Source organism: Anaerotignum sp., assembly GCF_017483025.1.
Lineage (GTDB): Bacteria > Bacillota > Clostridia > Lachnospirales > Anaerotignaceae > Anaerotignum_A.
The window spans coordinates 57,672-144,449 of sequence record NZ_JAFUMA010000066.1 but is presented as its reverse complement, the minus strand read 5'-3'; the positions used below and the strand labels follow the sequence as shown (position 1 = coordinate 144,449).

Sequence of the window (86,778 nt, the reverse complement as noted above, 5' to 3'; positions counted from 1 at the left end):
TGCCTGAACATCCCGATCATGCCCTGTATGAAAAATACTTCCCCAACGGAGGTGCAAGCATCTTTACATTCGAAATCAAGGGTGGTCAGGAAGAAGCGCACAAATTTATCGATAATCTGAAACTGTTCTCCCTGCTGGCAAACGTTGCTGACGTAAAGAGCCTGGTTATCCATCCTGCAACAACAACACATTCCCAACTGACAGAAGAAGAGCTGCTGGATCAGGGCATCAAGCCCAACACCATCCGCCTGTCCATCGGTACAGAACATATCGATGATATCATCGCAGACCTGCAGGGCGGCTTTGATGCAGTAAAATAAGAAACAGCGTAATTATAAAGGACTGCTGAATTTGAATAAAAAGCGGTGTAACCGATAAAGGATACACCGTTTTTTATGTTCAGATGTGTGATATACGGCTTTGAAAGAGTTTATTGCAATGAGACGGAGAATAGATAGTAAGGAAGGAATAATCATATGAAATTTATAACAGTTACAGAAATGGAAAGACTGGATCCTGCGGAAATCACAATCATTGATATTCGGAAACAAGAGGATTTCAAAAGAAATACAATGCCTCATGCAGTAAATATTCCAATCGAAAAATTTGAAGAAGGCTTGCCGGAATTGGATAAAACAAAGCTGGTATATGTTTTGTGCCATACGGGGGAAAGAAGCCAGGAGATTGCGAAACAGCTGGAGCAGGCAGGCTATGATGCAGCAAGTATTACCGGTGGTTATCGGGCATTTTTGCAGCTGCAGTTGAGCCGAATGATGGAACAGGAATGGAGCCTGGAAGAAAATCGAAAAGGGATTGAAAGAAGCCTGATCACCAAATTTCGAAAACCCATATGGAGAAAGTTTACAAAGGCGATACAGGAATATCAGCTGATTCAGGAAGGGGATAAAGTCGCTGTTTGCATTTCCGGCGGCAAGGATTCCATGCTGATGGCAAAATTGCTGCAGGAATTGCAGAGGCACGGGAAGATTTCTTTTGAACTGATCTTTTTGGTAATGAATCCTGGTTATAATCCCGATAACTGGAAAATCATTCAGGATAATGCAAAGCTTCTTGGTATTCCTTTGACCGTGTTTGAAAGTGATATTTTTAATATCGTTGCAGATATTGAAAAGAATCCCTGTTATTTGTGTGCCCGCATGAGGAGAGGGTATCTGTATTCCCGCGCAAAGGAACTGGGATGCAATAAAATTGCATTGGGCCACCATTTTGATGACGTCATCGAAACCATCCTTATGGGGATGCTCTATAGCGGAAAAGTGGAAACGATGATGCCCAAATTGCATAGTACCAATTTTGCAGGGATGGAACTGATCCGACCTTTGTATCTGGTCAAGGAAGCAGACATTATGGCATGGCGGGACTATAACAAGCTGCATTTCATCCAGTGTGCATGCCGATTTACGGAAAACTGTGCGACATGCGGTGGGGGCAGAGGCTCCAAAAGAGATGAAATGAAAGAGCTGATCGCCAAATTCCGCGAAACCAGTGATGTGATCGAATCCAATATCTTCAGAAGTGTTGAGAATATTAATCTGCGGAAGATCGTTGGATACCAGAAAGACGGACAAACGTATCATTTCCTTGATGATTATGAATCTTTGCGTGGTGCTGGAGAAAAAAACAATGAAGACAGTGATTGATAAATTTTTGAAATTACATCATCTCTCACAGGAGGAGTACGTAGAATTGCTTCAATACTGGGATACCGTACGTTTGTTTTGCAGGGCGGAGAAGACCCTTATTACACAGATGAAAGAATGGTAAAAATCATTCAGAAGATCAAAAAAGACTTTCCCGATTGTGCCCTCACACTGTCGATCGGAGAAAAATCGCATGAAAGTTATCAGCTGTTTCGAAAGGCTGGAGCCGATCGCTATTTGCTTCGTCAGGAAACGGCAGATGCAGCTTTGTATCGTTCCCTGCACCCGGAAGAGATGCATTTGGAGAAGCGAAAGCAGTGTTTGTATGACCTGAAAAAATTGGGATATCAGGTTGGCGCCGGCTTTATGGTCGGCGCACCGGGGCAAAGGTTATTTCAAATTGCAGAGGATCTGGTGTTTTTGCAGGAGCTGCAGCCACAAATGGTCGGAATTGGCCCTTTTATTCCCCATCATGATACGATTTATGCAAAAGAAAGGGCGGGAAGTGTCGAAATGACGCTGTTTTTGCTGTCTGTCATTCGCATTATGCTTCCGAAAGTGCTGCTTCCTGCCACAACGGCACTGGGCACTCTGGATCCGAGAGGAAGGGAAAAAGGGCTTGCAGTTGGTGCAAATGTGGTCATGCCTAATTTGTCTCCGGTAAAAAATCAGAAGCTGTATGCGCTTTATGATAATAAAATTTGCACCGGAGAAGAAGCTGCCGAATGCAGAGGCTGCTTGAGCAGGAGAGTAGCAAGCATCGGATACCGATTGGTTGAAGAGCGGGGAGATGCATTGCAGTAGATATATAGTTGGATATGAAAAGATATTGTAGAAATGAAACTTTGGCAGAGAAGGATTGGATGAAATGTTGAATCAATTTTCAAGAACGGAATTATTGCTGGGCAAAAAAGCCATGGAGGTATTGGAACATTCAAGAGTAGCTGTTTTTGGTGTGGGCGGCGTTGGCGGATACGCAGTAGAGGCTTTGGTCAGAAGCGGTGTGGGGGCCATCGATCTGATCGATGATGATAAAGTGTGTTTAACGAATCTGAATCGGCAGATCATCGCCACCAGAAAGACCGTCGGAAAATATAAAGTGGATGTTATGAAAGAACGGATTTTGGAGATCAATCCAAATGCCATCGTAAATGTGCATAAGTGTTTTTTCCTTCCGGAAACCAGAGATGCATTTGATTTTAGCCGGTATTCCTATGTGGTGGACGCAGTGGATACAGTGACTGCAAAAATCCAGCTGGTTCTGGAGGCAAAAGAGTCTGGTATTCCCATCATCAGCAGCATGGGTGCGGGAAACAAAATGAACCCTGCGGAATTGCAGGTTGCTGATATTTACGAGACATCCATCTGCCCGTTGGCAAAAGTTATGCGGAAAGAACTGAGAAAGCGGAATATTGAACATCTTAAGGTGGTTTATTCCAAAGAAAAGCCGATTCGCCCCATTGAGGATATGGCGATCAGCTGTAGGACCCATTGTATCTGTCCGCCCGGTGCGCAGCATAAATGTACAGACCGTAGGGATATACCCGGTTCAAATGCTTTTGTGCCGTCTGTGGCAGGGTTGATCATAGCCAGCGAAGTGATCAAAGACCTTACCAGAGAGACGAAAGTATGATTGCTTTCATGCAGATTTGACAGATGCAGATTGGCTTCGCAAACGAAACAATAGTAAAACCTGATGGGATATAGATCCCATTATTCATATGTTTCATCTGCCGGCGCAGAGTTGCCCTTTCGCCCGGTGGGCGTGGTGCCAAAGCGCTTGGAATAGGCCCGGGTAAAGGAGGAATAGCTGCGAAAGCCGGATCGGAAACAGCTTTCGGTGGCGGATACCCCTTGCCTGATCAGATCTCTGGCGTGGAACAGGCGGCGTTCCTGCAGATATCCATGGATGGATTGGCCTGTTTCCTGCCTGAACAGGCGCATCATGTGAAATTTGCTGATATAAAACTGTTCTGAAAGGGTTTCGATTTTGAGATCCTCTGTCAAATGGGTATCTATATAACGAAGGATATGCAAAATGCGGCTGTCGCTGGGGGTAAGGGGCCTTGCAAAAGAAGCTTTCGGATTTCTGAGATTGCGGGCGATCTCTATCAAAAGGCGCAGCAGCAGGCTGTTGCTTAGAATGACTCTGCCGAAATTTTCTTCCGCCAGTTCCTGTTCCAGGGCATCAGATAACATCCATATGGCCTCTTGTTCCTGTTCCCCCAGATGCAAAACATATCCGTTCTCCCCGTTGAAAATATCTTCCAGCTGGCAGTCCGGCGTAGATTGCTGCCGTAGAAATTGGGGAGAGATATAGATGATGATGCGTTCATAAAGGAAGCCCTTTTCAAATTCGGGACGATGGACACAGTTGCTGCCGATCAGTACGGCATTGCCTGCCTGCAGATTATATCGCTGCCCCTCCACAGTATAGCTGCCGTTGCCGCAGCGCAGCAAAAGAAGCTTGCAGAATTCATGGTAGTGGTAATCTATATTCGTTCCTTTTTTATCTTTCAGATGGAATAAGCGGAAATCATCTAATAAGTATCCTCGTTTTTCGTATCCTGTTTCCATAATTTCCTCCTCTAAAATAGCACTATTTGCAATAATGATAGCATATTTCCTGTTTAGTTTGCAAGAGATGCGGAGTAAAATGGTATCAGAGAATAAAAAAGTCCGGTTCGGAGATGAAGGAGTGTGGAACCATGTTGATCGTGAAAAAATTTGGCGGAACATCGGTGGCAAATAAAGAACGTATTTTTCATGTGGCAAAAAGATGTGCAGAAGAATATAAAAAAGGAAATGATGTGGTAGTAGTTTTATCTGCCATGGGGAAATATACGGATGAATTGGTGGATATGGCAAGGGATATCAACGAAAACCCTTCGGAAAGAGAAATGGATATGCTTTTTACCATCGGGGAGCAGATGTCTGTGGCGCTGATGGCCATGGCCTTCCACAAGCTGGGGCTTCCTGCGGTTTCTTTGAATGCGTTTCAGGTGAAAATGCATACCACAAGCGTTCATGGAAACGCCAAAATCACAAATATTGAAACAGAACGTATCCGTGCGGAACTGGCGCAGAAAAATATTGTGATCGTGACGGGGTTTCAGGGAATTGATGAAAATAATGATTATACGACCCTTGGCAGGGGTGGTTCGGATACGACAGCGGTGGCGCTGGCGGCGGCATTGCAGGCAGATGCCTGCGAGATCTATACAGATGTGGACGGGGTGTATACTGCTGATCCCCGAAAAGTACCCACAGCCAAAAAGCTGGATGAGATATCCTATGATGATATGCTTCGTATGGCATTGAACGGCGCTGAGGTGCTTCATAGCCGATGTGTGGAATTGGCGAAGAAATGCAATATTCCATTGGTGGTTCGTTCCAGTATGAATGATAAGGAAGGGACGATCGTAAGAGGAGAAGCGCTGGTGGTGTGATTATATATGTTGCAAAAGCAACATATGCGCTGCATATTTTTTAAAAATAAGGGTTTTTAGGGGGAAACAGGTATATTTCGGCACTCGATGTGAAATAAATGATACAAAAACAGTGTGACGCCTTTGTCGCACTGTTTTTGTATCGATTGAAGAATTGATCTGACTGGGGTATAATGAAACAGAAAGGAGAGATGAAAATGAAAGCAATGAAAAAATTAGCGTTGTTGTTAAGCCTGGTTTTTGCCGTAACGGGCTGCGGCGGGGGAGTATCTGTTGACGCTGCGGAAAATGACACACAGCAGAAGGCTGTGGCAAATCTGGACGGAGCTGCAATTCTGACCGTGCATTATATCGATGTGGGACAGGCAGATTGTGCGCTGCTGGAGTCTGATGGACATTACATGGTCATTGATGGGGGGGACAATGGAGATGCAGACACCATTGTATCTTATCTGGAAGAGCAGGGCGTAAAGAAGCTGGATGTCGTGGTGGGGACCCATCCCCATGAGGATCATATCGGCTCTCTGGATGCTGTTATCAACAATTTTGATGTAGATGCAGTATACATGCCCAAGATCATGCATACCAGCAAGACCTTTGAAGATGTGCTGGATGCGATTTCCAACAAAGGGCTGAAGATCAAGGCGCCCAATCCCGGCGATACCTTTTACTTCAATGGCCTGGAGGTAGAGGTGCTTGGTCCTCAGCAGGAATACAGCGATTTCAACAATAATTCCATCGTGCTGAAGGTGACGGCGGGTGAGACGAAATTCCTTTTCACAGGGGATGCAGAAGCACTGGCGGAGGAAGATATCCTGAATGCTGGGCATGATGTACAGGCGGATGTGCTGAAGGTGGGTCATCATGGCAGCAGCACTTCCAGTTCTCAGGAATTTTTGCAGGCAGTTTCCCCTGATTTTGCAGTCATCAGCGTAGGCACCGGAAACAGCTATGGCCATCCCGAAGAGGAAACGCTGGACAGACTGGAAAGCATGGGCGTGGAAATTTATCGTACAGACCTGCAGGGCACGATCATCTGTAGCACTGACGGTAAAAATATCACATTCAACGCAGTCAGCACCAATGCGGGCGGCGAAAAAACAGAGACTGTCAATGCTTCTGTAACCACCGAGGCGGAACCTGCAGAAATTTTTATCGGCAATAAAAATTCGAAAAAATTCCATAAGGAGGATTGCGCTTCTTTGCCTGTTGAAAAGAACAGAGTGACACTGGAGAGCCGAGAAGAGGCGATCGCCCTGGGCTATGAACCCTGCGGTTCCTGTAATCCATAAGGAGGGAAGACGATGGCTCATATCGTAGATAGATTTGAAGGGGACTATGCCATCTTGCTGGAAGGGGATGCGGCACTGGAGGTTGTGAAAGCTGCCCTGGCGGAAGGCATCGCGGAAGGCGATGCAGTTTCCCTTGGGGAAGATGGTATCTGGCGGAAGGATACGGCAGAAACAGAAGAGAGAAAAGAACGCATCGCAAAGAAAATGAAAGCTTTGTGGGAATAAAGAAAAATCAGAACGGCATGAGAATGAAAAAATTTTCATGTCGTTTTTCTTTTTGTTGTTTTAACAACATACAAAAGATGCAAAGCGTTATATACTTAATTCAACAAAGCGAGAGAGTAGACCTGAGGAGGAATGGAATATGATTAGAAGAATTATTGAGATCAACGAAGAAAAATGTATCGGCTGTGGTCTGTGTGCCCAGGCTTGCCATGAAGGTGCCATCGGTATGGTAGACGGCAAGGCGAAATTATTGAGAGATGATTACTGTGATGGCTTAGGCGACTGTTTGCCTGTCTGCCCTGTGGATGCCATCAAATTCGTAGAAAGAGAAGCGGCAGCTTATGATGAAGAAGCGGTAAAGGCAAATCAGGCAAAGAAAGCCCAGGCTTGCGGCTGTGCTGGTTCTATGGCGAAAGCTATCCAGAGAGAGGAACCTGCAGCCCCTGTACAGAGTGCCCCTATGCAGTCTCAGCTGAGACAATGGCCCGTGCAGATCAAGCTGGTGCCTGTGAAGGCTCCTTATTTTGACGGTGCGAACCTGCTGATCGCGGCAGATTGTACAGCTTATGCCTATGCCAATTTCCATCAGGAATTCATCCGGGGAAAAATCACAGTAGTTGGCTGCCCTAAGCTGGATATGGTGGATTATTCCGAAAAGTTGGCGGAGATCATCCGTCAGAATGACATCAAGAGCGTGACAGTGGTGCGTATGGAAGTGCCTTGCTGCGGCGGCATTGAAAGAGCGGCGGTTACAGCTCTGCAGAACAGCGGGAAATTCATCCCCTGGCAGGTAGTGACCATTTCTGTAGATGGCCGCATCGTGGAAAGATAAAATGAAAGGAAAAGAAAGACGGTATGGTTTTCATATCGTCTTTTTTTACATAAGAAAAAAGGAGTTTCGGAAAGCGGATTTTGTGATACAATTTGATTTGGAAAGATTTTTGTCTGAATTTGACGAAAGGGCGTTTTGGATATGAACGAGAGAACAGCGACAAATTTGGTCGCGGTAAAAAAGAAAATTTCTCCCATGCGGAAGAATTATATCGCAAGATTCATTGGGCGCTGCATCGTCCTTTGCCTGAGTATTCTGTTTGCTTTTCAGGATCCTGCAGTATTTGCACCCCTGGAGGCGGGAGGTTTTTTCTGCCGTTTTTCCCTGCTGCATATCCTGTGGCTGGTGTGGATGGGGGATATGCTGCTGCAGATGGTCTATGTGAAAAAGCATGTGCCTCTGGGATCTCAGAAGCTGTTCCGTCAGAGATATCTCCCTGCAAAGGGCGGCTTTGATGCAGATGGCCTGCGAAACTACATCAGGGAAAGAACAAGATCGGCCTATCAGGTGTTTCTTATCTATGGTCTGGGCATTGGGGCCCTGGGACTTTTCAGGCATCTGGAGTTCATCGGCGATATCAGCCTGCTGATCGTATGCATTTTCTTTTATGTATGCGATCTGATCTGTGTGCTGATCTGGTGCCCGTTCCGTATTTTTATGAAGACCCGCTGCTGCACAGAATGTCGCATCTTCAACTGGGATCATTTGATGATGTTCAGCCCATTGCTCTTTGTGGATGGTTTTTTTGCCAGAATCCTTGTGGTGATGGCAACGGCGGTATTTATCTTATGGGAATACAGCATTATGGCCTATCCGGAGAGATTCTGGGAAATGTCCAACGAAGCCTTGAAGTGTTCCAATTGTACGGACAAGCTTTGCAGCCAGTATTGCGGAAAAAGAAGATAAGAGCAATGCGGATATGCGAAAAGGAGAGACCTTCGCAGACAATGTGTCTTTTGCAGGAAAGAGCCGGAAGGGCGGCTTTTTCAGCTAGTCTTACATGTCTGAGGAGAAAAAATGGGGAGATAGAGCGGTGTTTAGGCGAAGAAATGGGAAGAACACACAGAAAAATTCATATTGTTGTTTGACAAGATAGAAAACCGGGAACCCCTGTAAAGCAAAGGCTTTGCAGGGATTTTTGTAAAAAGAATGGAAAATGAAGGTTGGTTTTTTGTGGAATTTTTGGAGAGAGAAAAGACAGATGTATTCCGAATGATAGAAAGTTCAAAAATAACGGATAACAACTGCCTTATTTATATGCGTTCATTTGGTTAAAATTACTTTTATGTATACATTAGACATGGCTTTGTATCTATTTTTGTACATAATAACAGGATTTTAGAACCATTTTTTCTGAATTGACAGGTGGCATTGAAAGGGTATAATGGTTGATATATCCTTATATTTTACGAAAGATATAAAGTAGGCAACAAAAGAGGGAGGGACCCAAGATGAAAAAGACAGGTGCCCAACTGATCCTTGAAATCCTAATGGAGCACGGCGTGGATACCGTTTTCGGCTATCCCGGCGGCGCAGCACTGAATGTATATGATGCGCTGTATGAATATCAGGATCGAATCAAGCACATCTTAACTGCTCACGAGCAGGGCGCATCCCACGCGGCAGACGGCTATGCCAGAGCCACAGGGAAAACGGGCGTTGTTTTCGCAACCAGCGGCCCCGGCGCAACAAACCTGGTGACAGGGATTGCAACGGCCTATATGGACAGCATTCCCATGGTAGCCATTACGAGCAATGTGACAAATAATCTGATCGGCAGAGATGCCTTTCAGGAAATATATATTACCGGCATTACCATGCCAATTACGAAGCACAACTTCTTTGTGAACCGCATTGAGGATCTGGCGGATGCCATGAGACAGGCGTTCCGCATTGCCCAGAGCGGTCGAAAGGGGCCTGTGCTTGTAGACGTAACAAAAGATGTGACAGCGGCACTGACAGAATATGTGCCCCAGGAACCCCTTCCCCTGAAGGAAATGCCCAAGGCAAGTGACAAAGAGCTGCAGCAGGTGGCGGAAGCCATCAATCAGGCAAACTGTCCTGTGATCTACTGCGGCGGCGGCACAGCCTCCAGACAGGCGGAAAAAGAACTGCACGACCTGATGGAAACAGCAGATATCCCTGCAGCTTATACCATGATGGCAGCGGGTATGGTTCCTTATAATGATGAAAGATGTTTAGGTATGATCGGCATGCACGGCAGTGTGACAGCCAATGAGGCACTGTTCCATGCAGACCTGGTGCTGGCTCTGGGTACCAGATTCAGTGACCGTGTTGCCTTGAATATTGAAAAATTCTCTCCCGGTGCAGTGAAGATCCAGGTGGACATCGACCCTTGTGAGATCAATAAAAATGTACCGGTAGATCAGTATATCGTAGGGGATGTGAAGGATTTCCTGGAAAGACTGCTTCCTCTGATCGAAAAGAAGAAACATCCCGAATGGCGCAGCCGCATCGCAGGCTGGCAGGAACAGCAGGAAAAGGTGGCATACCATGGCGAAGGTCTCCATCCCGGCAGACTGATCCGCGATGTATGCGACATGGTGGATAAAGAAACTATCTACGTCACAGACGTAGGCCAGCATCAGATGTGGGCAGCCCAGTATGTAAAGCATCAGGAAACAAGACATTTCCTGACCAGCGGCGGCCTTGGCACCATGGGCTATGGCTATGGCGCAGCCATCGGCGCCCAGGCAGCTTTTCCTGAAAAACGTATCGTCCACTTCACAGGCGATGCATCCTTCCATATGAACCTGAATGAAGCCTGTACGGCAGTCAGCCAGGAAATGCCCATCATCACCATCATCTTCAATAATCAGGTGCTGGGGATGGTTTATCAGTGGCAGACAGCCTTCTACGGCAGACGCTATGCAGCAACGACACCCGAAAGAAAAACTGATTTCGTGAAAGTCATCGAAGGCTTTGGCGGCAAAGGTTTCCATGTGGATACAGAAGAAGGCTTCAAGGAAGCGTTCAAACAGGCGATGCAGGAAACAGGTCCCGTTTGGATCTGCTGTGATATCGACAGAGAGATCAAGGTATTGCCTATGATCCCCAACGGCGGCACTGTGGATGATATGATTCTGGAATAAGGAGGTGCAGGGACATGAAAACGATTACGGAGAAAAGAACTGTAAACAAAACGGTGATCTGCCTGATGGTAGAAAACCAGCCCAATGTGCTTGCACGTATTTCCAGTCTGGTTGGCCGCAGAAGCTTCAACATCAGCACTATCACTGCTTCTGAAACGAATATTGCAGGCATCACAAAGATCACACTGGTGGTCAATGGGGATGATGAAAATGTTCTGTATCAGATCATTGCCCAGATGGAAAAGCTGGAGCATGTGAGAGAGGCATATGTTCTGCAGGATACCAACAGCCTTTACAGAGAGCTGCTGTTGGTGAAGATCAAAGCAAGCCAGAGAGAAAGATCTGCATTGCATGAAATGACAGAGATCTACCGCGGCAAGGTGGTCGGCCTGAATAAGGAAAGCATGATCATCGAGCTGACAGGTTCACCCAAAAAGATCGACGGCTTCATGAGCATGCTGGAGGATTATGATATCATCGAGGTTTCCAGAACCGGCGTAACCGGTATGTCTCGCGATTCCAGCGAAGAAAAACACTTGACAGGAATTTGATCCCTATGGGGTTGAAGATACACATCCACAAAAGATAAAAACAAAAAAAGGAGAGATTTAAATGATTAACAAGTATTATGACCAGGATTGTAACTTAGGTATGCTGGATGGCAAAACAGTAGCCATCATCGGTTTCGGCAGCCAGGGCCATGCCCATGCCATGAACCTGAAAGAAAGCGGTGTTGACGTAGTTGTAGGTCTGAGACCCGGCTCCGCACACATTCCCAAGGCTGAAGCAGCAGGCCTGAAAGTTATGGACATTGAAGATGCAGCAGAAGCAGGTAATGTAGTAATGATGCTGGTTCCCGATGAACTGGCTCCTGCAATCTATAAAAACCAGATCGCGAAACACATGAAAGAAGGCGACACTCTGATGTTCGCTCATGGTTTCAACATCCACTACAGCCAGATCCAGCCTGCAGATTACCTGGATGTTTCCATGGTAGCTCCCAAAGGCCCCGGCCACATCGTAAGAAGCCTGTACACAAAGGGCAGCGGCGTTCCCTGTCTGATCGCTGTAGACCAGGATAAATCCGGTAAAGCAAAAGAATTTGCACTGGCTTATGCAGCAGCTATCGGCGCAGGCAGAGCGGGTATTCTGGAAACAACATTCAAGGAAGAAACAGAAACAGACCTGTTTGGTGAACAGGCAGTTCTGTGCGGTGGTGTTTGCGAACTGATGACAGCTGGTTTCGAAACGCTGGTAGAAGCTGGCTATGAACCCGAAATGGCTTACTTTGAATGTATCCATGAAATGAAACTGATCGTAGACCTGATCTACGAAGGTGGTTTCGACAAGATGAGATACTCCATCTCCAACACAGCTGAATATGGTGACTATGTAACAGGTAAACGTGTTATCACAAAAGAATCCAGAGAAGGCATGAAACAGGTTCTGGCTGAAATCCAGGATGGTACATTTGCAAGCACATTTGTTCAGGAAATGAACGCAGGCGGCAAAGCAAAATTCCTGGCATCCCGCAGAAAAGCTGCAGATCATCAGCTGTGCCACACAGGCAAAGAACTGAGAGAAATGATGAGCTGGCTGAAAAAATAAGTAACATACATAGGGCGGGTCTTCATAGACCCGCTATTTTTTTATAAGATACAAAGGAGGAAATCGAATGAAGGAACTGAGAAGCGCGCAGGTGACCCAGGGCGTGGAAAAAGCTCCCGCAAGAAGCCTGTTTCATGCTATGGGCTATACAAAAGAAGAACTGGACAGACCTTTGATCGGCGTAGTCTCTGCCCATAGCGAGATCGTTCCCGGTCATTTCAATCTGGATAAGGTGACAGAAGCAGTCAAAGCCGGCGTACGCATGGCAGGCGGTACACCTATCATGATTCCTGCTATCGGTGTTTGTGATGGTATCGCTATGGGTCATGTGGGCATGAAATACAGCCTGGCAAGCCGCGAATTGATCGCAGACAGCGTGGAGACCATGACAATGGCCCATGCACTGGATGGTCTGGTTCTGGTGCCCAACTGCGATAAGATCGTACCCGGTATGGTCATGGCGGCAGTACGTATGAATATTCCCGCTGTGGTTTGTTCCGGTGGTGCTATGATGCCCGGTCTGGTGGACAATGAAGAAGTCAGCCTGTCCAAGATGTTCGAAGCAGTAGGCGCAAGAAAAGCCAACCTGATCGATGATGCAAAGCTGCAGGAATATGAAACAAATACCTGCCCTGGCTGCGGTTCCTGTGCTGGTATGTATACAGCAAACAGTATGAACTGTCTGTGTGAAGCCATCGGTATCGCTCTGCCTGGTAATGGTACCATCCCCAATGTTTCCAATGGTCGTATGCTGTTGGCAAAACATGCAGGCATGGCCATTATGGAACTGGTGGAAAAGGATATCAAGGCAAGAGATATTATTAACACAAGAAGCATTTACAACGCTGTAGCCTGCGACATGGCTCTGGGCTGCTCTTCCAATAGCGTACTGCATCTGTTGGCCATCGCAAACGAAGCGGGCGTAGATCTGGATCTGGATATCTTCAATCAGATTTCCAATAAAGTACCTAACCTGTGCCATCTGGCTCCTGCAGGTTCCACTCATATTTCCGATTTGAACAGAGCCGGCGGCATTGCAGCAGTACAGGCGGAACTGGCGAAAAAAGGTCTGCTGGATCTGGACGTTATGACAGCAACAGGGAAAACTCTGGGCGAAAATATCAAAGATGCTCATGTGAAAGATTATAACCTGATCCGTCCCATCGATGATCCCTATAGCGAAACAGGCGGTATCGCTGTTCTGTGGGGCAATATCGCGGAAGATGGCTGCGTTGTGAAGAGAAGTGCCGTTGACCCTGAAATGCTGCGTCACGAAGGCCCTGCCCGCGTATTCGACAGCGAAGAAGAAGCTATCGAAACCATCTATGCAGGCGGCATCAACCCCGGCGATGTCGTAGTCATCAGATACGAAGGCCCCAAAGGCGGCCCCGGCATGCGTGAAATGCTGAATCCTACCAGCGCACTGGCAGGCATGAAGCTGGATAAATGCGTTGCCCTCATCACAGATGGTCGTTTCAGCGGTGCCAGCCGTGGCGCCTCCATCGGTCATGTCAGCCCTGAAGCAGCAGCAGGCGGTACATTCGGTCTGCTGAAGGAAGGCGACATCATCGAAATCGATATCCCTAACAATAAAGTAAATGCGAAAGTCACCGATGAAGAATTTGCGGCAAGAAGAGCGGCTTACGTTGCCCCTGCGCCCAAGATCACAACAGGCTGGCTGGCAAGATATGCGAAACTGGTTTCCTCTGCAAACACAGGTGCAGTTATGAAATAAAAATAAAAAAAGACCCGAAAGGGTCTTTTTTTATTTGCATCAGAGTTTTGCCATCTGTGTTTCCACGAAATGCTTTGCTGTTCTGGGGCTTCTGCCGTTCTGGCGGATGGCAAAGGCTTCTGCTTTGGTGCAAAGTTCTTCTTCTGGCATTTCCAGACCATAATCCTTTGCCAGATGCTTCACGATGGAAAGATAGCCGTCTTTGTCGGGTTTCTGGAAGGTGATGGTCATGCCAAAACGGGCGGACAGGCTCATCAATTCCTGCAGGGTATCGTTCAGGTGGATATCGTCTCCGCTGCGTTCGCCCATGGTCTCTTTCACCAGATGGCGGCGGTTGCTGGTGGCGTAGATGACCGTATTTTTCGCGCAGGCGGTCACACTGCCTTCCAGTGTGGCTTTCAGGGCGGAAAAATGCTCGTCATTGCCTGTAAAGCTCAGATCATCGATGAAGATAATGAATTTCAGAGGGTTTTCTGCAAGCTGTTCCAACAGATTGGGCAGGCGGAAGAGTTGGCTTTTCTTTACCTCGATCAGGCGCAGACCCTGATCCTGTAATTCATTTGCCACGGCCTTGATGGTGGAGCTTTTGCCTGTACCGGCATCACCATAGAGCAGCAGATTGCTGGGAGTGCCTCCGTTCAGCAGGGCTTCTGTATTGCGCATCACGATGCCAACTTCTCTTTCATAGCCGGAGAGCTGAGCAAGAGACTGAGGATCGGGGTGTTTTACAGGCTGCAGGCCATCAGCGCCAAAGGAAAATGCATGGTATTTTGTGAAAACGCCATAGCCTTTTTTAGGAGCGTCAGTGATGCGTTCGGCATAGGCAGCATAGAAATCCAGAGGTTCTGTTTCCCAATCGGGCAGGAAGGCAGCGATTTCTTCGGACAGGGATGCTTTTGCATCCTTAGAGGAGAAGGACGCCAGTTCTGTGAAAAATTCCAGTTCTTTCTGAACTGCGCGGGAAATTTGGACAGGGCAGGCTTCGCCGCGGGCCGCAGAAAGCAGGAAACGGTTTTCATCATTCAGCACCAGTTCCAGCAGGGCGCGGGGAAAGTCCACATCCCGCTCAAACAACGTGGAAGTAAAAGCACCATAAGCGGAGACGAGAGATTCCATTTCTCCGTTTTCACAGGCGCAAAGCAGCGCCTGCAGCCGCTGCAAAAGGGTATCGTTCAACAGGCTGCGGAAGACCGTCAGGCCGTTTAATTTCTGATTGTAAAGTTGGTAAGAATTCGTCTGCATGAGCATCCCATCCTTTCTTTTTCTTTTGTATGGATAATAATTTAGTATAGCACTGGGGTGTATAAAAATCAATACATTCGAATGGCAGAATAAATTATATTGTTTTGCTGGGATTTTCGTATCCCTCTTGCGTTTTGTGGAGAAATAGGAGTATAATAAATCAAATATGCATTTGGAAATAATATCAAAAAAAGATACATAGAAAGAGTGGAAAGATTTATGAAATTAACAGAACTTTTTGCAAAAGACACAATCAATTTATCCTTTGAAGTATTCCCCAACAAAAAGCCTGAAAATCTGGAAAGCGTAAAAGCGAAAGCAGCTCAGATTGCAGCACTGAAGCCTGCTTTCATGAGCGTAACTTACGGTGCAGGCGGCGGCACAAGCCGGTTCACACTGGATATCGCAAAAAATATCAAAGACAACTGCGGCGTGCCCGTTCTGGCCCATCTGACAGGCGTTTCCTCCACAAAAGAGGTCGTAGCCCAGAGAATCGAAGAACTGAAAGCGGCAGGCATCCAGAACATCATGGCTCTGCGCGGCGACCTGACACCTGAAATGGAAGGTCAGGACAGAAGCGGCTGGGCATACAGATATGCCATCGACCTGATCCATGAACTGAAGGAAAAAGGCGATTTCTGCATCGGCGGTGGCTGCTACCCTGAAGTACACCCCGAAGCTGCAAATATGGCAGAAGATATGAAACACCTGAAAGAAAAAGTGGATGCAGGCTGCGACTTCCTGACAACACAGATGGTATTTGATAACGGTATGTTCTTCAGCTACCTGTATAAACTGCGTGAAAATGGTATCATGGTTCCTGTTATTCCCGGTATCATGCCTATTACACAGGCAAAACAGGTAGAAAGCTCCATCAAGATGTCCGGTTCCTTCATGCCTCAGAAATTCAGAACACTGGTGGATAAATTCGGTTATAATGATGCAGCAATGAAACAGGCTGGTATCGCCTATGCAACAGAACAGATCATCGATCTGTATGCAAACGGCATCAATAACGTTCATGTTTATTCCATGAATAAGCCTGATGTTGCAGAAGCCATCATGCGCAACGTGAAGGATATCCTGGGCTGATGATTAGCGTAAAGAACTATCAGGCACCTGCTGTCAATGAACGGGAATGTCTGCGTTATGCAGGCTGTAATTTCAAGGAGGCATCAGTAGAAGAGAGACAGCTTTTTGAAGTCTGCCTGGCAGAAGTGGAAAGAAAATTGACCTATAAGGTCTGCTGGGGAAGATTCCCTGTAAAAAAGGATGGGACAAAACTGGATCTTGGCTTTGCCAAAGTGGACTCAGTTGGATTGGCGAAAAATCTGGAGGGCTGTGAGGAGATCATCCTGTTTGCAGCCACCATTGGGCTGGAACTGGATAGAATGATCCGCAGATATACCAGCCTTTCTCCGGCGAAGGGGTTATTTTTTCAGGCTATTGGCGCAGAGCGGATCGAAAGTCTTTGCGATGCTTTTTGTGCGGAAATGAAAGAAGCCCTTGCGGCAGAGGGAAAATATCTGAAACCTCGATTCAGTCCCGGTTATGGTGATTTGCCCTTGGAACTGCAGAAGGATATTTTCCGTGTGCTGGATTGCCCCAGAAAAATCGGCCTTACCCTGAACGAAAGCCTGCTGATGAGCCCGACCAAATCTGTAACCGCTATCATCGGCATTGGCAAAGAAGAATATAAGATTGATAAAAATAAATGCGGCGCATGCGGGAAAACTGACTGCGCTTACAGAGGATGAAAACTATGAATGTTTTAGACTATTTGAAAAACAATATCGTATATATGGACGGCGGCATGGGCACGCTGCTGCAGGCAGAGGGCTTACAGCCCGGTGAACATCCCGAACGCTGGAATTATGAACACCCTGAAGTCATCATCAAGCTGCAGAAGGGCTATTTTGATGCAGGCACAAATATCATCAACGCCAATACCTTTGGCGCAAACAGCCTGAAATTCGATGCCGAAGAGCTGGAAGAAATCATTAGATGTGCCATCGCCAATGCAAAAGCGGCGGCGGCAGCCAGCACGGGCAAACAGGAAAAATTCGTTGCCCTGGATATTGGCCCTACTGGCAGACTGCTGAAACCCTATGGCGATTTCGATTTTGAAGAAGCGGTGGCAGTTTTTGCGGAAACCGTGCGCCTGGGCGTGAAGCATGGCGCAGATATGGTATTCATCGAAACCATGAATGACAGCTATGAAACAAAAGCGGCACTGCTGGCGGCAAAGGAAAACTGTGACCTGCCCGTATTCGTTTCTAATGCCTACGGCGAGGACGGCAAGCTGATGACAGGGGCTTCCCCTGCGGCTATGGTTGCCATGCTGGAAGGCATGGGCGCCGATGCCATTGGCGTAAACTGCTCCCTTGGCCCCAAAGCGCTGGCACCTATCGTGGAACAGTATCTGGAAAAGGCTTCCGTCCCTGTGGTGCTGAAACCTAATGCAGGTCTGCCCAGAGATGTGGATGGGAAAACAGTATTCGATGTTCTGCCCGATGAATTTTCCGATGATGTAGCAGAAATGCTGAAAAAAGGCGTACGTATCGTTGGCGGCTGCTGCGGTACCACACCTGCATACATCAAAGCAGTGACAGACAAAACAAAAGATATGTCTCCGCTGCCTATTGAAAAGAAAAATATCACATGCGTGTCCTCTTATACCCATGCTGTGGAATTTGGCGCATCTCCCATTCTGATCGGCGAACGCATCAATCCCACTGGCAAAAAACGCTTCAAACAGGCCCTGGTGGAAAATGATATCGACTATATCCTGAATGAAGGCCTGGCACAGCAGGAAAAAGGCGTGCATATCCTGGATGTGAACGTAGGCCTGCCTGAAATCGACGAAGTGGAAATGCTGAAAAAAGTTTCCTTCGAGCTGCAGGCTATCATCGACCGGCCTCTGCAGATTGATACTACAGATATCGCTGCTATGGAACAGGCATTGAGACGCTACAACGGCAAGGCGATGATCAACTCCGTCAACGGCAAGGAAGAAAATATGAAGGCCATCTTCCCACTGGTGAAGAAATACGGCGGTCTGGTGGTTGCTCTGACGCTGGATGAAGGCGGCATTCCTGCAACAGCGGCGGAACGCGTTGCCATTGCGGAAAAAACCCTGAAAACAGCAGAAAGCTATGGCATCGAAAAGAAAGATATCATTTTCGATACACTGGCTATGGCTATCAGCGCAGACCCCAATGCAGCAAAAGCGACCGTAGATTCTCTTCATGAAATCAAGCATCGCCTGGGCTGCCATACATCCCTGGGCGTTTCTAATATTTCCTTTGGCCTGCCCAACAGAGATTTCGTGAACAGCACATTCTTTGCGATGTGTCTGGAAAATGGTCTCTCTGCGGCCATCATGAACCCCAATTCCGCGGATATGATGAAGACATATTACGCATATCGTGCCCTTCATGGTCTGGATGAAAACTGCGGGGATTACATCAACTTTGCATCCAATTTTGTTCCGGCGACAGCAACAGCTGCGACAGCAGCCCAGCCCGATGCATCTTCTGAAGAATATAAATCCGCTTTGCAGAAAGCAGTCGTGAAAGGCCTGAAAGACCAGGCGGGGGAACTGACAGCGAAGTTGCTGGAGGAAACAGCCCCTCTGGAGATCGTGCAGAATGAGATCATCCCTGCCCTGGATATCGTAGGCAAGGGCTACGAAGCAAAGACAGTATATCTGCCTCAGCTTTTGATGGCGGCGGAAGCGGCGAAGAGTGCCTTTGAAAAGATCAAGGCGGCTGTTTCCAGCGAAAAGGGTGAAAGCACAGCGAAATGCAGCTTCGTTCTGGCGACAGTAAAAGGTGATATTCATGATATCGGTAAAAATATCGTAAAGCTGCTGTTGGAAAACTACGGCTTCGATGTGACAGACCTGGGCAGAGATGTTGCGCCCGAGGTCATCGTGGAAGAGGTAAAGAAACAGCATGCGCCCCTGTGTGGTCTGAGTGCCCTGATGACAACGACAGTGCCCGCTATGGAAGAGACCATTAAGCTGATGCGTGCAGAAGCGCCCTGGTGCAAGGTAGTCGTTGGCGGCGCAGTCCTGACACAGGATTATGCGGATAAGATCGGTGCAGATAAATATGCCAAGGACGCCATGGAAGGTGTGCGTTATGCGGATGAAATCAACGCAAACCTGAAATAAGAGTAATGAAAAAAAGCCTTGAGTATTTTCAACTCAGGGCTTTTATTTTTATTATTTTTTCCAAAAGGCAGTATAATGGCTTGAACAGCACCAGACACAGCGCTACATTGCCGATGCAGTGGGTGATATCAAACCCCAGACCGGATACCCAGTAGGAGAAGGCCGCTGCGGGGCCGCCTGTGAGAAGATAGGGCAGGGTGCAGAGAGTGCCGAAGGAAAGACCGAAGAACCCGGAAACGATGCTCCAGAAAACCGCAGAACGGTTGTTTCTCAAAGGCATGCAGGCCAGTGCTAGTACAGTCCAGACATAGAGGTAATTGAAGAACCACATACCGAATCCATACAGAAATCCTTCCAGAAAAACGAAACAGTAGATCATCCAGAAAACTTTCCTGCCAAAAAAGATGGTATACAGGAGGATGAGCAAGCTGATGATTTCGATATTTGGCAGAAATGACATGATGACCTGTCCCATGAAAAGCAGGGCAGTCAGCACGCCCATCAATGCCAGGTCATAAACTTTGCTGCGTTCCATCAATAGCCCTCCGTCAGGGTCAGTTCGAATTGGTCGCCGTCCACAATAGGAGTGGTATCAGCGGAAGTGTTCAACTGTTCGCCGCCTTTGGTAATGCACCACCACTGCTGCTTGCTGTCGTCGGCAGTTTCTCCGTCAACGGATGTGATGAAGAGGCCGTACTGGCCCATTTCGCCATCCACCAGTTTATTTTCCAGCAGCACTTCGCCCAGATATTCTGCATCGGTTTGGTAAGTAAAGGTATTTTCGCTCTGGTCTGCGTGGATAACGATCACATCGATTTCCTTTGCGCCGGCTATGGTTTCCCCTTTATTCTGAGAATAGATCCTTCCTGCGGCAAAGCAGAGAACGAAAAGAATGGCTGCTAAAATCATGGTTTTTTTATTCATAAAAATCCCCTCCAATTTTCTTGAGGGAAACAAAAAGAAACCCCCAATTTATGCCTTTGGTTGTTTAGATATTTTTCCGGACGCGTATTCTGACTCGAGCCAAAAGCCTACTCAAAGTCCCTTCCCAGAGAAGCCTCCAGTGGTATATGACTTTTTTCGTTGCTCACACAGCAGGGATAAAACTGTTCCGGATTCGCACCGGATTCCTGTCCGTATCTATGGTTTCTTTATCATATCTCTCCGGGCAGATTTTGTCAAATAAAGAAAACCCCGCAAAATGCGGGGGTTGATCTTTAAAATTATGTAAGGTCAGCATCGATTTCTACGATGAAGCCGTCATCATCCAGTGTGATTTTCATTTCAAATACATCATCATCCAGATCTGTATCATCGTCATCCAGCCATACGTCATAGAAGTCGTACAGATTATCAATATTGTTCAGACCGTTTACATCGATATCTTTTGCATCGTCTTCCCAGTCTTCTTCTTCGTCTTCATCATCTCTGTCGTATTCTGTGAAGTAATATTTGAAGCTGTCTTCGCTCTTCTTGCCTTCCAGTTTCAGGTAGTCGTCGCCAAAGCCAACCAGATAGCCTTTTGTTACGGTTACTTTACCTGTGATTTCAGTTACCTCATCACCGTCAACGACCAGTTCTACTTCGATTTCCTTGCCATCTTTAAAGGCATAGTACAATTCTTCCCAGCTGTCCAGTTCAGTATCACCGTCCTGGATTTCGATTTCCACATCTTCTGTATCGGGGGCGTCATAGGTATCGCCGTCAACTTTGATGGAGCCTTCGTCTTCATCTTCGTCCCATTCGACCTTTTCTACTTCGCCCTCTACCTCTTCTTCAGCATCCTCTTCTTCTGTAGATGCAACGATCTTCGTGATGTAGTCATCATCATCCAGAGTCAGTGTTACATAGAGGTATTCATCATCTTCGTACAGGTCATACAGTTCTTCGAAATCTTCTGTTTTTCCATCGATCTTCACGGTCACGTCGCTGGTATCTTCTACTTCGTAGGTTTTGCTGCCGATTTTGATGGAGCCTTCTTCGTCATCTTCATCATAGCTCATGGATTTTACTTCGCCTTTGACGGCATCATCATCTTCTACAGAACCTACGATTTTTGTCAGTTTCCCTTTGCTGTTCAGAGTAACTTCTACTTCGATGGTTTTGTCATCCTCTTCGCATTCTTCGAACAGATCATACAGTTCTTCCAGATCGTATTCATCATCATCGATTTCGATATCTACATCGCCGGCGTCATCAATGGTGTAGGTGCTTGTTTTATTGATAACGATATAGCCGTCGTCGTCATCTTCATCGTATTTTACTTTTGTCAGTGTGCCTTCTGTTTCTTTTTCAGTTGTTTTCTCTGTGTCATCGGAGGTTGCCGCCAGTTTTGTCACGCGGGTGTTGCTGTCCAGTGTCAGAGTTGCTGTGATGGTGCCGCCATCCTTAAAGAGTGTCAGCAGTTCGGAAACGGAAGAGGAATCGCCGTTGAGCGTTACAGTAACACCGCTGGTGGAGAACAGATAGTAAGCGTTGCTGTTTTCAAAGTTTACATACAGGCTGTTCATATCCTTGATGGTACCGCTCTGGGAAGTAATAGTGGGCGTTACCACGGGCGCAGCCGCTTCATCCAGCACTTTATACAGATTGGAGACCAACACGGCTGTTTCTGTACGGTTCAGTGTGCTTTTAGGGTTGAATTTATTTGTATCATCGCCATTGACTACGCCAACTTCATTCAACAGTGCAACATAGGGCTTTGCCTCAGAGGAGATGCTGCCGTTGTCATTGAATTTGGTGGATGTTGCGTTAGCTGTATAAGAGGATACGCCTGTTGTCAGGGCACGGCCCAGAATAGTGACGGCCTGTTCTCTTGTAGCAGGCAGATTGGAGCCGTTTTTCATAAAGCTGCCTAGATTGGAGATGGAGATGATGCCTTCTTCCAGGCAGAAGGAAATAGCAGGATGTGCCCATTCGTGGATGCCATATGTAGTCAGAACGGTAGACCATTTTTCAGTGATGGAAGAATCGGAGGATGCCTTGCCTGTCTGGATCAGCAATTTATATGCCAGCTGACAGGATTCGGCCAGAGAAACGGAATCTCTGGGACGGAAATAGGATTTACCGTTGATCGTTTCCCCAACGACCAGGCCCAGTTCGGCCGCTTTATTGATAGATGTTTCTGCACCGGGCCAGGGCACCTGATTCATGTCTGCGAATGTGATTGCAGCGGCAGAAACAGGCTGGCAAGCCAACAGGGCAGCCAGTACAAAAGCAACGGAATGTTTTGCTTTATTGTATTTCATAGAGAAAGACCTCCTTTTTCTTTTCATAGATAATGACATTATATCAAAGTTGTAACAACTATATCAAGATTATATTATAAAACGAAGGGGTTTTTATTAAAATTCCATGAATTTAAGAAAGAATTAAGAAAGTCGACAAATTTTTTCGAAAGACATATCTTTTTTGAGGAAAACATACAGTGTCAGTAAGATGTTTTTGGGAGGAATGGGCGGATGAAAAAATACGGAAAGGGGTTTTTGGCGGCACTGATGACGCTGATTTTTGTGATCGGGTCGCTATTGCCTGTCTATGCAGAGGAGACAGACCCGCTGACGTTGGAAAGCAAAAGTGCGGTGCTGATGGATGCAGGAACGGGGAAGGTATTATACGAAAAGAACAGCCACGAAGCTATGCCCCCTGCCAGCGTGACGAAGGTGATGACCATGCTTTTGATCTATGAAGCAGAAGAGGCGGGGCAATTCAAATGGGAGGACAGTGTGCAGGTCAGCGAACACGCAGCCAGCATGGGCGGTTCACAGGTGTTTTTAGAGCCGGGAGAGAACCAGACAGCGGCAGATATGACGAAATGCATCGCCATTGCTTCTGCCAATGATGCGGCGGTGGCTATGGCAGAATTTGTGGCAGGCAGCGAAGAGGCTTTTGTGGAGCGGATGAATAAAAAGGCGGAAGAACTGGGCATGCAAGAGACTCATTTCGTCAATGCCTGCGGGCTGGATGTGGATGGACACGAGACCAGCGCCTATGATATCGCTCTGATGAGCCGGGAACTGATGACCCGTTTCCCTGAAATTCAGGAATACACCACCACATGGCAGGATACTATTGTACATAAGACCCGCAAGGGGGAATCTGAATTTGGCCTGACGAACACCAATAAGCTCATCAAATGGTACGAAGGAGCAACGGGGCTGAAAACAGGCTCTACCGGAAAAGCCCTTTATTGCCTTTCTGGCACGGCAGAGCGAAATGGGCTGCATCTGATCGGTGTTGTCATGGCGGCGCCTGATTTCAAGGTGCGCTTTCAGGAGACTATGAAGCTGCTGGATTATGGCTTTGCAAATTTTAGCGCCCAAAAGGGTCTGCCTGCGGGGCAGGAGATGGCAGAGATCCCCGTGACGAAGGGGATGAAGAATACTGTTCCTATAATAGTAAAAGAAGAAATTTCCATGCTTCTGAAAAAGGATGCAGGAAGCGATTGGGAAACAAGGGCGGAAACTTTACCCGGCATGGATGCCCCTGTGGCAGCGGGAGAAAAGGCAGGCGAACTGGTTTATCTCATCAACGGCGAGGAAGTGGGGCGAACGGATCTGGTAACAGCGGAAACGGTGGAAAAGGCCAATATCAATACCATGCTGCAGCGGATGCTTCGTCAGTGGTTTTAAGGGTGTCTAAGGCACCCTTTTTTCATTTCAAAATAAAAAAATTGCCAGAGGACGATTTCTTTGAAGCTGTCGCAGGTTGTATGATTCTGGTGCTTTTGGGCGGTATATCGATTTTCTTTTTCAGAGAAAGTAAATACGGAGCAAAAAACGTCAAATTTTTGTTCCGAAAAATACAGTTGGGAGAGGAGAAGATGCAGCAGACGGAGAAAAAACGATTTTTTTCAGTATTTCCGATTTTGGCAGTTTTGATACCCATTCTGCTCTGGCTGCCCCAAACGGCCCGGGCATCGGAAGCGCAGGAGTTGGTGCCGGTAGGGCAGACCGTCGGCGTTACCATGGATACAAAAGGTCTTCTGGTTTTGGGGACGGGCTTTGTCAGCGGCGAGGATAACGAGACCTATGAGCCAAGCAAAGGCGTCCTGAAGATTGGAGATCTGATTTTGCAGGCGGATGGGAAGGAACTGGAAAATAAGGAAGCATTTCTTACGGCAGTGGAAAACAGCGGCGGCGAGCCGATGAAACTGCTTCTGGAACGAGATGGCAGGAAAAAGGAAGTGAAGATCACCCCTGTATTCAGTATGGCAGATCAGACTTACAAGATCGGCGTCTGGATCAGGGACAGCATCCAGGGCATTGGCACTGTGACCTATTATGACCCGAATAATGGCAATTTCGGGGCATTGGGCCATGGTGTCTACGATGTGGATACGGGCGAACTGATGTCGATACGGGAAGGTTCTCTGTTGGAGGCCGACCTGACGGAAATCATAAAAGGAGAGAAAGGCAAAGCAGGGGAACTGACAGGAAAAGTAGATACGGAGGGGAAACTGGCCTGCATCGAAAAAAATACGGAGGCAGGCATTTATGGTACAGCGGAGAAAGCAGCTTTCAGCGGAGCAGCTTTTTCTATTGCCGCAGCGGAGGAAATCAGAAAAGGTGAAGCCGTTCTTCTTTCCAATCTGGAAGGCGGAGCGGTGAAGGAATATTCTCTGAAGATTGAAAGTATCAATCGAAACGGCGGGAAAAACAATAAGGATATGACCATCCGCATCACCGATGAAGAACTGCTAGCGTTGACAGGCGGTATCGTGCAGGGCATGAGCGGCAGCCCAATTTTGCAGGATGGGAAGCTCATCGGGGCTGTGACCCATGTGATGGTCAATGATCCGACGAGAGGCTATGGCATTTTTATAGAGAATATGTTAGAAGCGGCTGAATAACCGTAAAGCAGGTAATGCAATGAATATTTTATTGTGTTGCCTGCTTTTTATGTACAAAAAGAAAGAGAGGCACAATTATGAAATATATACCTTTAGCCAATTTGAAGAATACGGCCGGATTGTTGTGTTCTGTAAAGGTGCAAATGAGGTTGTGATTGCAAACAGAAATTACATTTTGGAGTTTGTCTTCTATTGTTTTTTGTTTTTATGCTATACTGGATTTATAGATATTTGTTTATGATTGGAGGCCATGGGCATGGTAGAAAAATTATTTGATGAATTCGCAGCTTTGCCGCAAATCGAAGCAATTGCTTTAGGTGGTTCCCGGGCAGGCGAAGTATATGATAAAAAATCAGATTACGATGTTTATCTGTATTGCACTTCAGCGATAGAGGAGGATGTGCGTCTCTGCATATTAGAAAAGTATTGTTCCTTCATGGAAATCGGCAACCATTTTTGGGAATATGAAGATAACTGTGTTTTAAAGAATGGAATTGACATCGATATCCTTTATCGTGATCTGGATAGCTTTGCAGAAAATGTCGCTTCTGTAGTAGAGCAATATCAGGCATGTAATGGTTACACTACATGTATGTGGCATAATTTGAAAACCTGCAAAATCATTTATGACAGAGATGGACGTTTACAGGCTGTTAAAGATCGTTTCTCAATGCCATATCCAAAGCAGCTGAAAGAAAATATCATAAGCAAAAACATGAAGCTTATATCCGATGCAATGCCGGCTTATCCATTGCAAATTGCAAAGGCAGTAGAGCGGAAAGACTTGGTGAGTATCGGACACAGAACCGCGGCATTTATGGAGTCCTACTTTGATATTATCTGGGCGATGAACGAGCTGACTCATCCGGGTGAAAAACGTCTTGTCTCCCTGTGCAAAAAACAGTGCAGTGTGCTTCCTGCCAATTTTGAGGAAAATATCAATCAGCTATACGCAGATTTGTTTACAGATTTGGATAGCGTGGGCGAAGATGTTGCAAGGATTATCTGCGAATTGAAAAAAGTGATTTCAGGGAGGCAGATAGATGTTATCCGTAATGATAATCACTCGTGAGCGGCAGTCTAATTTTGCAGGATGGGAAACTCATTGGGGCTGTGGCTTATGTGATGGTCAATGGCCCGGAAAGAGGCTGCGGGATCTTTATTGAGAATATGCTGGGAATTTCTTAAAATTCTCTTAAAAACTTGACAAATCGACATTTCAAGTCTATCATCAGAAAGTAGTCTTGTATCATTTATGTCCTTTGCAGATTGCTGCAAAGGACGTTTTTTGTTCCGTTTGAAGCTTTGAAATGATTCAAAGCAGAAATCATAAGGAGTTGTCTGTAAATGAGAAAAATTCGGATAAAAAAGCCTGATATCAAAGGCGCGATAAATCAATTGAAAGCATTGAGATGGTCGAATGTGAAGGCGTTTCGCCAGAAGCTGTGTGATCACCACATTGCAAAAACAGAGGCATTTCAAAACAGTGCTTTTGGGAAAAAGCTGCAGGAAATCTATCCTCGACTGAATCAGTTTTCTCTGGTGCTGCATGGGGTATGGGCGATCATCATTTATTTTATCATCGAAGCCATTTCCCGACATTCTGTGTTTGCAGCATGGGAATATTCCAGGGTATCTACAAAGGCGTTTCTGTATAATGCTTTTATGATCTTTGTGACGTTTTCCATCACGTATCTGTTCAAACGGCGTGTATTTACCCGCGTGATCATCACGCTGCTCTGGCTGACCCTTGGTATTGTGAACGGCGTCATCCTGTCCAGACGAGTAACACCCTTCAATGCGCAGGATCTGAAGACGCTGCAGGAAGGTCTTTCCATTTCCACGAATTATTTCAATAATCTGGAACTGGCAGGGTTGATCGCTGCCATCGTGTTTGCTATCCTGTTGGTCATCTACCTTTGGAAAATGGCCGGGAAGTATAAAGGAAAGATCAATTATCTGTTGTCTGGGGTATTGGTTGCGGCATCCTTTGGCGGCTATGTGGCCCTGACAGATTATGTGGTCGAAAATCGTATCGTTTCTACGTATTTTGCAAATATCGCATTCGCATATCAGGATTATGGTCTTCCCTATTGCTTCGCGGCAAGTATCTTTAATACAGGGATTTCCGAGCCCAATGGCTATACAGAAGCGAAGATGATGGAAGTCAGCAATGACAGAGCCATAACGGAAAACACATCGGAAGCAAAAGTGCTGCCCAATGTGATCGTGGTACAGCTGGAATCCTTCTTTGATACATCGGAATTTGAGGCGCTGCAGACATCTAAAGACCCGCTGCCCAATCTGAGAAAAATGGCAGAAGAATATTCTTCTGGCTATTGCCAGGTGCCTTCCATCGGCGCGGGCACAGCGAATACGGAATTTGAAGTGCTGACAGGCATGAGCCTGAGATATTTTGGCCCCGGGGAATATCCCTACAAGACATATCTGAAGGAAAACACGGCAGAAAGTGCCGCAACGGCCTTTGGCTCTTTTGGCTATGGCACCCATGCCATCCATAACCACAGCGGTAATTTCTATAGCCGTGCGAAGGTATTCAATAATATCGGTTTCGACACCTTCGTATGTAAGGAATTCATGAATTTCAAAACCACTGAGACAGGCTGGGCGAAGGACGATGTGCTGCTGACCCATATTGAAGACTGTCTGGATAGCACAGAACAGCAGGACTTTGTATTTACCATCACCGTACAGGGCCACGGCAGCTATCCCGAAGAAAGGATCAGCAAGGACCCTCATCTGATGGCAGGCGGTCTGGAGACACAGGAAAAGAATAACCAGTGGGATTATTACTGTAACCAGGTATACGAAATGGATACCTTTGCGAAAAATCTGGTGGATATGGTGGATAAACGGGGAGAGCCTGCAGTAGTCGTATTCTATGGCGACCATCTGCCTACGCTGGGCCTGCAGGATTCCGATATGAAGAGCAATTCCCTGTTCAACACCAATTATGTGATCTGGGATAATATCGGCCTGGAAAAACAGGACGGAACGATCCCTACCTATCAGCTGATGGCGACGGTTATGGAACGTCTGGGTCTGCATGCAGGCACCGTTTTCAATTATCATCAGGCAAGAAAAGATACCAATAACTATGAATACATGATGGACCTGGAGCTGCTGCAGTATGACCTGCTCTATGGCAAGCAGTATGTATATGACGGGAATCCCGTTATCACAGAAGGCCATATGGTAATGGGCGTTCGGGATGCGAAGATTTTGTATATGAGTGAATCCGTGGAGGGATATTACACCCTCATCGGGGAAAACTTTACGAAATGGAGCCAGGTATATATCAATGGCGAAAAGCAATCCCGCAAGTTCATCAATACCAATATGCTGAAGCTGAAAAAGAGCCACCTTGAGGACTGGGATGTAGTCACCATCAGCCAGGTGGGCTCCAGCAATACCATCTTCCGAACCTCCGAAGAATATGTTTATCTGGAAGGGCGTCTGCTTCCTTATACAGATGAACTGAAAGAAGAAAAACGTCTTTTGGATGAGGCGGCTATGGAAGGCCTGGATGAAGCAACAAAGAGACGGCTGGAGATCCAGCAGGAAAGAGACAGCAAGCGATAAGCGAATGGAAACACAACAGAAAGGCAGAATAGCGGCGGAACGTTCCGCCGCTGTTTTTCTGCAAGAGGGTATTGCATCGCGGGGAAGACTGTGCTATAATATCTCATTGTATAGTTCCGATGACTGTACAATTTTATAAATGCTTATATAAATTCATGATTGGATGAATGTGTCTACAAACTACCGTAATAGTTTTGCTATAAGCCTTTTTCAGAAGGAATATAGCAAAGCCATTACGGTTTTTTTGATTTCGTTTTTATTCAGGAAGAAAAGGAGGAGAAGAAAATGGAAAATGAAAATATGATCCTGGGGCAGGAGAAAATTTCGAAGTTATTGCTGAAATTCTCTGTGCCCTGTGTCATGGGGCTTTTGATCAGTGCCCTTTATAATATCGTCGATCAGATTTTTATCGGCAACAGTGAATTGGGCTATCTGGGTAACGCAGCAACAGGGGTATCCTTCCCTGTTATCTGTATTGCCAATGCTTTTGCATGGTGCGTAGGGGATGGTGCAGCCTCTTATCTGAGCATCTGTGCCGGCAGAAAGGACTCCGACAGTGCCCATAAATGCGTAGGTACAGGCATCACCGTTACATTCCTGATCAGTATCGTTCTGCTGCTGATCTGTCAGCTGTTTGCCACACCTCTGATGAGTCTCTTTGGTGCATCCAGCCAGACTTTGGATATGGCGGTGGAATATTTCCGTATCGTGGCGGCGTTCTTCCCCTTCTATCTGCTGCTGAATGTGATGAACAGCATGATCCGTGCGGATGGCAGCCCTGCCTTTGCCATGGCAGCTATGCTGACAGGGGCTGTCATCAATATCATTTTAGACCCTGTTTTCATTTTTCTGCTGAAATGGGGCATTGCCGGTGCGGCATGGGCCACAGCCATCGGTCAGGTAGCATCTTTCGTTGTATGCGCCGTTTATTTCAGAAAGCCGAAGAGCTTTGTTCTGACAAAGAGAAGCTTTCTTCCAGATGGGGCCATCCTGCGCAGCACCATTTCCCTGGGGGCAGCCACCTTCGTGACGCAGATCTCCATTGTTGTGCTGTCTCTGGTCGGCAATATGACGCTGGCTCATTATGGCGCATTGTCTAAATACGGCCCTGATATTCCTATTTCCGTATTCAGTATCCAGACAAAAGTGTATACGGTAGTCTGCAATATCGTAACGGGTATTGTTCTGGGCGGTCAGCCTATTTTCGGGTACAACTACGGCGCGAAACGCATGGATCGTGTGCGCGAAACCTATCAGCTGGTGCTGAAATCCACGTTGGTTGTTGGCATTGTGGCAACGTTGATTTTCCAGCTTCGCCCTGAATTGGTCATTGGTATTTTTGGTTCCGGGAACGCATTGTATCAGGAATTTGCCATCAAGACCTTCCGTATTTATCTTTCTTTGATGTCCATTACTTGCCTGGTGAAGATGACAGCGGTGTTCTTCCAGTCCATCGGCAAGTCCGTTCGCGCGGTGGTGGCATCTCTGATCCGAGACATCGTTTGCTTTACACCTCTGGCTCTCTTCCTGCCTCGTTTCCTGGAAAGCGCAGAAGCGGGCAACGGTATCAATGGTATCCTGTTTGCGGCGCCTATGGCTGATATGGTAGCAGTTGTTGTTATCCTTTGCCTGACAGTGCCCTTCTTCCGGGGCCTGAAAAAAGAGGAAAAGGCAGAAGAAATTGCAGATTGTATCATCAAGGCTTCTCAGCCCGGTACGATTATCACTATCAACAGAGAACATGGTACTGCCGGCAAGCAGATCGGCAAAGTGGTTGCAGAAAAACTGAACATTCCTTTCTACTATAAAGAAATGACAGCTCTGGCGGCACAGGAAAGCGGTCTGGATAAAGCGTTTATTTCTGATTTGAACGATAATGCGCCCGGCATCCTCAATGAGCTATATCTGAGTACGACAGTGGTAAAACAGGCCGTCATTGCCCAGGAACAGGTTATCCATAAAATTGCCGACAATGGCGCCTGCGTCATCGTGGGCAGAGCGGCAGACTATGTGCTGCGAAATTATGATAATGTGATCCGCATCTTCATCCATGCGCCAAAGGAATACCGTGTGAATAAGATCATGGAGATGTATGGCGATACGAGAGAGGAAGCCTATCGCTATCTGAAGCGCTCCGATGATGCCAGAGCGGCATATTATCGCAATATTTCCGGGCAGAACTGGGGAGAACCCCGCAACTATACCCTGTGCCTGGATGCATCCATGGGCATCGATACCTGCGCTGAGCTGATCTGCAGCCTTGTGAAAAAATAAAAGAATGAATAGAAAAGGATACAAAGGGCAACCCTGCAGGAGGAAGCATTTTGTGTCCTTTTTTTGTGCAAGCAGAGGTTTTTGGGACAAAGAAAGCAAAGTTTTCTTTACAGGAAATATGAGGAGTATGACAAAACCATTGACATGGTATCGTAAACCATGTAAGATTATTTAAGATAACCTTGTAAGTGGTAACGAAAGGAAATAGTTATGAAACAGATCATTCTTGTTGCTGAAACCGGTTCTGATGTAAATGCCCAGCTGGCGGCTGAATATGGTGTTAAGATCGTTCCCATGCATGTTTCTTTTGATACAGAAACACTGGACGATGGCGAATTCCCTGTTGAAAAAATCGTGGATTACTATCAGTCCACAGGCAAGCTGCCTAAAACCAGCGGCAGCACGCCCGAGGACTTTGAAAAAGCATTTGATGCCATCCATGCAGAATACCCCGATGCCCACCTGCTGTATCTGGCCTATTCTGCCATCACCACATGCTCCATGCAGAGCGCAGTGATTGCGGCGGAAGATAGAGATTATGTGACCATCATCGATACAAAGCAGGTTTCTGCAGGCCAGTGCAATATCGTCATTGCTATGGCGGAAATTTTGAGAGACAACCCCGATATGACCATCGAAGAAGCAGTAAAAGCGGCAGAAGACCTGATCTCCCGCGCGAATATGTGCTTTATGCCTGATAATCTGGAATTCCTGCGTGCTGGTGGTCGTGTCAGCAACGTGGCATTCCTGGGGGCCCGCATCCTGAATCTGCATCCCGTCATTGAAATTCTGGATGGTAAGCTGATGGCGACAAAGAAATATCGCGGCAAGATGAACAAGGTGGCAGCACAGCTGGTAGCAGATTATGCAGAAAAATATGATCTGGACAGAGAATGTCTGTGGCTCGTATATGTGATCGGCTTCTCCGATGAAGTGCGTGCAGTGGTTGAAAATGCAGCAAAAGAAGCAGGCTTCAAAAAGACAAGATGGATCCAGGCCGGCGGTGTTATTACGACCCATGGCGGCCCTGCGGCTTTTGGCCTGGCTGGCTTCTCCAAGAAATGATCTGAAATTTTTATATGATTTTTATGCCCGCAGAAATGCGGGCTCTTTTTTTACGGATTTTTTTATGATATAATAATTCATTATCGAAAAGAACGTTTATGATATGAACAAGGAGAATTTTCATGGATAGTATGCTTATCGTTCCAGAGCCAATATATATCATCCTTCTGCTTTGCAGCTGGATCGCGGCGCTGTTTTCCGGCATCGCCTTCGTTTATGGGATTCAGCTGAAAAAGGAAAAACATTCTGTGGTAAAATGGGGCGGTGTTTTTGTCCTTTGTCTGGTGCTGGTTTTTCTGCTGATGAAAGGCATCATCGGCCCTGCGGCCTGAGGAATGAGACATGACAGAACAGCAGTGGGATAAAAAACTGAAAATACATACCATTGGGCGGCTGGATGCCCATGCAGACCAGTATCATTACCCCTATGAACCGACGCCTTATTCTGTTTTAGAGCGGCTGACAGAAAGCGGCTATATCAGCAAAGATAGTATTTTAGTGGATTATGGCTGCGGCAAGGGGAGAGTGGGCTTTTTCCTGCATTATGCCCTTGGCTGCCGTGCCATTGGTCTGGAATATAACGAAGAAATTTTCCAACAGGCGGAGCAGAATAAAACGACTGCTGCAAAAGGACAGGGCGTGACCTTTCTTTGCGTCAACGCGGAAGAGTTTCAGGTGGAGGATGCGAACTGCTTCTATTTTTTCAATCCCTTTTCCGTGGAGATTTTGAAAAGCGTTATGGGGCGTATTTTAGAATCTTACTACGAAAACCCCAGAAAAATGCGGTTGCTTTTCTATTATCCCAATGATGAATATCTGGTTTATCTGATGACTATGTACGCGCTGGCTTTTGTGGAGGAGATCGATTGCAGAGACCTCTTCGAAGGTAAGGATGAACGGGAACGTATTTTAATATTTGAACTGACATAAGACCGATAAAATCGGTCTTTTTTGTTTGAAAAGCGGAGAAGACCGCTTTAACGGCAAATAAATATTGAACTTGCTCGAAAAGTCATTTTTCACCCCTGAACGGCAAAAAAGACCTTTTTCAGGTATTTGCGCTCATAAAAGCGCATTTGGTTCCCGTCGTATGGCAGAATTTTTTGACAGCCCTTATAATGAAATCGACAGAAGGCGGAAGGGAAGCCGCTTTTTCTGTCGGAAAACAGAAAGAGTGTATAAGAAATGGGGTGTCCTTTTATGAAAGGAAAAGAAAAAAACAAAGTGATACTGGCGGATCGGGACGGATTTTATCTGCAGCGGCTGAAGCGGTGCCTGGAACGAAAAGGGGATATGGCAGTTCTGGGTATGACAGACAGCGGCCCTGCGCTGCTGGAAATGGTGAGGCAGACCAAACCAGATGTGCTTCTGATGGATGTCCTCCTGGGAGAACGGGATGGCTTCTGGGTATTGGAAAACCTGAAGAAGGAAGGCATTGGTTGTATCTGCATCCTGATTTCTGCCATTGACAGCGATAAACTGGTGCGCCGTGCCATCACACTAGGGGCAGATTATTACATGGCGAAGCCCATTCAGGGGGAACTCTTGATGGAACGCATCCATCAGCTGCTGGAGCAGGAAAATGGCTGCGCTGTCCAGGAGAAGAAAAAAGAAGTGGTACAGGAGGCGGAGGAAGACCCCTTCCGCAATCTGGAAGGGGAGATCTCCGTACTGCTGAGCCGTATGGGAATTTCCGCCAGCATCAAGGGCTATCATTACATTCGCAAGGCGGTGTTGATGGCAGTGGAAGATCAGGATGTGCTGGTGGGCATTACCAAGGGGCTGTATCCGGACATTGCGCGGATGTATAAAACGACTGCCAGCAAGGTGGAGCGCGCCATCCGCCATGCCATTGAAAGCGCATGGAAAAAGAATGGCCCCCAGGTCTATTTCGAAGTGGCAGGCTATCTGCCTGCGGAAAAGCCTACCAACGGACAGTTTATCGCTGCCCTTTCGGAATATTTTCGCATCCAGGGAAAGGAAAGACCGAAAAAGATAAGCTGAATGAAACGAGGCGCAGTAATGCGCCTTTTTTCTTTGGAAATGGTAAAAAAGGAAGGAATTTTGTCTAAATTCGTTGAATATTAAAAAAAAGCGCAAATTGAGAACGGAGGGGAAAGATGAAAACATTCGACAGCGTTTTGATCAATATCGAAAATCATATTGCTACGGTGACACTGAACCGCCCTGGGGCGGGTAATTCCTTTGACGGGGAATTTTTCAAGGAGGTGGCAGAAGCCATCTATCTGTGCGAAGGGGATGAAAACGTGCAGGTCATCTTGCTGACAGGCAGCGGCAGAAATTTTTCTGTCGGCGGAGATATCCAGCAGATGGCCAACCCCGGTTTCCTGAGTTATGATGTTTCGATCCTTTCAGGGGAGATGTCTGCATCTGTGCGCAAATGTAAAAAGCCCGTGGTGGCAGTCATCAATGGTGTTGCGGCTGGGGCTGGCTGTGCCCTGACGCTGGCCTGCGATTTCCGTATCATGACGGCAAAAAGCACCCTGATGACGGCCTTTTCCAATGTTGCTCTTTGCGGCGATACAGGGGCAATCTATCATCTGTATCATCTGGTTGGGCTGGCAAAGACCATCGAGATGATGGCCCTCAGCGAACCCATCAAGGGGGAAGAAGCCTTGCGCCTTGGCCTGGCGACAAAGGTGGTCGGGGAAGAAGAACTGATGACAGAAGCGTTGAACTTTGCGGAAAAGTTGAAAAACAGGCCTCTGGCGGCCATTGCCATGCAGAAGAAGATCTACTGGGATACGTTTTATCGGGATTACGAAGCCTATTGCCGACTGGAAGCAGAGCTTTTTGTGAAATCTGCAAAAACAGAAGACCATACGGAAGCTGTCACAGCATTTCTGCAGAAGCGCAAGCCCAGGTTCAAAGGGAAATAAGAGAAAAAGAGAACAGAAGCTGTTGTAAGACATTCTGTTCTTTTTTTATACAAAAAATTGCGATTTTTCGTTGTAATTCTTGTCATGTCATTATAAAATAATAAATTATAGGAGAAAAATTCGCGATTTTTACGCAGGATCTTCGGAAAGGAAATATGAGATGGAAAAGAGCGGAAAACAAATCATTATCAAAGGCGTGATCGTTATGGTCGTTGTGGCCTTGGCGGGTTTTTTCCTGTTCAATGGCTTCGGCAGGCATCCCTATACCTATGATGAACTGGAAAGCGTATTCTGTGCCAGAGCGGAGGAGCAGAAGATCGTCGGCCATGGGGAGGAAGAGATCGCCAGCGCGGAATATGGCAACAGCATCACCTTTGCCATGCAGACAGAGGATGGCGAAAGAGCCTGCGGCACCTATGGACGCAGCATGTTTTTCGATAAATATAAAGAGATCGAATTTTATGCCGGTGTCAATGGCGTACTTGGCGTAGATGAAATGACATATATGGTCAGCGACGGTGTCATCGCCTATGATACGACCGTTCATTTCGGCGACGAGGTAGGCATTACCTTCAGCGAAGAGGTAAGACCCATCATGTATATGAAATTCATGGGTGTCTGCCTGGCGGCTATGGGTATTTTCGGCGTAAAAATTTTCCTGAAAAAATAAATCTTACAAAAGATAAAAATAAAAATATATTTACGAGGTGAAGAAAATGGAATTATCTAAAAAAGCAATGAGTATCAAAGCATCTACCACAATGGCAATTTCTTCCAGAGCGGCTGAAATGAAGGCCGCAGGGCTGGATGTCGTTTCCTTTGGCGCAGGGGAACCCGACTTCAATACACCTGCCCACATCAGCCAGGCCGGTATCGATGCTATTCATAATGGACAGACACGCTATACACCTGCAGCAGGTATGCCCGAGCTGCGCAAGGCTGTCTGCGATAAACTGAAAAGAGACAATGGCCTGGAGTATGAACCTGCCCAGGTGGTCATCAGCAATGGCGCAAAACATTCCCTGATCAACACATTCATGGCGATCTTGAATGAAGGCGATGAAGTCATCATCCCTGCGCCTTTCTGGCTGAGCTATTCCGAAATGGTTCGTATTGCCGGCGGTGTGCCTGTGATCATCTATACAAAGAAAGAAAACCAGTTCATGATGACAAAGGAAGAACTGGAAAACGCATATACAGAAAAAACAAAGGCTGTCGTGCTGACAACACCCTCCAACCCTACAGGTCAGGTCATGAGTAAAGCGGATCTGGAAATGGTTGCAGAATTTGCCATCAGCCACGATATCCTGGTGATCGCCGATGAAATTTATGAAAAACTGATCTACGATGAAGGCAAGGAACATATCAGCATCGCTTCTCTGAGCAAGGAAATTTATGATAGAACCATCGTCATCAACGGCGTTTCCAAGAGCTATGCCATGACAGGCTGGAGAATCGGCTATGCGGCTGCACCTCTGCCCATCGCAAAGCTGATGGCATCCTTGCAGTCCCATATGGCATCCAATCCTAACACCATCGCTCAGGTGGCTACCATTACAGCCCTGAATGGCCCTCAGGATTGTGTAGCGGAAATGTGCGTAGAATTCAAAAAACGCAGAGACTATATCTATGAAAGAGAAGAGGGCATTCCTCTCATCTCTGCTCTGAAGCCTCAGGGTGCATTCTATTTATTTGCGGATGTTTCCGGCACATATGGGAAATCCTACGATGGACAGGAAATCAAAACGGCGGCAGATTTTGCGTCTATCCTGCTGGAAAAGAAATATGTGGCAGTGGTGCCCTGTGCAGATTTCGGCATGCCCGATTATATCCGTTTGTCCTATGCAACAAGCATGGAACTGATCAAAGAAGGCATGGATCGTATCGAAGCGATGGTAAAAGAGCTGAAATAAGCGAAAACATGGCAAAAGCCATCGGGAGAGGCGCTGTCGATGGTTGGCTGAGAGCCAACCTACAGAGCGCCTTTTCCTTTAAATAAGGAGAGAAAATATGAGCTACGAAGTATTGGAAAGCAATGTGACCCATAAAGGAAAGATCGTGACCATTACAGTGGACAAGCTGCGTATGCCTGATGGTAGCGAAGCCTACAGAGAGACTGTCGTTCGCGGCAAAAATGCGGCGGCGGTTCTGGCTGTGGATAATGACGGCAGCCTGATCTTTGTCCGTCAGTATCGCCATGCCTTCAAGGAAATGCTGCTGGAGATCCCTGCCGGCGTGCTGGAAGAAGGGGAAGACGCTGAAGCAGGCGTGCTGCGTGAGCTGGAGGAGGAAACGGGCAAAAAGGCAGAAACGTTGGAATTCCTCTGCGAGATGTATCCCACCGTGGGCTACTGCACAGAAAAAATCACGCTGTTTATTGCCACAGACCTGACAGAAGGGCAGCAGAAGCTGGATGCCGATGAATTTTTGGAGATCGAAAAATATACGCTGGATGAGGCGGTAGATATGATCTACAAAGGTGAGATCAAAGATGGAAAGACCATTGCGGCGATTTTTGCCTGGATGACGAGAAAATAAGCATAATCGAGCCAGACGAGCCATACCCTATACCAGGGGGGATGGCTATGAAAAAGAAAAAACGAGGGATAGACAAACAGGTGCAGAAGATTATCGGCATCGTTTGTCTATCTTTTTTATTGGGCACAGCCGGGGGCGCATTGGCGGCAAATCTTTTGCCTGCGGGGCAGCAGGGGGAGTTGTCTGTTTTCCTGCAGATTGCCCTGGAGGAAACATCGGAAGCCTCTTTCCTTTCTATCTTCTGGAAATATCTGAAGTATGACATCATTATCTGGCTGGGAGGCTGGATGCAGCTGGGGCTTTTCTTTGCGGGAGCGGCGTTTCTCTTCCGCAGCGTTGCCGTGGGGTTCACTTCTGCTATGATGATGGCCACCTATGGCGCAAAGGGTATTCTCTTTTCCGCGGCAACCTTTCTGCCTCAGAATCTGCTGTTGATTCCGGCTTATATTATTATTATGTCGGCATCCATTTATTATCTGCTTTCCTGGCAGGAGGAAGGCCCAAAGCGCGCCCTGAAGCGGGAACGACGGCGTAAACAGATGGAATACTGTATTTTGTTCGGCGTATCCATCGTGCTGCTGGCGGCTGCTGCGGGGGTGGAACGGGCCATTCTGCTGGCATAAAAGTTTCGTGAAAATGGAGGGTGAGCCCATTTTTTACGGAATTTTTATTGATTTTGGGTCAATTGTTCACAAAAAGTTCACAAAATTTACATTTTTTCAACAAAATATATCGACAATCCCTGAAAAACTCAGTATAATTTAAGATACTATGAACGAAGGGGATTGTTTGAATGGAACAGCGCATTGTTGATTTTACCGAATATTTACGGGAAGAAAAAAAATCATCAGAAAATACCGTGCTCTCCTATGGCAGAGATTTGCGGGGCTTTTGCCGATTTATGAAGGAATCCGGCGTCCTGGATGCTGCAAAGGTGAATCGTACGAACGTGATGGCTTATGTCTATGAACTGCAGAAGCAGCATAAGGCAGGGGCAACTGTGTCCAGAAATATTGCGTCCATTCGTTCTTTTTATCAGTATCTGCAGCGCAAAGGCTATGTAACAGAAAACCCTGCGGCGGACTTGGAGATGCCTAAGGTGGAAAAGAAGGTTCCCGAAATTTTATCTTTGGATAAAGTGGAGCTGCTGCTGGAACAGCCTAATGGTGACGAGGACAAAGAGATCCGAGATAAGGCCATGCTGGAACTTTTGTATGCTACAGGCATCCGTGTGACAGAGCTGATTTCCCTGAAGGTGGAGGATATCAACCTTTCCCTGGAATATATCCATTGCGGCAGCGATGCCAAAAGCCGTATCATTCCCATCGGCGCTCAGGCAAAGTTCTCTTTGCGCAGATATATGGAAAAGGTGCGCGAAAATATGATTTCTAGGCCGGAAGAGGATGCACTGTTTGTGAACTGCAACGGCAGGCCCATGACCCGTCAGGGCTTCTGGAAGATCATCAAGTCCTATGCGAAAAAAGCTGGTATTGAGGAAGACATCACCCCGCATATGCTGCGCCATTCCTTTGCGGCACATCTGATCGAAAATGGAGCGGATCTGCGTTCTGTGCAGGAAATGCTGGGTCATTCTGATATTTCTACCACACAGATTTACACAAAGCTGACGAATCAGAAATTGAAAAATGTATATGCAAAAGCGCATCCCCGCGCGTAAGTGAAAAAATACAGCCGTCCATCAGGACGGCTTTTTCTATTGAAGAAAACTCTACGGTGCGTTTGTTGTTATTCGGAAAAGAAACGATTATGATAAAGAAGAAGGAGGCGAGAGCCGTGGATATGATGAAAACAGGAGAATTACTGAGCCGACTGCGGAAGGAACGGGGCATGACCCAGAAGCAGGTGGCAGAGGTGCTGCAGATCAGCGATCGCACTGTCTCCAAATGGGAGCGGGGCGCAGGCCTGCCTGATGTTTCCATGCTGAAGGGTATTTCTGCCTTATACGGTGTGGATATCGAAAAGATACTGGAAGGACAGTTGCACGAAAAAGGAGTGGAAACGGGGAATATGAAACGAATGAAATTTATCCGCTGCGAGCATTGCGGGAATCTTTTCTGGAGCACAGGGGGCGGCGAAATCTCCTGCTGCGGCAGAAAGCTGACACCTATGAAAGCGCAGGAAACAGACGAAATGCACGATATCAAGATCGAAGAGATCGATAACGAATATTTTATCACCTTCGACCATGAAATGACGAAGGAACATTATATCACCTTTGCGGCCCTAGTCTCTTGGGACAGAGCCACAGTGGTACGGCTCTATCCTGAGCAGTCCGGTGAGGTGCGTTTGCCCCGCCAGCGCAGAGGGGAAATTTATCTTTGCTGCAGTGAGCATGGGTTGTTCCGAAAGAAAATTTAATAAAAAAGAAAGACGAGGTCAGAAACCTCGTCTTTTTTGCGTTTAGTCCTGAGGAAGAAATTCCTTTGTCAAATATTGTTCGCCCATCAGATCATCATAGGTCAGAAGCTCGTGGAGCTTGATGTATTTATTTCTTGTGGCTGCATCGCTGCCTTCTGTGTACAGTTCATAATAGGGGCTGATGACGGGGCAGACGCTATACAGATCCAGCAGGAAATTGGTTCGTACGGTTTCCGGTGCGCCGATGTAATCGCACATGAGAGCTGTCAGCAGATAAGGAGATACGGGTTCCCCTTCGGCACGATATTCGTGGCCTGTGTCATAGTTGCTGAAGATGACATAGGGAGTGGAGAACATTTTGTATTTCTCTTCCGTTGTCCAGTCGGAGGAGGTGGTGGAGGCGATATTGCCCACGGAGTTGTAGACCTGGAAGTCGTTGCCCAGGGTAGGCAGATGGTCGCCATACCAGAGAACGACGGTGGGTTTCTCCCGATTCATCACATAATCATACAGTCTGCCCAGCTGTGCATCGGAATCGGATACGCCCTTGCAGTAATTCTGCAGGATATTGGTATCTTCTTCGGAAAGAAGATCAGAATAGGCCTTGATATCCCAGTCGGAAGGGTCATATTTATCATAATATAGGCCGTGGTTTTCCATGGTGATAGCCTGAATGAAGATGCCTGTTTCATGGGGCTGTTCCAGCTGATAGATGATCTCTTCTGTCATGGTCTCATCGGTGATATAGGGGCCGCTGTTCCAATGGTGTTCCGCGTGGAGGTCATATTCCCCCAGGATGGTATCGAAGCCCAGCAGAGGATAGGCCCGGTCACGTTCGTAAAATTCCTTCTGGTAGGTATGGATACCGATGGTATCATAGCCCTGGTTTTTGAAATGGCGGGCATAGGAAAAGATATCGTCGAAAACATACTGCTGATAAGGCACGTTGCCGGAGGGCAGCATGCTTGTGGTCATGCCTGTCAGGATTTCAAATTCGGGACGTACCGTGCCGCCGCCGAAGGTGCAGGAGACCATATTGCCGCTGGGATGGTTTTCTGCGATGCGTCTGTAGTTTTTCAGAGGATCTTCAGAATAGGTCACGCCGTTGAGGGTGGTAGGGTCCCAGAAGGATTCAGACAGGATGACGATGACATCGGGGTTCTGGAAATCTGCTCCGGAGGTTTCGGAGGGCTGATATTGCTCGAAGGCTTTTGCCAGATAGCTTTCGCTGTAATTAGCGGGATCGCCCATGTTCAGGGAAGAAAAATTCAGCACAAAAGCAGTGATGAAGCCGTTTTCTGCGTAGTTTGTCGTCTGGTCGTTAGGTGCTTTGGGGGAAAGCCCAAAGGCATTGTAGCATTCACGAACAGAGCTGTTCATGGTGAAGAGATATAGGCAGGCCAGCAGGATGGGCGCGCCAAAAATACGTTTTTTCCATTCCAGGGGCAGCGTGGGGCGCAGCAGGAACAGAATAATCAGATAAACCACGGTGCAGGCGATGATGGCCCACATAGCGTCAGGCACTTCCAGAGAGGTCAGGAAGGTGGTAAAACTGTCCGCATTTTTCGCCAGCAGCAGATCCCAGGGGAGAAAGTGTTCTTTCAAGATGTGGGTTTTGAACAGATCCACGATGGGCATGATGGTGAAAAACAGGCCTGTGAGGAAGGCTGCCAAAGGGATGCGCTTGCAAAGGCAGATGAAAACGCCGAAGAAAAGATAAACGATGACCATACCCAGCAGGAATGCGCCGAAATTCTGCGTCAGCAGAGCATTCATCAGCTCCATGGGTGCTTCCCCGGAAAGGAAGGAAAGGTAGTTGCTGGTCAGTGTCAGAAATATGGGATAGAGCAACACCAAAGCCCACATGAAAATGGTGGCTGCCTTGTTGTTTTGGAGATACGTTTCTATTTTAGATCGGAACTCTTTTATTTTTTCCATTTATATCAAGCCTCTTTTTTAGTTTAGTACAACAAAATATTCTAACATTATTTTTACGGTTTTTCAAGGAACGGCGAATTTTTAATATTTTTTTCATTTTTGGCAGGCGTTGAAAAAGCCCTTTTTCCATGGTACTATTTAGGGAAAAGATTTGAGTTTAAAGGTGGATCTATGAAAAAATTGATTTCCCTCTGTGGAAGTGAATCATATGTTTATTGATGGTTCTCATATTTGCCAGTTCCACCAGAATCTGACAAGAATGATCGAGGAGCTGAAATAATATGAATACGGTTGGTTTATATATACATATCCCCTTTTGCAGGCAGAAATGCCTTTACTGCGATTTCCCTTCCTGGGCAGGGAAAGAAAGCCTGATGCAGGCCTATGTGGATGCCCTGACGGCAGAAATCAAAGCCAGAGGAAAAGAATATCCCAATAAAAAAGTCGTTTCCGTATTCTTTGGCGGCGGTACGCCTACCACGCTGGAGATTCCCCTGCTGGAGCAGCTGATGCAGGCTGTGTTTGCAAGCTGGGACATCGCAGAGGATGCGGAGATCACAACGGAAGCCAATCCCGGCACGTTGGATAGAGAAATGGCAACTGCCCTGAAGAAAATGGGCTTCAATCGCCTGAGCATGGGTGTGCAGGCATGGCAGAACAGGCTGTTGAAGGACTTGGGGCGTATCCATACCATTGAGGGATTTTTGGAGAATTACAAAGCAGTTAGAGAAGCAGGCTTTGAAAATGTAAACGTGGATCTGATGTTTGCTTTGCCAAATCAGACCATGGCGGACTGGCAGGAAACAGTGAAAAATATCACTGCTTTAGAGCCTGAACATATTTCTGCTTATAGTTTGATTATTGAAGAAGGGACGCCTTTTTTTGAAAGATATGAAAAAGGCCAGCTGGAGCCTGCATCGGAAGAACTGGACAGGAAAATGTATCACTGGGCGGTGGATTATCTGGCGGAAAAAGGCTACGAGCAGTACGAAATTTCCAATTTTGCGAAGAAAGGCAAACAGAGCCGCCACAATCGTATCTACTGGCAGGCGGAGGAATATCTGGGCATGGGGCTGGGTTCCCACTCCTATATGGAAGGGGAGCGCTTCCATAATATTTATGATCTGCAGGAATATATCGCTGCCAATGGAGATGTTTCCTTATTAAAAGAAGATATCGAAATCATTACAGAAGAAGACGCTTTGGCGGAATTTATGTTTCTTGGGCTGCGTTTGACAGAAGGCGTTTCCTTTGCAAGATTCCGTGAACGTTTTGGGAAGGAAATGCAGGAAGTTTACGGCGGGCAGATGAAGGAATTGAAACAGGAAGGATTGCTGGAAGAGAATGCAGAAGGCATCCGCCTGACGAGACGGGGCATCGATGTGAGCAATGTGGCTTTTGAAAAGTTCCTCTTGTAAACAAATCGTGAATAATTTCTTAAAATACCATAAAATTGAGACTTTTTTTAGATTTAGCACTTGACATCCTTGGTGGCTAGTGCTATCTTTATATACGTAAGTTAGCACTCGAATTGAGTGAGTGCTAATAAAATGGAAAAGGAGGCGACGGTATGGCTTTAAACGACAGAAAAATACAAATTTTGCAGGCCATCATCAATGACTATATTGAAACGGCGGAACCCGTCGGTTCCAGAACCATTGCCAAGAAATATAACTTAGGTATCAGTTCTGCGACCATCAGAAATGAAATGAGCGACCTGGAGGAAATGGGCCTTATCTTACAGCCCCACGCATCCAGCGGTCGTATCCCTTCCGATATGGGTTACAGACTTTATGTTGACCATCTGATGCAGCAGAAGGAGCTGAGCCAGGAAGAACAGAAATATCTGCAAAGTGTGATTTCCAGAGATATCAGCCAGATAGACTATCTGATGGAAGAAACGGCGAAGGCATTGTCTCTTCTGACGAATTATACAACATTCGTTTCTGAACCTGTGGGACAGAGAACAAGGATCAAACAGATCCGTTTGCTGCCTTTGGACAGCACATCCTTGTTGCTGGTCATTGCAACGGGTGATAATTTCATCAAGAACCATGTCATCAAAATGGACAGTGTGCCTTCCGAAGAAAAGATCTTTTACATGGGCATCTGCCTGAACAGAGTGTTGCAGGGATGCGCACTGAATGAGATCGACGGCGTAGTCATCAGCAAGATACAGGCAGAACTGCAGGAATATCAGGAACTGCTGCAGCCCATCCTGAAGGCCATCGAAATCACGATGCGGGCGGCAGAAAAGGTTCAGGTACACATGAGCGGTGCCAGAAATATGCTGGCTTTCCCTGAATTTTCTGATATCCAGAAAGCGAAATCCTTGTTCCAGACACTGGAAGAAAAGGATCAGCTGGTAACATTGCTGGAAGAAAGCAAAGGGAATGACATCCAGATTCTGATCGGCAGTGAAAACAGTGTGCAGGGCATGAAGGACTGCAGTGTCATCACGGCAACGTATAAGATGGGGGATAATACCAGAGGTACCATCGGTATCGTGGGCCCCACCCGAATGGATTATTCACAGGTCATTTCCGTTCTGAATGGAATGGTGCAAAATATTGAAAATGTATTACGGAACCTATCCGATGGGAATAACAAAAATACCTAGAAATGAGGGAACAACGTGGAAGAAATGAAAAAGGATGAAAATCTGGAAACACAGGAAGCTGTTGTGGAAGAAACTGTGGAAACAGTAGAAGAAGCAGCAGAAACTGTGGAAGCAGCAGAGGTGCTGGAAGAAGCGGAAGTTGTGGATGAAACAGCGGAAAAGATCGCTAAACTGGAACAGCAGGCTGCGGACAATCTGGATAAATATCAGAGAACACTGGCGGAATTCGACAACTTCCGCAAACGTACGGTAAAGGAAAAAGCCGGCATGTATGACGATGGCGTGAGAAGCACAGTGGAAAAACTGCTGAACGTTATCGACAATCTGGAAAGAGCCGTTGCCGTACAGGAAGGCAAAGTTGACGAAAACGATGCGTTCTTCAAAGGCGTAAAAATGACCTTGACGCAGTTCCAGGAAGTTTTGCGTGGCATTGGCGTGGAAGAAATCAAGGCACTGGGCGAAAAATTTGACCCTAACCTGCACGCGGCAGTGGCCCATGAAGACGATGAAAACTACGGCGAAAACGAAGTGGTTCTGGAAATGCTGAAAGGTTATAAGTATAAAGATAAAGTGATCCGCCACAGTATGGTTAAAGTGGCAAACTGATTTTAGGCAACTGGAAAATTAACATTGTATATTCTTTAGGAGGAATTTATCATGGGAAAAATTATTGGTATTGACTTGGGTACAACTAACTCTTGTGTAGCAGTTATGGAAGGCGGCCAGCCTGTTGTTATCGTAAACAGTGACGGCGCAAGAACAACTCCTTCCGTTGTTGGTTTCGCAAAAAACGGCGAAAGACTGATCGGTGAAACAGCAAAACGTCAGGCGATCACAAACCCCGACAACACAATCAGCTCCATCAAGAGCCACATGGGTGAAAACTATAAAGTAAACATCGAAGGCAAAGGCTACTCTCCTCAGGAAATCTCTGCTATGATCCTGCAGAAACTGAAAGCAGACGCAGAAGCTTACCTGGGCGAAACAGTAACAGAAGCAGTTATCACAGTTCCTGCTTACTTCAACGACTCTCAGAGACAGGCTACAAAAGACGCTGGTAAGATCGCTGGTCTGGATGTAAAACGTATCATCAATGAACCCACATCCGCAGCTCTGGCTTACGGCCTGGACAACGAAAACGAACAGAAGATCATGGTATACGACCTGGGCGGCGGTACATTCGACGTTTCCATCATCGAAATCGGCGATGGCGTTATCGAAGTTCTGGCAACAAATGGTAATACACATCTGGGCGGCGACGACTTCGACCAGAGAGTCATCAACTTCCTGGTAGATGAATTCAAGAAAGCAGAAGGCATGGACCTGTCCAAAGACAAAATGGCTATGCAGAGACTGAAAGAAGCTGCTGAAAAAGCGAAAAAAGAACTGTCCACAGTAACATCCACAAACATCAACCTGCCTTTCATCACAATGAACCAGGATGGCCCCAAACATCTGGATGTAACACTGACAAGAGCAAAATTCGACGAACTGACACACGACCTGGTAGACGCTACAATGGGCCCTGTAAAACAGGCTCTGAGCGATGCTGGCCTGTCCACAGGCGAAATCGACAAAGTTCTGCTGGTTGGTGGTTCCACAAGAATCCCCGCTGTTCAGGATGCAGTTAAGAAATACACAGGCAAAGAACCATTCAAAGGCATCAACCCCGACGAATGCGTAGCAGTAGGTGCTGCAATCCAGGGCGGTAAGATGGCTGGCGACGAAGGCGCAGGCTCCATCCTGCTGCTGGACGTAACACCTCTGTCTCTGGGTATCGAAACTCTGGGTGGTGTTGCAACAAAACTGATTGACAGAAACACAACAATCCCTACAAACAAAAAACAGATCTTCTCCACAGCAGAAGACAACCAGACAGCAGTAGATATCCACGTTGTACAGGGTGAAAGACCTCTGGCTAGAGATAACAAAACTCTGGGTCAGTTTAAACTGGATGGTATCGCTCCTGCAAGAAGAGGCGTTCCTCAGATCGAAGTAACATTCGACATCGACGCAAACGGTATCGTAAACGTATCCGCAAAAGACCTGGGCACAGGCAAAGAACAGAAGATCACAATCACAGCTGGTTCTAACCTGAGCGATGAAGAAATCGACAGAGCTGTAAAAGAAGCGGAACAGTTCGCAGAAGCTGACAGAAAGAGAAAAGAAGCTATTGATGCAAAAAATGAAGCTGACTCTCTGATCTTCCAGACAGAAAAAACAATGGAAGAACTGGGCGATAAACTGGATGGCACAGACAAATCCACAGTTGAAGCTGAACTGAGCAAACTGAAAGACGCTGTAAAAGACCTGACACCTGAAACAATGACAGAAGCAGATACAGAAAATGTAAAAGCTGCAACAGAATCCCTGAAACAGGAATTCTACAAACTGTCTGAAAAACTGTATCAGCAGGCACAGGCTGCACAGGGCGGCGCAGATGCAAACGGTGCAGGCCCCGATGTAGTTGACGGCGACGGCAAAGAAATCTAATCGAGAATATCAGTCCGAGATAAGAGAGGGCGGGAACGTACCCGCCCGCTTTCTCGTTAAGAAATAGGGGAAGACCCCGGCAAGGTGGTGAGAAAGTTGGCAAATAAAAGAGATTATTATGAGGTACTGGGCGTAAAGAAGGATGCCACAGAAGCGGAGCTGAAAAAGGCCTACCGTAAAATGGCGGTAAAATACCATCCTGACCAGAATCCCGGGGATAAAGAAGCAGAAGAAAAATTCAAGGAAGTCAACGAAGCATACGAGGTACTGAGCGACAGCCAGAAACGTGCCCAGTATGACCAGTTTGGTCATGCAGCCTTTGAACAGGGCGGCATGGGCGGAGGCGGCGGCTTCTATGGTCAGGGCTTCGATATGGGCGACCTGGGCGATATCTTCGGCAGCATGTTTGGCTTCGGCGGCGGTTTTGGCGGCGGCAGCGCAAGAAGAAACGGCCCCAGACGAGGCAAAGACGTAAACGTAAGCATCCAGCTGACCTTCGAAGAAGCTGTTTTCGGCTGTAAGAAAGAAATATCTGTAGCGATTTATGACCAGTGTGATACCTGCCATGGCACAGGCACCAAGGAAGGTACCCATGCGGAAAGCTGCCCTACCTGTAACGGTACTGGTCAGGAAAGAGTGATGCAGCAGTCCATGTTTGGTGCTGTAACATCCGTAAGAACCTGCTCCAAATGCGGCGGTACAGGTAAGATTATCAAAGATCCCTGCAATACCTGCCGTGGTACTGGTAAAGTACGCAAAACAAAGAAATATGAAGTTAATGTACCTAAGGGTATCGATAACGGTCAGACCATCCGTCTGGCAGGCAAAGGCGAAATCGGCGAAAACGGCGGTGGCTACGGCGATCTGCTGGTAACGGTATATGTGCAGCCGAATCGCGTATTTATCCGTAAAGGCTTCGATATCTATTGCGATGTGCCTATCACATTCGTACAGGCAGCCCTGGGCGGCGATATCATCATCAAAACCATTGACGGTGAACAGAAATATACCATCAAGCCCGGTACACAGCCAGATACAGTGGTGACACTGCGTGGTGTGGGTGTGCCCAACCTGAGAAATCCTAAGGTAAGAGGTAACCAGATTGTGACACTGAAGGTGAAGATCCCTACAGATATGAGCGAAAGACAGAAAGATCTGCTGCGCCAGTTCTATGGTGATACACCTACAGCTACAGTGGAACCCGAATCTGTAAAAGAAGAAAAAGAAAAGAAATCCTTTACGGAAAAAATGAAAGATTTGTTTAAGGATGATTGATAAAAAGCTCCTGCTTCCAGATGAGGCAGGAGTTTTTTGTGCGTTGAAATGGGGAGTAGGATATGGTAAGATGAATGAAACGATAAATTGGAATTCGTAATTGAGAAAAAAGATTTTTTGACACCTTGACAGGAAGTTAGGAATAAGATATCATCATAGGAATATTTTGCACTGCATTGAACCAACCACTCATACAGTACAAACTGAGCAGGCAGCGGGAAACCGTGTGGCCGGGCATTTATTGCAGCGGATGAAAGGCATCTGCGGGACAGTTTATATGTTCCTGCAGATGCTTTTTTAATATCATTTTTGGAGGTAGGAAAATGACAAAACTTCTACTGCGATTATTTGTGAAAGACTATCAGAATACAGAGGATATGCGGGTGCGGGCTTCTGTGGGGAAGCTGGCGGGTGCAGCGGGCATTGTTTGCAACTGCATCTTGTTTCTGGGGAAGCTCTTGGCAGGGCTGATGGCGGGCTCTGTCGCCATCATTGCCGATGCGGTGAATAATTTATCCGATGCATCCTCTTCTGTGGTGACGCTTTTAGGGTTCCGCCTGGCGCAGCAGCCTGCGGATGCAGACCATCCCTATGGCCACGCCAGATATGAATATTTATCGGGATTGGCTGTTGCAGTGCTGATCCTGGTCATCGGCGTGGAACTGGTGAAATCTTCTGTGGGGAAGATCATCCATCCCGAGCCGGTGGATTTTTCCCTCATTACCATCGCCATTCTGGCAGCATCCATTCTGGTGAAGCTCTGGATGTCTCTGTTTTTTGGCACTCTGGGAAAGAGAATCAACTCTCTGACACTGCAGGCTACTTCTGTGGATAGTCGAAACGATGTGGTTTCTACTGCAGCAGTTTTGTTGGGGTGTCTGGTAGGGTATCTGTTCCATGTGAATATCGATGGCTATGTGGGGTTGCTGGTGGCGCTGTTTATCCTCTATTCCGGGGTGAATACCGTGAAAGAGACCGTTTCCCCCTTGCTGGGAGAACAGGCAGAGGTGGAGCTGGTGGAAAAGATCAATAAACTGGTTCTGTCCCATGAAAGGGTGTTGAATGTACATGATCTGTTGATCCATGATTATGGCCCGGGCAGATGCTTTGCTTCTATCCATGTGGAACTGAGTGCACGGATCGACCCGCTGGCGGGGCATGACATCATCGATACGATCGAATGTGAAGCGCTGGAAAAGCTGAATGTGCATTTGGTCATCCATTATGACCCTGTGCTGACGGATGATGCTGAATGGAACGACATGCATCAGGTGATGGATGAAATCATGCAGGAGGTGGCGCCGGAGGTATCCATGCATTGCTTCCGTATCGTGGGCGGAGCAAAGCAGAAAAATCTGGTATTCGACCTGGTGGTGCCTTATGAGACAAAGCGGCCCAATTGGGAATTGAAACAGGAGATAGACAGAAAGCTTCTGGAGAGAAAAAAAGACTATGGAACGATCATTCGTTTCGATGGGAAAGAATAAAGAAAAGCGAGAAGATGGATGTCCATTTTCTCGCTTTCTTTTTGTGAGGAGTAGTTTCTATAGGATGTTTATAAAAGTACGAACAGATCGCTGCTGTCTGCCGCAAGGATGGCTTTGCTCAGCTCTATGCGCAGTTGCTGCAGGTGGTCTGTTTCTGCCTGGGTGATGGGTTCGCCGCTCTGGCGTTTTCTATGCATTTCTGCGGAGCAGCGGAAAAATTCTTCGGGGATGGCGCCGTCTTTCACCGCCAGCTTTACCAGCTTATCCTTTGTGCCACATTCGAAATAATATCTGCCGCCGCCAGGAGCCATAGGGCCTGTTTTATCCAGGCTGTAGGCTTTATCCAACCGCAGGGAATCGTTTTCCACGACGCCAAGGACTTTCGTAACGGTGTCGATGATACCACGGCCATTTTCGCCAAGGCCGCTGTAGAAGCTGCACTGTCCTCTTTCGGGGATGGTCTTCAGGACGTCTGTGAAGACCCACTGCAGCATACGAAAGGCAAGGGCGACCCCGCCGGGCATGGCGCCGCCATGATGGGCGAGAAGCTCCTCATAGGTAAAGGAGAGGAGGGGGCCGTTCTTGCGGACAGTCACCATATTTTTTGCGTCCATTGTTTGATTATTCATAGAACAGAGTATTTACATCCAGTTCATTTTCGATCATGCCGGATTCGAACATGAAATCTGCTGTGTTCTGGAAACCTGCTTTGTCTGCTTCTGTCAGTTCTGTGGAGAAATCATAGTATTCGTACATTTCGGCCACTGCTGCTTCATCAAGGTCGAGAGCCGCAGCAACGATCGCCAGTGCTTCTGCTTCGTTTTCGCTGATGAAGGAAGCGATTTCATCCTGTGCTTCTTTCAGTTTTTCGATGATTTCAGGATGCGCATTGTAGAATTCATCTGTTACTGCCACTGCGATGATGGCGTCGATCAGACCTTCACCATCTGCGATCAGGTGGTAACCCTGCTGTTTTGCCTGATATGCTGTTGCGCCAGCCACCAGAGCCACATCCAGGCTGCCGCCGTCCAGTGCTGCTTTTGCTTCGGGGATGGACATATTTACATAGTTTACATCGTCAATTGTCATATCTGCTGTTGCCAGATAGGAAACCAGCAATTCATGCAGGTTTGTGCCTGTGGGACCTGCAATTGTTTTGCCGCGCAGGTCTTCGGGGGAAGTGATGCTTTCATCCTGTGTATACATGCAGAAAGCCTTGGGAGAGCGGCTGTACATATTCAGAACTTTGATATCTGCATCATTTGCTGCGGAAAGGATAACGGATGTTGCGCCTACGGCATACAGCACCTGTACATCGCCGGAAGCCAGTGCCTGTGTCTGGTCTGCGCCGGATGTCAGTTCCGCATATTCTACGGAAATGCCCATATCTTCAAATGTGCTTGCGAAGATGCCTTTTTCCTTTTCAATGATGGAAGGCACGTTCAGGGGGGATGTTACATAAGTGAATGTCAGCTTATCCAGGGATTCTTCTGCGGAACCGCCGCCGCAGCCTGTCAGTGCTGTTGCAGCCATCAGGGCTGCCATTGCCATACCAATAAATCTCTTTTTCATGTTGACCTCCTAAAATAAGTTTCTTTTCTCTTTTATTTTTCTCTTTTATATGGTAATGCTGCCCTTTGGCAGCGAAACCTCATTATAAATCCAACTGTTCTATAATTTCCCTTTTCAGCTGGATAAATGCATCTGCCAGCAGATCTCTTTCATCGCTTTCTGTTTCGATGAGGAATTCCTTTTTGATCTGCCCGTCTTCGATGACCACGATCTTATGCCCCAGAAGCAGGGCCTCGTCGATGCTGTGGGTCACGAAAAGGATGCTGGCACCGCGGCTTTTCTGCAGGCGGATCAATTCCTTCTGCATCTGGTCGCGGGTGAAGTAATCCAAAGCGGCGAAGGGCTCGTCCATCATAATGAAGGATGGATCATACGCCAAGGCCCGGGCGATGGCAACGCGCTGCTGCATGCCGCCGGAAAGCTGATTGGGATAGGCTTTTTCGAAGCCGCTCAGGCCAACAGTGTCGATGATGGATTGGATAGCCGTATCATCGCAGGGCTGTTTTTTCAACCCGAATTTTACGTTGTCCCAAACATTCAGCCAGGGCATCAGACGGGATTCCTGAAAGACAAAGGCCGTTTTATGGGCGACATCGAAATTGATTTCGCCGGAATCGGGAGATTCCAGATCGCCCACCAGACGAAGCAGAGTGGTTTTCCCGCAGCCGCTGCGACCCAGGATGACCGTGATGCTTTTTTCGGGGATCTGTAAGTTGATACCCTTCAAAACATGGATGGTATGGTCGTCCACGGGATAGGTTTTCTGTATATTTTTCAACTCAATTCCAGCCATTTTCACCATTCCCTTTAAATAGTTTTCTCAACAGGATACCAAAAATTTTATCTGTCACCAGGCCGACGATGCCGACTACGAAAATACCCACAATGACTTTATCCGTACGGCTCATTTCCTGAGCAAAGAGGATCATGTGGCCGATACCGCTGGATGCGGCGATCATTTCTGCGCCGATGATGGCGCGCCAGCTGTAGCCCATGCCGATACGCATACCGACCAGAATATCAGCGGAAGCGTAGGGCAGGATGATGTGTTTGAATTTCTCGAATTTTGTATAGCCGAAGGCATCGCCCACTTCCAGCAGCTTCTTGTCGCAGCCGGTAAAGCCTTTTACAATGTTCAGATACATGGGGAAGAAGGACGCCAGTACGATGATGACAGTTTTTGTAGTTTCCCCAATGCCGCACCAGAGGATGAGCAGGGGGATCAGGCTCAGCGGGGGCACGTTGCGGAAAAACTGAACGATATAGTCATAATATTTTTCCGAAGCGGGCACCAGAGAACGGAACATCCCCAGAACAAAGGCCAGCAGAAAGGCGATGGAAAAGCCTTTCAGGATGCGGACCAGAGAGATGATGACATCTTCGAAAATTTCACCGGAGACCAGCATTTTCAGAAAACTATCAAAAACCTTTTCCGGTGTCGGCAATACATATGTACTGAATATGCCCAATCGGCAAATGATGAACCATGCGGCGAATACGGCGATGATGCCGATAAAAGGCGCAAGGGCCGAGAGTGTTTTTTTCATGTAAATTCACCTTTTTCTGTATATAAAAAGAGTCCGCGCGAAAAAGCGCAGACTCTGAAAAGGGTGCAGTTGTCCCTGGGTTTCATCATGCTTGTCTGAACGCCTTTTTGCTCAGGTGTTACCCTTTGCGGTTAGCACGTTTTTTGTCAGTATAACATGCTTGTTGCAAAAAGAAAAGAGGGTAAAACTGATATGTTTTGGTTCAATTTGCAGATATTTTCACACCGTCGCCGTTATGGCAGCCATCTTTGCAGAAGAGCAGCTCGACTAGGTCGGTGTGATGCAATTCCTCGCTTTGAAAGAGTTCCCGAATCTCTGTTTCCCCTGTGACGGAGTGGTGAGAGAAGCCTAGTCCTTCAAAAAAGCCGGGAGGAATAGGACTTTTCTCTAAGGAAGTGGCAGCCGGTTCGCTGCCTGTGATGCGCAGAAATTCATTCCAGGGCAGGAATGTCGTTTCCGGCAGGGCAAGGGCGTTGCCCATATCCGCCAGAGCTTTGCAAGGGGTGGTGATGATTTTTTCTGTGCCGCGAAGGTCTTCTCTCTGGCTGATTTCCCGCCCACAATGGATGAGGATGGGTTCGATTTCGGGTATCGTGACAGCGGAGGAGATGCCGCTTTCTTTTACCAGTTCGAGAATTTTCGGACAGCGCATATCCATCACGGGAAGAGAAGAATCTGCTACGGCAGCTTTATATTTTTCTTTTACAATATTGATCCAGTTGGTGGAAACAGTAACTGCCGTATAGCCGTTTTTCTGTAAAAAGGCAGATAACGCGGCTGGTGTGTACATGCTTTCCGTAACTGGGTTGATCCATATATATTTCATATAAACTTCCTTTCTGGCTATCGCCAAAGGGCATAGTCAAGAAAGTTAACATACGCTAACTTTGTATGAAAAAGCATATCATGTGTAGTTTGAGAAGTCAACGGCCAATATATAGCATTTTAATGGGAATTATTCTCAAAAAGAAAAGCCATCCATGGAGGATGGCATACTCAGCGGTTTAGAAACCAAATTGAAAAATTGAGAATTGCGGCGAAGCAGCACCACAGCAGATAGGGGATTTGTAAATAAGCTGCAACGGGGCGGATGGAACGAAAGGCATTTATCATCCGGATCACCAGTGCGATGAGCAAAAGCAGCCAGAAAAATGCAATGAGATACCAATGCAGTCCAAAGAAGATTACGCTCCAGAAGAAATTGACCGCCAGTTGACCGGCATATATCTTCAATGCTGTTGTTTTATTCCGGGTATCCGATTTCCAGATCAAAGCCGATCCGATCCCCATGAGGACGTAGAGGATGGTCCAAACGATGGGGAAAAGGATTTCCGGTGGTGTAAACCACGGTTTTCTTTGTGTTTTGTAGAATGGCATGCCTTTGACGGTGAAAATAGCAGCGATGCCGCCTACTGCCAAAGGGATCAGGATAGATACGATATAGGGGAGATACTTTCTTTTCTTCATATACATCACCATTTTATAGTATGCCAAGAGCGACGGTTTTTATGCAGAAAAGATAGGCAGATCTTATAAAATCAGGCGTTTCCCTTATTTTAAGGAAAACGCCCAAAAAAACTGTTACGAGGACGGAGGGATTCGAACCCTCGCGCCGGTTGCCCGACCTATCAGATTTCGAGTCTGAACTCTTCAACCACTTGAGTACGTCCCCATGGGTATAATTATGAAATAACTTATACATTATACCAGTCAGGCAGATTTTTTGCAATCTGTTTTGGAGAAAGGAGGACAGAAATTAAAAGTGTTCGCTTGACACATCCTTCCAACTCCTGTAAAGTTAGATATAGTGGGGCAGACTGTGTTTATTTCAAGATATTGGGTCTGCCAGAAATGAAACAAAGCAGGTGTCGCTATGAAGAAGCAGCAAAATTCAAATTATAATAACGAAAGTATCACTTCCCTGAAAGGGGCGGATAGAGTCCGTCTGCGTCCCGGGGTTATTTTTGGTTCTGATGGTCTGGATGGGTGCGAGCATGCCTTTTTCGAAATCCTCTCAAACTCCATTGATGAGGCAAGGGAAGGCTATGGCAGGAAAATCGAAATCATTCGATATAAAGACCAGTCCATCCTGGTAAAGGACCATGGCCGTGGTATCCCTGTGGATTATAACCCCAAGGAAGACCGTTTCAACTGGGAGCTGGTTTTCTGCGAACTGTACGCAGGGGGTAAATATCAGAACAATACAGGTGAAAACTATGAGTTTAGCTTGGGCCTGAATGGTCTGGGTACCTGTGCGACCCAGTATGCTTCCGAATTTATGGATGCGGTGATTTACCGTGATGGCATGTGCTATCAGCTGCATTTCGAAAAGGGCGAGAATGTCGGCGGTCTGATGAAGGAAGCGGCGGAAAAACACCCGACTGGCACACAGATCACATGGCGCCCCGACAGAGATGTTTTCACAGATATCCGTATTCCTCTGGAATATTTTCAGGATGTGCTGAAAAAACAGGCGGTGGTAAACGCGGGTCTGCTGTTTGAGCTGTACGATGAAGAAAGCGGCGAAACTTTCCACTACTGCTATGAAAACGGTATCAAGGATTATCTGGCGGAACTGAGCGGGGATAAAGGCCTGACTGCCGTCCACTATCTGCAGACGGAAACCAAGGGCCGAGACCGCGAGGATAAGCCGGAATATAAGCTGAAATTTGAAACGGCTTTTTGCTTCAATAACCACGTAAATGTGCTGGAATATTACCACAACTCCAGCTTTCTGGAATATGGCGGTTCTCCTGACAAAGCGGTCAAAAATGCTTTTGTCTTTGCCATTGATAAATATTTGAAAAACAACAATCTGTATAAGAAGGATGAAAAGAAAATCACCTTTACAGATGTGGAAGATAGCCTGATCCTGGTCATCAATTCTTTTTCTACGGTGACCAGCTATGAAAACCAGACGAAAAAATCCATCACCAATAAATTCATTCAGGAAGCTATGACGGACTTTTTCCGTCAGCAGCTGGAAATCTATTTTATTGAAAACAAGATGGATGCGGATAAGATCGCGGCCCAGGTGCTGGCAAATAAGCGCAGCCGCGAAACAGCAGAAAACACCCGTGTGAACATTCGTAAAAAGCTGACAGGCAATCTGGATATGAATAACCGTGTGGAAAAATTCGTCAACTGCCGCACGAAGGACGTAACAAGACGTGAAATCTACATCGTGGAAGGCGATTCCGCTCTGGGCTCCTGTAAACAGGGCAGAGATGCGGAATTCCAGGCGATCATTCCCATTCGCGGTAAGATACTGAACTGCCTGAAGGCGGATTATAATAAGATTTTCAACAACGATATCATCATTGACCTGATGAAGGTTCTGGGCTGCGGCGTGGAAGTGAAATCCAAGCACGATAAAGGTCTGAATTCTTTTGATATCAATCAGCTGAGATGGAGCAAGGTCATCCTCTGCACCGATGCGGACGTAGATGGTTTCCAGATACGTACTCTGCTGCTGACGATGATTTACAGACTGGTTCCTTCCCTGATTTATGAAAAGAAAGTCTATATCGCGGAATCCCCCCTGTACGAAATCCGTCACGGGAAGGATAAATATTTTGCCTATACCGATGCGGAAAAGGCGCAGATCACGTCCAAGCTGAAAGGCAAAGTGAAGATCAAACGTTCCAAAGGTCTGGGCGAAAACGCAGCGGAAATGATGTGGGAAACAACGATGAACCCCGAAACCAGACGCCTGATTCTGGTAACGCCCGATGAAGCGGAACGTACACAGCAGATTTTCGAACTGCTGCTGGGGGAAAACCTGTCAGGCAGAAAAGAACATATCGCTGAAGAAGGTCACAAATATTTAGATATGATCGATTTGAGCTAATGCTTAATTTGAAATAGAAAGACGGTATTACAATGGCTAAGAAAAAAACAACAAGCAAAAAAGAATACCATGATAATTTCATACAGGAACAGAAAATAACGGATACGCTGGAAATCAACTACATGCCTTATGCCATGAGTGTCATCGTTTCCCGCGCCATTCCCGAAATCGACGGTTTCAAGCCTTCCCACAGAAAACTCCTTTATACCATGTACCTGATGGGCCTCTTGAAGGGCGACAGAACCAAATCTGCCAATGTCGTAGGGCAGACCATGAAACTGAACCCCCACGGCGACGGCGCCATTTACGAGACTATGGTGCGCCTGACCAGGGATAACGAAGCCCTGCTGGTGCCTTTTGTGGATTCTGAGGGGAACTTTGGTAAATATTATTCTAAGGACATGGCGTATGCTGCGTCCCGTTATACGGAAGTAAAACTGGAAGGTATTTGTCAGGAAGTCTTTGCGGATATCGACAAGAATACAGTAGATTTTGTGGATAACTACGACGGCAGTATGAAAGAGCCTGCTCTCCTGCCCACCACATTCCCTAATATTTTGGCGAATCCCAATCTGGGCATTGCCGTTGGTATGGCGTCCTCCATCTGTAGCTTCAATTTGGCGGAGCTCTGCGAGGCAACAGCAAAATTCATCAAGGATGATACCATTGATTTGTGCGAGCATCTTTCTGCACCTGATTTTTCTACCGGCGGTGAACTGATTTATAGCCGGAAGGACTTGGAGCAGATTTATAAAACAGGCCGCGGCAGTGTGAAATTGCGGGCGAAATATCGTTATGATAAAAAGGATAACTGTATCGAAGTATATGAAATTCCTTATACAACCAATATCGAAGCCATTGTAGATAAGATCATTGCGCTGGTAAAGGCGGGCAAGATCAAGGATATCACTGATGTGCGAGATGAATCCGACCTGAATGGTCTGAAAATCGCCATCGATCTGAAACGTGGTACCAATGTGGAACTGTTGATGCACAAGCTTTATGCCATGACACCACTGGCGGATAGTTTCAGCTGTAACTTTAATGTCCTCATCAAAGGCAGACCCATGACTTTGGGCGTGGGGGATATCCTGAAACACTGGACGGAATTCCGTATGGATTCTATTCGCAGACAGATCGCTTTCGATATCCAGAAGAAATCTGATAAATTCCACCTGCTGCAGGGTCTGGCGAAGATTCTGGCAGATATTGACAAGGCCATTGCTATCATCCGTAATACGGAAGAAGAAAAAATGGTCGTACCTAATCTGATGACAGGCTTTGATATCGACGAGATCCAGGCGGAATATATCGCTGAGATCAAACTGCGTAACATCAACAAAGAATATATCATCAAACGCATCGAAGAACTGAAGATTCTGGAAGAGGATATCAAAAATCTCAATGAGACGCTGAAATCCGATGCAAAGATCAAAAATATCATTTGCAAGCAGCTGCGTGCTGTAGCGAAAAAATACGGCAAGGAAAGAAAGACAGAGATCATCCACGAAGATGATGTGACGACCCTGACGAAGGATGACTTTATTGAAGATTATCCCGTACGTTTCTTCCTGACGAAGGAAAACTACTTCAAGAAAATTTCTCAGGCATCCCTGCGTATGGCCGGGGAACAGAAGATGAAGGAAGAAGACGTGATGCTGATGGAACAGGATGGTATGAATCGGATGGAACTGCTTTTCTTCTCTAATCAGCAGAATGTGTATAAAATGAAGGCTTCTGATATCGCCGACACAAAAGCCAGCGTACTGGGGGATTATCTTCCAAATCTGCTGAATATGGAAGCGGAGGAAACCATTGTTTATATGGCGGCAACAGCCGATTACACAGGGCAGATGGTATTCTTCTTTGCCAACGGCAAGGCGGCAAAGGTGCCTTTGAATGCTTACGAAACAAAAACAAACCGTAAGAAGCTGATCAATGGGTATTCTTCTAAGGCGGAACTGGTTCGTATGGCAAAGATCGACGAGGAAAGCGACTTCATCCTGATGCGCAATACGGATAAGGCGACTCTGATGAATACAGAGCTGGTTCCTTCCAGTGCCACGAAAAACGCCACCGGCGTGCAGGTCTTCACGCTGAAGAAAAACAGCACCGTGACACAGGTATTCACCAAAGAGGAATTCCTGACGGAAGACCATGAATATTATCGTACAAAGAAAATTCCTACTACAGGCCATTTTATTCAGGAAAAAGATAAGGCGGCAAACAACCTGCCTGGTCAGATGGCATTGGGAGAATAAAAGAACGAGCCGAAGTGATTCGGCTCTTTTTTTGCGTCAAAATGGTGGAAAGATTCCGAAATTTGTGCATTTTGATGGTTCTTGTGGAGAGAAAAACACGATTTTCCTTGCCAATATGGAATTTTGTGTTATAATAAAATACAAACGTATGTTCATAAAATTGTAACAGAATCGAAAAAACCTTGAAACAGTTTTGCGGAAAGGTTAAGAAAAGCGGAGAGGAAAAAGCCGAAAGGCTTGTTTTTATGTATAAGTTTTTTTAGAGCTCCGCTTTCCGAGAAAGGATGAATCTTATGAAACGGTTTGCAGCGCTCCTCCTTGCGGGGGTAATGTGTATCACGGCTGCAGTGCCTTCCTTTGCTGCCATTGAAACCAATGCGGGCAATTGGGCAAAGCCTTCTATGGAATTTGCCTATCACGAAGGTCTGCTGACGGATGCGGAACTGCAGAAGGCAAAATCGCCCATGAGCAGAAAAGAATTCTGCAAGATGGTCATGCGCTTTTTGAATGTTACGACAGATCAGGAATGGAAAGCTACACAGGCTACCCCTTTTTCTGACTGCGACGACAAAGATGTGATTGCGGCTTATGAAGCGGGCATCATCGGCGGGGTGGAACCCGGCGTATTCGCCCCTGACCGCACGCTGACCAGAGAACAGATGGCGATCATGGTAGCTCGTGTGCTAAAGACCTGCGGTGTTGACTTGACAAATGAAGCGGTAAAGAATCCTTTTACCGATACGGCTTTGCTCTATGATTCCTCTAACAGATACATCGACCAGCTGTACGGCGCAGGTATCGTTTCCGGTTATGAAGACGGCACGTATGGCCCTTTCCGTGAAATGACGGTGCAGGAAGCGGTGGTTTCTTTCGTAAAAGCATATCGCTATGCTTTGGAACAGACAGGAGGAGAATTGACACCTGTCGTACCCGAAGAACCTGAAGTTGTCGTACCCGAAGAGCCGGAGGCAGTTGTTCCTGAGGAACCTGAAGTGGTTGCACCCGAAGAGCCAGAGGTAGTTGTTCCTGAGGAACCCGAAGTGGTCGTACCTGAAGAATCTGAGGTAGTCGTACCGGAAGAAACGAAGCCGGAAGAATCCCAACGGGAAGTGACAGCCGCAGCGGAAACAGAGACGGTGACTGTGGGAGAAAAGAAGATATCTCTGAACTGGACGGCAGAAGAACTGAAAACAGTCTGGGGCGAGCCCGACCGTATCGATGAATCGATTTATGGTCTGGATAGATATATTTATCTCAACGACTATGTGGATTATTTCTTTGCGACGTTTAAAAATGGCGAAGTAGTTGAAATTTTTGTACCCGGAACGGATTTTTCCTATATGAGTATGAATGGCAAGGGGACGATGGCGGATATTGAAAATCTTGCCTATGTCAGCAGCGCGGAACACAGCGGCGTGATTTACAATGAGCTATCTGAGGCAAGAGTGCCTTTGGATTATATGGGCAATATCTGTGGCCTGTTGCTGCAGACAAAGGATTTTGTGCAGACAAAAGACCCTATGAGTACCTTGCAGTATACCACAAAGGGTGATATTGAAATGCAGCTGCTGGATCTGATTCAGGTACGCAGAACAGAAAAAGGATTGCCCTTACTGGTTTGGGATAAAAAACTTTGGGACGTGGCGAGAGCCCATTCTGAAGATATGACTTCCAATAATTATTTTGATTATACCGGCTCCGATGGCTCTACGCCTTTCGGACGTATTATGGAGCGTGGGAAGGAATTCCTGACAGCTTCCGAAACCATTGCCAGACAGCGTGGCGATGTGGTGAATATCTATCAGGAATGGATGCGCACAGCTTCCAAGCATAATGGCCTGATGGACAGCACCATGCAGGAAGTGGGTATTGGCGTTTCTTCCAAGACAAAGGTGCTCCATGTGACCGTTGACCTTTGCGGCCAGGGCACACAGATGAACAAAAAATAAACAGAAAAAAGAAAGCCTTGATTCAAAAGAATCAGGGCTTTTTTGCGTTTAAAAATCTTTTGTCAGTTCTAATATCTTTTTCTCCATCAGGGCATAGAAGACGTCATAGCCTGCATTGCTCCAATGGACACCATCAAACTGGAACAGGGCATCATAGGCTTCGAAGCCATTCTTTTCTTTGACTTCCATGAAAGCGGAATAGATATCGATGACGGGACAACCATAGCTTTTTGCCAGTTTCAGCACGATATCCCGATACAGCTCCAGACGATCACTGGTGGTGAAAGGGTAAAAATCTGTATCCACCACAGGGGGAGGCGTAATGAGCAGGGGCAGGCAATAACCTCCGTTGAAATCCTTTGCGTCATGCTTCGTTGCAAGCAGTTGTTCCAGCATGAACATCATGTTCTGTTCATATTCCCAGGGAGTACGATACTGGCCTTCGTTGAGAGCACTGTCGTTGGAACCAAGCAGGATAGCTGTGATATGGGGTTTCAGGCGCAGTACGTTGCTGTCCAGCCTCTGGCGAGCTTCCCTGGTGGTCTCCCCATTGATGCCGCGGTTATAGACCATCCAGCGGATATTGGGGTTCTTTTCCGGCAGTTCCTTTGCCAGGCGGGAAGGATATGCCACATGGGATAATACGCCATAGCCATATGTCAGACTGTCGCCAAAGGCGACCAGGCGAAATTCTTTCATCAGGATGACCTCCTTTTTTCTTTGCTGCCTTTATTGTAACGGCGAAAAAAGGCAAAGTCAATCGGTGAAACAGTCCAGCATGGGGCCGATGACCTGCATCACGTCTTTTTTGAAGCTGCGGCTGACGAAAGCGGTCTTATTGGAGCCGAAGAAGGAGATGACCCAGGGGTCTTTTGTTTTATCGATATAGGATACGTTTTCCAGATGGATGATAAAGGAACGGTGGGTCTGTACGAAATAAGGCGCAGGAAGCACATCGCGGATGCGATACAGGGGGATGGGCAGACAGATGGAATCATTCGCCAGATGGATGATGGATTTTTTCTGCCCGCTTTCCACGAACAGGATCTCGTTGTGGGGAATGTTATAGATGCCTTTGGCTGTATTGATGCGGCAATAGGGGGGTTCCACGGCCCCTTCCTTATCCATGATATGGATCTGGTCTGTGTCTGCATATAGATCCTTAAGGGCCTGCTTTATCTCATCGTCAGAATTGGAAATCAAAATCGTATACATAAGGCTCTCCTTTTTTTGGAATAGAACGACAAAATTTCTGTCGAATTTCTTAGATTATTGATTGTATTTTATCACCATTTGTGAAAAAGTAAAACTTTTTTGCAAAAAAATAATGAAAATTTTAAATTATTTAAAGAAATTGTCATGAAATGTGAAGCAATAATTTTAGAATGATTTTGAAACTGTTACATAAGATGAGAAAAGAAGGGAGGACGAGCCGATGCAGACAGAAGCAGTTTGGCGGGCATTGCCCAGAAAGATCAGAGAACTTTTGCCGGAGGAAAGCCTTGTGGATATCCAGGAAATTCGCCTGCGGAGCGGACAGCCTTTATTGCTGAAACGGGCAGACGGGATATTTTCATTGGAAAGGAGCGGCGCGCTGCTTCCCGCGCCTTGGGAGGGCGGGATCCCTGTTTCTACAGCAGATCTGCGGGAGACAGTGTCTCTTTTGAGTGCCTATTCCCTCTACGCCTTTGAAGAGGAATTGCGGCAGGGCTACATTACCATAGAAGGGGGGCACCGGGTCGGCTTCTGCGGAAAGGCGGTCATAGAAAACGGCGAGATTCGAACTTTACGTCAGATCAATGCCCTGAATATTCGTATTGCCAGAGAACAGAAGGGGTGGGGAGAAGAATTTTTGCCTCGGCTGATGGAAAAAGATGTTTTTTGCCATACGCTTATCGTTTCTCCGCCGGGCTGCGGAAAAACGACGCTTTTGCGGGATATTGTTCGCTGCCTGAGCGAAAGAGGAAAGACCATAGGCGTGGTGGATGAACGGGGAGAGATTGCCCCTCTGCGGGATGGTATCCCCCAAATGGACGTGGGGCCTTGTACAGATGTTTTGGAAGGCTGCCCCAAAGCCAAGGGAATGGTGATGCTTCTTAGAAGTATGTCCCCTGATATCATCGCTGTGGATGAACTGGGGCGCAGAGAGGATATCGATGGGGTGGAGGAAGTTCTCAATGCAGGTGTAAAGCTGGTTGCTACAGCCCATGGACGGGACTTTGCCGATCTGGAGACCCGCCCGCAGATGCAGGCCCTCATCCGCAAAAAAGTCTTTGAAAGATATCTTTTCCTTTCCAATCGAAAGGGCGCGGGTACGGCAGAAGAAATACGGGACAAAGAAGGAAAAATCATCTGGAAGGGGGACGAGGGATGATACGACTGGCGGGCATTATGCTTGTGCTGGGGGCTACCCTATGGTTCGGGGCATATTTTGCCGCAAAGGAGAAATATCGGCTGAAAGAACTGGAAGAACTGGAACGGGGCATTCTGCTGCTGCAAAGTCAGATTGCATATCTTTCCGCCCCTTTGCCGGAGGTTTTGGAAAGCATCAGCTGGAAAACCGATGGTGTCATCGGGGGAATCTTTCAGGAAGCGGCAGAGCGCATGGCAGAACGGGACGGCGCATCGGCGGAAAATATCTGGGAAGAAGTCTGGAGAAAACAGGCGATACATACTTTCCTGACAACAGAAGATCTGGATGCGGTGCTTTTGTTCGGCAGGACTTTGGGCTATTTGGATAAGGAACAGCAGGAAGGCAGCATCCGTCTGCTTTTGCGATACATCGAACATGCTTTGGAACAGGGCAAGAAACGCTTAGAAAAAAACGGTAGGCTTTACTATGGCATGGGTGGGCTTTCGGGGCTCCTCATCGTGGTGACGCTGCTGTGAAGGGGGAAGGAAAATGGAGATCAATATCGTATTTCGCATTGCGGCGGTGGGTATTCTGGTGGCAGTGCTGAATCAGGTGCTGATCCGGGCAGGGCGAGAGGAACAGGCAATGATGACTACCCTGGCGGGGTTGGTAGTGGTGCTTTTCTGGGTCATCCAGTATATCAGCCAGCTGTTTGATACGGTGCAGACGCTGTTCCAGCTGTGAAAGGGGCGATCAAATGGAGATGGGAAGGATCATCGCTCTGGGACTGGTAGGGACGGTATTTGCTGTCCTGCTGAAAAAGGAAAACCCACAAATCGCTATGCTGGTTGCTGCCGTCACGGGCATTTTGATTTTCGGTTTGATTTGTGTTCCCTTGGGAAATCTGGTCGCCCTGTTACGGGAAACAGCGGAAAAAGCCGGTGTGGGCAGCGGATATTTTGCCGTGGTGCTGAAAGTCATCGGCATCGCCTATCTGACCCAGTTTGGCGCGCAGCTTTGCGCCGATGCAGGGGAAGGGGCCGTGGCGGCAAAAATCGAACTGGCGGGAAAGATTTTGATGATGACGGCGGCGGCTCCCGTGCTGACGGGATTGCTGGAATTGGTCATGGGGCTGGTATAGGGGGGAGCAGGATGAAGAGATGTTTGCTGATCATGGTTCTGCTCCTTTTCGCTTTGCCGACGGCGGCATTCGCAGCGGAAATAGATACACAAACGATTGAAGCGGAGCTGGAAAAACTGGAGACGGAAGCCGTGGATGAAGCGGCAGAGGATTTGGACGCTGATGTGGGATTTTCAAAGCTGCTGAAAGATGTTTTGTCAGGAGATTTTGATTTCACCTTTGCAGGGCTGAAAGAGGAAATAATGGAGGCGGCCTTCGGGGAATTTCGCACCCAGGGGAAACTGCTGACCCAACTGCTTCTGGTGGTGATTTTGAGTGCCATTTTGAAGCAGTTCAACGATTCCTTTCAGGGAAAGTCTGTGGGAGAAATGGGCTTCTATATTTGCTATATGGTGCTGGTTGTGGTGATTCTATCCTCGTTTTATGCCATTTCTGAGGGCGTTGTGGAGAGGATGAAGGGGATTTGTGGGGCATTTGGGGCGATGGTGCCCATTTTTCTGATTCTTTCTGCCTCCTCCGGTAACCTGACCCAGGGAGCATTGATGGGGCCGGCTATCATGGGCGGCTCGGCGGCGTTGTCTGTTGCGGTCAGTTATATCATTATTCCTGCTATCCTGTTGGCAATTGCTTTGGAAATGGCAGATCATATTTCGGAACGGCCCATCCTTGGAAAATTTGCAGAGCTTCTGCGGCAATGCATCAGCTGGGGCATGAAGGGTGCGGCGATGGCCTTTATGCTGCTGATTTCCCTGCAAAAGATCGGCGGCGGAGCATTGAATGGCCTGGCGGCAAAAACGGCGAAGATCGCCGTAGGGGCTGTGCCTGTGGTGGGGAATGTCATGGGCGGTGCGGTGGAAACGGCGGCGGCTGTGGCAGGCACTTTAAAAAGCGGTACGCTGGTTGCGGCGGCGGTGTTTTTGCTGCTTTTATGCATCCCTTTGGTGGTGAAGCTGCTGGTCATCATGCTGGTGTTCAAGCTGACGGCAGCAGCGGCGGAATTTATTTGTGAGGAACGGCTGGTGGATTGCATTTCTGCCGCAGGGGAATACACTGGGCTTCTTCTTGGCGTGGTTTTCCTGGGGGAAGGGATGTTTTTATTTTCAGCACTGCTTTTGTTGGGAGGCTTGTAGGCATGATGGAAGCATTTACGGCATATATTAAAACCATAACTGCATTGACCATTTTCTCTGCTTTGGTGGGCATCCTCCTGCCCGAGGGGAAGTATCGCCGCTACGCGGAGTTGGTGCTGGGGGTACTGGTGCTGACAGCGGTGCTGAGCCCCTTTCTTCGGCTGTTCGGTGAAACGGAGGGTTTCGAACTGCCAGCTATGAGACTGGAGCAGGAATGGTCAGATACATACAACGGATTTACAAAAGAAGGGTGAGAAGATGCAAAAGGATGTTTTTAAGGGGCTGTTTAGCCCGGAAAACAAGAAGATGCGCAGTAATGTGTTTCTGGCGCTGATGGCGGGCATCCTGCTTTTGGCGGCGGGAAAGAGCTTTTCTTCCTTTGGCGGGGATGCACCGGAGGTTTCGTCGCAGGAGGAACGTACGGAGACAGCCATCGGCAATGACGGGGAGACCGAAAAACGCATGGCAGAGATCCTCTCCAAAATCGAAGGGGCGGGACAGGTGGACGTGATGCTGACCTACCGCAGGACGGAGGAAAAGACCGTTGCCCGAGATGAGGTGCGGGAGGAATCCTACACAGAGGACGGCGGAAAAACTTCGGAAAGCCTGCGAGTGGAAAACACCGCCATCCTGACGGAGGATAAAAGCGGCAATACCTCGCCTCTTATCCTTTCGGAAACATCGCCGGAGGTGGAAGGGGTCGTCATTGTGGCGGAAGGCGGCGGAGATGCCACCGTTTGCGCGGCGCTCAATCAGGCGGCACAGGCGCTTCTGGATGTGCCTGCCCATAAGATCGCAGTTTTGAAAATGAAATAGAGGGGGAAATGGGAATGTTTGTCATTAAGAGGAATCAAGTAGTGGTCACCGCATTGGCAGTGATGATCGCAGCAGCGGGGTATTTGAATTTTCAGGAAAGCCGTTCTTCGGAAGGGAACCAGACAGCGCTGCAGCTGACAGAAGAAGGGGACGTGACGGCGCTGGTGGATTACTCCGCTCTGCCCGATGATATCGATACGGCGGAACTGGCGCTTGACCCTATCACGGCGGAAGTGGCGGAGACTACGGGAGACGGTGCAGCCATCTATGTTTCTGCCGGCAGCGAGGCCCTGACAGGCTCTGAATATTTTGCGGAAGCAAAGCTGGACAGAGAACAGTCCCGGGCGAAGCAGAAGGATATCCTGACAGAAATGCTGAATAATGAAAACATCAGCCAGGAACAGAAAGCGAAATGCACAGAAAACATGATGCAGCTGCAGGAACGCATCGAAAAGGAAACGGCGGCGGAAGCCATGATCGAATCCAAGGGCTTCAGCGAAGCCTATGTCCGCATCGATGATGATACAGTGGATGTTGTGGTAGATAAGGACAGCCTGACGGATGCGGAAGTAGCCCAGATCGAAGATATCGTGAAGCGGAAAACGGGGATGGATGCATCCAAGATCCGCATCAACACATTACAGAAAGCAAAATAAGGGAAAGTCAGAGAGGGTCGCTTGCACGGCCCTTTTTTATGCATGAATTCCTGCATAATTCATTGCAAAAAAGGTGACTATCTGTTATAATCAAAACATAATTATGCGCGGAAAAAAGGTATTGTTTGGAATTTCCCGCAAGGTATACAGGATTTTTGCATGAAATCATGAATAAAACCCAAAAACAGGAGGTAAGGAACATGTCTGAAAATAAAATGAATGGCCAGATCCAGATCGCAGATGAAGTGGTAGGCGTGATCGCTGTGACAGCAGCACTGGAAGTGGAAGGCGTTGTAGCCGGCGCCCATGGCAAAGGCATTGTGGAATTCTTTGGCAAAAAAGGTCACACAAAATGCGTGAAGATCGCCAAGGATGAAAACGAAGCAGTGTTGGATATGGAAATCATTGTGAAATTCGGCACAAAGGTGCAGAAGGTCGCTGCAGAAGTGCAGGAAAGAGTAAAATCCACAGTGGAAACCATGACAGGCCTGAATGTGGCTGCTGTAAATGTCAGCGTTTCCGGCGTTGTGAAGGAAAAAGAAGCGAAAGCTGAGGATGAAGAATAATCATCGGTGAAAATGTATGCAAACGGGTTTCATGGTTTATGCCGATGGAACCCGTCTGGTGTTTTAAAGGGAAATTTACTGAGACGAAAATGTTTTCGTGTATGAAATACGGAGGTATGTTATGAGCCGAAGAAGTGCGAGAAAGAATGCGTTTTTCCTGCTGTTCCAGATGGATTTCAGCGAAGCGGCAGAATTTGAACAGGTGAAAGAACTTTTCTTTGCAGAAAAGGATGAGCCTGTGGAAGAAACAGAAAAAGCATTCATCCTTTCCGAAGTGGAAGGGGTAAATGAACATATGGATGAGATCGACGGTATGATCGCTGCATGCGCAAAGGGTTGGGACCCTGAACGCATGAATAAAGTGGATCTGGCCATCCTGCGACTGGCTGTTTACGAAATGAAATTTGGGGAAACACCCGTTGGCGTTGCCATCAACGAAGCAGTGGAACTGGCGAAAAAATTCAGCTCTGATGAAGCGCCTGCTTTCATCAACGGCGTGCTGGGCAAGGTAGCAAAATGATCGAACCGAAGGTTTTCTCGGTGGGGCAGATCAACCGATATATCAAAAATCTGCTGGAAAATGATTTTATACTCAACAGCCTTCTGGTGCAGGGGGAAATTTCCAATTTTAAGGCCCATTCAAGCGGCCATTGGTATTTCACCCTGAAAGACGCCCAGGGGGCCATTTCCTGTGTCATTTTTCGACAGGATGCTATGCAGATCCCCTTTGAGCCGGAAAACGGCATGAAAGTGATTTTGTATGGACATGTTTCCCTTTACGAGAAAACAGGGCAATATCAGCTGTATGGTGAATTTCTGGAACCTGTGGGCATGGGTGCTCTGCAGATCGCCTTTGAGCAGATGAAGGAAAAACTGGCGGCGGAAGGCCTGTTTGATGCAGATTTCAAGAGAGAAATTCCTGAGCATGTGGGCTGTATCGCTGTCATTACTTCCCCTACAGGGGCGGCGGTGCGGGATATTATCCAGATTGCGAAAAGACGAGACCCTCGCGTGAAAATTGCGGTTTTCCCTACGCTGGTGCAGGGGGAATATGCAGCGGAGGATATCGTAAAGTCCATCAAACTGGCAAACGGCTGGGGACAGGCAGATGTCATCATCCTTGGCCGCGGCGGTGGTTCTATGGAAGATTTGTGGGCGTTCAATGAGGAGATCGTTGCTCGCGCCATTTTTGCATCGGAATTACCTGTCATTTCCGCAGTGGGCCATGAAACGGATTTTACCATTGCGGATTTTGTATCGGATATGCGGGCGCCTACGCCATCTGCGGCGGCGGAACTGGCGACGGAGCCATTGGATAGAATCAAAGCGGATTTGGAGGAACTGATGAATCGTCTTGACAGAGACGTGCAGGCGGTTCTGACCACATCCAAGCGCCGACTGGAATTTTTGAAGGAGCGCCCCGTTTTGAAGCGTCCTTTGGAACGCATCCAGCGGACACAAATGTATTTGGAAGAAAAGGAACGGCTTTTGCTGCGAGAAACTTTGCGAAAGCTGGAGAAGGATAAACAGAAGCTGACGGCGGCAGAAGCCAGATTGGAGGCAGTCTCTCCTTTCTCCATCATGCAGAGGGGCTATGCCCTGCTGATGGATGAAAAGGGAAAGCCTGTGACGACGGCGGAAGCGGCAGCAGTTGGACAGGCTGTGCAGGTGCGCATGAAAGACGGCATCCTGCGGGCAGAAGTAACAGGAAAGGCGGTGTTTGCCCATGGCGAAAAAGAAGCTATCCTTTGAGGAAGCGATGGAACGCTTGGAGGAGATCGTGGAACAGCTGGAGCAGGAGGAAGCACCGCTGGAAACAGCTGTTGCATTGTATAAAGAGGGGTTGAGCCTTTCTGCCCTGTGCAAGGAAAAGCTTGCAGCGGCAGAAGGTGAGATCGTCCTTCTCAGGAAAGAAGCAGGACTTTGGCAGGAAGAGCCTTTTCAGGCGGAGGTTGACTGATGATGGATTTAAAACAGGAAATGAAAGATAGATGCGCCTATATTGAAGCAGCATTGGAAAAATCCGTACCCGAACAGCAGGAATTTCCCCCTGTGATTTTTGAAGCCATGCGCTATAGCCTGATGGCGGGCGGTAAAAGACTGCGCCCTATGATGGTGCTGGCGGCCTGCGAGGCAGTTGGCGGCAAGAAGGAAGATGCTCTGCCCTTTGCCTGCGCATTGGAAATGATTCATACCTATTCCCTGATCCATGATGATCTGCCTGCCATGGATAACGATGATTATCGCCGCGGCAGACTGACAAGCCATAAGGTATTCGGCGAAGATATGGCGATTTTGGCTGGCGATGGCCTGCTGCATCATGCCATGGAGACTATGGCGGATGCCTGTCTGAAAAATCCCACACCCCAGACCACAGGCGCTATGAAAGCCATTGCCCATGGGGCTGGCATTTTCGGTATGCTGACGGGGCAGGTGGTGGATGTGCATTTTGAAGGCAAACCACTGGATATCGAAACGCTGGATTTTATCCATTTGCATAAAACAGCGGCAATGATCCGTGGGGCACTGGAAGCGGGCGCTATCGTTGGCGGTGCCGACAAAGAAACGGCGGAACAGTTCGGTCTGGCTGGGGAAAAGATCGGTGTAGCGTTCCAGATTCTGGATGACATTCTGGATGTGACAAGCACACTGGAAGAATTGGGCAAACCCATCCACAGTGATGAAAAGAATGAGAAAACAACATACGTAACACTGTTTGGCATCGAAAAATCCAGAGAAATTGCGGCGAAGCTTTCCGATGAAGCCATTGATATCTGGAAAAAACAGGGAGAAAGCTGCGAATTTTTGCTGGAACTGACAAAATATCTTTTGACCAGAACATTTTGAGGAGTATTCCTTTTTAAAATAAGCAGAAAGAAGGCGAGTCTATGTATAACTTCGAAGCGATTCTGCAAAATACACCCCTTTGGGCTGCCATCATTGGCTGGGCAGCAGCACAGGGTATCAAAATTATTTTGACACTCATTACGGAAAAACGATTTGATGCATCCCGCATCATGGGGACAGGCGGCATGCCCAGCTCCCATTCCTCTTTTACTATGGCATTGTCCTTTAGTATCGCGAAATACCATGGGTTCGATTCCCCGTTATTTGCCGTGGCGCTGATCTTTTCTTTCGTTACCATGTATGATGCCCAGGGCATCCGAAGAGCAGCAGGCAGACATGCGGAAATTTTGAACGACCTGATTCTGGATCATAAGATGCCGGATGTAGGCGAATTGAAGGAACTTCTGGGGCATACCCCTCTGGAAGTTGCCGCGGGGGCAGTATTGGGTATCATCATTGGCCTTTGGCTTTGATGCATTTTGTAGCAATAGAGAGTTGGTGAAATCGTGGACGGAATTTTGAAACACATCCATTCCACTGAAGATATCAGAAAATTGAACGATACAGAACTGAAGCAGCTGTGTAAAGAGCTGCGCAAATTCCTTTTGCAGAAGGTTTCCAAGACCGGCGGTCATCTGGCCAGCAATCTGGGCGTGGTGGAGCTGACGGTGGCTTTGGAATACTGCTTCGATCTGCCGAGGGACAAAATCGTATGGGATGTAGGCCATCAGGCTTATATCCATAAGATTTTGACGGGCAGAAAGGAAGGCTTCGACCATCTGCGACAGATGGATGGCCTGAGCGGCTTCCCGAAGCCCAATGAAAGCGATTGTGATGCTTTTGCGGCGGGGCACAGCTCCACGTCTATTTCTGCGGCATTGGGTCTGGCAAAGGCAAGAGACCTGATGGGCGGGAAGGAACATGTCATTGCAGTCATCGGGGATGGCTCCATGACGGGCGGCCTGGCCTACGAAGCGCTGAACAACGCCGGCAGAGAACATACTCGTCTGATCGTCATTCTGAATGACAATCAGATGTCTATCGATACAAATGTGGGCGCCATGAGCAAGCACCTGAACAATCTCCGCACCAGCTATCAGTATCGCGGCTGGAAGGAAGCGGTGAAGCAGTTCAGAGACAACGTGCCTGTCATTGGCGAAGGGACATATCAGGTGCTGAAAAACATGCGCGATGGGGCGAAGATGCTGTTGACCCAAGGGGCATTGTTTGAACAGCTGGGCTTCAAATATATCGGCCCTGTGGATGGGCATGATTTGCCCGATATGATTGAATTGTTCCAGAATGTAAAAGAAATGAACCGCCCTGTCCTCATCCATGTGAAGACCATCAAGGGCAAAGGCTATCCCTATGCGGAGGAACGCCCCTGGGATTACCACGGCGTAGGCGCTTTTGACCTGAAAACAGGCCTTTCCACTTCCAAAGGCGGTAAAAGCTGGTCTTCCGTTTTCGGGGAGAAGATGGTGGAAATTGGTAAGAAAAACAGCAAGGTGGTCGGCATCACTGCAGCCATGAGCGGCGGCACAGGTTTTGAAAAATTTCAGAGAGCCTTCCCGAAACGCTTCTTTGACGTGGCCATTGCGGAACAGCATGGCACCACCTTTGCGGCAGGACTGGCGAAAGGCGGTATTACCCCTGTTTTTGCGGTGTATTCCTCTTTCCTGCAAAGGGCCTATGATCAGATCGTTCATGACGTTTGCATGCAGAACCTGCATGTGGTATTTGCCATCGACAGAGCGGGTATCGTCGGCGCAGACGGGGAGACCCATCAGGGCGTATTTGATCTGTCCTTCCTGGGCCATATTCCCAACATGACTGTCCTTTCTCCAAAGAATGACTGGGAACTGGAAGAAATGCTGGATTTCGCCATCAATAAATGGGATGGCCCTATTGCGGTGCGTTACCCCAGAGGCGCGGCGGAAACAGCATTCGAGGAAAATAAACAGCCTGTCCAATATGGCAAGGCAGAACTCATTCAGGAAGGTGAAAGAATTGCCATTCTGGCAGAAGGCCATATGCTGAAAGCGGCGGCGGAAGCGGCGAAAATGCTGGAAGCGGATGGATACCATCCCATGCTGGTGAATATGCGTTTCATCAAGCCTGTGGATGAAGAAATGCTGCGAAAAGCGGCGGAAAAATGTGAGCATATCGTAACTGTGGAGGACAACCTTCGCAAGGGCGGTCTTGGCTCCAAAGTATTGGAATTTTACGGGGACGCGGGCATTCAGGCAGATGTGCTGAATCTGGCTTTCCCAGACAAATATATCGAACAGGGCACGCAGAACCAGCTTTTTGAACGGTATGGGTTGGATGCTGCGGGCATCTATGAAAGCATTAAAAAGAGATTGGGAGAATGACCATGGCAGAAAAGGTAGAAAAAGAAAGATTAGACGTTTTACTGGTACAGCAGGGTCTGGCAAACTCCAGAGAACTGGCGAAAGCATATATCATGGCGGGCAACGTTTATGTTGACGGCCAGAAGGAAGATAAAGCAGGTACAAAGGTTGCCGTAAACGCCAATATCAAGGTAAAAGGCAGCCAGATGAAATATGTCAGCCGCGGCGGCTACAAGCTGGAAAAAGCCATCAATGAATTTGGCGTGCAGTTGGAAGGCAAGATTTGTCTGGATATCGGTGCATCCACCGGTGGCTTTACAGATTGTATGCTGCAGAATGGCGCCAGCAAGGTTTATGCCATCGACGTAGGCTATGGTCAGTTTGCGTGGAAGTTGCGCAATGATGAGAGGGTCGTTTGTCTGGAAAAGACTAACGTGCGCTATGTGACCCATGAACAGGTGCCCGATGAGGGTGATTTTGCCTCTATCGATGTTTCCTTTATTTCCCTGACGAAGGTGCTGCCTGCAGTGTTGGGCGTCTTGGGCTCCAAGGGTCAGCTGGTATGCCTCATCAAGCCTCAGTTTGAAGCGGGCAGAGAAAAGGTCGGCAAAAAGGGCGTAGTCAGAGATATCAACGTACATAGAGAGGTCATCGAAATGATCGTGAATTATGTGCGTGCTCAGAATCTGGGGATTCTGGCGCTGGATTTCTCTCCCATCAAGGGCCCCGAAGGTAATATCGAATATCTCATTTATCTGGACAAGAGCCAGAGCGGTATGAGCGAAGAAGAAGTGGCGGCAAGACTGGAAGAAGTCGTGTCCGAATCGCATAAAATACTTTCAGCAGAGAAATGAGGTGCTGAAATGAAAAAAGTAGCAATTTTACCCAACGTACAGAAGGATAAAGAGCTTGCCGTAACGAAACGACTGGTGAACTATCTGCTGGAAAAGGGCTGTGAGCCTCAGCTTTCCGAAAAGGTGGCGGAACTGGCGGAGCTGCCCCAGTATGCCAGAGAGGAAAAAGAGCTTTATCAGAACAGCGATTTTTTGATTTCCCTGGGCGGCGATGGCACGCTGCTGGGGGTCGGCAGAAGAACGGCCCATTTTGATAAGCCGATCCTTGGTATCAATCTGGGGACACTGGGCTTTTTGACGGCGGAGGAAAAAAACAACGCGGAGCTGGCCATCGATAAGGTGCTCAGCGGTCATTATAAACTGGAACAGCGCATGATGCTGGAGTGCAGCCTTGCCAAGGGTGACGTGCGGGAAACAGGGATGATCGCCCTGAATGATATCTGCATCACTCGCGGCAATCTGTATAAAATTCTGGAATTCAATGTGTTTGTAAACGATGAATACGTAGACACCCTGATGGCTGATGGTGTTATCATCTGTACGCCCACAGGCTCCACTGCTTATAACCTTTCTGCAGGCGGCCCTGTTCTGAAGGCAGATGCCCAGATCATGGCCATCACGCCTATCTGCCCCCATACGCTGAACAGCAGACCTATCGTGGTCTCTGCAGACGATGTGGTGACGGTGGAGGTCAACCCCAACAGAGAGGATACCCCTTTCACCATCAGCGCCGACGGGCAGGATAACAAGACCGTGACGGGCAAAAACGTGGTGCAGATCCGCCGGGCGGAAGTATGTACGACCATTATCAAAACAAAACCACAGAGTTTTTATGAAGTATTGCGACATAAATTATCCAAGTGATTTTTTCTTTCTGTAAAAAGTAAGGAGGGTTGCAGCGATGAAAATCGCCAGACATGCAAAAATTTTGGAACTGATCGAAAATTACGATATCGAAACACAGGATGAACTGGCGCAGAAGCTTTGCGAAGAAGGCTTTATGGTGACCCAGGCCACCGTTTCCCGTGATATTCGCGAAATGAAGCTGACAAAGATCGCCACAGAAAAAGGGCGTCAGAAATATGCAGTCATTACCGGGAACGACACAGAGGTGACAGAACGGCTGACCCGTGTCTTCAAGGAAGCTGTGCTGAAGATGGATTATGCCCAGAATATGATCGTCATCAAAACACTGGATGGCATGGGCATGGCTGTGGCTGTTGCCCTGGATAATATGCAGAACAGCGAGATTTTGGGGACGATTGCCGGGGACGATACGGTTTTCTGCGTGGTGCGCACCCATAATCAGGCGGCAGTCATCATCGAAAAACTCTATCGCATCATCCATAGCGCCTGAATGGCAAGGAGGGACGCTTTATGCTGGAACATCTGCATATCAAAAATGTGGCACTCATCAGGGAAAGTGAGATTTCCTTTGGGGAGGGGCTGAATATCCTGACGGGCGAAACGGGCGCGGGTAAATCCATGGTCATCGATTCTCTGCAGTTTGCCCTGGGCGGCAGAGCAGGGAAGGACTTTCTGCGCCGCGGCGAAAAACAGGCTTCTGTAGAGGCTTTATTTGCTGTGGATACAAAAGCCTTGCGGGAAAAACTGGAGGAAAATGGCATCGAGCCGGAAGAGGACGGCTCTGTCCTTATCACCCGTACTCTCAGCGAAACGGGGAAATCCGTCTGCCGTGTCAATGGCTCCACGGTCACCGTTGGTATGTTGAAGGAAATTGCCGAAGACCTGATCGATATTTATGGACAGCATGAGCATCAGTCCCTGTTGAACCCTTCGAAGCATATCCGCCTGCTGGATCGTTTCTGCGGCGCAGGCTTTGGCGATGCTATGGAGGAATATAAGAGAAGCTGGCATGCATTGAAGGAGCTGGAGAAACAGTTGGATGCCCTTATGGGGGATGAAAGCCAGAGGGAACAGCGCATGGATATCCTTTCCTTCCAAAAAGAAGAATTGGAAGCGGGAGAATTGCGTTTAGGAGAGGAAGAAGAGCTGCTGGAGCAGAAAAAACGACTGGGCAGCATGGAAAAGCTGATGCATCTGACGGGGGAAAGCATTGCGCTCCTTTATGATGGCAATAGAGATATGCCTTCTGCCTGTGACCAGTTGGGGGATGCCCTGGCAAAACTGCAGGAAGCAGCGGAATACGACAACAGTCTGCAGTCCTTTGTGGATGCACTGGCGGATGCCTATGCGGCAGTAGAAGATGCGGCAAGGGAACTGAAACGGGAAGCGGACAGACAGGAAGCTGACCCCGAAACTCTGGAGGAGATCGAGGAACGCCTGCAGCTGATTTACAAATTAAAACGAAAATATGGCGGCAGCGTAGAAGCTGCCCTGGCCTTTTATGATAAAGTGGTGGAAGAATTGGATTTCCTTTCCAACAGCAGCGAAATAGTGGCTGAATTGATGGCGGAAAAGGAAAAGGAACTGAAAAAACTGACACAGGCGGCGGATACCCTGACTGCCCGCAGAAAAGCCACGGCAGAGCAGGTTGCGGAACAGATTGAAGCAGCCCTACAGGATATGGAAATGAAAAATGCCAGATTCCATATCCAGATCGACGAAAAAGCCGACTGGGGTGCAGACGGCAAAGATAAGGTGGAATTCCTGATCTCCGCCAATGCAGGGGAAAGCCTGAAGCCCCTGGCAAAGATCGCATCTGGCGGGGAAATGAGCCGCGTCATGCTGGCACTGAAAACGGTGCTGGTAGATGCGGATGAGATCGGGACGTTTATTTTCGACGAGATCGACACCGGTGTCAGCGGCAGAACAGCCCGCAAGGTGGGCGAAAAGATGCGATTCCTTGGAGGAAAGCGTCAGATCCTTTGCATTACCCATCTGCCCCAGATTGCAGCTATGGCAGACAGCCATTTTCTTATCGAAAAGGAAAGCAACGGTGAAGAAACGACGACTAAAGTCACTCCGCTGGAGGGGGAAGGCTCCGTGCTGGAAGTGGCAAGGCTGATGGGCGGCAGCGACGTGACGGAGACCACATTAGCGGCAGCCAGAGAACTTATTATAGAAAAATAATGCATGTGGATATTAGGACTACATTTCGTAGTCCTTTTTCTTTTGCACAAAGGATAAGCATTAGGGATAGGATGGTGAAAAAGGGGAGAAGAAAATGGTTTCTTTGCGGGAATTTCAAATGGATATCTTAGAGGAGCTGGAGAATATGCCCTCTGCTGTGGCAATGCTGAGGGGCTCCGCTGTTTATCCTGATCTGAAAGGGACGGTATGGCTTTTTCAGATGAATGGTGGCGTGATGGTCATTGCGGATATCAGCGGCCTGCCGGAGCAGAATACCTGTGGCGGGGTATTCGGTTTCCATATTCATGAAGGCACAGGCTGCGGCGGGGATGATTTTGCGGAAACGAAGGGGCATTACAACCCGAAAAACTGTGAGCATCCTTACCATGCGGGGGATTTGCCGCCTCTCTTTTCCAACAACGGCAGCGCATATATGGCAGTACTGACAGACAGGTTCATGCCGGAAGATGTCATCGGGCGAACGGTAGTTATCCATCTGCACCCGGATGATTTTATGACCCAGCCTGCGGGGAATAGTGGGATGAAGATTGCCTGCGGTGTGATCCGATAAAATAAAAAAGACTATGGGATTTTCCATAGTCTTTTGGTTTTTAGCGATATTCTTCAGGCTTCTGTGCCACTCTTAGGACCGTGCTCTTTGGCTCATGCTCTCCATAGGTCAGGTTTTGCAGATGGGGCTTTATGCGAGACTGGCGGTCTACCAAGAACTGCATATACAGCATCAGGTCATCCTTGCTGTCATCATTCAGCATGGCATAATAGCGGCGGAATTCATTGAATTCAGCAGTTTCATCATCGATCACGTAGGGGTGACGGATATCATTGACCCCCAGCAGATAATCCATGGATACATTGAAAATAGAAGCGATCTTTTTCAGATCGGGGATAGAAGGCTGATTTCGACCGGATTCATAGTTAGCGATCGCTGTATAACCATAGTTGAGCATTTCGCCCAGCTTGACCTGGGTCAGTTTTTTTTCTTTTCTAAGCGCTTTTAAGCGATCTTTGAATTCCATTGGTTCACCTCTTTTATCTTGCCAAAAATCTTCTCCGCAAATGAATCAAAAAACAAATTGCGGTGAAAACTTTTTATATTCTAACCGATTTCAGGATAAATATTATTTACCCACGAAAACTCATTTCTTATTATACGGATAATTATTTGGACGGAAAAGGTAGCGACACAGATACAATGAAAAAGTTGAAAAATATTCGCAAAATGTGAAGTTTTCGCATATTTTATTCAAGGAGTAAAACATTTATCAAGAATTTGGGAAAGATTACAGTTTCCTATTGACATATGTCGGTAAAGATGATACATTTAAATCACACAAAGCATATAAAAATACTATGATATATAAATAAGAGAGTGAGAGGAGATTTTATATGAGTACAAAAATGTATTTTGACAACGCAGCAACAACACCTGTAAGAGAAGAAGTACTGCAGGAAATCCTGCCTTATTTTAGAGAACATTACGGCAATGCTTCTAGCGTATACGCCGTTGCAAAAGAAAGCAAAAGAGCCCTGGAAAATGCAAGAGCACAGGTGGCAGCAGCCATCAATGCGCAGCCTGATGAAATTTATTTCACAGCCGGCGGTTCTGAAAGCGACAATACAGCTCTGAGAGGCGTGGCAGAAGCATACGCTTCCAAAGGCAACCATATCATCACAACAAAGATTGAACATCACGCCATCCTGCACACAGCAGAATATCTGGAAAAACATGGCGTAGAAGTAACATACCTGGGCGTAGATGAATATGGCAAGATTTCTCTGGAAGAACTGGAACAGGCTATCCGCCCTGAAACAGTCCTGATTTCCGTAATGTTTGCTAACAACGAAATCGGTACAATTCAGCCTATCAAAGAAATCGGTGAAATCGCAAGAAAACATGGCGTTCTGTTCCACACAGATGCTGTACAGGCTGTAGGCCATGTACCTATCGATGTAGAAGCAATGCATATCGACCTGCTGTCCATGAGCGGTCATAAGTTGGGCGCACCTAAGGGCATCGGCGCTCTGTATATCAGAAAAGGTACAAAAGTAACACCTCTGATCTTTGGCGGCGCACAGGAAAAGAAACAGCGTGCCGGCACAGAAAATATCCCCGGTATCGTAGGTATTGGTAAGGCCGCAGAACTGGCAGTGGCAGAAATGGAAACAACGACAGCAAGACTGGTGGCTTTGAGAGATAAACTGATCAAGGGTATTCTGGAAAGCATCCCTTACAGCCGTCTGAATGGTCATCCTGTAGACAGACTGCCCGGCAACGCAAATATTTCCTTCTCCTATATCGAAGGTGAATCTCTGCTGCTTCTGTTGGATGCACTGGGTATTGCCGCTTCCAGCGGTTCTGCCTGCACATCCGGTTCCCTGGATCCTTCTCACGTGCTGATGGCGATTGGTTTGCCTCATGAAACAGCTCATGGCTCCCTGAGATTGACTATGGACAGAGATAACACAGAAGAAGAAGTTGATTTCATTCTGGAAAAACTGCCCGGCATCGTACAGAGACTGAGAGATATGTCTCCTGTTTACGAAGATGCGATGAAAGCAAATAAATAATGAAAGAAAAATGATAATAAGATTGGAAATATAGAAAACTAGGAATATACAAAGGAGGATCCTTTATGGAATACAGCGAAAAGGTAATGGATCATTTTATGAATCCCAGAAATGTTGGCGAGATTGAAGATGCCAGCGGCATTGGCCAGGTAGGCAATATGAAATGCGGCGACATCATGAAAGTATATCTGAAAATCGAAGACGGCATCATTCAGGATGCGAAATTCAAAACATTTGGCTGCGGCGCAGCCGTTGCCACAAGCTCCATGGCGACAGAACTGGTAAAAGGCAAAACAATTCAGGAAGCACTGGAAGTAACAAATAAAGCTGTTATGGAAGCCCTGGATGGTCTGCCTCCTGTAAAGGTACACTGTTCCTGTCTGGCGGAGGAAGCATTGCATGCTGCCCTGTGGGACTATGCACAGAAAAACAATGTTACAATCGAAGGATTGGAACCCCCTGTAAATGATATCGACGAAAAACATCATCACGAATAAAAGATAGCATATAAATAAACTCAAAGTACACCCCTCTATTACAAAAGAACCCCCTTCCCAAATCGGGAAGGGGGCTTTGTTTGTTGTATTGATTTATTTATTTCAGTGTTTTTTCATAGGCCGCAAGGATGGCTTCCAGGCCTTCCTCCAGAGTACCGCTATTTTCGGCAACGGCTTCTGCTGCCGCGGTGTAAAGGGGGATACGTTCCTGATAGAGCTTCAGGGTAGCCGCCTGATCGGGGGCAAGGGGTCTGCCGTGGCCGCTCTGGAGCAGGTCGCCTTCTCTTTTCAGCCAGATGGTGCGCCCGTTGCGGCGCAGATATTCCACATTCAGGGGATTTTTCACGATGCCGCCGCCGGTAGAGATGACTGCATTATTCAGGTTGGAAACCTCATGCTGTACTTCTGTTTCGATGGCACGGAAGGCAGGTTCCCCTTCTTTAGCAAAGAAATCGGAGATGGGCATGCCGATGCGTTCCACGATGATTTCATCCGTATCCACAAAGGTCTTGCCCAGCTTTTCTGCCGCCAGCTTGCCCAGGGTGGTCTTGCCGCAGCCGCTCATGCCCACCAGCACCAGGTTGGAGCGTTCTTTCACCAGACCGGTGTTGATCTCTGCGATGCGGGCATCGTCGATTTGGGTATCCAGAAAAATTTCCACAGCATATTTTGCCTGAGCCACCAGCATTTCCAGGCCACCCGCCGCGTTGATGCCTCTTTTTTCTGCCTCTAAAATGAGCTGTGTGCGCAAGGGATTATATACTACATCTGCAATACCGCTCAGATTGGGGAATCTGCTCAAATCGATGGGGCAGTCATCGGATTTGGGATACATGCCCACAGGTGTTGTGTTGACAATGATCTCTGCGTCGGAATGGTTTTTATAACATTCTTCGTATGTGATAGTAGCGGGGTTTTCCTTATAATATACCGTTAAAATTTCAGATGCGCCCAGCTCTTCCAAAACAGCGATGATTGCCTTGGATGCGCCGCCTTTGCCCAGCACCAGGGCTTTTTTTCCTGCCACGTCGATGCCGTTATTCTGCAGCATATAGCGGAAGCCGTAAAAGTCTGTGTTATAGCCTTTGAGCTTGCCGCCTCTGTTGACGATGGTATTGACCGCGCCGATCTTCTGTGCGTGGGCATCCACTTCATCCAGATAGGGGATGACAGTTTCTTTATAGGGAATGGTCACATTCAGAGCGGAGAATTTCTTTTCCGTCATAAAGGTATCCAGTTCTTCTCTCGTTAAGGGAATCAGGTCGTATGTATAGTCCGCCAGCTGTTCATGGATGATCTTGGAAAAGCTGTGTCCTAATTTTTCGCCGATCAGGCCGTATCTCATGGGAATCCACCTCATATCTTTCGTTTTTTCTATCAAAGGATAGGATGTATCTATCTTAATGCAAATAGAAAATTTATGCAATCTCTTTTTCGGGAAGAAGTTTAAGGTTTTTGTAATGTTTTTTCCGGGGATTCTATGATAAACTGATACCATTAGGGGAAAAGACATAATTTTAAAATCAGAAGAAATCAGGTGATACATATGAATAAATATTTGAAAAAACTTTGTACAGGTGTCCTTTGTGGTGTGATCAGCGTGGTGAGCATCGGCGCCCAGGAGGTTTATGCGGCGGACGCAACGGATATGCGGGCAGTCTGGATCTCTACGGTCTACAGTGCCGATTATCCCTCTACCACGAATAATGAGGATGCCCAGAAGAACGAATTTATCCAGAAGCTGGAGAAGGCCCAGGAATTGGGGCTGAATACGGTTGTGGTTCAGGTGCGCCCTAAGGGCGATGCCTTCTATGAATCCGACTTGAACCCCTGGAGTGCCGTACTGACGGGAGTGCAGGGCATGGACCCCGGTTATGATCCGATGGAATTTATGATCGAAGAGACCCATAAGAGGGGCATGGAATTCCATGCATGGATGAACCCCTACCGCATCACTACTTCCGGCACAGACCTGACGGCTCTTTCTGCTGATAATATGGCGAGACAGCACCCCGATTGGATCCTGACCTATAATGGGGCTATGTATTACGACCCTGCCAATGGGGACGTGCAGGAGTACATCTGCGATACAGTGGAAGAAATCGTGGAAAACTACGATGTGGATGCCATCCATTTTGACGACTATTTCTATCCTTCCAATTATCCTCTGCCCGAGGGAGAGGACAGGGACGGCGTGGTGGCAAATGAACGCCGCGGAAATGTGGATGATCTGATCAAAAAGGTTTACAAGACCATCAAAAACGCCGATTCCTCTGTAGAATTCGGCATCAGCCCCATGGGTATCTGGAAAAACAGCACTTCTGATGACGAAGGTTCAGCCACAAGGGGCACAGAAGGCTATTATTCCGTTTTTGGCGATGCGAAAAAATGGGTAGAAAAAGGCTGGGTGGATTATATCGTGCCCCAGATCTACTGGGAACAGGGCAATGCCTACGCCGATTATGAAACGTTGGTAGAATGGTGGAGCGACGTTGTGGAAGGGACAGGCGTAAAGCTGTATATTGGCCACGGTATTTATAAAGATGTTGTTGCGGCGGAAGTGACAGAGCAGCTGGAAGTCAACGAAGACTATAACGTAAATGGCAGCTTCTTTTTCAGCCTGCGTGATCTGCTGAACAACAGACAGGGCTGTGCCGATGCTTTGCAGGCATATTATGCAGAAGTGGACAAGCCTGTTGTCGTTCCCGAACCTGAACCTGAAAAGCCCGTAAATGTAGAGAAAAAATGGGCATATGCAGGCCGTGCTAAGGTGACAGTAGATGGCAGGGCGGTGGATTTCCAGGTCTATACCATCGACGATTATACATACTTCAAGCTGAGAGATATTGCCGGGGCGGTCAATGGCACAAGCAAGCAGTTCCAGACCTTCTGGGATGAAAGCAATCTGGCGATTCATCTGTTCAAAGGCGTTCCCTATTCTTCCTCCGGCAGTTCTTCTGCTGGCAGATACGGGGATACCTATGCCACCACATCCACCGCGAAGCTCTACTGCGATGGGGTGAAAAAGAGCGTCAGCGCCTTTACCATCAACGACTATACCTATTATAAGCTGCGCGACCTGGCACAGCTGCTGGATATGGGTGTGACATGGAATGAAAGTACATTCACCATCGGTATCGAGACGACACAGTCTTATAAATAAGAGGAGTAGAAATATGTCTATTTTCAAAAAGATGCAGGAAAAGCGTAATGCAGAGCGCATCCGTAAATCTGAAATGATGCAGGGCTTTACCATGCAGGCGGAACTGAGCGCGACTATCGTCAGCGTACAGATGCTGGAAGGCGATGGGGAGAAAACGAAATTCCTGGTGGAATACGCCAGCGGCAAGAAAAAAGAGGAAGAAACGGAAAATAGCAGCGCAAGATTTGCAGAGCTTTCCATGTATTTAGGATGAAATCAAGGTATCCCCGAAAGGGGATACCTTTTTTTATTCACAAAACTTTTACAAAAAAGTTTTGTTAGCACTCTTTACAACTGAGTGCTAACAATGTATAATAAGTCCTGTGGTTAGGAGAAGAAACCATTGGTTAATATAGAAAGAACTAGGTAAAACAATCCCTTTTGAAAGGTGGAATGGATATGAATATGCAGAAATTTACACAGAAATCTCTGGAAGCCATCCAGAATGCCCAGTCCAGCGCCATTGAATACGGCAACCCCATGCTGGATCAGCAGCATCTGCTGTTGGCATTGCTGCAGCAAGAGGATGGTCTAATTCCTCAGCTGCTGCAGAAAATGGAAGTGAATGTCAACGGCCTGACCCAGGCAGTAGAAAATGAAGTGAAGCGGATGCCTCGTGTCAGCGGCGGGCAGACAAGAGTTGCGGCAGATTTGGAAAAGACCCTGACCGCAGCAGAAAAGCTGGCGGAAAATATGACAGACGAATATGTTTCCGTGGAGCATATCTTTATGGCGATGGTGAACGCACCTAATAGCGTGCTGAAGGAAATGTTCCGTCAGTATAACGTCAATAAAGAAGATTTCATGAAGATGCTGGCAACTGTTCGCGGCAATACCCGCGTGACCAGTGATTCCCCCGAAGCCACTTATGATGCTCTGAAAAAATACGGCACAGACCTGGTGGAAAAAGCCAGAAGCAAAAAGCTTGACCCTGTCATCGGCCGTGATGATGAAATCAGAAACGTCATCCGTATCCTGTCCAGAAAGACAAAAAATAACCCTGTTCTGATCGGCGAACCCGGCGTTGGTAAAACAGCCATTGCCGAAGGTCTGGCACAGCGTATTGTAAAAGAGGATGTGCCTAACAGCCTGAAAGATAAGACCATCTTCTCTCTGGATATGGGTTCCCTGATCGCAGGTGCGAAATTCCGTGGGGAATTTGAAGAAAGATTGAAAGCAGTCCTGAACGAAGTGAAGAAGAGTGAAGGCAAGATTATCCTCTTCATCGATGAACTGCATACCATCGTTGGCGCAGGCAAAAGTGAAGGTGCTATGGACGCAGGCAACCTGCTGAAACCCATGCTGGCGAGAGGCGAACTGCACTGCATCGGCGCAACAACGCTGAACGAATACAGACAGTATGTGGAAAAAGACCCCGCACTGGAACGTCGTTTCCAGCCTGTATTGGTAAATGAACCTACTGTTGAGGACACGATTGCCATCCTCCGTGGTCTGAAAGAAAGATATGAAGTTTACCATGGCGTAAAAATTCAGGATCAGGCTATCATTGCGGCAGCGACATTGTCCAACAGATATATCTCCGACCGTTTCCTGCCCGATAAGGCCATCGACCTGGTGGATGAAGCCTGTGCCATGATCCGTACAGAAATGGATTCCATGCCTACAGAACTGGATATTATCCAGAGAAAGATCATCCAGCATGAAATTGAGGAAGCGGCTCTGAAAAAAGAAGATGATAAGCTTTCCAAAGAACATCTGCAGGAAATTCAGCGCGAACTGGCAGAAATGCGTGATGAATTTGCAGCCCTGCAGGCAAAATGGCAGAATGAAAAGGATGCCATCGGCGTAGTGCAGAAACTGCGTGAAGAAATCGAAGATGTAAACGCCGAAATTGAAGCGGCAGAACGCAAATATGACTTGAACAAGGCGGCGGAACTGAAATATGGCAAACTGCCTCAGCTGCAGAAGGAACTGGAAGAAAAGGAACGCATCGCCGAAAACAGCGAGCGCAACACCTTGCTGCGTGATAAGGTGACAGACGAAGAAATCGCCCGCATCATCGAACGTTGGACAGGTATCCCTGTTTCCAAGCTGATGGAAGGGGAAAGAGATAAACTGCTCCACATGGAAGATATCCTCCACGAAAGAGTAGTAGGGCAGGAAGAAGCGGTAACAAAGGTTTCCGAAGCCATTCTGAGAAGCCGTGCGGGCATCCAAAGCCCTAACAGACCCATCGGTTCCTTCCTGTTCCTGGGCCCTACGGGCGTTGGTAAGACAGAACTGGCGAAGACCTTGGCGGAATGTCTCTTTGATGATGAAAAGAACATGGTTCGTATCGACATGACCGAATATATGGAAAAATTCAGCGTGTCCCGTCTGATCGGTGCGCCTCCCGGATATGTGGGCTATGAAGAAGGCGGCCAGCTGACAGAAGCCGTACGCCGCAAACCTTATTCCGTCATCCTCTTTGATGAAGTGGAAAAGGCACATCCAGATGTATTCAATATTCTGCTGCAGGTGCTGAATGATGGTCGTATCACAGATTCTCAGGGCAGAACGGTAGATTTCAAAAATACCGTTATTATCCTGACATCCAACCTGGGTTCTTCTTATCTGCTGGATGGCATCGATGAAAACGGTGAAATCACAGACAGCGCAAGAACGGCGGTGGAAGGTATGCTGAAACAGTCCTTCCGTCCTGAATTCCTGAACAGACTGGATGAAATCGTATTCTATAAACCTCTGACAAAGGATAATATCACTCATATCATTGATCTGATCCTGAAAGATCTGAACGGCAGACTGGCAGATAAACAGCTGAAATGCGAACTGACAGAACGTGCCAAGGAACATATTATCGAAACAGGCTATGACCCTGCCTTTGGCGCAAGACCTCTGAAACGACTGGTGCAGCGTCATGTGGAAACCCTGCTGGCAAGAAAGATCATTGCTGATCAGGTAGAGCCCGGTGCAACTTTGACTGTAGACGTGGATGAAAACGAAAATTATATTGTGATTTGATCAAAAAAAGAGCCGTGCGAAAGCACGGCTTTTTTTCATGCAGATGGTTATTCGATGATGCAGTCTTTCCCAATGACCCAGCCTGCTACAGCGAGGAAGAGGGCAGAGCCAATGAGAATGAACATGGAAATCGTCCAGCTCTGCGTAGTGTCATAAAGTTTACCGAAGAGGACGGGGCCTGTCGCCGCCAGAATATAGCCTACACACTGAGCGATACCGGAAAGATTGGAGGCATCTTGGCCATTTTGGGTACGCATACCAAAGGCAGACAGGATGAAGCTGAAGGTACCGCCGGATGCAAGGGAGGCGCATACGATGGCAATCATCATCATTGGAACGGAATCTGCCAGAAGCAGGAAGGTTACTCCGAAAGCATAAGCCAGACCGATACCGGCCCCCAGAAAAGATTGACTTTTCATTTTTGCCGCCAGAATAGGAGTCAGGAAAGATGTAGGGATGCACAGCAGCATAAAGGCGGAAACGAGAAGACCTGCAATTGCGGAATCGAAGCCTTTTGCCTGAATGATGCTTGCCAGCCATGCGGCAAAGCAATAAAACATCAGAGACTGTACCCCTGTATAAAGGGTGATCCACCAGGTCAGGGGATGGCGATAGATATGGCTGCTGCTACCGTTGCTTTCGTCCGCAAGCTGAATATTTTTGCTGGGCAGGCATACCAGGAAAGTAGGGACGATCAGCACCAGCCAGACGAAAAGAGAAGCCTTCCAGCCGAAGGATACGGCGATGGGGATAGCGATGGCGCTGGCGATGCTGGCACCTAAGGAGATGCAAGTGCTGTAA

The 86,778-nt window shown here is 47.5% G+C and carries 82 protein-coding genes, 1 tRNA gene, 2 pseudogenes and 3 riboswitches (1 of these 88 cut by a window edge); of the genes and pseudogenes, 67 read left to right on the top strand and 18 right to left on the bottom strand.

All coding sequences use genetic code 11. The features are described from left to right. From IJ369_RS06170 to IJ369_RS06155, 4 genes and pseudogenes are all read left to right on the top strand, one after another. A partial coding sequence (locus IJ369_RS06170) for a PLP-dependent transferase (protein WP_290717262.1) occupies positions 1-320 on the top strand: 320 nt, incomplete at its 5' end. A gap of 156 nt (positions 321-476) precedes the next feature. Further along, a complete protein-coding gene (locus tag IJ369_RS06165) occupies positions 477-1,661 on the top strand; it encodes an ATP-binding protein (protein ID WP_290717260.1) in 1,185 nt (394 codons plus the stop codon). Between the two features lie 57 nt (positions 1,662-1,718). After that, positions 1,719-2,465 (top strand): annotated as a pseudogene (gene hydE, locus IJ369_RS06160) ([FeFe] hydrogenase H-cluster radical SAM maturase HydE); the annotation flags it as partial. Between the two features lie 64 nt (positions 2,466-2,529). Further along, positions 2,530-3,294 (top strand): tRNA threonylcarbamoyladenosine dehydratase, encoded by a 765-nt coding sequence (locus IJ369_RS06155; RefSeq protein WP_290717258.1) that lies wholly within the window; start codon positions 2,530-2,532, stop codon positions 3,292-3,294. Between the two features lie 80 nt (positions 3,295-3,374). On the opposite strand, the gene IJ369_RS06150 is transcribed toward IJ369_RS06155, so the two are convergent. Next, positions 3,375-4,238, bottom strand: a complete 864-nt coding sequence (locus tag IJ369_RS06150) for an AraC family transcriptional regulator (RefSeq protein WP_290717256.1) — start codon at positions 4,236-4,238, stop codon at positions 3,375-3,377. A gap of 131 nt (positions 4,239-4,369) precedes the next feature. Here IJ369_RS06150 and IJ369_RS06145 point away from each other — a divergent pair. From IJ369_RS06145 to ilvD, 9 genes and pseudogenes are all read left to right on the top strand, one after another. Next, a pseudogene (locus tag IJ369_RS06145) lies at positions 4,370-5,089 on the top strand (aspartate kinase); the annotation flags it as partial. Between the two features lie 218 nt (positions 5,090-5,307). After that, on the top strand, positions 5,308-6,402 hold the full coding sequence (locus tag IJ369_RS06140; protein ID WP_290717254.1) for a ComEC/Rec2 family competence protein: 1,095 nt from the start codon (positions 5,308-5,310) through the stop codon (positions 6,400-6,402). Between the two features lie 12 nt (positions 6,403-6,414). Then, entirely contained in the window at positions 6,415-6,627 is a 213-nt protein-coding gene (locus IJ369_RS06135; protein WP_290717252.1) for a DUF3006 domain-containing protein, read from the top strand. Positions 6,628-6,766: 139 nt separating this feature from the next. Further along, positions 6,767-7,459 (top strand): ATP-binding protein, encoded by a 693-nt coding sequence (locus IJ369_RS06130; protein ID WP_290717250.1) that lies wholly within the window; start codon positions 6,767-6,769, stop codon positions 7,457-7,459. 141 nt (positions 7,460-7,600) lie between these two features. Beyond that, entirely contained in the window at positions 7,601-8,365 is a 765-nt protein-coding gene (locus IJ369_RS06125) for a hypothetical protein (RefSeq protein WP_290717248.1), read from the top strand. 545 nt (positions 8,366-8,910) lie between these two features. Next, positions 8,911-10,572, top strand: coding sequence for a biosynthetic-type acetolactate synthase large subunit (gene ilvB / locus IJ369_RS06120; protein ID WP_290717246.1), 1,662 nt, complete (start codon positions 8,911-8,913; stop codon positions 10,570-10,572). Between the two features lie 14 nt (positions 10,573-10,586). Next, positions 10,587-11,123 carry an acetolactate synthase small subunit gene (gene ilvN, locus IJ369_RS06115; protein ID WP_290717245.1) on the top strand — a complete coding sequence of 179 codons (537 nt, stop codon included), beginning with the start codon at positions 10,587-10,589 and terminating at the stop codon, positions 11,121-11,123. A gap of 61 nt (positions 11,124-11,184) precedes the next feature. Further along, positions 11,185-12,180 carry a ketol-acid reductoisomerase gene (ilvC, locus tag IJ369_RS06110; RefSeq protein ID WP_290717235.1) on the top strand — a complete coding sequence of 332 codons (996 nt, stop codon included), beginning with the start codon at positions 11,185-11,187 and terminating at the stop codon, positions 12,178-12,180. A 76-nt stretch (positions 12,181-12,256) separates the two neighbouring features. Continuing rightward, complete coding sequence (ilvD, locus tag IJ369_RS06105) at positions 12,257-13,915, top strand: dihydroxy-acid dehydratase (protein WP_290717272.1); 1,659 nt, start codon at positions 12,257-12,259, stop codon at positions 13,913-13,915. A 39-nt stretch (positions 13,916-13,954) separates the two neighbouring features. On the opposite strand, the gene IJ369_RS06100 is transcribed toward ilvD, so the two are convergent. Continuing rightward, positions 13,955-15,157, bottom strand: a complete 1,203-nt coding sequence (locus IJ369_RS06100; RefSeq protein WP_330612945.1) for an ATP-binding protein — start codon at positions 15,155-15,157, stop codon at positions 13,955-13,957. Between the two features lie 219 nt (positions 15,158-15,376). On the opposite strand from IJ369_RS06100, the gene IJ369_RS06095 reads away from it, so the two are divergent. The 3 genes from IJ369_RS06095 to IJ369_RS06085 are packed head-to-tail and all read left to right on the top strand — an operon-like array spanning position 15,377 to position 19,334. Then, positions 15,377-16,249: a methylenetetrahydrofolate reductase gene (locus IJ369_RS06095; RefSeq protein ID WP_290717233.1), complete on the top strand. Its 873-nt coding sequence runs from the start codon at positions 15,377-15,379 to the stop codon at positions 16,247-16,249. Then, positions 16,249-16,914, top strand: a complete 666-nt coding sequence (locus IJ369_RS06090; protein WP_290717232.1) for a vitamin B12 dependent-methionine synthase activation domain-containing protein — start codon at positions 16,249-16,251, stop codon at positions 16,912-16,914. The genes IJ369_RS06095 and IJ369_RS06090 overlap by 1 nt, the downstream gene beginning before the upstream one ends. Before the next feature lie 5 nt (positions 16,915-16,919). Further along, positions 16,920-19,334, top strand: a complete 2,415-nt coding sequence (locus IJ369_RS06085) for a homocysteine S-methyltransferase family protein (RefSeq protein ID WP_290717231.1) — start codon at positions 16,920-16,922, stop codon at positions 19,332-19,334. Between the two features lie 28 nt (positions 19,335-19,362). Here IJ369_RS06085 and IJ369_RS06080 read toward each other — a convergent pair whose 3' ends face one another. The 3 genes from IJ369_RS06080 to IJ369_RS06070 all read right to left on the bottom strand — a co-directional run bounded on the left by IJ369_RS06080 (position 19,363) and on the right by IJ369_RS06070 (position 22,582). Then, positions 19,363-19,869 (bottom strand): hypothetical protein, encoded by a 507-nt coding sequence (locus IJ369_RS06080; RefSeq protein ID WP_290717230.1) that lies wholly within the window; start codon positions 19,867-19,869, stop codon positions 19,363-19,365. Then, on the bottom strand, positions 19,869-20,258 hold the full coding sequence (locus tag IJ369_RS06075) for a DUF4430 domain-containing protein (RefSeq protein ID WP_290717229.1): 390 nt from the start codon (positions 20,256-20,258) through the stop codon (positions 19,869-19,871). Before IJ369_RS06075 ends, IJ369_RS06080 begins: the two co-directional genes overlap by 1 nt. A gap of 61 nt (positions 20,259-20,319) precedes the next feature. Then, positions 20,320-20,518: riboswitch (cobalamin riboswitch) on the bottom strand. A 39-nt stretch (positions 20,519-20,557) separates the two neighbouring features. Then, positions 20,558-22,582, bottom strand: a complete 2,025-nt coding sequence (locus IJ369_RS06070; RefSeq protein WP_290717227.1) for an S-layer homology domain-containing protein — start codon at positions 22,580-22,582, stop codon at positions 20,558-20,560. Between the two features lie 213 nt (positions 22,583-22,795). Between IJ369_RS06070 and IJ369_RS06065 the strand changes: the two genes are divergently transcribed. From IJ369_RS06065 to IJ369_RS05985, 17 genes are all read left to right on the top strand, one after another. Further along, the gene (locus IJ369_RS06065; protein ID WP_290717226.1) at positions 22,796-23,965 is read left to right on the top strand and encodes a D-alanyl-D-alanine carboxypeptidase family protein; all 1,170 of its coding nucleotides are present in this window, start codon (positions 22,796-22,798) and stop codon (positions 23,963-23,965) included. A gap of 191 nt (positions 23,966-24,156) precedes the next feature. Next, positions 24,157-25,185, top strand: a complete 1,029-nt coding sequence (spoIVB, locus tag IJ369_RS06060) for a SpoIVB peptidase (protein ID WP_290717225.1) — start codon at positions 24,157-24,159, stop codon at positions 25,183-25,185. A gap of 256 nt (positions 25,186-25,441) precedes the next feature. Beyond that, positions 25,442-26,257: a DUF4037 domain-containing protein gene (locus IJ369_RS06055; RefSeq protein WP_290717223.1), complete on the top strand. Its 816-nt coding sequence runs from the start codon at positions 25,442-25,444 to the stop codon at positions 26,255-26,257. Continuing rightward, positions 26,254-26,373 carry a SpoIVB peptidase S55 domain-containing protein gene (locus IJ369_RS10905; RefSeq protein ID WP_442859671.1) on the top strand — a complete coding sequence of 40 codons (120 nt, stop codon included), beginning with the start codon at positions 26,254-26,256 and terminating at the stop codon, positions 26,371-26,373. Before IJ369_RS06055 ends, IJ369_RS10905 begins: the two co-directional genes overlap by 4 nt. A 159-nt stretch (positions 26,374-26,532) precedes the next feature. After that, positions 26,533-28,788, top strand: coding sequence for an LTA synthase family protein (locus IJ369_RS06045; RefSeq protein WP_290717221.1), 2,256 nt, complete (start codon positions 26,533-26,535; stop codon positions 28,786-28,788). 123 nt (positions 28,789-28,911) lie between these two features. Next, positions 28,912-29,008, top strand: a riboswitch (purine riboswitch). Positions 29,009-29,073: 65 nt separating this feature from the next. Continuing rightward, positions 29,074-31,062, top strand: a complete 1,989-nt coding sequence (locus IJ369_RS06040) for an MATE family efflux transporter (RefSeq protein ID WP_290717219.1) — start codon at positions 29,074-29,076, stop codon at positions 31,060-31,062. Between the two features lie 210 nt (positions 31,063-31,272). Next, on the top strand, positions 31,273-32,127 hold the full coding sequence (locus IJ369_RS06035; RefSeq protein WP_290717217.1) for a DegV family protein: 855 nt from the start codon (positions 31,273-31,275) through the stop codon (positions 32,125-32,127). A 122-nt stretch (positions 32,128-32,249) separates the two neighbouring features. Continuing rightward, positions 32,250-32,459, top strand: coding sequence for a hypothetical protein (locus tag IJ369_RS06030; protein ID WP_290717215.1), 210 nt, complete (start codon positions 32,250-32,252; stop codon positions 32,457-32,459). 10 nt (positions 32,460-32,469) lie between these two features. Next, positions 32,470-33,057, top strand: a complete 588-nt coding sequence (locus tag IJ369_RS06025) for a class I SAM-dependent methyltransferase (protein WP_290717213.1) — start codon at positions 32,470-32,472, stop codon at positions 33,055-33,057. Between the two features lie 270 nt (positions 33,058-33,327). Continuing rightward, on the top strand, positions 33,328-34,131 hold the full coding sequence (gene spo0A / locus IJ369_RS06020; protein ID WP_290717211.1) for a sporulation transcription factor Spo0A: 804 nt from the start codon (positions 33,328-33,330) through the stop codon (positions 34,129-34,131). A 116-nt stretch (positions 34,132-34,247) separates the two neighbouring features. Next, positions 34,248-35,027 carry an enoyl-CoA hydratase/isomerase family protein gene (locus IJ369_RS06015; RefSeq protein ID WP_290717209.1) on the top strand — a complete coding sequence of 260 codons (780 nt, stop codon included), beginning with the start codon at positions 34,248-34,250 and terminating at the stop codon, positions 35,025-35,027. Positions 35,028-35,187: 160 nt separating this feature from the next. Then, on the top strand, positions 35,188-35,697 hold the full coding sequence (locus IJ369_RS06010) for a hypothetical protein (protein WP_290717207.1): 510 nt from the start codon (positions 35,188-35,190) through the stop codon (positions 35,695-35,697). A gap of 46 nt (positions 35,698-35,743) precedes the next feature. Next, positions 35,744-36,940: a pyridoxal phosphate-dependent aminotransferase gene (locus IJ369_RS06005; RefSeq protein ID WP_290717205.1), complete on the top strand. Its 1,197-nt coding sequence runs from the start codon at positions 35,744-35,746 to the stop codon at positions 36,938-36,940. Positions 36,941-37,037: 97 nt separating this feature from the next. After that, positions 37,038-37,565: an NUDIX hydrolase gene (locus tag IJ369_RS06000; protein ID WP_290717204.1), complete on the top strand. Its 528-nt coding sequence runs from the start codon at positions 37,038-37,040 to the stop codon at positions 37,563-37,565. Between the two features lie 47 nt (positions 37,566-37,612). Next, positions 37,613-38,188, top strand: coding sequence for a stage II sporulation protein M (locus tag IJ369_RS05995; protein WP_290717202.1), 576 nt, complete (start codon positions 37,613-37,615; stop codon positions 38,186-38,188). Positions 38,189-38,358: 170 nt separating this feature from the next. Beyond that, the gene (gene xerD, locus IJ369_RS05990) at positions 38,359-39,243 is read left to right on the top strand and encodes a site-specific tyrosine recombinase XerD (protein WP_290717200.1); all 885 of its coding nucleotides are present in this window, start codon (positions 38,359-38,361) and stop codon (positions 39,241-39,243) included. 122 nt (positions 39,244-39,365) lie between these two features. Further along, complete coding sequence (locus tag IJ369_RS05985) at positions 39,366-39,944, top strand: helix-turn-helix domain-containing protein (RefSeq protein ID WP_330612950.1); 579 nt, start codon at positions 39,366-39,368, stop codon at positions 39,942-39,944. Positions 39,945-39,986: 42 nt separating this feature from the next. On the opposite strand, the gene IJ369_RS05980 is transcribed toward IJ369_RS05985, so the two are convergent. Continuing rightward, the gene (locus IJ369_RS05980) at positions 39,987-41,882 is read right to left on the bottom strand and encodes an LTA synthase family protein (RefSeq protein WP_290717196.1); all 1,896 of its coding nucleotides are present in this window, start codon (positions 41,880-41,882) and stop codon (positions 39,987-39,989) included. 281 nt (positions 41,883-42,163) lie between these two features. Between IJ369_RS05980 and hemW the strand changes: the two genes are divergently transcribed. The 6 genes from hemW to IJ369_RS05950 all read left to right on the top strand — a co-directional run bounded on the left by hemW (position 42,164) and on the right by IJ369_RS05950 (position 49,757). After that, complete coding sequence (gene hemW, locus IJ369_RS05975; RefSeq protein ID WP_290717195.1) at positions 42,164-43,300, top strand: radical SAM family heme chaperone HemW; 1,137 nt, start codon at positions 42,164-42,166, stop codon at positions 43,298-43,300. 152 nt (positions 43,301-43,452) lie between these two features. Then, positions 43,453-44,502 (top strand): heat-inducible transcriptional repressor HrcA, encoded by a 1,050-nt coding sequence (gene hrcA, locus IJ369_RS05970; protein WP_290717194.1) that lies wholly within the window; start codon positions 43,453-43,455, stop codon positions 44,500-44,502. A 24-nt stretch (positions 44,503-44,526) separates the two neighbouring features. Continuing rightward, entirely contained in the window at positions 44,527-45,108 is a 582-nt protein-coding gene (grpE, locus tag IJ369_RS05965; protein WP_290717270.1) for a nucleotide exchange factor GrpE, read from the top strand. Between the two features lie 51 nt (positions 45,109-45,159). Next, on the top strand, positions 45,160-46,995 hold the full coding sequence (gene dnaK, locus IJ369_RS05960; RefSeq protein WP_290717193.1) for a molecular chaperone DnaK: 1,836 nt from the start codon (positions 45,160-45,162) through the stop codon (positions 46,993-46,995). Positions 46,996-47,091: 96 nt separating this feature from the next. Then, positions 47,092-48,270 (top strand): molecular chaperone DnaJ, encoded by a 1,179-nt coding sequence (gene dnaJ, locus IJ369_RS05955; RefSeq protein ID WP_290717191.1) that lies wholly within the window; start codon positions 47,092-47,094, stop codon positions 48,268-48,270. Positions 48,271-48,463: 193 nt separating this feature from the next. Then, positions 48,464-48,544, top strand: a riboswitch (NiCo riboswitch). Between the two features lie 49 nt (positions 48,545-48,593). After that, positions 48,594-49,757 (top strand): cation diffusion facilitator family transporter, encoded by a 1,164-nt coding sequence (locus IJ369_RS05950; protein ID WP_290717189.1) that lies wholly within the window; start codon positions 48,594-48,596, stop codon positions 49,755-49,757. Positions 49,758-49,825: 68 nt separating this feature from the next. Here the strand turns inward: IJ369_RS05950 and IJ369_RS05945 are convergent, their stop codons facing one another. The 7 genes from IJ369_RS05945 to IJ369_RS05915 all read right to left on the bottom strand — a co-directional run bounded on the left by IJ369_RS05945 (position 49,826) and on the right by IJ369_RS05915 (position 54,548). Beyond that, positions 49,826-50,371, bottom strand: coding sequence for a hypothetical protein (locus IJ369_RS05945; protein WP_290717187.1), 546 nt, complete (start codon positions 50,369-50,371; stop codon positions 49,826-49,828). 7 nt (positions 50,372-50,378) lie between these two features. Then, positions 50,379-51,329, bottom strand: coding sequence for an ABC transporter substrate-binding protein (locus IJ369_RS05940; protein ID WP_290717185.1), 951 nt, complete (start codon positions 51,327-51,329; stop codon positions 50,379-50,381). An 82-nt stretch (positions 51,330-51,411) separates the two neighbouring features. After that, positions 51,412-52,122, bottom strand: a complete 711-nt coding sequence (locus tag IJ369_RS05935) for an ABC transporter ATP-binding protein (RefSeq protein WP_290717183.1) — start codon at positions 52,120-52,122, stop codon at positions 51,412-51,414. Continuing rightward, entirely contained in the window at positions 52,109-52,876 is a 768-nt protein-coding gene (locus tag IJ369_RS05930; protein ID WP_290717181.1) for an ABC transporter permease, read from the bottom strand. Before IJ369_RS05930 ends, IJ369_RS05935 begins: the two co-directional genes overlap by 14 nt. A 202-nt stretch (positions 52,877-53,078) precedes the next feature. After that, positions 53,079-53,702: a hypothetical protein gene (locus tag IJ369_RS05925; protein ID WP_290717178.1), complete on the bottom strand. Its 624-nt coding sequence runs from the start codon at positions 53,700-53,702 to the stop codon at positions 53,079-53,081. A gap of 170 nt (positions 53,703-53,872) precedes the next feature. Further along, the gene (locus tag IJ369_RS05920) at positions 53,873-54,343 is read right to left on the bottom strand and encodes a TspO/MBR family protein (protein ID WP_290717175.1); all 471 of its coding nucleotides are present in this window, start codon (positions 54,341-54,343) and stop codon (positions 53,873-53,875) included. Positions 54,344-54,460: 117 nt separating this feature from the next. After that, a tRNA-Ser gene (locus tag IJ369_RS05915) sits at positions 54,461-54,548 on the bottom strand. A 201-nt stretch (positions 54,549-54,749) separates the two neighbouring features. Here IJ369_RS05915 and IJ369_RS05910 point away from each other — a divergent pair. From IJ369_RS05910 to IJ369_RS05900, 3 genes are all read left to right on the top strand, one after another. Next, entirely contained in the window at positions 54,750-56,726 is a 1,977-nt protein-coding gene (locus tag IJ369_RS05910; protein ID WP_290717173.1) for a DNA gyrase/topoisomerase IV subunit B, read from the top strand. Between the two features lie 32 nt (positions 56,727-56,758). Further along, the gene (locus IJ369_RS05905; protein WP_290717171.1) at positions 56,759-58,987 is read left to right on the top strand and encodes a DNA gyrase subunit A; all 2,229 of its coding nucleotides are present in this window, start codon (positions 56,759-56,761) and stop codon (positions 58,985-58,987) included. A gap of 293 nt (positions 58,988-59,280) precedes the next feature. Beyond that, positions 59,281-60,936 (top strand): S-layer homology domain-containing protein, encoded by a 1,656-nt coding sequence (locus IJ369_RS05900; RefSeq protein WP_290717168.1) that lies wholly within the window; start codon positions 59,281-59,283, stop codon positions 60,934-60,936. A gap of 48 nt (positions 60,937-60,984) precedes the next feature. On the opposite strand, the gene IJ369_RS05895 is transcribed toward IJ369_RS05900, so the two are convergent. Continuing rightward, complete coding sequence (locus tag IJ369_RS05895; protein ID WP_290717166.1) at positions 60,985-61,635, bottom strand: SGNH/GDSL hydrolase family protein; 651 nt, start codon at positions 61,633-61,635, stop codon at positions 60,985-60,987. 57 nt (positions 61,636-61,692) lie between these two features. Next, complete coding sequence (locus IJ369_RS05890; protein WP_290717164.1) at positions 61,693-62,151, bottom strand: LytR/AlgR family response regulator transcription factor; 459 nt, start codon at positions 62,149-62,151, stop codon at positions 61,693-61,695. Between the two features lie 220 nt (positions 62,152-62,371). Between IJ369_RS05890 and spoIIIAA the strand changes: the two genes are divergently transcribed. The 20 genes from spoIIIAA to IJ369_RS05790 all read left to right on the top strand — a co-directional run bounded on the left by spoIIIAA (position 62,372) and on the right by IJ369_RS05790 (position 77,278). Beyond that, positions 62,372-63,310, top strand: coding sequence for a stage III sporulation protein AA (gene spoIIIAA / locus IJ369_RS05885; RefSeq protein ID WP_290717162.1), 939 nt, complete (start codon positions 62,372-62,374; stop codon positions 63,308-63,310). After that, positions 63,307-63,825 carry a stage III sporulation protein AB gene (locus IJ369_RS05880; protein ID WP_290717160.1) on the top strand — a complete coding sequence of 173 codons (519 nt, stop codon included), beginning with the start codon at positions 63,307-63,309 and terminating at the stop codon, positions 63,823-63,825. The genes spoIIIAA and IJ369_RS05880 overlap by 4 nt, the downstream gene beginning before the upstream one ends. 13 nt (positions 63,826-63,838) lie before the next feature. After that, positions 63,839-64,033, top strand: a complete 195-nt coding sequence (gene spoIIIAC / locus IJ369_RS05875) for a stage III sporulation protein AC (RefSeq protein WP_290717156.1) — start codon at positions 63,839-63,841, stop codon at positions 64,031-64,033. 13 nt (positions 64,034-64,046) lie between these two features. After that, positions 64,047-64,430, top strand: a complete 384-nt coding sequence (gene spoIIIAD / locus IJ369_RS05870; protein ID WP_290717154.1) for a stage III sporulation protein AD — start codon at positions 64,047-64,049, stop codon at positions 64,428-64,430. Between the two features lie 11 nt (positions 64,431-64,441). Further along, positions 64,442-65,560, top strand: a complete 1,119-nt coding sequence (locus tag IJ369_RS05865) for a stage III sporulation protein AE (protein ID WP_290717152.1) — start codon at positions 64,442-64,444, stop codon at positions 65,558-65,560. A gap of 2 nt (positions 65,561-65,562) precedes the next feature. Then, positions 65,563-65,814 carry a stage III sporulation protein AF gene (locus tag IJ369_RS05860; RefSeq protein WP_290717150.1) on the top strand — a complete coding sequence of 84 codons (252 nt, stop codon included), beginning with the start codon at positions 65,563-65,565 and terminating at the stop codon, positions 65,812-65,814. Between the two features lie 4 nt (positions 65,815-65,818). After that, entirely contained in the window at positions 65,819-66,376 is a 558-nt protein-coding gene (locus IJ369_RS05855) for a hypothetical protein (protein ID WP_290717148.1), read from the top strand. A 14-nt stretch (positions 66,377-66,390) separates the two neighbouring features. Continuing rightward, positions 66,391-67,032: a SpoIIIAH-like family protein gene (locus tag IJ369_RS05850; RefSeq protein ID WP_290717146.1), complete on the top strand. Its 642-nt coding sequence runs from the start codon at positions 66,391-66,393 to the stop codon at positions 67,030-67,032. A gap of 200 nt (positions 67,033-67,232) precedes the next feature. Further along, entirely contained in the window at positions 67,233-67,598 is a 366-nt protein-coding gene (locus IJ369_RS05845; protein ID WP_290717144.1) for an Asp23/Gls24 family envelope stress response protein, read from the top strand. A gap of 121 nt (positions 67,599-67,719) precedes the next feature. Next, positions 67,720-68,118, top strand: a complete 399-nt coding sequence (gene nusB / locus IJ369_RS05840) for a transcription antitermination factor NusB (RefSeq protein ID WP_290717142.1) — start codon at positions 67,720-67,722, stop codon at positions 68,116-68,118. Next, positions 68,115-69,350 carry an exodeoxyribonuclease VII large subunit gene (gene xseA, locus IJ369_RS05835; RefSeq protein ID WP_290717140.1) on the top strand — a complete coding sequence of 412 codons (1,236 nt, stop codon included), beginning with the start codon at positions 68,115-68,117 and terminating at the stop codon, positions 69,348-69,350. Before nusB ends, xseA begins: the two co-directional genes overlap by 4 nt. Beyond that, on the top strand, positions 69,325-69,558 hold the full coding sequence (gene xseB / locus IJ369_RS05830) for an exodeoxyribonuclease VII small subunit (protein WP_290717137.1): 234 nt from the start codon (positions 69,325-69,327) through the stop codon (positions 69,556-69,558). Before xseA ends, xseB begins: the two co-directional genes overlap by 26 nt. After that, complete coding sequence (locus IJ369_RS05825) at positions 69,558-70,445, top strand: polyprenyl synthetase family protein (RefSeq protein ID WP_290717135.1); 888 nt, start codon at positions 69,558-69,560, stop codon at positions 70,443-70,445. Before xseB ends, IJ369_RS05825 begins: the two co-directional genes overlap by 1 nt. 41 nt (positions 70,446-70,486) lie before the next feature. After that, positions 70,487-70,918: a divergent PAP2 family protein gene (locus tag IJ369_RS05820; protein WP_290717134.1), complete on the top strand. Its 432-nt coding sequence runs from the start codon at positions 70,487-70,489 to the stop codon at positions 70,916-70,918. A gap of 42 nt (positions 70,919-70,960) precedes the next feature. Then, complete coding sequence (gene dxs / locus IJ369_RS05815) at positions 70,961-72,820, top strand: 1-deoxy-D-xylulose-5-phosphate synthase (RefSeq protein WP_442859672.1); 1,860 nt, start codon at positions 70,961-70,963, stop codon at positions 72,818-72,820. A 2-nt stretch (positions 72,821-72,822) separates the two neighbouring features. After that, a complete protein-coding gene (locus IJ369_RS05810; protein ID WP_290717129.1) occupies positions 72,823-73,653 on the top strand; it encodes a TlyA family RNA methyltransferase in 831 nt (276 codons plus the stop codon). A gap of 9 nt (positions 73,654-73,662) precedes the next feature. Then, positions 73,663-74,517: an NAD(+)/NADH kinase gene (locus IJ369_RS05805; protein WP_290717128.1), complete on the top strand. Its 855-nt coding sequence runs from the start codon at positions 73,663-73,665 to the stop codon at positions 74,515-74,517. A gap of 37 nt (positions 74,518-74,554) precedes the next feature. Then, complete coding sequence (gene argR, locus IJ369_RS05800; RefSeq protein WP_290717127.1) at positions 74,555-75,010, top strand: arginine repressor; 456 nt, start codon at positions 74,555-74,557, stop codon at positions 75,008-75,010. 20 nt (positions 75,011-75,030) lie between these two features. Then, entirely contained in the window at positions 75,031-76,707 is a 1,677-nt protein-coding gene (gene recN, locus IJ369_RS05795) for a DNA repair protein RecN (RefSeq protein ID WP_290717126.1), read from the top strand. A 94-nt stretch (positions 76,708-76,801) separates the two neighbouring features. Beyond that, positions 76,802-77,278, top strand: coding sequence for a superoxide dismutase family protein (locus IJ369_RS05790; protein ID WP_290717123.1), 477 nt, complete (start codon positions 76,802-76,804; stop codon positions 77,276-77,278). Positions 77,279-77,318: 40 nt separating this feature from the next. Here the strand turns inward: IJ369_RS05790 and IJ369_RS05785 are convergent, their stop codons facing one another. After that, complete coding sequence (locus IJ369_RS05785) at positions 77,319-77,744, bottom strand: helix-turn-helix domain-containing protein (protein WP_290717121.1); 426 nt, start codon at positions 77,742-77,744, stop codon at positions 77,319-77,321. A gap of 370 nt (positions 77,745-78,114) precedes the next feature. On the opposite strand from IJ369_RS05785, the gene nifS reads away from it, so the two are divergent. Both nifS and nifU read left to right on the top strand, forming a co-directional pair. Beyond that, positions 78,115-79,296, top strand: coding sequence for a cysteine desulfurase NifS (gene nifS, locus IJ369_RS05780; protein ID WP_290717120.1), 1,182 nt, complete (start codon positions 78,115-78,117; stop codon positions 79,294-79,296). A 65-nt stretch (positions 79,297-79,361) separates the two neighbouring features. Further along, the gene (gene nifU, locus IJ369_RS05775; RefSeq protein ID WP_290717118.1) at positions 79,362-79,793 is read left to right on the top strand and encodes a Fe-S cluster assembly scaffold protein NifU; all 432 of its coding nucleotides are present in this window, start codon (positions 79,362-79,364) and stop codon (positions 79,791-79,793) included. 97 nt (positions 79,794-79,890) lie between these two features. Here the strand turns inward: nifU and IJ369_RS05770 are convergent, their stop codons facing one another. Next, positions 79,891-81,138, bottom strand: a complete 1,248-nt coding sequence (locus tag IJ369_RS05770) for a shikimate kinase (protein ID WP_290717117.1) — start codon at positions 81,136-81,138, stop codon at positions 79,891-79,893. Between the two features lie 201 nt (positions 81,139-81,339). Between IJ369_RS05770 and IJ369_RS05765 the strand changes: the two genes are divergently transcribed. From IJ369_RS05765 to clpB, 3 genes are all read left to right on the top strand, one after another. Further along, positions 81,340-82,956, top strand: coding sequence for a glycoside hydrolase family 10 protein (locus tag IJ369_RS05765; RefSeq protein WP_290717116.1), 1,617 nt, complete (start codon positions 81,340-81,342; stop codon positions 82,954-82,956). A gap of 13 nt (positions 82,957-82,969) precedes the next feature. Next, positions 82,970-83,209, top strand: a complete 240-nt coding sequence (locus IJ369_RS05760) for a hypothetical protein (RefSeq protein WP_290717115.1) — start codon at positions 82,970-82,972, stop codon at positions 83,207-83,209. Positions 83,210-83,394: 185 nt separating this feature from the next. Further along, the gene (gene clpB / locus IJ369_RS05755; RefSeq protein WP_290717114.1) at positions 83,395-85,977 is read left to right on the top strand and encodes an ATP-dependent chaperone ClpB; all 2,583 of its coding nucleotides are present in this window, start codon (positions 83,395-83,397) and stop codon (positions 85,975-85,977) included. 47 nt (positions 85,978-86,024) lie between these two features. On the opposite strand, the gene IJ369_RS05750 is transcribed toward clpB, so the two are convergent. After that, positions 86,025-86,778, bottom strand: the 3' portion of a protein-coding gene (locus IJ369_RS05750; RefSeq protein WP_290717112.1) for an MFS transporter. 404 nt of this gene lie beyond the right edge of the window; the window shows 754 of its 1,158 coding nt (coding positions 405-1,158); the start codon falls outside the window, past its right edge; the stop codon is at positions 86,025-86,027.

Coding starts and splice junctions, on each gene's coding strand:
- IJ369_RS06165 (WP_290717260.1), top strand. CDS start 477: ATGAAATTTATAACAGTTACAGAAATGGAAAGACTGGATCCTGCGGAA.
- IJ369_RS06155 (WP_290717258.1), top strand. CDS start 2,530: ATGTTGAATCAATTTTCAAGAACGGAATTATTGCTGGGCAAAAAAGCC.
- IJ369_RS06150 (WP_290717256.1), bottom strand. CDS start 4,238: ATGGAAACAGGATACGAAAAACGAGGATACTTATTAGATGATTTCCGC.
- IJ369_RS06140 (WP_290717254.1), top strand. CDS start 5,308: ATGAAAGCAATGAAAAAATTAGCGTTGTTGTTAAGCCTGGTTTTTGCC.
- IJ369_RS06135 (WP_290717252.1), top strand. CDS start 6,415: ATGGCTCATATCGTAGATAGATTTGAAGGGGACTATGCCATCTTGCTG.
- IJ369_RS06130 (WP_290717250.1), top strand. CDS start 6,767: ATGATTAGAAGAATTATTGAGATCAACGAAGAAAAATGTATCGGCTGT.
- IJ369_RS06125 (WP_290717248.1), top strand. CDS start 7,601: ATGAACGAGAGAACAGCGACAAATTTGGTCGCGGTAAAAAAGAAAATT.
- ilvB (WP_290717246.1), top strand. CDS start 8,911: ATGAAAAAGACAGGTGCCCAACTGATCCTTGAAATCCTAATGGAGCAC.
- ilvN (WP_290717245.1), top strand. CDS start 10,587: ATGAAAACGATTACGGAGAAAAGAACTGTAAACAAAACGGTGATCTGC.
- ilvC (WP_290717235.1), top strand. CDS start 11,185: ATGATTAACAAGTATTATGACCAGGATTGTAACTTAGGTATGCTGGAT.
- IJ369_RS06100 (WP_330612945.1), bottom strand. CDS start 15,157: ATGCAGACGAATTCTTACCAACTTTACAATCAGAAATTAAACGGCCTG.
- IJ369_RS06095 (WP_290717233.1), top strand. CDS start 15,377: ATGAAATTAACAGAACTTTTTGCAAAAGACACAATCAATTTATCCTTT.
- IJ369_RS06090 (WP_290717232.1), top strand. CDS start 16,249: ATGATTAGCGTAAAGAACTATCAGGCACCTGCTGTCAATGAACGGGAA.
- IJ369_RS06085 (WP_290717231.1), top strand. CDS start 16,920: ATGAATGTTTTAGACTATTTGAAAAACAATATCGTATATATGGACGGC.
- IJ369_RS06080 (WP_290717230.1), bottom strand. CDS start 19,869: ATGGAACGCAGCAAAGTTTATGACCTGGCATTGATGGGCGTGCTGACT.
- IJ369_RS06075 (WP_290717229.1), bottom strand. CDS start 20,258: ATGAATAAAAAAACCATGATTTTAGCAGCCATTCTTTTCGTTCTCTGC.
- IJ369_RS06070 (WP_290717227.1), bottom strand. CDS start 22,582: ATGAAATACAATAAAGCAAAACATTCCGTTGCTTTTGTACTGGCTGCC.
- IJ369_RS06065 (WP_290717226.1), top strand. CDS start 22,796: ATGAAAAAATACGGAAAGGGGTTTTTGGCGGCACTGATGACGCTGATT.
- spoIVB (WP_290717225.1), top strand. CDS start 24,157: ATGCAGCAGACGGAGAAAAAACGATTTTTTTCAGTATTTCCGATTTTG.
- IJ369_RS06055 (WP_290717223.1), top strand. CDS start 25,442: ATGGTAGAAAAATTATTTGATGAATTCGCAGCTTTGCCGCAAATCGAA.
- IJ369_RS06045 (WP_290717221.1), top strand. CDS start 26,533: ATGAGAAAAATTCGGATAAAAAAGCCTGATATCAAAGGCGCGATAAAT.
- IJ369_RS06040 (WP_290717219.1), top strand. CDS start 29,074: ATGGAAAATGAAAATATGATCCTGGGGCAGGAGAAAATTTCGAAGTTA.
- IJ369_RS06035 (WP_290717217.1), top strand. CDS start 31,273: ATGAAACAGATCATTCTTGTTGCTGAAACCGGTTCTGATGTAAATGCC.
- IJ369_RS06030 (WP_290717215.1), top strand. CDS start 32,250: ATGGATAGTATGCTTATCGTTCCAGAGCCAATATATATCATCCTTCTG.
- IJ369_RS06025 (WP_290717213.1), top strand. CDS start 32,470: ATGACAGAACAGCAGTGGGATAAAAAACTGAAAATACATACCATTGGG.
- spo0A (WP_290717211.1), top strand. CDS start 33,328: ATGAAAGGAAAAGAAAAAAACAAAGTGATACTGGCGGATCGGGACGGA.
- IJ369_RS06015 (WP_290717209.1), top strand. CDS start 34,248: ATGAAAACATTCGACAGCGTTTTGATCAATATCGAAAATCATATTGCT.
- IJ369_RS06010 (WP_290717207.1), top strand. CDS start 35,188: ATGGAAAAGAGCGGAAAACAAATCATTATCAAAGGCGTGATCGTTATG.
- IJ369_RS06005 (WP_290717205.1), top strand. CDS start 35,744: ATGGAATTATCTAAAAAAGCAATGAGTATCAAAGCATCTACCACAATG.
- IJ369_RS06000 (WP_290717204.1), top strand. CDS start 37,038: ATGAGCTACGAAGTATTGGAAAGCAATGTGACCCATAAAGGAAAGATC.
- IJ369_RS05995 (WP_290717202.1), top strand. CDS start 37,613: ATGAAAAAGAAAAAACGAGGGATAGACAAACAGGTGCAGAAGATTATC.
- xerD (WP_290717200.1), top strand. CDS start 38,359: ATGGAACAGCGCATTGTTGATTTTACCGAATATTTACGGGAAGAAAAA.
- IJ369_RS05985 (WP_330612950.1), top strand. CDS start 39,366: ATGATGAAAACAGGAGAATTACTGAGCCGACTGCGGAAGGAACGGGGC.
- IJ369_RS05980 (WP_290717196.1), bottom strand. CDS start 41,882: ATGGAAAAAATAAAAGAGTTCCGATCTAAAATAGAAACGTATCTCCAA.
- hemW (WP_290717195.1), top strand. CDS start 42,164: ATGAATACGGTTGGTTTATATATACATATCCCCTTTTGCAGGCAGAAA.
- hrcA (WP_290717194.1), top strand. CDS start 43,453: ATGGCTTTAAACGACAGAAAAATACAAATTTTGCAGGCCATCATCAAT.
- grpE (WP_290717270.1), top strand. CDS start 44,527: ATGAAAAAGGATGAAAATCTGGAAACACAGGAAGCTGTTGTGGAAGAA.
- dnaK (WP_290717193.1), top strand. CDS start 45,160: ATGGGAAAAATTATTGGTATTGACTTGGGTACAACTAACTCTTGTGTA.
- IJ369_RS05950 (WP_290717189.1), top strand. CDS start 48,594: ATGACAAAACTTCTACTGCGATTATTTGTGAAAGACTATCAGAATACA.
- IJ369_RS05945 (WP_290717187.1), bottom strand. CDS start 50,371: ATGGACGCAAAAAATATGGTGACTGTCCGCAAGAACGGCCCCCTCCTC.
- IJ369_RS05940 (WP_290717185.1), bottom strand. CDS start 51,329: ATGAAAAAGAGATTTATTGGTATGGCAATGGCAGCCCTGATGGCTGCA.
- IJ369_RS05935 (WP_290717183.1), bottom strand. CDS start 52,122: ATGGCTGGAATTGAGTTGAAAAATATACAGAAAACCTATCCCGTGGAC.
- IJ369_RS05930 (WP_290717181.1), bottom strand. CDS start 52,876: ATGAAAAAAACACTCTCGGCCCTTGCGCCTTTTATCGGCATCATCGCC.
- IJ369_RS05925 (WP_290717178.1), bottom strand. CDS start 53,702: ATGAAATATATATGGATCAACCCAGTTACGGAAAGCATGTACACACCA.
- IJ369_RS05920 (WP_290717175.1), bottom strand. CDS start 54,343: ATGAAGAAAAGAAAGTATCTCCCCTATATCGTATCTATCCTGATCCCT.
- IJ369_RS05910 (WP_290717173.1), top strand. CDS start 54,750: ATGAAGAAGCAGCAAAATTCAAATTATAATAACGAAAGTATCACTTCC.
- IJ369_RS05905 (WP_290717171.1), top strand. CDS start 56,759: ATGGCTAAGAAAAAAACAACAAGCAAAAAAGAATACCATGATAATTTC.
- IJ369_RS05900 (WP_290717168.1), top strand. CDS start 59,281: ATGAAACGGTTTGCAGCGCTCCTCCTTGCGGGGGTAATGTGTATCACG.
- IJ369_RS05895 (WP_290717166.1), bottom strand. CDS start 61,635: ATGAAAGAATTTCGCCTGGTCGCCTTTGGCGACAGTCTGACATATGGC.
- IJ369_RS05890 (WP_290717164.1), bottom strand. CDS start 62,151: ATGTATACGATTTTGATTTCCAATTCTGACGATGAGATAAAGCAGGCC.
- spoIIIAA (WP_290717162.1), top strand. CDS start 62,372: ATGCAGACAGAAGCAGTTTGGCGGGCATTGCCCAGAAAGATCAGAGAA.
- IJ369_RS05880 (WP_290717160.1), top strand. CDS start 63,307: ATGATACGACTGGCGGGCATTATGCTTGTGCTGGGGGCTACCCTATGG.
- spoIIIAC (WP_290717156.1), top strand. CDS start 63,839: ATGGAGATCAATATCGTATTTCGCATTGCGGCGGTGGGTATTCTGGTG.
- spoIIIAD (WP_290717154.1), top strand. CDS start 64,047: ATGGAGATGGGAAGGATCATCGCTCTGGGACTGGTAGGGACGGTATTT.
- IJ369_RS05865 (WP_290717152.1), top strand. CDS start 64,442: ATGAAGAGATGTTTGCTGATCATGGTTCTGCTCCTTTTCGCTTTGCCG.
- IJ369_RS05860 (WP_290717150.1), top strand. CDS start 65,563: ATGATGGAAGCATTTACGGCATATATTAAAACCATAACTGCATTGACC.
- IJ369_RS05855 (WP_290717148.1), top strand. CDS start 65,819: ATGCAAAAGGATGTTTTTAAGGGGCTGTTTAGCCCGGAAAACAAGAAG.
- IJ369_RS05850 (WP_290717146.1), top strand. CDS start 66,391: ATGTTTGTCATTAAGAGGAATCAAGTAGTGGTCACCGCATTGGCAGTG.
- IJ369_RS05845 (WP_290717144.1), top strand. CDS start 67,233: ATGTCTGAAAATAAAATGAATGGCCAGATCCAGATCGCAGATGAAGTG.
- nusB (WP_290717142.1), top strand. CDS start 67,720: ATGAGCCGAAGAAGTGCGAGAAAGAATGCGTTTTTCCTGCTGTTCCAG.
- xseA (WP_290717140.1), top strand. CDS start 68,115: ATGATCGAACCGAAGGTTTTCTCGGTGGGGCAGATCAACCGATATATC.
- xseB (WP_290717137.1), top strand. CDS start 69,325: ATGGCGAAAAAGAAGCTATCCTTTGAGGAAGCGATGGAACGCTTGGAG.
- IJ369_RS05825 (WP_290717135.1), top strand. CDS start 69,558: ATGATGGATTTAAAACAGGAAATGAAAGATAGATGCGCCTATATTGAA.
- IJ369_RS05820 (WP_290717134.1), top strand. CDS start 70,487: ATGTATAACTTCGAAGCGATTCTGCAAAATACACCCCTTTGGGCTGCC.
- IJ369_RS05810 (WP_290717129.1), top strand. CDS start 72,823: ATGGCAGAAAAGGTAGAAAAAGAAAGATTAGACGTTTTACTGGTACAG.
- IJ369_RS05805 (WP_290717128.1), top strand. CDS start 73,663: ATGAAAAAAGTAGCAATTTTACCCAACGTACAGAAGGATAAAGAGCTT.
- argR (WP_290717127.1), top strand. CDS start 74,555: ATGAAAATCGCCAGACATGCAAAAATTTTGGAACTGATCGAAAATTAC.
- recN (WP_290717126.1), top strand. CDS start 75,031: ATGCTGGAACATCTGCATATCAAAAATGTGGCACTCATCAGGGAAAGT.
- IJ369_RS05790 (WP_290717123.1), top strand. CDS start 76,802: ATGGTTTCTTTGCGGGAATTTCAAATGGATATCTTAGAGGAGCTGGAG.
- IJ369_RS05785 (WP_290717121.1), bottom strand. CDS start 77,744: ATGGAATTCAAAGATCGCTTAAAAGCGCTTAGAAAAGAAAAAAAACTG.
- nifS (WP_290717120.1), top strand. CDS start 78,115: ATGAGTACAAAAATGTATTTTGACAACGCAGCAACAACACCTGTAAGA.
- nifU (WP_290717118.1), top strand. CDS start 79,362: ATGGAATACAGCGAAAAGGTAATGGATCATTTTATGAATCCCAGAAAT.
- IJ369_RS05770 (WP_290717117.1), bottom strand. CDS start 81,138: ATGAGATACGGCCTGATCGGCGAAAAATTAGGACACAGCTTTTCCAAG.
- IJ369_RS05765 (WP_290717116.1), top strand. CDS start 81,340: ATGAATAAATATTTGAAAAAACTTTGTACAGGTGTCCTTTGTGGTGTG.
- IJ369_RS05760 (WP_290717115.1), top strand. CDS start 82,970: ATGTCTATTTTCAAAAAGATGCAGGAAAAGCGTAATGCAGAGCGCATC.
- clpB (WP_290717114.1), top strand. CDS start 83,395: ATGAATATGCAGAAATTTACACAGAAATCTCTGGAAGCCATCCAGAAT.